Below are 115,343 nucleotides of genomic sequence, written 5' to 3' on the forward strand. Positions count from 1 at the left end.
ATGGAGATAATTTATCACCAAAATAGGCTCCAGATAAAACAGCACCAGCCACGATAGGTAATGGAATTCCCAAACCTTCACCAATCGCAATCATGGCAATACCTGCGGTTCCAACTGTACCCCATGATGTTCCTGTAGCAACAGACATAATGGAACAGATAATCAGTGTAGCTAGTAAGAATATATTAGGATGAATAAATTCCAGTCCATAGTAAATTAACGTTGGTACAACTCCACCAGCAATCCATGTTCCTACAAGTGCACCTACTGCAATTAAAATTAAAACAGCTTCTAAACCATTCGATATCCCTTTTGTAATGGCGTTTTGAAGATCCTTATAAGAATGCCCCAATCGAATACCCAACGCAATAACCATAAACCATGAGATAAACAATGCGAGTTGAATATCTAATTTGAAGTAAAGAGTAAATGATAAAACAATTGCTAAAAACAAGCCAAGTACAGCTACGACTTCTAAAATAGATGGTAGACGTGGTGTTTTCATTGTGTTTCCTCCCTTTGTGCGTGCGTTAAGCGTTTTCAAAATATTGTGAAAAAAGTGTGTCAATTCGAAAGAAAGTGAATTGCCTGTTTTTTCTCTTTTTCACAGGCAATTCCACATATTAATAAAATAAAATTTTTGATAATATTATCGCTCTAGGAGCTCTGCACCCGCAATGCCAGGCTTTGTCATCTCAAATGGATTTAAGATAATATCAAGTTCTTCTTCCGTTAAAACATCGTTCTGCAAGCAAAGATCTCTGATCGATTGACCTGTTAAAATGGCTTCTCTTGCAATTCTAGCAGCTGCTTCATAGCCTAAGTGAGGGTTCACGGCAGTGATTACGCCTGCACTTTTTTCTACATATTCTTTCAAACGTATTTCATTTGCTTCAATGTCCACTAAGCAATGATCTGTGAATGAGCGGAATCCGTTATTCATTATACTAATAGACTGAAGCAAGTTAAAGACCAGAACAGGCTCCATCACATTTAACTCAAGCTGGCCTGCTTCAGAAGCAAGACAGATCGTGTGGTCATTCCCAATGACCTGGAATGCGATTTGGTTAATGAGCTCTGCCATGACTGGATTGACTTTCCCAGGCATAATGGATGATCCAGGCTGACGAGCTGGCAATGCAATTTCAGCAAGACCTGCACGCGGACCAGATGCCATTAAGCGAAGGTCATTGGCAATCTTAGACATGTTCATCATACATACTTTTAAAGCGGCGGATACTTCTGTGTAAGCATCTGTATTTTGCGTTGCATCCACGAGATGCTCTGCCCCTACAAGAGGAAGACCAGAAATATCAGCGAGCTTTTTCACCACGATCTCAATATAACGAGGATCTGCGTTTAAGCCCGTCCCAACAGCTGTCGCACCCATATTGACTTCATATAAATGCTGCTTCGATTGGTTGATCCGCTTAATATCACGGCTCAGCACACGGCTGTAAGCTTCAAACTCCTGTCCCAAACGGATTGGAACAGCATCCTGCAAGTGCGTACGACCCATTTTGATCACATGATCGAATTCTTTTGCTTTCTTTTTGAAGACGTCCTGCATGGCTTGCATCGTTTCAAGCAGAATGTCTAACTGCTTGAGCACAGCAATATGAATCGCCGTTGGGAATGAGTCATTCGTTGATTGCGACATATTCACATGTGTGTTTGGGCTTAAATGGATGTATTCACCCTTTTGATGTCCCATGATTTCTAGCGCTCTGTTTCCAATCACTTCATTGGCATTCATATTCATGGACGTTCCTGCGCCGCCTTGAATTGGATCGACAATAAAGTACTCGTGAAGCTTGCCTTCAATGACTTCGTCAGACGCTTGAACGATGGCATTTCCAATTCCTTCATATAAACGTCCGACTTCCATATTGGCTTGAGCTGCTGCTTTTTTCACGATGGCAAAGGCTCTGATTAGTTCTTCGTGCATTCGATATCCTGTAATCGGGAAATTCTCTTTCGCACGAAGGGTTTGAACCCCATAATACACGTCTGCTGGAATTTCTTTTTCACCAAGAAAATCCTTCTCATAGCGATAAGTTGCTTGAACCATCTCTTATGACCTGCTTTCTATAGAATAGTTAAATCACTAAATCTTCTGCGATTGGCGTTTCCATAATCTTTTTGACTTCTCTTGGATCTGTTGTTTTGCCTAGTGCCCACATCAGTTTCGGCACGATAGCTTCTGTATTCATATTTCTTGAACGTGCCACCAATTCTTGATTGATCTTGCGTCCTACCTCATACACACTCATGTCTTCGCCTTCTTCAAGACACTGAGTGGTGATGACAACAGAAATGCCTTCTTCCAGCAATTCGTTGATCTTTTCTAAAAGGTTTCTTCCTTCGAAAGGAATTCCGCCGCTGCCGTAGCTTTCAATGACAACGCCTTTGTACATGCTTTTGACTGCATCTAAAAACTCAGGCTTCAGGCCTGGGTGCAATTTTAACAGACACACATCTGTGTTCAAGGATGCATCTAATTTAAGCGGTTTCATTGGTGTTCTTTTTACTTTGCTATTGTATTCAATTTGATGGTTTTCAATTGATGCAATATATGGGTAGTTAATGCTTTCAAATGCATCATAGCTTTTCGTTCTTAGTTTGATTGCACGTGTTCCTTGGATGACTCTGCCATCAAACACGACATATACGCCGCCAACACCGTCACATGCAAAACGAATCGCATCTGTGATGTTTTTCTTCGCATCTGTTTTCTTAAAAGTAATCGGAATTTGTGAACCTGTAATCACGATCGGCTTATCAGGATTTTGCAGCATATAAGACAGCGCTGCTGATGTATAGGCCATTGTATCGGTTCCGTGAGTTACAACAAACCCGTCATACTGATCATAATTCTCATAAATGGCTGTTGCGATATCAACCCAGTATTCAGGCTGCATATTTGTACTATCTATACTCATTAGGGACTTTGTGTCCATTGTATATTCTGCATTAATTTCGTTTAAATAGCTCAAAAGATCCTCAGCTTTAACACCTGGAGCTAATCCATTTTCACTCTCTACAGATGCTATCGTCCCACCAGTCGTTAAAAGCAATAATTTCTTCAACAGGTCCACCTCTTTCGTAAAATTACTTCGTTTGTCACACATATTATAAGCTAGCTTGTGCTATTCTATAATATACGCTTTACGCGTACCTTCATTGCCATTATAGTCACATAACGCGAATTAATCAAGAAATTGTTACGCATAACGCGTACATTCTATGCCAAAATATGATATACTGTTGTTGTAAATAAAGGAGCGTTCATGTATGATACTCGATCGTTTAACCACTCTTAGAAAAAAGAAAAAATGGTCTCTCCAGCATACGGCAGATCGCCTAGGTATCGCCAAAAGCACCTATGCCGGTTACGAATCTGGGTACCGACGACCTTCGCTTGAAGCAGTGAAGCTGCTGGCTGATTTGTATGATACGTCCATTGATTTTTTACTTGGTAGAACGGACGAGCCAGAGATACAACGCAAAATCTCTGATATCAAAATTGAACTGACGGAAGCAAAAGAAGGAACCATTCATGTAGACGGCGTTCCCCTAAATGATGAAGAAATCAAACAGCTTGTTGCCTTTATTCGGGCGAAAAACACTCTAAAAGTATAAACACAGAAAAGAGAGGCACCTATCAAACAGGTGCCTCTCTTTCCTTTTCCAATCTCAATATGGAGAAGACAGCTGGCTTAATTCCTCTAGCCGCCGCTTCGCTTCTTCTTTATTAAAAGAACTATAATAGCGATAATTCTCCTCATCTAAGATGCGGTAGTGCTGACTAAGTACATTTTGCTGAAGGCGAAACGTGCCTTTTTTGACAGCCGTCCTCCACCAAACCTTTCCGCCAATCGTACGCTCAACTGATAGATGTAATTCATCATGTGCCACAACTTCCAAAATCTCAAGCGGGTCATCCCCTAGTGTCCCTTTCAGAATGTCACTATCTCTGAATAATGCACATACGGCCGCGGATTGCGTCCAATTGAGACGCAGCCTGTTTTTTTCAACCTGCTGTAAATGCCGTTTCGATAGACCAAGTACCTCTGCCATGCGATCCTGCGTATAATCCTTTTCTTTTCGAATCCGTGCCATTTGTTCTGTGACGAGGTCGATTACCATCTCTTTATCCATATCTCATCACCTCTCCGAGTGTTCAGTCTTTACTGACATCATACACGATTTTTTCGAAAAAGTGGCGCCTCATCCTATACAATTCTGACAAAACAGCTTAGTCGGTCTTCTCTTCTCCCTGGCCATGCTGCTGTCTCCAATTTTCTTGGGCTGCCTGATGTAAATATGGATAGATCTCCTGTTTGACGGTCTGCTCAAATACTTCTTCATCTAAAATGCTGTACGCCGGAATTCTGATCAATTTCCCATCTACTTTCCGAATGAGCACATCCATAAAAAGAAATCCTCTTATACTGTAACGATGCCTGCGCATGTCGATTGATTGAATATCTTGAAAAGGAATTGTTCGCTCCCGATGCAGCACAGCTCCATTCTCTCCGCGCTGAATCCGAAAAATCACATTTCCCCTCTTCGTAAAAGCAGGCAAAATCATCAAAAAGGAGATCCAGCCATAGACAATACCTAATAGTCCGCCTAAAAATAAAAACAATGTATAGTTCGATTCAAATGTAAGAGCTTCTGAAAATAACCAAATACCGATGATACCGAAGCCGCCCGTTGCTAAGAATGCCCATACTCTTAAAAAAGGTCTGCTCCTTACTTCTATTACTTCACTTGGATTCAAGCGTCATTCTCCTTTTCTCCATTAGAATATAGAACGGAACCCGTCTCGATGAGCCGTCTCAATGCGAAATTGATTTTCTTTTACTCCTGATACAAGCCACGATTGGTTCTCACCTGGAATGACAAATATCATCGACTCCACATCAGGCGTATTATTTTTGTCATAGACGACCTTCATGAGGGAATCCATCTTTCCTTTTCTCGTCTGTACATCTGAAACAAATGCCTTCACGAGCTCTTGATTCTCTGCTTGATTCAGAAAGGATGGCCACTCATTTTTTGCTTCGCTTGCTTGCTCTAACAGCATTTCAAATTCGTCCGCCTGGAGGCTGATGACAGGTTCAGGGTGTTCATTCATCTGTAGATTGAAAAAGGCTGTCACTTGCTCTTCTGCCTGCTGATCACCGCTCAGTTTACGAATCTGATGCACTTGTTGATCATAAAGCGTATGATGCGCATATACACCCGCCTGAGTTTTGTGAAAGGAGGTGCTGACTTCTTCATTGAAATCTCCAAATCTAGACGCCTTGACGGTGTAAGAGGCATCATTCATCGCCTGGATGAAATGACGGTATTCCGCTTTATAACGGTATTGTCTGTTTCGAAATTCCAGTACACCTTTTGCGAGCAAAGAACGGCACGCAATTTCAAATAAAAACCCAAGGCGCTCATCCTCAACATCAGGATAATACGCTTCCTTTAAGGACATGCCTTGTTCAAAATAGCCTTCACTGTAAAAACTAAAGATGAGTTCCTCAATACTTATACTTAGCTGATCCAACTTGATCTCTCCTTATCCAAAAGAAAATGCACCCTTAAAGAAATCGCCTGCACCCTTTATGAGCGAATCTGCGGTTTCTTTTGTTTTCTCTATCCCTTTATGTATCACCTGATTTGCCTGATCAATGGTATCATTGACAGCTTTCACACCTTGACCCGCCAGTTCGAATGCTTTTTTCCCTTTATCCACGACCGCATGAATCGGGTCCTTTAATTTCACTGCCATCTGTTCAGCAAAACCGGATGTCAGCTTGGCGACTTTTTCTCCAATAAATCCACCTACTGCTGAACCAATGGCTCCGCCAACAACGGTTCCAATCGGACCTGCAAAGCTTCCTAGAGCGCCGCCGACAACGGCACCTGCGACAGAACCGCCAGCGATAAAGACCGTATTGTTCACTGCATTTCCAACAGCCTTTGCATTTTCACGCTTAAGAACTTCTGGCTGATCACCGAATTCTGCATAGTTCTCGGCAATTTTCAATCCACAGCCCACTGTTTCTGTTGCACCAGTGACAACTGTTGCAATGATGGCATTCCCTTTCGCAAACCTTGCACCATTTTTCAGAACAGACTTGATCGCAGCTGTGTCCTTCCAATTAATACTTCCTTTTGTAAAATCACGGACACTGTTCGTGAACGCAACTGTATCGTCAGGATAAAATTTTGTGAATTTCTTATGGACCAAGTCAGCCATAGGCCAGTTCGATCGTTTTAATAATTCTTTTTTACTCAGCCAAATCCTTGCTAACCGGTCAAATCTCGTTCCTTCTACCCGGCTGGTCAGATCAAGCAGCAGCTTCGAATGCTGCGCTGCATATCGGCCATTTTCTTTAATGAAGGTCGTCATTCCAAGCCCGTAATATTTCGCCTGCATCATCACGATACCTGCTAAGCTCGTGAGTGTACCATATTGATCATAGATGCTGTACAATTTCCGCAATATATCATCTGCTTCGACCATTTTATCTGTTGCATGACGAATGGCAATATCATCGCTGCTCAATTTGCTGATTAACGCTTGTCCTGCTCCCCATGCATCCCCGACACCAGAAAAACAGCTTCTATACCGAGGGTCGCAGCCTAAAATCAGCCCGTCCAGTTCACTATGTAAATCGCGGTGCTTCGTTTCAATGGCTGACAGCTCTCCTACAAAATCATTCGCCAGCCCTGTCAGCTGATCTGGATCAACCACAATGTCACGTGCCATCACATCATCTCCCTTCTCTGTTTCTTTCTCTCCGTTCTTCTCGTCTCTTTCGCTCAAGCTCTTCCATTCTGGCAATTTCAGCTTTACGCTCCTCAATTTTGACCGCTGCATCACGCAGTTCCTGACTTGTTTCAAGCAAATCCTTTTCAAATTGATCATAGCGTGCCGTTGTTTCTTCAAAGCTTTGATCAAATTTATCTCTTGCTTCTCCCTGCCAGCCTGATCCTACTGCCTTCAGCCGATTTTCCAGCAGCTGCTTTGACTGCCGAATCTCATCAGCCGCTTCCTGAAACTTTCGAGCGAGTGCCAGCGTTTGACTAGAATCCAACTTTCGCACCCCTTTCTCCCAATTTAACGTACAAATGGATGATTTTATATGTCCTCATTATAAATAAAAAGACACCCAAAAAAATCACCCTAAAGAACCATTCAGCACATCACCTAATGAAAGTAGGCCTTTTTCCTCTCTAATTGCCAGAGAAAGCCTTTCTTGTTATGAAGCGCATTCAAGACGTGATAAAATGGACGTATTCTACAAAAGGAGTGACGTATAGATGAAAGAGGAAATGATTCAGCGTTTCACAAGTTATGTGAAGGTAGATACGCAGTCAGATGCAGAAAAGGAAAGCTGCCCATCTACTGAAGGACAATTGAATCTGGCGAGACAGCTTGTTGAAGAAATGAAGTCCATTGGGATTCAAGAAGTGACAATGGATGAAAACGGCTATGTCATGGGAACGATCCCATCTAACACAGACAAAGACGTGCCGACCATTGGCTTTTTGGCTCATATCGACACAGCCACTGACTTCACCGGCAAAAATGTAAAACCGCAGCTTCATGAGAACTATCAAGGCGGCGACATTACCTTAAATGAAGATCTACATATCGTTTTATCTCCACAACAGTTTCCAAATTTACAAAAGTACCAAGGACATACGCTGATCACAACAGATGGCACTACCCTGCTTGGTGCAGATAACAAAGCTGGTATCGCTGAAATTATGACAGCTATGCATTACCTAATCGAACACCCAGACATTAAGCATGGAAAAATCCGCGTTGCTTTTACGCCAGATGAAGAGATTGGCAGAGGGCCGCACAAGTTTGATGTTGATGCCTTTGGCGCTTCCTATGCTTACACAATTGACGGCGGACCGCTTGGCGAGCTGCAATATGAAAGCTTCAACGCAGCAGGTGCGAAAGTATCCATTAAAGGAAACAACGTCCACCCAGGAACAGCTAAGGACAAAATGGTCAGCGCTGCGAAAATCGGGATGCTCTTTCACAACAAACTTCCTTCTGACGAATCTCCGGAGTATACAGAAGGCTACGAAGGCTTTTTCCACCTGACGAAATTTGTAGGAGAAGTAGAAGAGGCGGAGCTGCAATATATTATCCGTGATTTTGATAAAGAGAAATTCAACAATCGCAAGGCATTGTTTGAAAAAATAGCAAATGACTTAAAAGCCACTTACGGAGAAAACAGCATCACCCTCAGCATTCAGGATCAATATTATAATATGAGAGAAAAAATTGAGCCGGTGAAACATATTGTGGACATAGCTCATGAAGCCATGGAAAATCGCTCAGTCACACCGGTCATTGAACCAATCCGCGGCGGCACAGATGGCTCCCAGCTTTCATATAAAGGTCTACCAACGCCAAACATCTTTACTGGCGGAGAAAACTTCCACGGTAAATATGAATTTATTTCCGTTGAAAACATGGTGAAAGCAACCGAAGTTATCGTTGAAATTGCCCGTTTATTTGAAGAAAAAGCATAGACATGTTTACAACCGTTCCTGTTCGGGAACGGTTTTTTAATAAAAGTTTACAATTTTCTGAAACTTTTATGACACTTATTCGTACTAATAGAGACAACCCCAGAAAAAATTCTTCTTGACGAGTGAAATAACTGGAAATATAATAGTTAAAAACAACCAGTATTTTAGACCTAAAATAGCAGATCAAATGAACCTTAAGAACTAAACCGATTCTGCTGCTTATTTTCAGTTATAAACATCACTCACCCTGTCTACACTTAAAGAATAGGATGAATTGGAGGAATGTCATATGATGATTTTATTGATTATCGCTTCACTTTGCTGCTACTTACTATTCTCTTTCAAAAAAGATAACCGCACCCAAAAAAGAAAAAGCGCAGAGCTTTCGGAGTTTGAAATCTTTCGTATGCGCCGCCACTACAACGGAAAACGCCGTCACCCACTAAACGAAGCACCTAAACAAGTATAAATCCAAATAAAAGAGCCTCATGAGGGGCTCTTTTTTGTTTGCATAAACAGCAAAAAACGACCAGATTCAGTGGTCGTTTTTCTTTTTATTTATATACCTTCGCAGGAACTTGAATCATAGGAATTCCAACATAATAAGGTGAAATTTCATATGGCTGGAAGACAACAGCAATTCCCTTTTTCGTGAAGTAATACTGTGTGTTGTAGTTGATTTCAATGTCACTTTTTTTCAGGTTCGCATAGAATTTACTTTTATGTTTCTTTGTGTAGTTATAAATATAATCTCTTACTTTCGTACGCTTTTTCTTTGTTTTCACAACGTCAGTCAAGAACAGCTGCTTTGTTTTTTTCTTTGTTAACACATAGTTCATGCTGGAAACCATTGTGTCCCCGTGCATGCTGCCATCATTCATGTAGTCATAGTTTAAGATACTTAGTTTCTTCCCATTGTTAAATTTCGTTTTAAACGATCTCTCGTACGTGATCTTCCCAAAGCCTTCCTTTTTCGCTTCATCCTTTAAGAACAAGTAAGTAGAATAAGAGAAAGCAATATCTTCTTTTAAATCACGATTGATGGTTTTCATATGCGCCTTGCTTAGGTTTTTCACCTGTGCATATTTGAACGTTTTTTTCTTTTTATAATAATGTGTGCTTACTTTTGCTTTTTTTGCTTGTTTGGCATCCGCAGATCCAACTGGCGCAAACAAGGAAACAATCAGTGAGAAAATAAGCAGGCTGATCGTTAGGCCTTTTTTCATTGTCATAGTAAAAACCCCCATTTTTGTCTATTACCAGATGAGTATACCATGACAAAAGAACCAAAAGAAGTATTTTTTCCATATTATTCTTCATTTTTCCACATCTGGTTTGTTTACCGTTTTCATAAGTTCCTGTATGCTTAATGAAGAATGCTAGATGAAGTGTGGTGTTTATCATAGAAGAGAATATTTTTAGTCACATTCGGACGACGTTTCATAGTTTGTCCCCAACCCAGAAAAAGATTGCCAATTACATCTTACAAAACCCTCAGAAAGTTGTGCTTCATTCTATCAGTGCACTCGCTGCTGAATGCAGCACAAGTGAAACGACGATCTTTCGTTTTCTAAGAAAAATTGGCTATGAATCGTATCAAGTGTTTCGTGTCCATGTCGCACAGGATATCGCGACCAATACGCCTCAATCCATATACGGCGAGATCGAGGCATCCGATAGTGTAGCTGACATTAAGCATAAGGTCATAGAGTTAACAACAAACTCTATCCAAGATATGAAACATATTTTAGAGGATCATGCCGTCACACAATTCATTGAACACATGAAACAGGCACATAAAACCGTCTTTTTTGGAGCAGGTGCGTCCAGCTTTATTGCTGGTGATGCTTATCATAAGTTCCTGCAGCTTGGTTTTGAAGTGAGCCTCTGCAGTGATCCGCATATGATGAATATGATTGCAACACACGCCACGGAACACGATTTTATCGTCGCAATCTCCCATTCAGGAGAAAGCAGAGAAATTCTTGACGCCGTACAGTTTGCAAAAGAAAAAGGGGCAAAAATTGCCTCTATTACCAGCTATCCGAAATCCGAGCTCGCAAAGCGATCTGATTTTCATCTGCTTAGCTCTTCCAGAGAGACAACCTATCGATCGGACTCCATGATCTCCCGTATCAACCAGCTTGTGATCATTGATGTACTATACGTCGCCGCTGTTTTAGAGCTAGGATCAAATGCCATTGAAAACGTGAAACGATCTCGATTAGCCGTAGCTAAAAATAAAACATGAACACAAAAGACCGGAGCTGATTCCGGTCTTTTTTTGTGACTTTTTTCATATTTTCCGTTGACACGTTCCTATCACGTCATGTACATTAAATGAACAATAGTTTATTTCCTACTATTAAATTTAAAAGATAGTATATATACTAACAAAAAGAAAAGAAAGCGCTTTTTGTAAGGGTTTTCTATATAGGAGGCGGACAACGTGACAAAGAAGATTGGATTTATTGGACTAGGTATTATGGGAAAACCGATGGCACTCAATCTATTAAAAGCCGGTCATACTTTAACGGTTTTTGACCTAAATGAGGAAGCGATTCGATCGTTACAGAAAGCCGGAGCAAAGGGTGCTGTTTCAGCAGCTGAGGCAGCTTCTGAAAGCGATATCATTATCACGATGCTTCCTAAAGGGGAGCATGTAGAGGCAGTCGTTTCAGGTGATCAAGGCATTTTAACGACAGCCGCACCTGGCACTGTCATCGTAGATATGAGCTCAATTTCTCCTGTAACCTCTAGGGCTTTAGCTGCTCTTGCCAAACAGCATCAGGTGGAATTTATCGATGCACCTGTCAGCGGCGGAGAACCGAAGGCAATAGACGGAACACTTGCCATCATGGCTGGCGGCGAGGAATCCATCTTTGAGCAAGTGAAGGATGTCCTGCTTGCAATGGGCACTGAGGTCGTATTAGTTGGGGCAAATGGCAGCGGCACAACAGCGAAGCTAGCCAATCAAATCATCGTCAATTTAAATATTGCGGCCATGTCCGAGGCGCTCGTTCTAGCCGCTAAATCAGGCATTGCCATTGATAAGATGTATGAAGCCATCCGCGGCGGACTGGCAGGAAGTGCCGTTCTCGATGCAAAAGTTCCTCTCATCTTAGAACGAAATTTTGAACCTGGCGGACGCATCGACATCAACTTGAAGGATTTAACCAATGTCATGGAAACTGCTCATGATATCGGTGTTCCTCTTCCCCTTTCTAGCCAGCTGCTTGAAATCTTCCACGCCCTCAAAGCGGACGGAAAATCTGGGCTTGATCATGGCGGCATCGTTCAATATTACGAAAAAATGGCTCATGTCGAAGTAAAGAAAGGATGAGATGGTCATGAAGCAAAGTACTGACATATTGAATGCCATTCCGAAAGCAGATTCAAAGGCCATTCAATCAGCATACGAACAAGCAATCAGCAGCTTTCAACATAAAGTCATTGTATTAGACGATGATCCAACAGGGATTCAAACCGTACATGGCGTCTCTGTTTTCACCGATTGGTCAGAAGAAAGCATAGAGGCTGGTTTTCTTGAAGAGAGTCGCATGTTCTTTATACTGACCAATTCTCGCAGTATGACAGAGAAAGAAACTGCCGCTGCGCACGAAACCATTGCTGCAACCATTGTAAAGGTGGCTGAACGACTTAATCAGGAATTCATCATTGTCAGCCGAGGAGATTCTACTCTTCGCGGACACTTTCCGCTTGAAACTGAGGTACTCAAAACGACCATTGAACAGCAAAGCTCCCGCCAGTTCGATGGAGAAATCCTTCTTCCTTTTTTCCAAGAAGGCGGACGCTTTACGATCGACAATACTCATTACGTACAGGAAGGACACGAATTAATTCCTGCTGGTGATACAGAATTTGCAAGAGACCGTACATTCGGCTTTCAATCCTCTCATCTAGGAGAATGGATTGAAGAAAAGTCAGAGGGATTGTTCACAAAAGAGAACACAACCTACATTTCGTTAGCTGATCTGCGGGCTTTACGCATCGATCAAATCAAACAACAGATCATGGGTGTGAAGGATTTCAAAAAGGTGGTTGTAAACGCAGTGGACTATGACGATGTCAAAGTCTTTGTCACCGCTCTCATTGAAGCCATTCAAGCAGGACAGCAGCTGATGTTCAGAAGTGCGGCCGCGCTCACAAAAGTACTTGGCGGTATAGGGGATCAGGCCTTATTAACAAGAGGTGACTTGATACAAGAAGAAAGCCCTCATGGTGGTCTCATTATGATCGGTTCTCATGTGAAAAAAACAACAGAACAATTAAAAGCGCTTGAGCAAAATAAAGAGATGGCTTTTATTGAATTTAATACCCACCTCGTGTTAGAGCCTGATGCCTTTCGCAAAGAAATTGACCGTGTCATTCAGCAAACTGAAGCACTGTTGGTAGCAGGTCAATCTGTGGCTGTTTATACAAGAAGAGAACGGCTTGATCTTGGGGATGATCGCCAAGAGGAAGAATTAAAGCTCTCTGTACAGATTAGTGATGCTGTGACAAGTATTGTCCAGCGCCTCACCATTCGTCCTAAGTATCTCATTGCCAAAGGCGGAATTACTTCCAGCGATATTGGGACAAGAGGTCTTAGCGTGAGACGTGCGACCGTGGCAGGTCAAATCAAACCAGGGATCCCTGTTTGGCAAACAGGAGAAGAAAGTAAATTCCCTTTCATGTCTTATGTGATTTTCCCGGGAAATGTTGGGTCAAAGGATACGTTAAAAGAAGCTGTAGACATACTTGAAGGATAAGGCATAGGGGGTGTTTGCGCCCCCTTATGCACCACAAAGGAGGAAAGATCATGTCGTTAGTGTTTATTGGACTTGGCGTTTTGTTATTGCTTTTACTCATGGTTGTCTTTAAGTTAAACGCTTTCATTTCTTTGATTATTGTCTCTTTAATTGTTGCTGTGTTAGAAGGGATGACACCACTAGAAGCGATTGCTTCCGTCGAAAAAGGACTTGGCAGTACGCTCGGACACCTGGCACTCGTTCTCGGTTTTGGAGCGATGCTTGGGAAATTGATGGCTGATTCTGGCGGTGCTCAGCGTATCGCGATGACACTCATTGACCGATTTGGCATCGGAAAAATCCAATGGGCGACGATGCTGACTGGATTTGTGATTGGAATTGCTCTATTTTATGAAACCGGATTCATTATTTTAATTCCATTAGTCTTTACGATCGCTCAGGCTGCAAGACTTCCTGTGCTGTATGTGGGCATGCCGCTTGTCGCTGCTCTCATCACCACACATGGCTTCCTCCCTCCTCACCCAGGGCCGACTGCCATTGCGAATGTCTTTCAAGCAAACATGGGACAAACCTTATTGGTTGGGATTATTTTAGCGATTCCTGCTGTTTTAGTAGGTGGACTTCTGTTTACAAAACTATTTAAAAAAGACCAGTTGCACGCACATATCCCAAAGAACTTATTTAATCCAAAGGAATTCACAGAAGAAGAAATGCCTAGCTTCGGCATTAGCATTTTCACCGCTGTTTTGCCTGTATTGCTTATGACTTTCAGAGCATTTCTAGAAATTTTCTTCCCTTCCTCCCCATTGCTGCCTACCGCTGAGTTTTTAGGCGAACCGGCAATTGCACTATTAATCTCAGTGCTGCTTGCCATCTACACGTTTGGGCTTGGAAGAGGAAAGAGCATGCAGGACGTGATGAAGTCCATCACGGATTCTATCGGCTCCATTGCCATGATTTTATTAATTATTGCGGGCGGAGGCGCCTTTAAACAGGTGCTCATTGATAGCGGCGTCGATCAATATATTGCAGGGATTATGCAAGGAAGCACACTTTCTCCCCTGCTTCTGACTTGGCTCATTGCTGCTGTCCTTCGTGTCTCTTTAGGATCAGCGACTGTCGCCGGTCTCACGGCGGCTGGCATTTCTGCACCACTGATTGGCCTGACGGGTGTCAGCCCTGAATTAATGGTGATCGCAACAGGTGCCGGCAGTATCACGTTCTCTCATGTGAATGATGCGGGTTTCTGGATTTATAAAGAATACTTTAACCTATCAATGGCTCAAACCTTTAAAACGTGGACATTGATGGTCACCGTGCTTTCACTTGTCGGACTTGCTGGTGTTCTTGTTGCTGATTTGTTCATGTAGGAAATTAAATTGTAAAAACCATTGACTTTTCCCTGAAAAGGTTGAATAATTGTGTTTATTAAGAAAATTGAATCAAAAGGTAACCTTATTAAGAGTGGTGGAGGGACTGGCCCTGTGAAACCCGGCAACCGCTGTTCCTAGGAACAGAATGGTGCTAATTCCTTAAGCAAGCAGATGCTTGTTTGAAGATAAGGCAGAGTTCTCACAGTATATGATGCTCTTCCTTATCCAAGGAAGAGCTTTTTTATTTGATTTTTTAACCTGAAGAAAGAAGGGATTCAGCATGACACAAGTACAAACCATTGGAAAGAAAACAACGAAACCGCCATACCGCGCAGATCAAGTAGGAAGCTTACTACGTTCAGAACGCATCAAGGAAGCACGCAAGCTAAAAGCAGACGGTACGCTGACAGCAGAACAACTCCGACAAATTGAAAACGAAGAAATCACACGTATTGTAGAGAAGCAAAAAGAAATTGGGTTAGAGGTTGTCACAGATGGTGAGTTCAGACGTGCATGGTGGCATTTTGACTTTCTGGAAGGACTCGATGGGGTTGAAGGATTTGAAGCAGATCAGGGCATTCAATTCCATAACACGACGACAAAAGCAAGAGGGATCAAGGTAACAGGCAAGATCGATTTTACAGATCATCCAATGTTGGAGGATTATCGTTTCCTTCACAGCATCGCTGGTGATCATACAGCTAAAATGACGATTCCAAGTCCGAATATGCTCTTTTTCCGTGGAAAGCTTGAAGAAGGAGTGTATGACAGCTTAGAGGAATTCCACCATGATGTGGCACAGGCGTATAAGAAAGCCATCCGTGCTTTTTATGATGCAGGCTGCCGCTACTTGCAGCTGGATGATACGGCATGGGCCGTGTTCTTTTCTGAAAAAGGTCACGAACAAATCAAAGCCTTTGGCCGTGAAGAGGATGAACTTCGTGAGTCGTTTGCGAAGACAATCAATGAAGCTGTTGCTGATCGCCCAGAGGATTTGGTGATTACTATGCACATTTGCCGCGGTAACTTTAAATCAACTTGGGCAGCTGAAGGTGGTTACGAAGCAGCGGCAGAAACAATTTTCGCCGGCTTAGATCTTGATGGTCTCTTTTTAGAATTCGACGACGATCGTTCTGGCGGATTTGAGCCTCTTCGATATGTGAAGAACCCAAACCTTCAAATCGTACTAGGCCTTGTCACTTCAAAATACGGTGAGCTTGAGCCAGTTGAACAGATTAAAAAACGCATTGAGGAAGCGGCTCAATATGTGGACATTAACCAAATTTGTTTGAGTCCACAATGCGGTTTCGCCTCAACAGAGGAAGGCAACCTGTTAACAGAAGAACAGCAATGGGAAAAGCTGCGTCATGTGATTGAGATTGCTGATCAAGTGTGGACTTCGTAGTTCCTCAAAGGACAAAAAAGACAAACCGCAGTATGAGCGGTTTGTCTTTTTCTTTTATGCATCCAAATGTTCACCATTCGTCGCAATCACTTGTTTATACCAATCGAAGCTTTTCTTTTTCTTTCTATCTAATGTACCGTTTCCTTCATTATCACGGTCGACATAAATGAAGCCGTATCGTTTTTTCATTTCAGCCGTTGATGCGCTGACTAGGTCAATTGGGCCCCAGCTTGTATAACCGATCAGGTCTACTCCGTCTGCGATGGCTTCTCTCGCCTCTAGCAAATGACTTCTGAGGTAATCAATTCGGTAATCGTCTTGAATTGATCCGTCTTCTTCTACTTGATCGACAGCACCCAATCCATTTTCTACGATAAACAATGGCTTTTGGTAGCGGTCATACAGCTGATTCAGTGTTGTACGAAGTCCTTTCGGATCAATTTGCCAGCCCCAATCACTTGCTTCTAGATAAGGGTTTTTCACACCTTCAAATAGGTTACCACCAGTAACTTGTTCAAGGATCTTTGGATCAGTACTCGTCACAAAACTCATATAATAACTGAAGCCAATATAGTCAACTGTATGGTTTCTTAAAATGTCTTCGTCCCCGTCTTGGAACTCAATGTTGATGTTATTTTCCAGGAAATAACGTTTCATGTAACCTGGGTAATAGCCTCTTGCCTGTACATCTGAGAAGAACAATGTTTTACGGTCTTGCTCAATTGCAGCAAACATATCCTCTGGTCTTGAGCTGTACGGGTATGTGGTCATCGCTGCAATCATACAGCCAATTTTTGCATCTGGAATGATTTCATGTCCTGCTTTAACAGCCAGAGCACTTGCAACAAATTGGTGATGCGCTGCTTGATATTGAATGCTTTTCTCGTCTTCCCCTTCTTCAAATACAAGCCCGCCGCCAGTGAAAGGTGCATGTAACACGACATTGATTTCATTGAAGGTCATCCAATATTTCACTTTATCTTTAAAGCGAGTGAACAATGTTTTAGCGTATGTTTCATAAAGATCCACAAGCTTACGGTTTCTCCATCCACCGTAGTTTTTCACAAGTGCAAGCGGCATTTCATAGTGAGAGATCGTGACAACTGGCTCAATTCCATGCTTATGCAGTTCATCAAATACTTTTTCATAAAAAGCGAGGCCTGCTTCATTCGGTTCCGCATCGTCGCCATTTGGGAAAATACGCGGCCAAGAAATAGATAGTCTGAAGCTCTTGAATCCCATTTCTGCAAAGAGTGCAATATCTTCTTTATAGCGATGGTAGAAATCGATGGCATCATGATATAAGTTTAGGTCTTTCATTGATTCATCGAATGGATGCATAATACCATTTGGCGATACATCAGCTGTCGATAAGCCTTTTCCATCTTTATTATATGCGCCTTCAACTTGGTTGGCTGCAACAGCGCCGCCCCATAAGAAACCTTTAGGAAATGTTTTTTCTAATTTGTTCATGTTGAATGCCCTCCTCTTTTTCTTCTACACTGACTGTAAGCAGTGTCTCTTTCACTGTAATCGCTCCATCTGTTTTCCCATCAACTTGAGCATAATCATTTGTGTTGGTCACAATAACAGGTGTGGTCACATCATAGCCTTCTTGCTGAATACCCTTGATATCAAATTCAACCAGCACATCCCCTGCTTGTACAAGATCACCGGACTGCACATGACTTGTGAAATACTTTCCGTCAAGCTTTACCGTGTCAATCCCGACATGAATAAGAAGTTCTGTGCCTTGGTCGCTCTTCAAGCCAATGGCATGTTTTGTGTGAAAAATGGTTTCAATCTTGCCGTTGAACGGTGCAACAACGCGTCCAACAGTTGGTACAATGGCTGTACCTTTGCCCATGATTTCATTAGAGAATGTTGCATCATTTACTTGATTGAGCGGCTTTAGCTGACCTTCAATCGGGCTTTGTATCAATTCATTTTGAAGCGCTGCTGTGTCTTTTTTTTCTTCTGGTTTGTCTGCTTTTTTATCATCTTTCACTGGTACATCTTTGAATCCTAGAACAAGTGTCATGATCGTTGCTACAACAAATCCGATCACTAAACCGATGATTGAGTAGACAAATGTTGGGCCAATGAATGTTGGGAGACCTGGGAGGCCTGCTGATCCAGATATCACATATGATTTTACTTTAAAGATCGACATAAACACGCCGCCTGCTGCTGCACCAATAAGGGCTGCAAGGAACGGTTTTTTCAATCGCATGTTCACACCATACATAGCAGGTTCAGTAATACCCATTAAAGCTGTAATACTTGTAGACATCGCCAATGATTTGAATGTTTTGTTTTTTGATCTTAAGAAGACACCGAATGCTGCGCCTGCTTGTGCCATGTTCGCTACAAACATCATTGGAAGAATAAAGTCAAAACCGTTTAATGTAATGTTGTTAATCATGATTGGAAGCAGTGCATAGTGCATGCCCGTAATGATCAATGGTGACATGAATCCGCCAATCAAGAGTCCGGCCAGAATACCTGCATGTTTAAACAATAAATCAATTCCACCTGAAAGGCCATTACCGATAATTCCACCAAGTGGTCCAACCGCGATGAGCATAACCGGTACAACGACAAGAAGTGTAACTGTTGGAACAAGGATGATCTTTAATGATTTTGGACTATATTTTTCTGCGAATCTTTCAACATATGAGCCGAGCCAAATGGTAAGAAGAATTGGAATTACCGATGAAGAGTACACAACGGCAACCACTGGCAAGCCGAGAAATTCTGTATTTCCCGCACCCAGTAAAGCGGTTAACTGCGGGTGCAGTGCTGCTGCTGCAATGGCAGCTGCGATATACTGATTTGTACCAATTTTTTTGGCTACGCTTACAGCAAGTAGAATCGGTAAGAAGTAAAAGGCTCCATCTCCGATAGCTGTTAAAATCGCATACGTGCTGCTTTTATCTGATATCCACTGAAATGTGAGCATCAGTGCCAAAATCCCTTTGATCATACCGGCTCCAGCGATGGCCGGGAGAATCGGTGTGAAGACACCAGAGATAAAATCGAAAAGCTTTGATATCACATTTTGTTTTGATGCTTCTTCTGTACCGCTTGATTTTACATCTGTTGATAACCCAGAGTCAGCAATCATCGCTTGATAGACATTTGAGACATCATTGCCGATAATGACATGATATTGACCTCCGCTTTGATTCACGCCCATGACGCCGTCTGTTGATTGCAGCTTTTCTTTATCTGCCTTGCTTTCATCGTATAAGTTGAAGCGAAGTCTTGTCATACAATGTGTGACTTGCTTAACATTTTTTTCACCGCCGACAAGTTCTAGCACTTCTTTTGCTGTTTGTTTGTGGTTCATTGTGTTACCCTCCAATCGTTGATTTCATCTTGATATAGAAAAAACCTAAACATCCATTAATGTCCGAGAAATAGCGATTCAGACATTAATCGATATTTAGGTTTTGCCTGCTTAACCAGTAACAATCCTTCATAGCGATTGATCGTTATTTAATTTTTATAAGTCTTTAGATATAAAAAAACCTAAATCATGCCTTATCAAAGATAGGGACAATGATTTAGGTTTTGCCTGCTTGACCAGTAACAATCCTAAAAGATTGTGGGTTATTTAGTTTATAGTTATAAATTATCATGTTAATTTTGTGATGTCAACGCTTTCTTTTTGAATTTATTTTCTTTTTATTACTCTGTCTATATGCAAAGTTAAATATAGCATTTCATCTTCTATGAGACTTCGGTTGTATTCTTTTTGAACATACTCGTTAATTTTTTCTGCGCATTGAAAAGCTGCAATGTTTTTCTCTTTTACCACTTCATACAGAAACTCATTTTGATTTTCCATTTGTGTTTCGTTAAACAGACGCTGTCCGAAAAACTTCAAATGCGTTACAAATCGGAAATAATTTAATGATTCCTCGTCTAAATCAATTTGAAAGTGATATTTAACGATGTTTAAAATGTCTTGAATGAGTTTGGTGATTTGAATCACGTTTGGCATTTCCTCATTGAGCTCTGCATTGACAATATGCATGGCAATAAAGCCCGCTTCATCCTCAGGAAGATGGATGCTCAGCTTGTCCTCAATGATCCGAATCGCTTCTAAACCACATCTGAACTCATCTTTATACAGCCGTTTGATTTCCCAGAGCAAGGCATTTTTGATGTCCATTCCTTTTTGATGACGTTCAATGGCAAAGGTGATATGATCCGTCAGCGTCACATAGATGCTGTCATTTAGATTTTTGTTAAGCGTTGTTCTCGCATGCTCAATAATCGCCTCACACACTTGCATATACTCGATTGGAATATCATAAAGCAGGGTTTTGAATTTTTCTGATATATCTTTATTTTGAATAGAAAATACCTTCTCGATTCGTTCTTCGTCAATCGGGTCTCCGCTTTTCTTTTGAAACGCGATCCCTCTGCCCATAATGACCAGCTCATGCTGCTCGTCATCATACGCACTGACAACATTATTATTGATTACTTTCGAAATGATCAATTGATACCCCCCAGTACATTCCGCTTTTTCGAGCATTTTATCGTTGAATCATAAGTCATGTTATTATTATTTTCAAAAAAGAGGACTTTAAGATGATTTTACATTTTTTTTTGATCCGGTCAACTAGTAAGAATGACATATTGCCTCTTAGAAATGACGAAATAGGGACAAAAAAGTCTAAAAACATACACAAAAACACTCTATAAAGAGTGTTTAAAGTGTGTTTTTTACAAAATCAGGAGCAGTCCCAATTATAGACAACATTCTCGAAATTTTTTCGTTTGAGGTCTTCTGGTTTGATAAAGAAATTGGCAATACCGCAATCTCCCCACATCAAATCTACTTCGTCATCTGAGTCAATTTGTAATAACAAAACGGTATGTTCTTGATCTACATAGGTACGCGGGTCTTCTTGTGTAAACCCTGGGTACCCGCCCAATTTGTGACCAAAGCCACTCGCTGTTTCATAAAATTCATCCAGCAGGGCATCTGCTTCATCGCCATTAACACCATCTGCATCTTCGAATAGGTCCCAGCTGTTCTTTCCTGTGACTTTTTCAAAGCGGAAATCTCCTACACTGATCGTTTCACTTGCTAATTCACCTGTAATTGCGCCTTCCTTCGTTACAGGAAAATAAAAATCGTCTGGAATTTTCACAAAAGAAAAATCAGTCAATAACTCTTCTTCTGCCAAGAAAGGTTCCTCAATAAATTTAATTCGAAAATCTTTTTGCTCTGTTTTATGGTCAATATTCATTCCATAAAGATCATCATGCACAGAAATAAAGACTTGCAAAATCCCTGTTTCTGGATAATCCTTCAGCTTTGGCAGCTGGCCGAAATTAATTTGCGCCAAAAGTTTCATAGGATGCCCTTCATCATCAACCGGATATTCGTCGTTTTTGGGGAAGTAAGGATCACCAGCTATTTTGCTGTCGTATGGTCCTGTTTTTCCTTGTTTCATCTGCAATTGTATCATTGGTTTTTCCGTTTCATCTAACAACGGACGGTAGGGTGCAAGTATTTCTTGCAGCTTTGCTGATTGTGTCACGATGATCTTCCTCCTTATGAATAGGTCTAATGACAAAACTAGTCTCTCTTTTTCTATCATACAGAAGTGTATCCTGCCTGTCAGCGATAAAACGGTCATAATCCTAACAAGTTTCTCACCTTGAAATGATAAAAAACCTCCAATTCAGCTGGAGGTTTTATCGTTTTTTTATTTCACTTGATAGTTCACTAAGTCGTTTGCTAATGCTTTCATCGTTTCGTTTGTTTCATGAAGGCCTTCAATAATTTTTGTAAAAGTGCCTACAAGTTCTGCCTGATGCTCAGAGGAAGCGACAATTTGCGCAATTTCTTCTTCCATTCCTTTGATTGACCCCTGCACATCTTTTAGGGCTGTTTCAATATCAGTTGTCGCCTGTTTCGCGTGAGTTGACAGCTTTCTCACTTCTGTTGCGACCACTCCAAAGCCTGCTCCTGCTTCTCCCACTCTTGCAGCTTCAATTGATGCGTTAAGTCCAAGTAGGTTCGTTTGATCAGAGATACCTTTAATGAGATTAGATACTTGATTGATTTTAGAGGAATTTTCGACAGTGGTTTTCGTATTTTGAAGAATTTGTTCACTTGTCGCTTGTAGTTCCTCTGAATGTGCGGCAACCTGCTGTACCATTGCGACTAGTTTTTCCGAAGCTTCGTTGCTCTCCGTCATGATGTGATCTAATCGTTGTTGATTGGTTTGGTCATAGGCCACACAGAAGGCAGCAACTACTTGACCTAATTCATCAGTAATTGGAACGGCTACGATATCCATTGGAATCCCGTATACTTCTTTCGGAATTTGGATAAACGATGGTTCTCTCCCATTTTTCAGCATCGCAAAGTTTTGGAATCCAGGATCTACTTTATCACCAGCTTTAAATCCTAAATCAATATTCCCATGTTGCTGATAATAAAGAACCTTCTCTTTCCCTATAACAGAAAAGGTTAGCTGTTCTCTCATAGCAAGTCCAATGATTGGTAAAGCGTCTATAATGTTATCAATTCTCTGTGACATTCGCTTACGTTCATCCTCTCTTTTTCTCAGTACACCTTCTTTATCGGTTCGTTATATGATCTATTACAGCCTGTAATGTGTACTAATATCAATCAAATGACCTAAGATATATAAAAAGCCCACATTCTATCAAGAGAATGTGGGTGTTTTTTAAACAAGGTAAATGCACATGAAGACACTGATACCGATGAGAAAAAGATACATATAGTCAATCCATGAGGTGCTCATGATATGATAATACGTTCGCTCTCTCGTCCCTGTGAAGCCCCTGGCTTCCATTGCAATCGCTAAGCGTTCTGATTTTCGTACGCCCTGCGTAAAAAGAGGTAATGCATAACGCATAAAGGCCTTCCAGCTGTTTTTTTGCTTGTAGCCTCTGATTTTATGTGCAGCTTTCATTTGTTTTAATTCACTTTGAAATAACGGAATAAACCGGAAGCCAGCAAGCATTCCATACGCCCATTTTGGGGACATTCGGCATTGATGAATCAAACTCATCATAAATGCCGTCAAATCTGTGGTGGACGTAAAAAGGAGGCCAAATGTCACAAATCCAAGCATTCTGAAAGCGATGGTGAGCCCATTTCTTAAACTCTCCTCCGTGATATGAAACCACGCCCACTTCCAAACAGTATGATCCCCCTTGCCGAATGCCGCCATCATCCAAAAGACGAGAATAAAAAAGAGCAGATAAGGGACAAGCCTTGTGATGAGATACTTCATATTCCATCCACCTAAAACAAGTCCAATGCCAAGAGCAAACAGCCAGATGATAAAGGTTGTTTTAGGATCAGATATCGCCATGAGGCAGCCCATCGCAAGCAGGTGAGCGAGTAATTTCATGACTGGATTCACAGTAGAAAGAAAGGAATGATTACTTTGCAATCGTCAGCACATCCTTTCTTTCTGCCACATAGCGATAATGTAAAGGAGCTCTCAGCTGATAAGCATCGACAAGTTCCTGATTTGAAAATAAATCATAAGGGGGACCATCATATACATGCTTGCCTTGATGAAAAAGAAGCACTTGATCGGCACATTCATCGACAAGCTCCATATCATGTGTAACCATCACAATGGTCGTGCCTTGGCGCTGCCGTTCTTTTAAACGCCTCATTAATTCCTTCGCCGTTTTTTCATCCTGCCCGAAAGTCGGTTCATCTAACAGCAATACATCTTGATCAAAAAGGAGCATCGTGGCAACACTCAATCTTCTTTTTTGCCCTAAACTTAAGGTGAAGGGATGTGCTTTTGCATGCTTCTCTAAACCGAACTCTTTCAGTAGCTGGGCCGTTTTTTCTTGTACGACTGATTCTGGCCAGTTTCGCTGTCTGCCTCCAAAGGCAATTTCATCGAATACTGTGTCTTGTATAAATTGAAGCTCCGGATTTTGAAACACAAATCCTGCTTTTTCATAGAGTAGTCGGTCAGACCATTTTTTAAGGTTTGTTTCTTTTAAGAAAATATGACCTTTTTTAGCTGGCTCTAAGCGGATCAAATGTTTGAGACACGTACTTTTTCCGCTTCCATTTTCTCCAATAATCGCCACCCATTCTCCTGCTTTGATATCAAGCTGAAGGTTACTCATAATCCTTTTTTTCCCGTAGCTTAATTGAAGATTTTCTGTACGAATCATTGTCTCTCGTTCGATTGACGGCACTTTTTCATGCTTCGCTTTTCTTACTTCATAGGTTTGCATAAAGGTTTGACTCAGTGGATGAAATGGATCTTGAATAATCGTGGACCATTTCTCGGGAAATAATTTTGGCCGCCAAATTCCTGCCTCTTTCATTTCTTCCTCATATGTCACGAGCACATCTTTTGGAGCTCCATCTGCTAAAATGCTGCCTTGATCATCTAATAAAATCACCCGATCCATCCATTCAATGACTCCGTCAAGCACATGCTCTACAAAAATCATGGTTTGCTGCTGATCGGCTGCAAGCTGCTGCAGCAGTTGAAATATGTCCATTCTACCTGCTGGGTCAAGCTGTGCGGTTGGTTCATCAAAGAATAGAACATCCGGCTGTAAAGCTAGTAAACAAGCAAGTGCCAATCGCTGCTTCATGCCGCCAGATAAAGTGTGAATCTCTGAATGCGGATCGACATTCAGTTGGACTTTTTGCATGAGCTGCTGAATGATATCATCCATCTCTTCCCGAGGGACGGAACGGTTCTCTAAGCTAAAGGCAATTTCTTCATTGACGCGGTGCATACAAAACTGAGAGTCTGGATCTTGAAACATGACGCCTGTATGTCTTTGTAACACCACTTCACCCTGCATGTCTGCTTCCACATGCTCTGGAATGATTCCAGCCAGAACCGAAATGAGCGTGGATTTCCCGCTTCCGCTCGGCCCTAAAATAAGCACCTTTTCCCCTTTTTGAATCGTCAGGGAGATTTGATTTAAAACAGGCTTAGGCTGTTCATAAAAACGGACAGTCAGATCATTGCACGCGAGAAATGAATTCATGCTGTTCACCTTTGTTTCGTTTTTCTTTCATAATGGCATATTGATTCAGTACACCTGTTTTGGATAGTGCGTCCACCACCACTTTCGCAAGGCAGCCGCCAAGTATCATTCCACTAATAATTTGAGTCACAAGGGTCATAAGTAAAACTTGAGGCGTGTAATAACCAAAGCCATTTGCCACGAGACTGTACGCCATCGCTCCGATAGCGGCAAAGGCACCAGACAGCATCAGTGTCCACATGCGGTATCGTCTATACCCAAAAAGAGCGAAGGCGATTTCTGCCCCAAGCCCTTGGCATACACCAATCAGCAAAGCTGAAAGTCCGAAGTGGCTGCCTGTCAATAATTCCACAGCCGCGGCAGCTGTTTCCGCAATCAGGGCAGCCCCCGGCTTTTGAATGATATACGCAACGATTGGACTAGCAATGACCCATATTCCAAACATGATATTGCCTCCTGCTGGGCCAACAAGTGCTGTAATCGGTAAGTAAAGTGTGGACCATCCTAAATAGATCACACCGCACGCAACGGATAAAATCACAGCAAGGACGACTTCTTTCATCTTCCATGTCATGATGAATGCACCTCCAGTTGAACTGGCCACTCTTCAACAGTGAAGGCCATTTCCCAAAACTTGTATTCGAGCTGGCAACTTAAGATAAAATGCTGTTTCATTTTTTCCTTTTCCTTCTCACTTGCTGCTTCCGCCAATTGATCGAGCCGCTTGCAAAGCTCACCTGTGACAGAATCGGTTAACCCTCCATAAAACGTGATCCATTCATAAAACGGATGTGACGGGTCTGGCTGCACATCTGTGAGCATTCGTTTCCCTATTTCCCAATATGTCCAAGGACATGGTAGCAGGACAGCGATGATTTCACCAAGCGTACCTTCCTGTGCGACTTGCAGCATGTGATGAATATAGTGATGAGCACTCGGAGCCAAAGAAGCACCTTGGAGCTCATCATATGCTACTCCTGCCACTCGGCAAAGGTTTTGATGAGGGTGCGTTTCACTATCTAGTACAAATGCAATCTGCTGATGAAAAAACGCAATATCCCCTCTGTCTGTACATCTGCTGAGCGCTGCTGCATAAATTTTAATGAATGCTTGTAAGTATTCTGCATCCTGTTTGACATAATGAATGATCTGTTCCTTTTCCAGCTTTCCTGCTGCCAGGCCTCTGACGAACGGATGCTGATAAATGGCTTCAAATAACGGTTCTGTTTCTTTCCTTAATTGCGTAGAAAATGTCATAAAAAAAGCCTCCTCTTCTTCAGTTGAATAAATGAAAAAGCCACCCCAAATGGAGCGGCCTTCTTATCGATTCAATCATGAATAAGACAAGGTCCAGCTCCACTTCCCTCCGCTAGTACGAACTAGATCAGGTTCAAAGGGTCCAAGATTTTCTCTTGTCTCAGTCATACATGACTCCCCTAGTGGACTTTTGTCATTTAATTATCTTTACTCTACACATGTGGCGATTTGATGTCAACCGCCTTTCTTAATTCAACGTTCTGATTGTTGGCAGTTTCTCGATCCCTGCAGCATAGTAGAAATTCAACACACTGAAGAAATCGATCGGCTTTCCTGTTTTTAAATCTACAGCTAAAATATGATCACCGTAATTTGTCATATCATCAATATCTAAGCGTCTTGGTGTCGTCTTCCCGAGTGTATCAACAAAGCTACTATGGTAGTACTGCCCACTAGCAAACGATGATTCATGATACATAAATAAAGTCTCCACATCTAAGTAGACGAGAATGGCCTCTGAGGAACTTGCGTATGGAGCAGAGTACGACACTGGTGCTGAAATACTTTTCACCTTCACACTGTCAACAGAATGAGTTCTCTGTTCATATTTTCCATCATATGAGAAGTAAAATACACGCTCCCATTTATAATCGGCGGTCTTAGATTGTTTGTTATATACTTTTGTACCATTTGCGAAAACATCCCCATTGGCATACGTAGCGACAAAGTATTGCAATGTTGATGACAGGGATTCAGCACCTGTGAAATTTGGTGGGTTTTTGGCATTCACCTGTAATGTATATGAGTCTCCAAAGTCTCCACCGCTGGTAATACCAAACGCATAATCACCCGCTGGTAAATTGCTTAACGCAATCAGACTGCCTGCCGGTTGAATAAGATCCGTTGGGTAGGCTTGTCCTGTTTCATAATCAACAACAAACAATTGAACGAAATAATCAGCGTTTGAAGAGGTAATCCGGCTGATGAGTGCCTGAGGTGAAGATGTGCTTAAAAACCATAAATCAACTGGGTCGTCCTCTGTTAAGACAGCCGATTGATTTATGGCTAGTCCATCAATGGAGCGAACGGCAGACGTGCGCATTTTGCCATCTTTAGCAGCTTTTCGTTTGATACTGATTCCTTTCTTCTTATTCACTTTAAATGATTTTTTCACTTGCTTCTGTTGGATAGCGGTTCCTTCATCCTGCTTCAAAAACGACTCTTGCACTTGCTGAATCGCTTTTTCTGTCAGTGGTGATCGTTTCCCACTTGATTTTGGTGCTTCTTCTGCTTTTAATGCTGGTGAAAACAAACCTGTTGCGACGAGTAAAACAGACAGTAAAGCTGCAGTGATTTTGACATAAAATGCTCTCACAGGAACATCCCCTTTTCCTCATTTGGGTTTTTTACCCTGTGATAATTTTACCATTATTCCAATCATTGTTTTGGTCTTTTTTGGGACATTTTTATAACAAAAAAACCAGCCGCATGAGTAACGGCTGGTTTTTGATCGTTTTATGCAATAGTTTTAACAAACAAACGTGCTGTTTCTGCACTTGATCCGGGGTTTTGTCCAGTAATGATTTGTCCGTCAACGACAGCAAATGGCGCAAAGGCATCTCCTTTTTCAAACGCTGCCCCCTGCTCACGAAGTTTTGTTTCCAATAAAAATGGAACCTTTGATGTCAGCTGCACGGCTTCCTCTTCTTCGTTGGTGAAGCCTGTGATTTTTTTGCCTTCGATAAATGATTTGCCATTTTCGTCCTTCACATCAACGAATGCTGAAACACCATGACAAACGGCTCCGATCGCACCATTTTTATCTGAAACCGCTAAGATCGCATCCGCCACCAATTGATTAGACGCAAAGTCGATCATAGGGCCGTGTCCCCCAGCAAAGAAAATACCGTCATAATCAGCTGGATTCACATCTGTAAGCGCCTTTGTGTCTTGAAGTCGTTCATACACATCTTGATATTGCGCTGGAACACCTTCAGGAATTGAATTTTTGTCAATTGGTACAGTGCCACCTTGAATAGAGACAATTTGTACTTCTAGTTCATTTTCTTTAAAAATATGAAATGGCTCTGCTAACTCTTCTAGCCATAAGCCTGTTGGATGTCCATTCATTTCTGGGCTGCTTGTCGATACTAATAACACTTTCTTACTCATCTTGATCATCCTTTCGATTTATCCTGTGGTTATTTTATATTTTGCACAATTAAATATCAAGCAATATGACTTTGGGTCAGTTCTTTATGTTATACCCGATTTTCTAAAAAATATGGTATGACTCAAAATCTAATCAATATGTCACATTCTATTGGTAGGGAATTTCATGTAAAATTGTCATTGAGTGATATAATATGAGGAAAGATTGACAGATCTCTCGTGTCACATGAGGGGATTTTTAAAGGAGTGGAAAAAGAGATGAAAACCTATTCGATTGTGATGATCATCATCACGCTCTGTATTATATTGGCCGTCTTTTTAATGAACCTAACAGGGGTCATGTACGGAAAAATCATTTTGGCCGTTGCTGTTGCCCTTTGTCTGACATCCATTATTCGTTTGATGGGACTTCGAAAAAGATAAAAGCCGCCCTTTCTAGGGGCGGCTTTATTTTAAGATTAGATCGCCAGCATCAGTGCAATTAATGCAAGAAGCGCTGGTACTCCTTGTTTGATGATAATTGATTTATTGGATGTTACACCGCCAAATACTGCTGCGATGATGACACAAAGAATGAAAAATAGCTGAATCATATATCCAACGGTATTCGATCCAAGAATGAGTCCCCAAATGAGTCCTGCTGCTAAAAACCCGTTATAAAGCCCCTGATTAGCAAACATCACTTTGACATTTGGATCTTTTTGCAAGTGTTCTGGCAGCTTAAAAGATCTCTTCGCCATCTTTGATTCCATAAAAAACATTTCTAATAACATGATGACAATGTGTTCTAATGCGACAATTCCTACTAAAATCATTGCTAAAATATTCAATTTAGTTAATTCCTTTCTGATAGACGGTCACGAATTTCTATTTTATCCGTGTATAAATCAAAGTCTTGTATTAATTCTAGCGCTTCTGTAAAGCGACTTTGTGGAATGTCTTTCATTTTTCTCACGCCGAATTCCTTTTTAATAAAAGCCATGATGGTATTGATATGAAGCTTACCATGACCATCATACTCCAAATGGCTGCAAAAAGTCTGCATCGTCCCTCGAATCACCTTTAATTGCTTGGCAGTGACATAACTCATTGGTAACGCTCATCCTTTCCTTTGTTTTAACAGCTAAAAGAATCATGGTTGAAAGAAAATCTTCCAGGCTCTATTATATAATGGTTTCATTCGGATATCAAAATAAAAAAGAACAGACATTCGATTAAAAACCAAATCGTGTCCTTATAATCCTTTTCTCACATATCAAAAAGCCGAATTCAATAGTAGAATCCGGCTTTCTATTTAGTTACTTTTCGAAATTAACACCTTTCCAACAGAACGATCCTTACTTTGTCCAACGACTTTAAAGGATAATCCATAGTTCGGTACATCGCGTCCTGCATCTGGGTTATTTGGATTCACATAGTTCTTTTTATCACTAAATGTACGAGTCGGGCGAATGTAGCGATCTTGCAAAGTTAAGCCCGTTGTTGCTGTATAATCGATATTCAGCTTCGTACTTGGATTCAAAGAGAATGCTGCATCATGTACTTGGAAGCCTGTGGCGGCAATGGAACCGTCACTCCATTTTAATACTTGCTGATCTGCATCTACTACGCCAAGGAAGCCGTTCCCCGGATGCTTTCCAACCCAGTTATCACTGTACGATTGATCGACTAACCACACGACCAAACCGTTATTATAGCTCATCAGACTTGCACCGCGTTTAATATGCTTTAAGCCTTTATCGACATCAGCATAAGAGCGCCACTCTAGTAAATAGTATTGTGCTGCATATTGTTTTCCATTAGATTTTGAGAATCCATTAAAGGTAAAAGTAGATGTATCCTCGGCATCATCTGACCATACGTTCGTTCCATCTGCTTTGACGTTCAGATCATCTACAAATAAACCTGGAAGTGAATAGCCTGCATCGGTTGTGTAACGGAATTGCAGGTCGATTTTCTTCCCTGCATAAGCAGACAGATCAAAGGATGCATCTACCCAGCCGTCTGATTTTCCATCGATGCCATTGCCTTCGTTTGCACCTGCTTCATTTCGATCATTCGTGATGTTACCCGCGATGGTCTTCCATTGATCAGTCCCTGTTTCACGCACTTCGACATACGCATAATCATAATCTTCTTCAATATCGTACCATGCTTTAAATGTCAGCTCTGCTTTGCTTCCTTTTGACAAATCAATACCTGTTGTCGTCATAGTTGCATTCAAATTGTCACCCGTTCCGCTGAAGTACGAATATTTTCCTTGAGCAGGTGTCGTAACGACAATCTCTTTATCTGGTAAATCGACTCGAACGGCGTCATGGTTCGTTCCTTTTGTTGCTGCTTCATCAATTAAGACGGTTTTGCTTTTCTTTAATGTTTTACCATCGATGGTTTGTCCAGAAAGCCAGTTGCCCCCATGCAGATTTTGAAGCATTTCTTTCGCATATGGGCTAAAGCCTGTTGGTTCCGTACCAGGCACTTTACCTGCCCAGCTTCCGCTTGACATGATCGACCAGTAAGAAACGGGCTCTCCGTTGCCTGTGTACTGTGTATCGTACTCGTCAGGAAGACCAAGATCATGTCCGAATTCATGTGTAAACACACCTGCTGCGCCATCTTCAGGCTCAATGGTGTAATCCAATGCGCCTATTTTCCCGCCTTGTCCGACTTCAGATTCAGTATCCGGAATTTCAAATACATCACCAAGTGACCAGCGGTGTGACCAAATCGCATCAGCGCCAAGTTGTCCGCCGCCTGCTTCTTCACCTACACCGGCATGAACGACCATCAGATGGTCAATGATGCCGTCTGGCTCGTTATAAACACCGTCGCCATCAATATCATAGCGGTCCCATTGATCATACTCGCCGAGATCAACATTTGGATCTTTTGCTGCTGCTTCGAGTGCTTCTTTTACCAATTCGCGCGGTCTGCCGTCACTGCCTGAATCGTCAGGTACGTTCCCGCCGTAATAAGCTGCTTCATGCTTCGCTGTATACCATCCTGCAACTGTTCCACTGACTGTGTAACTGCCGCCGGACTGCTTTTCATAATATTGCTTCATGGATACTTTTCGTTTCCCATCTGGACCGATGTAGCCATTTTTTCCGAAAAGCATATCTTGATAATGCTGTTGATCAAACTTGTCATAATACATATCAGTCTCTTCTTTTTTGATACTATTATGCTTATAATCTTTAAAATCTACTAATAAAACCAATACCTTATCATTGCGGACGTCACCTTTATACTTTTCCTTTTTGACCGGTTTTACTTGATTGCCTTCTTTTCCTTTATGCTTCTTTAACTTTTTCTTTTTGGCAAGTTTGTTATGTACCTCTTGTTTGTATTCTTTGAGGAATTCAGGCTCTTCTGTTAAAGTGCTGGCACTTTGTTTCATTGCCGATTCTTCTTTTTTCTTTAGATAGTTCTTTAATGCTTTTTGGGTTTCTGCCTCATTGGCATTCTTTTTGATCTTTCCTTGTTTTTTCAAGGCTTTGACGAGACGGTCTTCATTTACGACACTTGAGTCAAATGGAATACCTGAATAATGACCGCCATCAGAGGATGTTGATTTTTCTGTGGTGTGGGCAGATAGAGGGGTGCTGAAAGCTGTCAATGTTCCTAAGCTTAGGACAGCGGTTAGTGCAATTTTCGTCCATTTCCCTTGTTTCATTTTGGTTCCTCCCTATTTTGGTAATAAATAATATCTAATTCTAGCATATTCCAATATAGTTAAGTCGAAAAACATTTTATTTTCAGAAATTTTGTGGAAAATGCACAATACGTGAATGAAATAGGTGGAACCATATGTCGAAAATAAAAGAACCCTAGGCGATAACCGCCTAGGGTGTTTGTTGTTTTTCTATGAAAGCTGCTGACCTTGAAAGGCAACCACGTCAAGTGGAGCGGCTAAGAATTCTTTTGCCTTCGCTACGAACGCCTGGAAATGAGCACTTGCATTATGGCTTTGAACCGCAGCGTCATCTTTCCACACTTCTACCATTAAAAAGGTATTTTCCTTATCTGTATCCTTGAACAGCTTGTAGGAAACATTGCCTTCTTCAGCCTGTGAAGCTTTCATTAATTCGTTGATTTCTTCTAAAAATACGTTTTCTTTTTCTGGATGAATGGTCATCCCTGCATGAATAATAATCATTTGATCGTCTCCTTTTGAAAAGATATTATTTCCACTCAGCAATACGATCAACCGGTAAACGGTAAGATGCATAGCCTTCGTCAGCTGCTTTCCCAATTGATAGCAGCATGACTGGTACATAACGTTCTTTATCCCAGCCAAATGTTTCAGCAATGACTTCTTTATCATATCCGCCAATTGGATTTGTATCATAACCGTGTGCACGTGCAGCAAGCATAAGCTGCATAGACACAATCCCACCGTCAATTAAAATTGTTTCGCGGTTCACTTGCTCTGGAAGAACTTCAAAGTGTGCAGTTAATGCAGCAATTTGTCTTTCTTTCACTTCTTGCGGCATGTAGCCATGCTCTACTGCTTTTGAATAAATTTCTTCTAAGTATTCATCGTTTTTCATATCTGCAAAAACTGCAATGACAGCTGCTGATGTTGACACTTGTGTTTGGTTGAATTTTGCAAGTGGTGCAAGCTTTTCTTTTCCTTCTGGGCTGTCAATCACCATGAAGCGCCAAGGCTGTGCATTCACTGATGATGGTGCAGTTGTTGCTTCTTCTAAAATCTCTGTCATTTCTTCTTTGCTGATTTTCACAGATGGATCATAGTTACGAATAGAGCGGCGCCCTTTCATAATTTCCATAAAATCGTTTGTTTTTAATGTTGTAGCCATGTGTAACACTCCTTTAGGTTGTTTGAATCTTTTCGATGTTTTGTTGTATACGGATGAGCACATCAGTGAGAAGCCTTCGTTCTTCTTCACTTACGTTTTCAAGCATTTCTGAGATAAATCGTTCTTTTTCTATTTTAGAAGCTTCGATTCTTGTTCTGCCTTCGTCTGTTAAGCGAACAAGTGTGACTCGATTGTCTTCTGGTTTTCTTCTGCGTGTGACCATTCCTTTTGTTTCTAACTGTTTCAAGTGACGCGTCACAGCTGCACTATCAATATTTACTTTTTTCTGCAAATCTGATTGGCTGATTTCATCGGCTTGGAATAACAGCGATAACAACTCAAGTCTTGATTGGCTGATGCCCGTGCATGCTTCGAACTTCACGCCCATCATACGGTTCACACACTGCAAACGATATAATACCTCTGCCTCTTCAGAGCAAAATGCAGTCAATGCCATCCCCTCTTTTCTATTCAGAAATCAATTACTTGATATATCAATCATTGACTCGTCAATTAATATACACCCATTGTTTGATGATTGCAAGAGGTTTGTTTCATAAAGTGAATTTTTTTATTTCAATAGAAAAAGACGAGCATAAAAAAAGACAAAAGCGACGAATCACTTTTGTCCTTTTTCTTTATTCAGTAATGACCGTGTGGATCAAAGTTGGTGCATCGGCATGATCAGCGATGCGGATGTTGTCATAAATTTTCTCCATGACATTTGCAACATCTTCTCGATTCGCATGCAGAGTCACAAGTGAATCTCCTTTTTCAACACGATCGCCCACTTTTTTGTTCAGCATGATGCCGACAGATAGGTCGATATCATCCTCTTTTGTTGCGCGTCCTGCTCCAAGGATCATCGCTGCAACACCGATTTCATCCGCGACGATTTCAGCTACGACACCTGATTCTTTTGCAGGTACTTCGATTTTGTAAGGTGCTTGCGGCAGTTTTTCAGGCTGATCCACAATGGAGCTGTCTCCACCTTGGTTTTCTAAGAATTCCTTGAATTTCTCAAGTGCTTTGCCGTTTTTCATCACTTCAATCAGCTTTTCTCTTGCTTCATCAAGTGTGTCTGCTTTTTTCGCAAGAACGACCATTTGACTTCCTAATGTGAGCACAAGCTCGTTTAAGTCTTCAGGACCTTCGCCTCGAAGCGTATCAATCGCTTCTTTCACTTCAAGGGAATTTCCAATCGCTAATCCTAGCGGCTGAGACATGTCAGAGATGACCGCCATCGTTTGTCTGCCAACGTTGTTTCCGATGCGCACCATGGCTTTTGCAAGCTTCTCTGAGTCTTCTGGTGTTTTCATGAAAGCACCTGCGCCTGTTTTCACATCGAGTACAATCGCATCTGCACCAGCAGCAATTTTCTTACTCATAATGGAGCTTGCAATAAGCGGAATTGAGTTAACAGTTCCTGTCACATCACGAAGAGCATACAGCTTTTTATCAGCTGGTGTCAGGTTGCCTGATTGACCAATAACCGCTACTTTATGACGGTTCACGAGCTCGATGAATTCGTCTTTTGTAATTTCTACATGGAAGCCTTTGACCGCTTCAAGCTTGTCCACTGTACCGCCTGTATGCCCAAGGCCGCGCCCAGACATTTTCGCAACAGGTACATCTAGTGCCGCAACAAGAGGAGCGAGTACAAGCGTAGTTGTATCACCTACACCACCTGTTGAGTGCTTATCTACTTTAATACCCTCAATGGCAGACAGGTCAATTGTATCTCCTGAGTTCGCCATAGCGAGTGTTAAGTCTGCACGTTCTTGATCTGTCATATCTTGGAAGAAAATTGCCATAGCCAAGGCACTTGCTTGGTAGTCAGGAATTGTTCCGTCCGTATAACCTTTGACAAAGAAAGAAATTTCCTCTGAAGATAATTCTTTTCCGTCACGTTTTTTCGCAATGATATCTACCATTCTCATTGTTTTTCACCATTCCTTTTTTTAAATTAGAAAATTAGAAAATTAAACCGACAACGCCTGCTGTTAAGAAGCTGACAAGAGTTGCACCGAATAACAGCTTTAATCCAAAGCGTGCGACAACGTTCCCTTGCTTTTCGTTTAAGCCTTTGACTGCTCCAGCAATGATACCGATAGAAGAGAAGTTCGCAAATGATACAAGGAATACAGAAATGATCGCTTCTGTACGAGCACTGAATTGGAAAGCATCACCGGATAGAATTTGCATTGCCACAAATTCGTTCGATACCATTTTGGTCGCCATAATGCTTCCTGCTTGTACCGCTTCGCTCCAAGGAACACCAACAATGAACGCAAATGGAGCAAAGACATATCCAAGTACATCTTGGAAAGAAACACCGATGGCAGCTGTAAAGATACCGTTAATCATCGCAATTAATGCAACGAATCCAATCAACATTGCAGCAACAACAATCGCTACTTTGAAACCATCCATAATGTATTCGCCAAGCATTTCGAAGAAGGATTGTCTTTCTTCCTCAACGACTTCAAGCATGTCTTCGTCCTTAGACACTTCATATGGATTGATGATCGATGCGATAATAAATCCACCAAATAGGTTCAGCACAAGTGCTGTAACCACGTACTCTGGTTTAATCATTTGCATGTACGCACCAACAATCGACATCGAAACCGTCGACATTGCAGATGCACATAATGTATAAAGACGCTGCTGTGGTAATAATCCAAGTTGTTTCTTAATAGAAATAAAGACTTCTGATTGACCTAAAATCGCAGACGCTACTGCGTTGTAAGATTCTAGTTTTCCCATACCGTTTACTTTACTAAGCAAATATCCGATTCCACGTACGATAAGCGGAAGAATACGCCAATGCTGCAGGATACCGATTAACGCCGAGATAAAGACGATCGGCAGTAAAACATTGATGAAGAAAGTAGACGCTTTATCATTCATTAACCCGCCAAATACAAAGTTGATTCCTTCGCCGGCATAGCCTAGAAGCATTTGGAATCCTTTTGCAAAGCCTCCGACTAGGAAGTTTCCAACACCTGTATTGAGCAGAATATAACCTAAAATAAATTGCAGTACAATCATGACAATTACTGGACGGAATTTCACTCGTTTTTTCCCATTACTAGCCAGCCATGCAATGGCCAGAATCACTAGCAAACCGATGATACCAATCACGTATTTCATGTTTTTCCTCCTTGAATGAATTCGTTTACATTAATGCGCTTGTATGGAACAAACCCTATTTCGTAAACAAAACGCGGAAGAAATTCCCAGAAGAGAGGTCCTTCCGCATATGACTTTTTCATCATTTATGAGTCATGAATGTTATCCTACCATAGGATCGTATGAATTAATAGTCTTTCGAAGGAGATGATTGATCCCCTTTGATAATGGAAACGCCTGCACTTGCGCCAATACGGGTAGCACCTGCAGCTGTCATTGCCTCAACGTCTTCTTTTGTTCTCACGCCGCCTGATGCTTTCACACCGATGTCAGGTCCTACTGTTTTACGCATTAATGCGATGTCCTCAGCTGTTGCACCGCCTGTACTAAATCCAGTCGATGTTTTCACAAAATCAGCGCCCGCTTTCACTGAAAGCTCACAAGCTTTGACTTTTTCCTCATCAGTAAGTAAACATGTTTCAATGATAACTTTCACTAATGCTTTGCCTTTTGCTGCGTCTACAACTGCACGAATATCTTGTTCAACCACATCATATTCGCCGTCTTTCAATGCGGCAACATTGATGACCATGTCCACTTCTGTTGCACCGTTTTCAATCGCATCCTTTGTTTCGAATGCTTTCACCGCTGTTGTGTTTGCGCCTAACGGGAAACCGATGACTGTACATACATCAACACCTGTTCCTGCTAGTTCTTTCGACGCAAGAGATACCCAAGTTGGGTTCACGCAAACAGATGCAAATTGATGAGTCTTTGCTTCTTCAAGTAACTGCATAATTGCAGCTCTAGATGTATCTGGTTTTAGTGCTGTATGATCAATGAGCTTTGCTATCGTCATGCTTCACACTTCCTTTTAATTATGATACTTTCATCATATATGACGGATGAACAATTGTAAACATGGTTATGAAATTTTGTTCATCTATTTTGTGACATTTAAAAGAGCCCTCGCCGTGTGCTGATCGATGATCAATACATTCGCATATTTCCCTCTTAGTGCACCGTGTATAGAAGCCACCTTTCGATGACCGCCAGCGACAAGGATGGATCGTTCTTTTGTCCTTAGATCATCTAGCTCCACGCCAATTGTGCGATTGTTAATGGCTTCACTGCAAATGCGTCCATCTTGATCATAAAAACGCGAGCAAATGTCTCCGACAGCGGATGCCTTGAGGAGCGCTTTTTCTTCTTCACGGAAATAACCTAGTCTAAACAAAAGTGCCTCATCTCTTACCGTTCCAACAGTAAACACAGCGATATTCGCCTGCTTGCCCATTTCAATAATTCGCTGAATGTGTCTGTCCTGCTCAACCATTTCCTTGACAGCAGCACTATCAAATACAACAGGAAGCGGCAAATAGCGCGGTGCTGTTTGAAAGGCCTCAGCAAACAACTGAATGGTTTCCGCAGAATATGTATTCACATGAGAATGGCTGATTCCGCCCTTGAGCTGGACAACCTCTACACCTTTTACCTGTTTAGGTTGCATCTTTTGTGCAATTTGATACATAGTCGTTCCCCAGCTCACGCCAACGATATCACCGTCTTTCACCGTCTCTTGCAAGTAATCTGCACCAAATCGGCTCAAATAATCGGTGATGGTTGGATAGTCGTCTTTTGGCGAAAACACCACATGAGCTTCGAGCAGGTCATATTTTTCCTTGAGCAATGAAGAAAGCTCGTTTAAATCCTCAAACGGATCCATCACCGTAATCTGGACGTATCCCTTCTCTTTCGCATATTGAAGCAGCCGAGATACAGTCGGTCTCGACAAGTTGAGCTGCTTGGCAATTTCCTGCTGGCTGTAATCAGACAAATAGTAAAGCCTTGCCGCTTCAATACTCAGCTGTTGTTTCTCTCGATCCATTCATACGCCCCCTTTTTCTTCTATCATAACAAATTGTTCACCTCTTCATGCACAAATGTTCATTTGAAGAAAACGGTATAAGCGGCATGAAAGGTCTCATTCTTTTCTAACGTTTGAATGCCAAACTTCTCTTTATACTGCCCATTCGTCCCTTCCATATCGGCAATGCCATACCACGGCTCAATACAAACAAAAGGAGCCATCGTTCCTTTTTCTTGGTCATAAGGCGACCAAATGCCCACGAACGGAAAACCAGTGAGATCGACCTCAACTCCGTGACCTGCCCTAGAAGTCAAAGACACTCGATTGATATGGCTAAAGATCATCGCATCCTGCTGAAAAAGCTCTGGTCGAAGCTGGATCGGCTCAATCTCAATGCCTTTTCCTTTCTCTCTGACAAGTGAATTCCGCAGTTCATATTGCACAGGGAGATGTTCAGTCGAAGGTGTCAATGTGAGTGAATAATCTGCTGCTTGCTCACCTTCAACAAGAGGAACACGAAATGCTGGGTGCCCTCCAATGGAGAAATACATCGTATCATCTCCGTCATGATCAATTTCCCAGGAAATCTTCAGTCCATTTTCTAATAGTTCATAACGAATACGTGCTGTAAATTCATACGGGTATTGCTTCATGTGTCGGCTTCTTGATTCATATTGAAAGGTCACCGTATGCTCCGTTTCTTCATATAAATCAAAATTGACATCACGCAAAAATCCATGCTGCGTGAGCTCGAAGGTTTGATCGTCCATCTTGTATTGATCATTCATTAATCGCCCAACAATTGGAAACAAGATAGGCGACACCCTGCCCCAATAAGCTGGATCACCAGACCACATATAGTGACGCCCGCTTTTCTTGTCAAGCACCTCCCTGACTTCCGCTCCCTTTTCATGAATCTGAACCAATAACTGATCATTTTCGATCGTTCTCATTCAACACATCCCCTTTCCTTCTTCTTTTATTATGACAGGGATTTTGGTTTTGAGTATCAAATTCGACATCTCTTCACCCACCAATTCTTTTTTCGTATGAAAAAATTTTAAAAAAAGACAGAAATTCGCCAACAAAATGTAATGCTGATTCGTCTAATTTTATATAAAATAAAAGAATCGTTGCTCTTTTGAATGAACAACAAAAAGAAGCGTTTGACATTGATGGGGGATTCATTTTCATGAACAGCAAGGAAAATCGTTTTCGTTATATTTTAGGATTAGATGGACTAAGAGCCGTTGCTGTATTGGCAGTCATTGCTTATCACTTACATATCGGACCCGCAAGCGGCGGGTTTCTTGGCGTTGATTTATTTTTTGTCATTTCTGGTTACTTGATTACAACGATCTTGTTACATAAGCAGAATTTAGGCTATCAAGAGCTTTTGCCATTTTGGATGGGACGGATCAGGAGGCTTCTTCCAGCTGCTTACATCATGATCTTTATAACCGTCAGCTGGTGCGCGATTGCTGGTTCAAACGCATTATTGTCCATTCGTGGCGATGCCATATCGTCCTTTTTTTATGTCAGTAACTGGTGGTACATTTTTCACGAGCTTTCATATTTTGATAGCTTCAATGCCCTATCTCCACTGAAAAATTTGTGGTCTTTGGCAATTGAAGAGCAATTTTATATCATTTGGCCGGTCCTGTTGATTGCAGGGCTGAAATGGGTAAAAAACAGGTCTCATCTGCCTATGATCACCTTTGGCCTAGCACTTGTCTCCGCCCTATGGATGGCGATTCTTTATTCACCAGATACCGATCCAAGCAGGGTTTATTATGGAACAGATACTCGTGCATTTGCGCTCCTGATTGGGTGCAGTCTGGCATTTGTGTGGCCTATGCAAAGACTATCCAGCAAGAAATTACTTCCTGTTGGCAGACGTATTTTACATATTGCCGGGTTCGGTTCGTTTGCGATTTTCCTACTTTGTATTTATGCAGTGGACGATTTCGATGCCTTTCTCTATCAGGGCGGCATGCTTTTATTCTGTCTGAATGCGGCCATCTTAATTGCGTGCGTCTGCCACCCTGCAAGTCTTATCGGGAAATGGCTGTCCTTTCAGCCGCTCGTCTGGCTTGGTAAGCGATCTTATGGTATTTATCTGTGGCATTATCCCATTATCGTTCTGACCACACCGGTCATTGAAATTGGACAGCCTTCCATCGCGCGTGTCACATTGCAGCTCATCGCCATTTTACTAGTTGCTGAGGCTTCCTATCGCTTCATCGAACAGCCAATCCGCCAGCATGGCTTCAGACAATATTTTGCCTCTTGGTCTATTTGGAAAAAAGGAATCAAACAATGGTCTACATCTAATAAGGTGTTCCTTGGAATCACTGCAGCTCTTTTGATCTTATTTATCATTGGCATGTCTAACTCGTCCACTTCCTCCCCACATGTGAAGGAAGTGACGCAAATTAAGACAGCACCGAAAAAAACAGCCGAACCTTCGGAATCAAAAGCGAAGAAAAAGAAAGAAAAGCACGAGAAAAAAGCAGCTGATCAAAAACAATTTCACCAAATTCTTGCCATTGGTGATTCCGTCATGTTAGACATTGCGCCGAATCTTGAAAACGCATATAAACAGATCACCATCGATGGGAAGGTTGGAAGACAGATGAACGAAGCCATCAGCATCGCCCCTCAATACAAATCATTTAATCAATCTAATGCCGCTGTTATCATTGAACTTGGCACAAATGGTTATTTTACTGAGGACACGCTGAAAGCATTCATTCAAAACTTTTCAAAGGCACATATTTTCCTAGTGAATACGAGGGTCCCGAGATCATGGGAAAATGATGTGAATGCGGTAATTCAGCGAGTGGCAGATCAAGATCAAAATGTCACCTTGGTTGATTGGCATTCAGCCGCTACTGGACAGCCATCCTATTTCCAGGCCGATGGTGTTCACCTTTCAAAAAAAGGTTCTGACACATTGACACAGCTCATCACAGCGAGCATCAAGAAAAAAGGGGATGTATCGACATCATCATAAAAAGACTAGCATCCAGCTTGTCAATGTGAAGAAATTTGTGCACGTGCTCTACTATGAAGCAAAACATATTTTTATGGAGGATGAAGAAAAGACATGCTCTCCCATTATGGGGGGTCATGTCTTTTTTTGTGATGCAGCACGGAGCTGCATTATGTTTTACTTTTAAAGGACCAAACTATTACAGGTATGAGAAATAAAGATAAAATTCCTCCGCTTAAAGATAATGTAGCATAACTCGTATTCGCAGCTACCATTCCTGAAAGAGCACCGCCAGCAGCACCTGCTAACGCAATAAAAACATCGAGTGTTCCTTGGATTTTGGCCCGGGTTGATGGTTCTGTAGAATCAACTATTTGAGCCGTACCACTAATTAAACCAAAGTTCCATCCCAATCCAAGTAAAGACAGAGCAATGATTAATAGAATCATTGAATCACTTGGTGCGAATGCTGCTATTAAACCAGCAAGTAACAATGTTATGCCCGACGCTATGCTCATAGTTGTTCGTCCTAATTTATCTACAAGTACACCCGTGATAGGTGAAGGAAGATACATTGCACCTATATGAAAACCAATAACAATTCCCACTTCGGCTAATCCATAACCATGATGCTGCATATGTACCGGTGTCATGGTCATGAGTGCGACCATGACAATTTGAGTTAAGATCATAACCGTGGCACCTACTGTAATCCCTTTTTTATCTATTTTTTTATCAACAGCATCTGGTTGATTTCCATGCTCATGTTTTGCTTTGTACGCTGCTATTTTTTGTGCAATAACTAACGGATCAGGACGCAGCAGAATAAAAAGGACAAGACCTGCTACAATAAATGCTGCGGCTGATAAAATAAAGGGACCCGCAAGTGATGGAACACCAATTGATTCGGCGAATTTACCCATCATTTCAACTAAATTCGGACCTGCTACAGCTCCAAATGTCGTCATGACCATTGTCATACTAATGGCCGTTGCACGTTGTTTAGAATTCGCTAAGTCAGTCCCAGCATAACGAGCTTGTAAATTTGTGGATGTTCCCGCACCATAAATGAATAGCGATGCAAATAATAAAATGACACTATTCATCATAGCTGCAATCACAACGCCAATTGCTCCGATCCCTCCAACAACAAAACCTGTCGATAAACCGATGCGTCGTCCATAACGTTGTGAAAGTTTTCCTACAATGAAAGCTGCCCAAGCCGACCCCAAAGTAAATAAAGCCATTGGCACTCCTGCATAGGCTTCCGTTCCAAGCATTTGTTGAGCTAAAAGGGCACCTACCGTAATCCCTGCGGCTAGTCCAGCCCCTCCAAATATTTGCGATAGACTAACAACGAACAATACTCGTTTATATAATTTTTTCAATTTTTGGGGTGAATCTATATAATTCTTAATGATATCTTGTTCTGTATTTAACACTGTAAACACCCACTTGAAATTTATTTGCAAAACGTAACCTTTTTATCATTCCCGTCTACAACCCTCCATTTGAATCATCCTATGTTCGTATTCTTTTATGCGGTTAAAAGGCTGGCTTTCAGCGCTAACACACGCTTTTCCTTCGTTTTTTGATCCACCAACGCAAATTCTCCATTCTCATACGCTAATGAAAATAATTGTTCGATATGAAACACACCTGTCTGAAACCGCCTGCTCAATAAATGTAGTGCTGCAGCAGAGGCGACTTGAGCTGTGGCTTGAGACTCATCATGCCCTTTTATTCCAAGCGCTGCTTGATGAATCTTGTTCCTCTCCATTCCTGTCGCCTCCACTTTCACTGCATATTGATCTGTTCCCATTTGAGCCGATTGAATCATGGAAATGGCTCTTCCCTTGATTTTCGGAACAGTGAGAAGTGACGTCATTCCAAGACTCCTTGTGAAGGCAAATGCCCGCGTTGCCACGCGAGAATCAAAACAAAGCCTTGTCGTCACAGAAGGCACGTTGAGTGTCAAAGGCAATGTCTGCTGATCAGAGAAAGGGAACTGATAGGCTTTCCTCTTTCCAAGTTTCATCCCAAAATCTATACGCTTGCCTCCAGTAAAGCTTTTGACTTTTTTACGTTGATGATGCTCAGTAAGCACATAGTCAGTATGGACATTGTCCAGCGTCCATTCAATGGCGGCTTTTCCATGCTGATCACCCAATCCAAGCATAATCCCTATATCTATTTGATTCACTGATGAGAGCATAGATGATGCTTTCGCAGCTAATAAATTCGTAAGGCCGGGTGCGAGACCTACACTGAGCAAAGCCGTTGCACCGATGTACTGCTGATCCAGCTTTGCCACCTGTTCCATGTAGGCCCCTTTCGCAGAGATATCTATATAATCAATACCTGACCGCAGAACTGTTTCAGCAAATGACGGGTCTTCTTGATCAAGGCACATGATCACCAGCTTTGTTTGATCCATCCAGTCCGAAAATAACGGCTCACTGACATCAAGTTGATAGGGAAGAACCTTCCCTTTTGTCTGACGTGAAAATTTCTCTGCCTTCTCATAGCTTCTGCCTGCTGCAACAATTTGACCGGGATACACTTCACTTAGCTGAAGACATATTTGCTGTCCAACATGTCCATAGCCGCCTATCACCATCACCTGTGTTCTCATTTCTCATCCGCCTCTCTACGATTCCGCTTGCAAACAAGCCCTTTGATCATTCCTGCCTGAAAATAAGGTCTGATGTCTTCAAATCCTGCTTTGATTAATTGCGCTTTTATTTCTTCCTCGGGAACAGGGTGTGTCGTCTGTCCCAGCCTGTTTTTAAAGGACGTAAACACCTCTTTTTCTAGGCCTTGCCGCTGCATGAAAAGAGAGAGCATGTGAAGCTCCTGTTGAAATGCATGAGACTTCATCTCGCCTTGTATAAATGCCAACATAAACGGTGCTTCTGGTTGAAGCCTGCGGGCAACCTCGTTTAAAAAGAGCTGGCGCTTTTCTATAAAATGAATGACAAGCAAGCTCACTGCTGCATCGTAAACAGGTTCAGCTGAAACCTTATCTAATGAGGCCTCATGCCATGTGACACGCGCCTCCATTTCTAGCTGTGCAACTCGTTGTTTCGCCATGTCCAGCATAGAAGGTGACGGATCGACCCCTGTGATGAGCCAGTCTTCTTTTCTTTGTAACATGTTGATGATCTCTTCGCCCCCACCTGCTCCGACAGTTAGAATACGAGAGCCCGCTTTCTTTATTTCAGTTTCTAATACATCTACTGTTAACTCATGCAAAAGGTGATAGCCGGGTACTTTATGTGAAATCGTCGCTGCATATGACTCAGCAACAGGATCGTGCCAATGCTGGTTTTCTTTCATGTCCTTCTCCTCCAGTTCCTTTCCGCTTTCCATCGTTTCCTGTACACTAAAGATATGACATCTTTATTGTAAAAAGAGACAACAGAAAACACGATCCCTAAAAGTGGGGATTTTTGAGGAGGAGATCATGTGACCAATCCAGCCACTCATTTTCAGCAGCTGAGACAACACATTCGGGACGAACTTGCTGCCGTCCTTGATTTTGATGCCGCCTGTATCACGACCATTGATCCAGCCACTCTCCTCTCGACAGGTTCCTTCACAGATGAACCGATTGAAGAAATTCATGACCAGCTGTTTCAAAATGAGTTTTTAAAAAGGGACGTACATCAGCATGAGTTTCTAGCCAAAGGCCCTGTTCATGCTGCGAGCCTAGTCCAAAGCGGAGAATACCTTAGCAGTGAGCGCTATCAAAATATTTTGTTACCTAAAGGATGGTCTGATGAATTGCGGGCAGCTCTTGTGATTCAAGGGGAATGCTGGGGGATTGCCAGCCTCTATCGTCTAAAGGACAAGGAACCTTTTCAAGAAAAAGATATCCAAGCGGTCATCGAACAAACGCCCAGACTCGCAGCCAAGCTAAGAGATGAACTTTTCAAGAAAAGAGATACTGAAGAAGACGCGGCGGCGGAGCAACAAGGCTTCCTTATTCTTTCGCACGATTACAACCTTCTTTATGGAAATGAGACAGGTCTTCATTGGCTTCAGACGTTTCAAGCCTTTGAACAAATCCATGACAGGGCGATCATGCCACGCCCGTTTAGAGCATTAGGGGCAAAACTTTTATACGGCGGTATTGAGCAAACACCGGCAAGCATGACGAGATTGCCTACGGGGTTGTTCCTCTCTCTTCAAGCCTTTCGATTAGCGCAGGCTGACAGGCAGGAGGAGGCTGTCATGATTCACATCAAACGAGCTCAAACAAATGATATCCTTCCTTATGCGGCGAAAACGTACAGACTGACAGAAAGAGAAATGAACGTCCTCGACTGCTTATTAAAGGGCCAGTCGACAAAGGAAATTGCGAGCACGTTATTTATTTCACCCCATACCGTTCATGATCATGTGAAAGCGATGCTGCAAAAGACGAATTTAAGTAGCAGACGTATGCTTGTTTACTTTTTCTCCAATATATAAAAAAGCGGCTACCGCACTGGTAGACCGCTCTCTCTTTTTATTTTCCTAAAACCAGCTCATGCAGCACATGTGCTACTCCGGCTTCATTATTAGATTTTGTTACAACATCTGCTACGGCTTTGACATCATCAATGGCATTTCCCATAGCGACACCGCAGCCTGCAAACTCTACCATTGATATGTCGTTCCCGTTGTCACCAATGGCCATGACTTCTTCACGAGAAATTCCCAGCTCCTTCGCTAGAAGCTTCACAGCATTTCCCTTACTCACATCAGGATGCAGGATTTCAAGGAAGAAATCTGTACTTTTCACCATCATATACTTTTCCTTCACTTCAGACGGGATGGCTTGTATCGTTTTTTCCAACCGTTCTGGCTGATCAATATACATCATTTTCGGAAGTCTCATCGATGAATCTGCCTCTTCAACAGGCATATATTTAAGCGGCAGCTTTGTTAAATAGGCTTCATGCACTGTGTATTCACTAATATCGCGATTCGGTGTGTATAAATTGGCCGAATCGAAATAATGCATCGGTGTATCCAGTTGACGGCTCAATTCATATAAAGAAGTTAAATCATCATAGGATAATGTCAGCTCTGACACCACTTCATTTGTATGGCTGTTTTGAACAAGCGCTCCATTATAGGCGATCACATAATCTCCCTCTTGATCAAGCTGAAGATCAGCTAAATAGCGATTTACCCCGCCAATTGGCCGACCTGTACATAAGACAATTTTAATTCCTTCTGCCTTTGCCTGTTGAATGGCTTCAAACACTTCATCCGGCACCATATGTTGATCATTTAATAACGTACCATCCATATCAATTGCGACTAATTTATACATTCACTGGTCCCCTTTTCTCAGCAAAAACGTGCTGTCACTATTTTGAGCCACCACTCCCATGATGACAGGTTATTTCATTACTATTTACCTATTTTAGCCTATCGTTTTTTCTTCACGCTGTCTACTTGTTCATATCTGTAACAAATATCACATGAGTCTACTCTATTATAACGTATTCTTTTCATCGTGCTGATCCCCCATTTACAACAAGTAAAATAGACCAATTGTTCACCACTATAGAATGTTTTGAAACTAGCAAATCTAATTGTATGATGGATAGCAAAGAAAGGAGGTGCAGGGAATGATTACGTTTACGAGAGGTAAATTGTCAAAGATGTCTGGAGTACATATTGAAACCATTCGTTTTTACGAAAATGAAGGGGTGCTCCCAGAGCCCAAAAGAGCGCATAACGGCTATCGTCTATATGATAAAAAATATGTACTCATGCTATCATTTATCACCGAAGCGAGAAAGCTAGATTTCTCCCTTAAAGAAATTCGTGAAATTATCAAATCACTTTTCGAAAAACAGTCAAAAACAGAAGCTGAACAGCTGCTCGAGCAAAAAGTCGAAGATATTCAACACTCTATTCAAGAGTTAAAAAAAAGGAAGGCAGCTATTCAATTGTTAACAAAGCAAACATTAGCAAACATCAGCTGATTGTAAGGGCTACCAAAGGTGTGCCGGTCTTGGTCACTGGCACACCTTCGCTCAGGTATCTCATTACACGTCCAATGAGAACATCGGTTATACTAGAGACAGCTTAAACGAGTGGAAGGAGTTTTGGAGAATGAACATCGCAACCATTGGATCAGGTATCATTGTGGAAGGCTTCCTGCAAGCCATTGACCAGCTCGAAGGTGCTTCTTGCCACGCTGTCTATTCAAGAAAGGAAGAAACGGCAAGGAAGCTCGCAGACAAATTTGGGGTGCAGACAACTTATACGGATCTTACCGCTATGCTAGAAGATCCTCACGTAGAAGCCGTTTACATCGCATCACCAAATCGTTTACATAGCGAGCATGCAACGGCTGCATTGAAACACGGAAAACATGTGATATGCGAAAAGCCTTTCACCTCAAATGTTAAAGAGCTGGAAGCCTTAATCGCTCTCGCAAAGGAAAAGCAGCTTCTCCTATTTGAAGCCATTACGACCGTTCATATGCCAAACTATCATTTAATCAAAAAGCATCTTCATCAATTAGGTAAAATCAAACTGGTTCAATGCAACTATAGTCAATATTCAAGCAAATATAATCAGCTGCTAGCCGGCGAAACGCCAAATGTCTTTAACCCTGCGTTCTCTGGAGGAGCGCTGATGGATATTAATATCTATAATGTCCATTTCATCATGAACCTATTTGGATCACCAGAGCAGGTCCGATATCAGGCAAACCGCCATCCAAACGGTATTGACACATCTGGTGTTTTGACATTCACTTACAATGATTTTATTGCGACAAGTGTGGGCAGTAAGGATACAAGCAGCATGAACTTTGCATTGATTCAAGGAGAAAAAGGCTTCATTCATGTGAAAAATGGGGCGAATGGGTGCGAGGAAGTGCTGCTGCATGTTGATGATAGGGTCGTCTCACTCAATGCACAAACGAATCCAAACCGTCTGTTTTATGAGGCTGAAGCTTTCCAGCATATCATTGAAACAGAAAATCACGAACAGTGCTATGCATGGCTTGATGAAAGTCTCTCCGTGATGAAAGTCCTTGACGCTGCAAGAAAAGATGCAGGTATTGTTTTCCCAGCAGATCAATTTTAATGAAAAAACCGCCTTCGACGAGAGGGCGGTTTTTGACGATTAAATACTCTTTGAATACGCCACAAGACGCTGAGACATGTGATTCACTTCATCGACTGCAGCGTTCACCTGCTCTGTTAAAGCAGCCTGAGTTTGCGTAAGAGCTGTCATATTCGAGATATTTTCAAGAATTTCATCAATTTGTGTTTTCATATCCGTTAAACTAGATTCGATATTTTCCGTTGCATTGGCACTATGCAGCGCCAGCTTTCGCACTTCATCTGCAACGACAGAGAATCCACGTCCTTGTTCACCAGCTCTAGCTGCTTCAATCGCAGCATTTAGACCAAGCAGGTTCGTTTGGTTCGCCACTTCTTTGATTAAGTCAGAAATATTTTTCGTCTCATCTGCACTATTTTTTGCTAAGTGGGCGGCAGACGTTGACTGCTCTTGAGCAACAGCAAGCTCCTGTGCTTGATTTGTCACAGAGCTAATGCCCGATACCATCTCGCTAATAGAACTTGAAAGCTGTTCTACTTGTGAAGCCATTTCATCCGCTGTTTTCTCTTTGTTTTTTTCTAACGTGATGTCACGAATAGTTCCTGCCACACGAAGAGGAACACCTTTTTCATCACGAATGGTTTCACCACCCGCATGATACCAGCGGTACTCACCATTTTTACTCTGTAATCTGTAATCAATGTCGAATGGTGTGCGGCCTGAGTGGTCATTTAAATGATCTGCAAAAGCTTGGAGAGCCATTTCTTGATCCTCAGGATGCAGACGATCGCTCCAGCTGCTCAGAACATTCGGGAAATCTTTTTCATCCGTAAAGCCAAGAGTTGATCTGAACTGCGGAGACCACCAGAATTCGTTATTTGGATTGACTGGATCGCCGGCCTCTACCACCATGTCCCAAGGAGCTTCGACAAGCGCACGGTTGATTAAGTCATATCTTGTGACAAATGCTTGCAGCTCTTCTTCTTTCAATTTCTGATCATGAATATCAAAAAGTGCTCCCGCCACACGAAGAGGGACACCATTTCGATCACGAACGGTCGTTCCAGTTGCTTTGAACCAGCGATAATCTCCGTTTTTTAACTTTAAGCGATATTCGATATCATACGGCGTACGCCCCGAATGGTCCAATAAATGCGAAGCAAATGCATCTAATGTATATTCTTGTTCATCCGGATGTATTCGAGATGCCCAGCTGTCTAATAGATTTGGAAAATCGTGCTCATTTTGAAAGCCGAGCATTTTGCGGAAATCATCCGTCCATGTGAATTCATTCTTTGGATTAACTGGATCTCCAGCGATAACGACCATATCCCATAAGCCAACTTGAATGGCTTTTGTCACTAAATCCATCCGCATTTGAATATTTTCATTGGCATCCTGCATCTTTTGCAAAGCTTCATTAATTTGCGCTACCGCTTCTATCGTTTGGCTAGAAGAAAATGCAGCAGTATCTAATCTTGCTGAAAGGTCTCCTTTTTCGATTCTTTCTATTAATTGGCTGCTTTCACTCAGAAGGATTCCAGCCGATGAATCATTTGCTTTTCTCTTAAACATCTTTCATAACTCCTTTCAACTCTAACGTTATTGAAATATTTTACAGTTATAAACAATTCTTTATTAGGACTTTAGTAATACAAATGATATATCGACAAAAACTGAAAATTGTTTATGTCAGAATGAAGGCAAATGTTTATTTTTTCATGAGGTTTCATAAGTTGGATTGGGATGAAGGAAGTGTTTTATGGAGATATGTGGGTAAAATGATAGAATCAACCTCTGTTTTTGTCTGAAAAATCTCTTTTTTTATATTGACACTGGCGTCTTGAAAAAAGAAAATGGAACATAAGCATTTTTAAAAAAGGAGAACGTCATGAGCGCGAATCAGGAGCAACAAGAATTAAAAAAGCTTTTATCACCGCGTCACATTCGCATGATTGCGATGGGCGGGGTCATTGGTACAGGAATCTTTAAAGGAAGTGCCGATACAATTGGTTTAGCAGGTCCTGGGGTGATCTTTTCCTATGTATTTGCCGGATTGCTGCTCCTCATTGTGATGGCAGCATTAGCCGAAATGGCCATTGTGTACCCGGGAAATAATCTACGCGACCTTATACAAATTGCGCTTGGTCAACGTTTTTCATTTGTCGTCGGCTGGGTTTACTGTTTTATGTGGCTCACTGTATGTGTCATTGAGATTATTGCAGCTGGCAGTCTGCTTCAATACTGGCTGCCGAACGTACCGCTATGGTCACTATGTTTACTTTGCTCACTCTTAGTCATCGGAATTAACTTAAATAATGTAAAATACTTTGGTGAAATTGAATTTTGGTTCGCTGGAATGAAGATTTTCGTTATTATTGTCTTTATTATTCTCGGTGCAGCATTATTATTTGGGATCATTCCAAACGAACAAAGCACACCAGCGCTTACCAACTATCAAAACTTCGTCCCGAACGGATGGGGTGCGATCTTTGCATCACTTTTAGTGGTTATTTTCTCTTATGGAGGCTCTGAATTGATCGGGCTGACCATTACTGAAACAAAGGATGCGGAGAAGGTCTTGCCTGGAGTAGTCAAAAGTATGATGTGGCGGATTATCTTATTCTACACATTGCCGATTTTGATCATCTGCGGACTCATTCCTTGGAATCAAATTGACCCAAATAACAGTCCTTTTGTCCAAGTCTTCTCTGCTGCTGGTATGCAAGGCGCCTCTCACTTCATTAATTTCGTCTTGATTACAGCCGTTCTATCTGCGGCGAATTCTGGAATTTATGGAACGACGAGAATGATTCATTCTCTTTCTAAATCAGATGGCGGGCCGAAAAAGCTGGCACAGGTCAACAAAAGAGGCGTACCCATTTTGAGTTTATGGGTCACCGTTCTATTTCTTCTCATTGGAACATTCTTTGCTTACTTATATCCGGACCAAATTTTCAGCTATATGCTGGCTATTCCTGGTTTTGCGGTTTCACTCATTTGGATCAGCATTTGTATGGCACATCTAAAGCTGCGTCCAAAATATCCACAGGAGCCGTATTTCAAAGTGTGGCTGTTTCCGTATTTGACTTTATTTGCAGGTCTTGTACTCAGCTTGAGCTTTGTTTTGTTCCTATTCAGACAAGAAAACCTGCCTAGCTCCATTATCAGCATCGGCTTCTTAGTCGCTGCCATCATCGCTTCATTCTTAATGAAAAAGAAAGCTTAAACACCAAAACCCGCCGAAATGGCGGGTTTTTTCATGAGCTTCTATCTTCTGTTACTTCAAAATCAACCGATGCTTTTGGAATGCCGTTGATGATAATCGTTAAAGTATGGATTCCCTCATAATGCTTTCTCGTCGTCATATTTTGAAAGGACTGTGACCTGACGAATTCTCTATGTAACGCTGCACTTGTTTCAAATTCTGTGATTTTAAATACCTTTTGATTGCGGGTACCCCGAGCTTTGACATAGTCTATGGCATACTCTACACGCAACTTTAGTGGCTTAGCAGCTTGAAGAGTAAATTGAAAGGTCATTTTCTCTCCAATACGAATTGGATTTTGCACTACCTTCAAATCCGTTACTTGAACAGATGGATCGTCCCCATAACCAAACAAAGCCATGATATCTGGATCACCTTTTTTTAGTAAGGTACGGGATGCATGTTTGATGATCCAATTCGTATGTTCATTCGTTCCATACCAGCTTTTAGCCGTCTTCTTCATCAGATCAGGCTGAATTGCAGAAATATCATTTAAGTGGTTCGCTACACTTTTTTGCACATACCGCGCTGGGTCCGACTTCAAGTTTTCTAATATAGGGAACGTAACCGAAGGGTCTTTTTTAAGTGCAGGAACAGTTAATCCCCATGGCAAACGTGGTCTGCATCCTTCACTAGCAAGCCGCCGGATATGCTCGTTTTGATTCTGTGACCATACGAGCATTTGCGCCAGCATTTTGTCTTGATCCTGAATTAGAAAAGGCCGAACAGCAAATTCAGAAGTGGAAAAAGGCGTAAAGAATTCGAGCGCCTTGATCGAGATATCCCAATGTGCTAGACCATACGTTTCGACGTAGTCTGGAAATACAAGCGCACTAAGTCCTGAAAAATGCGGGGCTGTCTGACGCAGCACCTCAATTGCCTGCTCATAATCCTTAGGTAGACAGGCATGCATTGATTCAGTGACTCTTCTCATTCTGCCTTTTAACTCCAGCTGCTCCCAATCCTTTTGGAGCACAAGCCGTTGGAATTCTTCAGCATCAAATCCAGTCGACGCTTGTGCAAGTTTCTCGGCTAATTCTGCAATAAATAATTCATGATAAACGTGTTTTAATGGTTCGATCTTGTCCGCCTCCCACATCTCAATATCTTCATTTTACCCCAATCTGAAAAAGGTGGTATGGCTAAAAGCAAAAACAGCCCAATTCCGAAGAATCAGGCTGTTGCGTTTCGCTATATAAACATATTAATGATCATAATAAATGCAATAGCACTAACAGAAATAATTGTCTCCATAGCCGTCCATGTCAAAAACGTTTCTTTAATGGTCATACCAAAATACTCTTTAATCAGCCAAAAACCAGAATCATTGACGTGAGACAAAATCAACGAACCCGCCCCTGTAGCCAACACTAGAAGCTCTCTGCTCACACCCGGCATAGATGCAGCAATCGGTGCGACAATACCAGCTGCGGTCATCATGGAGACCGTAGCTGATCCTGTTGCCACACGAATAACCGCAGCAATCAGCCAGCTAAGCAAAATTGGCGAGATCGGCGAATGTTTGGCTAAATCTGCAATATAATCACCGACACCTGAATCGATGAGCACATTATTGAAAGCCCCGCCTGCTCCAATGACAAGCAGAATGGAAGCGATCGGACCTAAGCACTCATTACTAAAGGAAAGCACCCGGTCACGGCTCATCCCTTGCACAAAGCCAAGACTGAAGAAAGAAGACACCGTTGCAATCAGCAGTGCTGTAATTGGATCTCCAATGTACTTGAATATCTGAAACCATAAACTGTCCTCTGGTAAAATAATATCTGCCAGTGTGGCAAGAAGCATTAGAATCACTGGCACCAAAATCGTAAACATCGTATTTGCAAAACCGGGAAGTTTTCGATCTTCATTGCGTTCAGTAAATTGCTTTCTCAGCAGCTCCGGAACGGGTTTATGAATCCGTTTTCCAATCCACTTTCCATACAGCGGTCCAGCAATAATAGCTGTCGGTAAACCGACAATAATGGAAAAGAAAATGGTTTTCCCCACGTTGGCATGATAGATGCCGACAGCCGCCATGGCAGCTGGATGAGGCGGTACCAGACCATGAACGACAGACAAGCCAGCAATGAGCGAAATCCCAATTGTCACGAGCGAGATGCCCGTTTCAATCGCAATCGTAAACAATAAAGGAATGAGAAGAACGAATCCGACCTGGAAAAAGACAGGTATCCCCACAATAAAGGCAACAAACATCATTGCCCAATGCACATTTTTTGTCCCAAACCGGCCGATTAATGTGTGAGCGATCCGCTCAGCTCCACCCGATTCAGCCATCATTTTCCCAAGCATGGTGCCAAGCGCTAGAACTATGGCCAATAATGATAACGTATTGCCTAACCCCGTTTTAATGGATTGAATGATTTCCTGCAGGTCCATCCCTGTGGCAAAGCCGACTAACATAGAAGTAATAATTAAACTCACAAACGGATTCAACTTAGCAACTGTTATGAGGATGAGTAAAAGGACAATTGCTGCAATCACGATGAATAAAAGCATGCTCTCCCACCTTTTCCCTGATGTTTAATGATTTTGTTTTAATTGCAGCGCACTAATGACATCAAATTCATCCTTCAGTTTGTCATAGAGGCGCTCATATAAGTAAAACAGTTCTATGTATGTTTCATTGTTCTCCATATTTGGTTCATGACGGGCAGAGATTCGAATCCAATCTTGAATCTCTTCTATCTCTTCCATATAACCTAAACTATGAAGTGCGAGGACAGCCGCCCCAAGTGCTGATGCCTCGTAGCTTTCTGGAACAAGTACTTCCCTGCCCATCGTATCCGCTAAAATTTGCCGCCACAGCGGAGATCGCGCAAATCCGCCCGATGCCCTGACATCCTTTGCTGAACCGGTTAAATCCCTTAAGGCAACACCGATTGAGAAAACACTCATAATAACGCCTTCTAACACAGCTCTTATAAAATGCTCCCGCTTATGCTGAAGACCGATCCCAAAGAAAGTACCTCTCGCATTTGGATTCCAATAAGGTGCACGCTCACCCGTTAAAAATGGCAGAAACAGCAGCCCCTCTGAGCCGGCTGGAACTTTTTTCGCAATATCAATCATCAGGTCATAAGGATCCACTCCAAGGCGCTTTGCTACCTCCACCTCCGAGGATCCAAATTCATCCTTCAGCCATCTCAGCATGATTCCGCCATTATTCGTCGGTCCTCCAACCACCCAATGCTTATCAGTCAGCGCATAGCAGAACGTTCTTGATTGTTCATCTGTGATTGGTTTGTCCACGACCGTACGGACTGCACCGCTTGTCCCAATCGTGACAGCCACCTCACCTTTTCCAATTGCCCCCACACCTAAATTCGCGAGAACCCCATCATTCGCACCAACCACAAAGGGTGTATCTTCCGCAATACCCATTCGCAGGGCGATCTCTGGCTGAAGACCTCTCAGCTGATGCGTCGTCGGAACAAGTTCAGACAATTGATTGGCTTTAATTCCAGTAATACGAAGCGCCTCTTCATCCCATTGAAGCGTTTCCAATCGGAACAGCCCTGTTGCTGAAGCAATTGAATAATCGACCACATACTGGCCAAAGAAATGATAAAGAATATATTCTTTGATGGAAATAAATTTCGCTGCCTTTTTAAAGACATCAGGTGCCATTTCCTTGAACCACCTTATTTTTGAAAGCGGTGACATTGGATGGATCGGTGTACCGGTTCTTTTATACACTTGGAAGCCATCCATGTCCGAAATGATTCGCTTCGCTTGTTCTGCACTTCTGTTATCTGCCCAAATGATACTGTTCGTTAACGCCTTGCCATCCTTATCCATCACAATCAAGGAATGCATCGCTGTACTAATTCCGATGCCTATGAGACGTTTTGCATCAAATGCTGCTTTCGTCAACACGCCTCTTACACTTGCAATGACAGCTTCTAGTATATGTTCAGGGTCCTGTTCAACCCATGCTGGTTGGGGCTGAATGAGATCATAAGGAACCGAATGCTTTGCTATCACTTTCCCCTGTGGTCCAAATAGAACCGCCTTTGTACTTGTTGTTCCAATATCCAAACCAATTACCGCCTGGTTTCCCTTCATCTGTATCACGCCCAATCATTGATTTGAAATCATATTTATTGTTTTCATATACCTGTTAAATCCCATTATAGGAATAATTTTTTCGACATTCAACGACTGAAAAGAAAATTTTTTTCACTTAAAAGCTCACAATCGTTACCACAACAGCATTTTTCATTAATAGAAAAATTTATTTTTGAAACCATTACACCCTTTTTTGTGAAATGGTTTCTCTCATTTGTTTTAAATTCGATAAAGTTTCCTGCTGCCTTAAGTGAGCAAGTGCAAAGTATAGTACGTCAATGACAGTGAGCTGAGCAAGTCTTGCAGACATCGCCTCTGTTCGAAAGGCCGTTTCTTGCGTCGATGTATACAACGTGACATCAGCAAGCTGGCTTAATGGGGAGCGCTGATAGCTTGTAATACCGATGGTTTTCGCGCCTTTTTCCTTTGCTGTTTTCATCGCATCGAGTAAATCTTTATTCCGGCCAGAATGAGATATACCGATCACTGTACTGTGCTGGTCGAGAAGACCAGCAGACATCGCTTGAAAATGAGAATCGGTGTGAACAATACAGTTGATGCCTGTCCTCATAAATTTATGAAAAGCGTCCGTTGCAATGAGGCCCGACCCGCCACTCCCATAAAACTCTAAGCGCTTTGCTTCATGAATGATTTGTATGGCTTTTTCTACATCTTCTGGATTCAACAATTGAAAGCTATCCTTTAATGCGGATATATTCGTCTGAAAAACCTTTTGCATAAAAACGGCCGTATCATCATCAAGACTCATTTCTTCGTCTACATAATCAGGCTTTGTTTGATCTATTTCCTGAGCAATTGCAATCTTCAAATCTTGAAAGCCCTCAAATCCAAGCCTTTTACAAAGACGAAAAATCGTTGCCTCTGAGCTCGCTGTCTTTTTGGCAAGCTCGACAATAGATAAATGAATAATGTCGCCAGGTTCACTCGTAATATGTTCTGCTATTCCTTTCAACTTTGGCGGCAATCCTCTGCTTGCTGCTCGTATTTTTTCAATACTACTTAAACTGACAGAAGCCAATTGACTTCACTCCTCCCTTAATCATGTGAGCGCATACATTTCCTCATGTTCCCATCTTATAAAAAAGAAGCCTGTTTGCACAGACTTCTTTTTTATGAATTCATCGTTTTGATCAATAAATCAAAAAAAGCTTCAGCATCTACATCCATACACACTTGGACATTGCGCTCTTTCTCCCATTGGTGCTGAAAATCACAGATCATTTGACCGTCACAAAACTCACTCTTCGTCTCCACTTCTACATGAAAAGCCTGTGTGCTTACAAGCTTCTTGTTAATGGCAAGACTTACAGCAAGCGGATCATGCATGGCACACGCCCACACACCATTACGCTCAAAATAGCGCTGGCGGTAAATGCTTGTACTCTCTCTGATGTAAGCTGCCAACGTTTCATTTTGAATGGCATCGATTCTCTCATCTGTTAACAAGACCTGTCTCGTGACATCCAGTCCTACTTGAGTCAATGAAGGGAACCCAGCCTCCAGCACCAATTTTGCCGCTTCTGGATCTGCATATGTATTAAATTCCGCAACCGGTGTGACATTCCCCTGTCCCTGCACGACTCCCCCCATAAAAATGACCTCTTTCACGTGATGAATCAGCTCAGGGCATTTTTTTACCGCAAGGGCTAAATTCGTTAAGGGCCCTGTCAACACAAGCGTGACCTGCTTCGAATACTGCAGCACTTGTTCAATGATAAAATCAGGCGCAAAACCAGCATCTGCGGTCTTCTTAGGCCGGGCATCCTTTAAAGCGCCGCCAATTCCATCCTCAACGTGTACCCGATGTTCATAATGAGGTGCTCTTAAAAGAGGGGTTGCTGAACCTTTGATGACAGGAATGTTATCTACCTCAACCAGCTCAAGCACTTTACACGTATTCAAAGTAGCGGTATCGACAGACACATTCCCGCACACCGTTGTAATCCCCAACATATCAAACTGCTTACTTTTCACTGCAAGCAAAATCCCAATCGCATCATCGATTCCAGTATCTACATCCAAGATCAATTTCTTTGTATTTACCATGGGTGAAATCTCTCCCTTGTTTGTAAGTGTTGTTAGGTGAATGATAGCATATGCCTGTTTCAACTATTTAGGGAATATTAGCAGGTTGATCTTATTACTCTTTTTCTCCAATGTCTTTGAGATATTGCTCTCGTTCTTTTTCAGAGAGTCGTTTAAGATAGTTTTCCTTTAATTCTGGTTCATCTTTAAATTTATCCCAATCTTTAAAACGATATGACAACTCAGGATCATAACTCATTGAACCTATTTTTTTAGCTCTATATTGTAAAGAAGCTGAAAATCCGTACTTCTCCGGTTTATTATTTATATAGCCATCGATTGTAATGTCCCCCATTGGATTGATGGTCACATCTTTTTCAAACGTTATGGTTTTGATAAAGTTATGAATATCTCTTTTGTGCAAGTGCTCTTCAACCTTAGGTTTCATCTTCTCTGCAAAATCTTCTGCTATTTCTTGATCACTCTTTTCTCTTTCTTCCACGATATTTTTTCCTCCTGCATCGTTAGATTCTTTTTTCTTATCAAGTTGTAGAATAAGTAACATCACCGAGATAAATAGGACGAGAACTAGAACACATATAATTTTAATTGTGTTTTTCATTTATACAATATCCACCTTTTATTGATATAATACTTGCTCTTTTTTGTATAATAAGCCATGTATTTATAATAGATATTTATACCAATCTATAATATAATTAACATAGATAAATATAACAGGAGTGTTATTATTGACCATTAAATCAAATCAATTTAAGCTTACTGACGAAGATTATAAGGAAATATCATCAAAATCTTATGCAATTAAAAATTATAAACACTCTCAAGAGATAGAAATTAGTAATGGTCAAATAATGTATGTTATTGACTATCAAGAAACAAAAAAAGGTCTTAATTCACTAACCCTTGTATCCGAGATTGATTTCGAGCGCTCTGATGGCGGCAAAGACCTCACCAAAATCAAAAACGCCGTCATCGCCTACCGTGGCTCAGAACCGATTGGTGCAGACCAATATAAAGATACCATTAAAAAACATGGAAAAAAAGAGTCAGATGATCTTCTTTCTACCATTTTGACGAAGCTGCCTCCTTTTAGTCGGTCGAAGGGTTCACAGGAAGTGACGACTAAGTTGACAACAGGTACAACCGCCTATACAAATGAAATTGTTCAAGATTGGATGGTTTCGGATACAAAGTATCTGATTAAAAATATCCCATTTGAGCATGGTGCAGAGAATCAAATGGTTCAAGCGGATCGGTATGCGAAAGAAATCCATAAGAAAATGCCGAATGCGAAGATGTATGTCACAGGGCATTCACTCGGCGGGTCAAATGCTTCCTATGTTCTTGTCAAAAATGATTTTATTCAAGGCGGGGTCACCTTTGAGAATCCGAATATTTACCCAAATCTATCGGATGGTCTACAAGCTAAAGCATTAAAAGGCGATTACCGCAGTAGATTAACAGAATATATCAATCTCAATGACGGGCTTTCTCTTTTAAATCGGCATACGACAGAAATCGGTCGAGTGAAAGTGATGTATGATGCCGCTCTCCCTGAAGGCGTCGATTACTCCGAGGACTCCTCAAAAGCCGTCCAATTCATAAAAGACCTCCTCAATCGGGCAATGAGTGTGAATCCTTCACTGGATGCGAATTTATTTCTTGAAGCCCTCGCTGGCAGCCATGGATTAGATCGTTATACCTTTTCGCCAGATGGCTCCGTTCAAACCATTGATGATATGTTGAAAAAAAATCCTTCTCTTACTACGGCCATGTTACAACAGTTGGGTCAATCTAATGTTGATCCGCATAGTGTAGTGGCGATTTTAATTAAGTCCCACGTTCTCATGAACACAGGGCGTAAATTCTCGACATATGCTGATCACCATATGCAGCAAATCATTCGCAAAATTGAGAAACTCGATGACAAAGTAGATCAATCGGTAGAACGAGTTCGTTCGAGATACAAACAAATTGTCGGTTTCGGTTCGTATGATCAGCTGACGGCTTCAGATGTAGATGCCGTGATTCGCCACTTAAAAACAGAAGGTCTTGAAAATGAGTTCTATTCGGTCAAAAAGTATGATACAGCGATAGATAGCGCTATGAATATGAAAAGGTGGATGGACTCAATATCAGATGATATGAGCGATCTTGGAAAACAATACCACAATGCAGATACAGCCCTGGCAAAGAACATGGGTATTTCTTAAGGAGTACGATAAATGGAATTTTCAAAGAAACAACCAACAGATGCAGATCGTTTTTTGCAAAGAATGACAGATACGCATACATCAAGCTCCATCTTCTCAAAAGCAAACTTTGACACGGAAGACATGACACCAGCAGAGCTGGCAGCTTTGAAAGCAAAGATCAAAGAAGAACAGAAAACAGCACTTATCAGAGCCATCCGGCATCAGCTTCAAAATGAGTTTGCAGATGACCGTCAAGAAGCGGAAAAAATTTTAGATCTAATCGATGAACTTCAGATCAAAGTGTATACACATCAAAATCGCATCCAAACACATATGTCAGGTCAAGCCATTGATGCCTTAATAGAAAAAATTGAACAAAGACTCAAGTTCTACGAAATGAAAGAAGATGTTCGTTCCGCCATCAACTCGATTGGCATTTAGATGAACCTTCCATCCGATGAATCTTTTCCCCGCCTCACTCGTATATACTAAAAGAGTGATTGATTTGAAAGGAGATCTGTTTGTGGGATATATTCTGTTATTTTCGGTTGTGATCGGTCTTGTCCTGACCCTTTTGCTCACACCAATTAGGTTGATTATAAGAAAGAAAGGAACAGAACAGCAGGTGCCGTTCATGTGGATTGCTGGCCTTGCTTTACTGTTTATGATCGGTATTTTTGTTTTCTATTACATCACCAATTTAGATCGGAACCCTTCCTCCCTATGGCTGATTGGTCTTGTTGTGACAGCAGCAGGCGCCTTTTTGTCAGTTGGATTGGAGCGTAAAATCAAAGGCGTGCTGTTCCTTATTCTATTACTGCTCGGTGTTTACATGGCGACAGCTTTTCTATTCAATGCGAATGAGAAATTCGATGTCTCCAAAATGGAGCAAAAAGTAGAAATCAAAGCGTTTGAAGAGACAGAAACACCTGCGAGTGTACCGCCTCAATTTGCCCGTAATAAAATGAAGAAATCGTTCGGACAGGTTCCAAATACAAGCTACTATGAGCTTGGCAGCTTGCAAATTCAGAAGGTCAACGGTGAGTATGTTTACATCGCTCCGGTGGAATTCTCGGACTTCTTTAAATGGATTCGTGCAGGCAGCACGCCGGGTTACTTTACATTAAGCGCGACTGACTCATCTGCTAATCCAAAGTTCGTGAAGACGGAGATGGTTTATACGCCTTCCTCCTATTTCAACAAAGAAATTGAGCGGCATATCCGTCTCCAGTACCCAGATTTGATTTTCTACGGCGATACACAGCTGGAAATCAATGATGACGGCAAGCCTTATTACATTCAAACGTATGGCGATTTCATCTCTGCACGAAACGGCTTTAAAGCTTCCGGTGTGGTCGTTGTTGATGCCAAAACGGGTGCCACGAAGAAATATGCTCTAGATCAAGTACCTGCCTTTATCGACGGTGCTGTTTCACCAGAGGCGGTCAGCCTGCAAAACAGCTATTTCGGAAACTATATTCACGGGTTCTGGAACAGTATGTTTGGGAAGTCAGATGTAAAGCTGCCTTCCGATGAAGGAACGGAAGCCAATGTGAGCCCAGTGTTTGATTCAAAAGGAGATATGTATTACTTCACAGATTTCACAAGTCCGAAAGAGGGCGTTGATTCCATGCTCGGATATGCCCTCACAAATGCCCGGACAGGAAAAGCGACTTATTATACCGGAAATCTTGAAGAATCCTATATGGATTCTCAGGGCGCTCTGCAAATTATTGAGAAACGATTCATCGAGAAGAAATGGAAAGGGCGCATGCCGATTCTCTATAATTTCTATGGTGAAGCCAGCTGGCTCACACCGGTTCTCGATTCAAATGGATTCCTGCAAAACTACTTTATCGTTTCTGCAGCCAATCCAGAAATCGCTGCGTACGCTTCTACACCAAACGAAGCACTGAGAGCCTATAAAACAGCTCTGCAAAAAGGCGGCGGTACCGTTAACAGTTCCTCTAAGCAAGAAAAGAAAGAAGCAGCAGGGAAGGTCAAACGAGTCTACAAAGAAAAGACCGGTGATTATACAACCGTCACCTTCCTGCTAGACGATGGAAAAAGCTACACTATGTCATCTGAAAAAGAACCTCTCGTCATCTATTTAAAAGAGGGCGATCAGGTCACCATGAAATATACAGATACAGGTGAAATCTTCCTTCCAGTCGATGAAATTAAAATCAAAGGGTTATAAAAAAAGAAGCTTCTCCTATTGTGGAGAAGCTCCTTTTTTCTCTTTCCTTAACAATTCAACGAGCAATTCCTTATTTTTATTTCCCCCAGTCATCGGTGACTCGACATAGGAGAATTTTCGTTTGAAATCCATGCCTCTCACAGAAATAACAGCCAATTCACCGCCAATGCTGCCTCGCTGGAGGACATATTTAGATAAAACAGAAAGACCCATTCCGTGGATCACAGCTTCTTTAATGGCTTGATTGCTGCTAAAGGTCACAAAGGTTCGTGCTTTCAGTCCATTTGATTTCAGGACATGCTGTAAATATTCTCCTGTCCCTGATCCCTCTTCTCTCGTGATCCATGTTTCGTTTTGTAATTGATCAATGGTGACATCTTTCTTCTTGGCAAAAGGATGATCTAATGGCGCCACAATATACAGCTCGTCCTCTAGAAAAGTTTCTACAGAAAGCTCTTTGTCATTGGTTTGTCCTTCGATCAAACCGATATCGACATGGAATAAACGGACGTGTCCGGCGATCGCCTCTGTATTATCAATGACCACCTCAATATCAACATGCGGATAGAGCTGATGAAACTCCGCCAATATTTGCGGCAGCACATACTCACCAATTGTGAAGCTCGCCCCGATGGTCAGCTTTCCTCTTGCCAAATGATGATGCTCATAAATGTCCTGCTTCGCCTGTTCATAGAGACGAATGATTTGTTTTGATCGATGGTACAGCATATCCCCAGTTGGTGTAACGGTTAATTGCTTTGGCGAACGATTCAGCAGAACGGTCTGGAATTCCTGCTCCAAGTTCTTAATATGAAGACTAACACTCGGCTGAGAAATCCGCAGCTTTTGGGCTGCTTTTGTAAAGTTCTTCTCCTCCACCACTGTTACAAATGTCTTCAGTGCATCGTAATACATCGGTCCCTCTCCTATCAGAAATCTTAATCCAACACCTTACATATATATATCTTACTAATTCCTTTCCAGCACGTAAAGAACCGCCTAAACGAAAACAATTTAATAAAAATATTTACTAATTTTTTTAAAGACTCTATACTAAGAGGAGATATTTTCTATAGGAGGTGCTGATTTGGCAGCTAAAATAAAGGACATTGCAGAAAAAGCAGGTTTATCCATTGCAACGGTATCTCGCGTACTGAACCAAGATCCCAACCTATCTGTCACCGATCAAACACGCGAAAAAGTATATGCCGCCGCAGAAGCTTTGTCCTACCAAAAGAAGACATTCAAACATTCATTAAAAAAAATCGCCTTTCTCTATTGGATGACCGAAAAGGAAGAGCTTGAAGATATTTATTTTAAATCCATTCGACTCGGCATTGAGGAACTCACCAATACTCGGAGCTTAAATGTCACCGCTTACAATCCTTCTGATGGGCTTCATTCCATTGATCCTGCTACAGAAGGGATCATCGCCATCGGCCGATTTAAAACGTCAGAGCTTGACCAATTATATGCGGTCACTCCGCACATTGTCTTTATTGATACGACACCGGATGAAGATCGTTTTGATTCTGTAAAGCCGAACCTGAAACGAATTGTTGAAAAGATCGTCGATTCTTTTATCGAAAAAGAACACTCATCCATTGGATTCATTGGCGGCACAGATCTTGATCTCAATACGAATGTGCACATTCCAGATATTCGTGAAACGACTTTCCGTGAATACATGCTTGCCCGCCATATGCTTGATGAGCGATTGGTCTATATCGGCCACCATTTCTCAGTCGATGAAGGCTATGCGCTCATGATGAAGGCGATTGATGAGCTTGGTGATGATCTGCCCACCGCTTTTTGTGTCGCTAGTGACCCTCTTGCCATTGGCTGCTTACAAGCATTAAATGAGCGCGGATTTTCTCTGCCGAATCGCGTCAGCGTTTTTAGTATCAACGATATTCATGTATCTCAATATGTGTCGCCGCCGCTCACCACGTATCATATCCATACGTCATTACTTTGTGAGACAGCGATCGATTTACTTTTAGAAAGACTTGTGGACGGCAGAACATTGCCTAAAACTGTTCTGATTGCCTCAGAGCCTGTTTTTCGAAAAAGCACCATATAATCAACTGGAAGCCCCTCCTAATATGGAGGGCTTCTTTTCTCTCTATATGAGTAAAAAATTTTACTTAATAAATTTAATAAAATATGTTTACTTTTTTTACTTAAGTTGATATTCTCACATTAAGAAAGCGTTTTCTTATCATCTGTGAAAAAAGAACGAGAGGGGATTACCAATGAAAAAGGGAAAATGGGCGACATTATCAGCAGTCGTTGGTACTGCTGTGCTTCTGCTTTCAGCATGCGGGCCAGGAGATGACAATTCAAGCGGGAGTCAGCCAGCATCTACAGGTACAAAGACCTTGCTAGTATGGGAGGATGTCAAAAAGTCTGATGGGATTCAAGACGCTGTAAAAGAATTCGAAAAACAAAACGATGTGAAAATCAAAGTGGTCGAAAAAGCGTATGCTGACCAAATCGAAGCTCTCCGCCTTGATGGAGCAGCCGGGACAGGCCCAGACGTCATCACAATGCCTCACGATCAAATTGGATCAGCTGTCACTGAGGGGCTGTTACAGGAAATCAAGCCTGATCAAAAAGTAATCGATTCCTTTACAGACGAATCCATTCAATCACAAACGGTAGACGGCAAGCTGTATGGCCTTCCGAAATCCGTTGAAACGACTGTGCTTTTCTATAACAAAGACCTTGTCAAAAAGGCACCAACTACACTTGATGACTGGTATGACCTTTCGAAAAAGCTGACAAAAGACGGGAAATACGGTTTTGTTGCGAAATGGGATGAAATTTACTATGCACAAAGTGTGTTAGGCGGATCAGGGGGCTATATTTTCAAACAGAAAAGCGATGGCTCCTATGATGTGAATGATATTGGCCTGAACAACAATGGCGCCATCGAAGGCGGAAAATACATTCAAAAATTCTTTAGCGAAGGACTTTTCCCGAAAGGTATCATTGGTGAACAAGGAATCAATGTCCTCAACTCCTTATTCACAGAGAAAAAGGCGGCAGCTGTCATTTCTGGTCCATGGTCATTTGGTCCATATAAAGAAGCTGGAATTGACTATGGCGTAACAGAGCTGCCAACACTCCCGAACGGAAAGCATATGAGTTCATTCTTAGGTGTAAAGAGCTACAACGTCTCCTCTTATTCTAAAAATAAAGACCTTGCTGAGAAATTTGTTGAGTTTATCACGAATGAAAAAAATTCGAAGAAGCGATTTGAAGTAACAGAGGAAATTCCACCAGTGAAAAAGCTGATGAAGGATCCAATTATTACTGAAAACGTCAATGCGGATGCTGTTTCAAAACAAACGAAATATGCCACACTGACACCGAATACCCCTGAAATGGCAGAGGTGTGGAAGCCGATTGACAGCGCATTAGGCCTCATTGCAACCGGACGAACAGATGTGAAAAAGGCATTTGATGATGCGGTCAATCAAATCGACTCTCAAATTAAAGCAAATCACTCCAAATAATTATCAAACACGGGTAGCCTTTAAGTCTATCAAGCTGCCCGTATTTGATCTAATTTCATATGAAGTAGGTGTTAGACGTGACGGGTAACCTTGAACTAGACCGCACACACATAGTGGAATCAAAGACACACCGGAGACGGGCGCTAATGTTCTCCCTTATACCCGGGATGGGGCAGATATACAATAAACAGTACGGCAAAGGGGCACTTTTTTTCCTATTCGGCGTCTCTTTTATCATCGTATTTTATGATTTATTTAATATTGGCTTCTGGGGGCTGTTCACACTAGGTACGATGCTGCCTCGTGACAACTCTGTTTTCCTTTTGGCAAAAGGGATTATTGCACTGTTAACAGCTGGTTTTGGTATCGGCTTTTACGTACTCATGATGCGTGACGCTTTTATAAACGGAAAAAAACGTGATCAAGGGGTTCCGCTCCATTCCATTCGAGCTCAATATCATCAGCTTATCGACCAAGGCTTTCCTTACTTAATGAGCACTCCTGCTTTCTTTTTACTTCTATTCTCTGTTGTCTTTCCTATTATGTTCAGCTTTGCGCTGGCTTTTACGAACTACGATCTATACCACTCGCCTCCTGCAAATCTGATTGATTGGGTAGGGATCAAGAACTTTCAAAATATCTTTTCAATTGATATTTGGAGAGACACTTTCATTGATGTACTTGGCTGGACCGTCGTATGGACGTTGGCTGCGTCGACCCTTCAATGTGCCATTGGCATCTTTCTAGCGGTTCTGCTCAACCAGAAGGATTTAAAGGGAAAACGGTTTTTTAGAACGATTTTGATTCTTCCTTGGGCTGTTCCAGGTTTTGTGACCATTTTGGTGTTTGCCGGACTGTTCAACGATACATTTGGAGCCATTAACAACACACTTTTTGCATCGATTGGGATTGATCCAAAACCATGGCTGACAGATCCATTTTGGAGCAAAATCGCCCTCATTGCGATGCAGACTTGGCTTGGATTCCCTTTTGTTTTCATTATGACAACCGGTGTTTTACAGGCGATTCCAGAGGATCTATACGAAGCTGCGACCATTGATGGGGCAAACTTCTTTCAGAAATTCCGGTCCATCACGTTACCGCTTGTCCTTTATTCCATTGCGCCTATATTAATCACGCAATATACGTTTAACTTTAACAACTTTAATATCATCTATTTATTTAATGGCGGAGGACCACCTGTGGCTGGCTCAACTGCCGGGGGAACGGACATCTTGGTTTCTTGGATTTACAAACTCACGATGCAGTCTTCTCAATATGCACTTGCTGCCGCAGTCACGATCTTACTTTCAATCTTTGTCATCGCCATTGCACTCTGGCAGTTTAAGAGAACGAATTCATTCAAAGAGGAGGACATGATGTGATATGGGATCAAAACAAAATAAGCTCATTCGCCTGAGCATCACTTATTTTATCCTTTTCATTGCCTCCATTTGTATTCTATATCCACTGCTTTGGACGATCGGTGCTTCCTTTAATCCTGGGAACAGCCTGATGAGTACCAGTATGTTTCCGAAGGATCCAACGTTCAGCCATTTCACCGAACTGTTCTTCGGTCAGGGGGCACTTTATGCAAAATGGTATTGGAACTCAATGAAGATCAGTATTGCCACTATGGTTTTAACGCTGATTCTTGTTAGTTTTACAGGCTATGCCTTTTCCAGATTCCGCTTCAAAGGACGTAAAAATGGGCTGATGCTCTTTTTGCTGCTGCAAATGATTCCTCAATTTTCAGCGCTGATTGCGATTTTTGTTCTTGCTCAAATGCTTGGACTCATTAATAGCCACCTTGCCCTGATTTTGATTTATGCAGGTGGACAAATTCCGATGAATACGTATTTAATGAAAGGCTATCTTGATGCGATTCCGAAGGATCTCGATGAATCAGCCAGAATGGATGGCGCAGGGCATTTCCGGATTTTCATCCAAATTATTATGCCGCTCGCTAAGCCCATCTTAGCCGTTGTCGCGATCAACTCATTTACAGGTCCACTGGGTGATTTCATCATTTCCAGTGTCATTGTCCGCTCACCCGAAATGTATACGCTCCCAATCGGTCTGTACAATCTTGTGTCAGATAAAATGGGTGCCAGCTACACGACCTTTGCAGCCGGGGCTTTACTCATTGCGATTCCAGTCGCTTTATTGTTCCTTGTTTTACAAAAACAATTTGTGTCCGGCCTCACACAAGGCGGGACAAAAGGATAAGGGGAGATTTGATGAAGAAATGGTTGCTTGTCACTGTTGCCTTTTTCTTTCTGATAGGGTTAGGTGTTTTGCCTGAAGCTAAGGCAGATGCGATTTCTGTTCAGCCGATCAATGGATTGCAAGGTGATTTCATCAAAGGAGCCGATATCTCTATGCTTGCAGAAGTAGAGAAAAGCGGTGGCAGATACTACAACCAGAACGGACAGCAGGTTGATCCGCTCAAGCTATTAAAGGATAAAGGCGTCAACTATGTGCGTATCAGACTGTGGAACCATCCATATGACAATCAAGGCCGTGCTTATAACGGCGGGACAAATGATCTCAATACAGCCATCGCTTTATCGAAACGTGCAAAAGCACAAAATATGAAAGTGCTGCTTGATTTTCACTACAGTGATTTCTGGACGGATCCGGGTAAACAATTCAAACCGAAAGCGTGGGCGTCCCTCTCACAAAGTGATTTAGAAAAAGCAGTCGGCACTTACACAGGCGATGTGCTCAAAGCGATGAGAGCGCAAAATGCCTTGCCGAATATGGTTCAGGTCGGGAATGAGTTGAACTCAGGTATGCTGTGGCCAAACGGAAAAAGCTGGGGTGAAGGCGGTGGTGAATTTGATCGGCTCGCTGCTTTGCTAAAAGCTGGCACAAATGCCGTCCGCTCTGTCGATTCAAACATCAAAATCATGCTTCACCTTGCACATGGCGGAGACAATGGTGCATCCCGCTGGTGGTTTGATGAAATCACAAAACGAGGCGTCTCATTCGATACAATCGGTTTATCTTATTACCCGTATTGGGACGGCGGCTTTAGCGGTCTTACGTCCAATATGAATGATATTAGTGCCCGCTATAACAAAGACGTCATCGTGGTGGAAACTGCTTACGGCTTTACGACAGCAAACGGTGACAACCTAGATAACTCATTTAATCAAGACTCTGTCAACACAGCCGGCTATCCAGCCTCACCTCAAGGCCAGGCATCTTTTATACGAGATCTATCCGAAAAGATTTCAAAAGTAAACAACAACCGCGGAAAAGGATTCTTTTATTGGGAGCCGCTTTGGATTCCAGCGAAAGGTGCTCCGTGGTCTAGTCAATACGGGCTCGCTTATATTCAAACCACCGGTACTGTCGGAAATGCGTGGGAAAATCAAGCGATGTTTGATTTCAACGGAAAAGCACTACCTTCTCTTGATGTATTTAAACAAATGACACCGTAACTAAAAGGATAGGACGTGACAAAATGGGAAAGCGTTACCCACTCGTTCACCCAAATGTGAAAGGCTTTTTGCATGGTGGCGATTACAATCCAGATCAATGGCTCCATATGCCAGAGATCATTGACGAAGATTTTCGATTAATGAAGCTTGCACACTGTCAAACATTCTCCATCAACATATTCGCATGGAGTAAGCTAGAGCCAAAAGAAGGTCAATATGACTTTGCTTGGCTGGATGACATTATGGACCGCTTGGCAGCGCAGGGGGCACACGCCATTCTCGCTACGCCAAGCGGGGCAAGACCTGCTTGGCTGTCGCAAACATATCCAGAAGTATTGCGCGTCGAAGCGAATCGTCAGCGTAACTTACATGGACTGCGCCATAATCATTGCTTCACCTCTCCGGTTTATCGAGAGAAAACGAACACACTCAACCGGCTGCTTGCGGAACGCTACAAGGATCATCCAGCACTGATCATGTGGCACATTTCAAATGAGTACGGCGGCGAGTGTCATTGCGATCTTTGCCAGGAAGCATTTCGAGACTATTTGAAGGACAAATACAATCATGATCTTGAGGCTTTGAATCAAGCATGGTGGACAGGATTTTGGAGCCACACGTATAGTGATTGGTCACAAATCGAGTCTCCCGCACCACACGGGGAGCACATGATTCACGGCATGAACCTGGATTGGAAACGCTTTGTCACAGCGCAAACGATTAATTTTTATCAAAATGAAATTGAACCGCTGCGGGAATTGACGCCTCATATCCCAGTAACCACGAACTTTATGGGTGACTATCCACATATGCGTCCATTCCTTGGGCTGAATTATCATCAATTTGCTAAAGAGGTCGATGTGATCTCATGGGATAGCTATCCTGCTTGGCATAGCGGCAGAGAAACAACTGCCGAATTAGCATCAAACGTCGCCTTTGTACATGATTTGTATCGTTCATTAAAGGACGGACAGCCGTTTCTCGTCATGGAGAGTACGCCGAGCCTTGTGAACTGGCATGAAGTAAACAAGGTCAAACATAAAGGCATGGCACACCTTTCTGCCATGCAGGCCATTGCCCACGGATCAGACTCCGTGCTTTATTTCCAGTGGCGGCAAGGCCGAGGCGCCTCTGAGAAATTCCACGGTGCCGTTGTCGATCATTCTGGTCATGAACATACGCGCGTGTTTCAAGAGGTGGCTGATCTAGGGAAACAACTGGAGCAGCTGCAGCCAATTGCGGGCACATCCGTTCAGCCAGAGGTTGCCATCATTTACGATTGGGAAAACCACTGGGCCATTGATGATGCGCAAGGCTTAAATAATACAAACAAACGATATGTAGAGGCTTGTCAAACTCACTATCGAAGCTTTTGGAAAAAAGGCATCCCTGTTGACATTGTCGGAATGGAAAAGGATTTCTCATCCTATCGTGTGCTCATTGGGCCAATGCTCTACATGATCAAACCAGGCGTTGCAGAAAAAATTGAAGCCTTTGTCAAAGCGGGCGGCATTTTTATTGCGACTTACTGGAGCGGCATGGTCGATGAAAATGATCTCTGTTTCCTCGGAGGTTTCCCTGGTCCTCTCCGTCATGTACTTGGCATTTGGGCAGAGGAAATCAACACTTTGATGCCAGATGAACATGTGTTAATGACGACAGGGAATGGACGCACCTATCATGTCGGACAATATTGCGAATCCATACATCCTGAAACGGCCTCTGTGCTAGGGCATTTTGAGAATGGTTGCTACGAAGGACAGCCAGCCCTGACTGTCCGTTCATTAGAAAAAGGGAAGGCATACTATATGGCCTCAGAAAATGAACAGGCTTTTTATGATGAGTTTTACGAAGACCTTATCGCAGGCATTGGCATACAGCCCGTCCTATCCACTGCAATTCCAGAAGGAGTCAGTGTACAAAAACGAACAGACGGTACGCAGGACTATGTGTTTTTGATGAATTTTTCAGAAGAGCAGCAGAACATGTCACTAGATTCAGAGGCAAGCTATGTGAATATACTGACTGGCCAGCAAGTGCCTGAGCAGCTTCAACTTGATCCTTACGAGTACGTCATCCTGAAAAAATAATTGAAAGAAGCGTCCATTTATTGGGCGCTTTTCGATTTTAATAGACCTATTTACCCGTATTTATCGCTGTGAATTTATTAGTTATTTTTTATCTAAATTTTTTTGCAATATTTGATGCCGCATTACGACTGGTCTCTCCATCATTTTTTACCATTGTATAGGTATGAAAGCGGTTGCTTCATACTCATAAATTTGATAATCTTTTTTTTCAATGCACCTATGGGAGTGCATTGGATGAAAAGAATAGATAAATGTAAACGGTTTATTTGCAGGGGGAGGGGCTTATGTTAACGTTTGTTGGATTGTTGATTATTTTAACGATTGTTGTGCTGCTGATTTGGGGGAAAGCAAGTCCAATTGTCGCCATGGTCATGGTGCCTTTAATAGGGGCACTCATCGCGGGATTTGGGATCAATGACATTCAAACCTTCTTTGAGGAAGGGATTATCAAAGTATTACCGGTGGCGACCATGTTTATCTTCGCCATTTTATTTTTTGGCATTTTGCAAGATACAGGGTTCTTTGAACCTGTAATTAAAGCTTTAATCAAGCTGACAAAAGGAAATGTTGTCACAGTTGCAATGGGAACTGCTTTGATTGGGGTTATCGCACACTTAGACGGAGCAGGGGCTACGACCTTTTTATTAACTGTACCTGCACTGCTTCCGCTTTATAAAAAATTACATATGAGTCCTTATTTACTGCTGTTATTAATCGGGACGAGTGCCGGATTAACCAATATGATTCCATGGGCCGGACCGACTGGACGGGCAGCAAGTGTCCTGAATATGGATCCCTCTGAACTCTGGGTGCCGCTCATTCCAATTCAGCTCATTGGCGTTGTGCTCGTATTAGGGATGGCATTCATTTTAGGAAAAAGGGAAGAAAAACGAATTCGGGTGAAAATTGCTGCAAATGAAATAGCTGCGGTTCAACTAGAAGGCGCAGATTGGGATCGTGCGATTCAGTCTATTAGTGAAACGGGAGACGCCTCTTTAAAGCGTTATCATCTCATTTGGGTCAACCTTATCCTATTTGTATCTGTTGTCGTGCTTCTCGTGTTGAACGTGATTCCTGCTAGTTTTATGTTTATGATTGGCCTGTCACTGGCACTATTGATTAACTTTCCGAATGTGAATCTGCAAATGGAAAGGATTAAGGCACACGCACCTAGTGCGCTGATGATGGCGGCTGTCATTTTCTCCGCAGGGTCATTTTTAGGAATTCTTGAAGGCACGGGGATGCTGAAAGCCATTGCTGTGGACAGTATTCACATTTTACCAGCCTTCTTGCTGCCATTTTTACATATCATTGTTGGGCTGCTTGGGGTGCCTCTGGATATGCTGACAAGTACAGATGCCTATTATTACGCCCTTCTGCCAATTGTTGAATCCATTACATCTGAAGTTGGCGTACCAGGCACTTCTGCGGCATATGCCATGATGATTGGGAACATCATCGGAACCTTTGTCAGCCCGCTTGCTCCCGCTGTTTGGCTCGCTGTAGGTCTTGCAGGGGTTGATATGGGGAAACACATCCGCTACTCTTTCTTTTGGATGTGGGGATTCAGTATTATCCTTCTGTTCGTGGCGATGCTGATTGGCATCATTTAAAAAGAAAGACATGCGCGGATATGCGCATGTCTTTTCTATCATTATGAAGGATATTCACTTGTGTGAATGTCTGTATTCGGCTTTCTAATAAGAGACATTAATCCAATGATAAACAATAGAACCATTGGAACGAATGCAAGGCCAACTGTTCCAATTAAAAGAGTCACAGCAGAAACCAAGAAAAGAATACCTGATAGCACGGCACGACGGTCAGTTTTCAAGAAAATCACACCGACAATCGACAGCACAGCCGCAATTGCGGAAACGACCATGAACTGAGTACCAAATGCATGAACCGAAGCCTGAAGCGTTTCGATCGGCAATGTTTCTCCTTCCTCTTTTAACACTTCATTGATTTCATCATAAAAAGATGGACCTACAGAAAGGATTAATGCCCCAAACCCAACACCAATGGCATTGAGGACAATACTAATAATCCCCATAATTTTTTCACCTTTACGTTTCATCATGTGTAAACCTCCTAAAAAGTTAAATTAACCTGTTTTCACTTCACGCTTTTGGAAGACAATTAAGGCAATGGCTAAGAAAATAGCCCAATAGATGACTAGGACGATTAATGAGAATCCTAGAGACATACCTTCGATAAAAGTAGGTGTGTCCGCGAAATATTGTGCAGGATCGTTGGCAAACAATAAGTATTTCGCCCAATCAAAGAAGAACATCAAAATGCTTGTGATGGATGCTCCAACAATATAAGCTAACACACTAATCGCAATAGAAAGGGCCTCACTTCTAAATACCGTTGAAATGGCAAAAGAAAGTGTTCCTAGTACAACAAACATAGCACAATGTGCCAAATAATATGACACCATATTTGTAAGCTGAGATTGTTCAATGACTTTACCATTTTGATAGGACAAGTACACATAATCATGATTAAGTCCAAAGAAGATCGCACCTAGAATAAATGACAGGATAAATAGGACCGCGATCAGAAATAGAGAGTAAAGTTGAACGGTAAAGTATTTAGATAAAAGAATTTTCATTCTTGATGGTGGACGGATGAGTAATAATTTAATTGTACCATGCTTATATTCAGCCGAGACAATCGTCGCTGCAATGATAATCACAAATACACCGACCAGCTGAAGCAAATCAGCATTGATCTTCACATAAGTCCATGCATTTTTACCGAATTGATCTACAGGAGGTAAATTATGCTTGATTCGATACTCATTGATTGCTATTTCGCTTTCAAGGGATCTCTTATAAAATCCTATATTATCCTCTTTCAATTCTTCCTTGTTTGCTTTATTGATCGCTTGCAGTTCAGTCTTCCAATCACCTGAAGCTTGATCTTTGTCATTTGTTTTCACTGCAAAGATCAGCGTGGCAACCATACCTAATACAAGAAGCCCAACCATAATCCAAGTACCAATACGATAACTGATCTTCATCCACTCGTTTTGAATGAGGCGAATCATACGTCTGCCTCCTTTTTACCTGTTAAGCTTAAGAACTTATCTTCTAAGGTTTGTTTTTCGATTTTAATTTCGTACAAATGAATAGACGCGCTGCTCAAATGACGAATTAATTCTGGCATTTTTTCTTCTAGCATAGAGAAGAATAAGTACTGCTCCTCTTCTCTTACAGTGACGCCTTCCTCAAATGCACCAATAAGCTCCTGTGCTTCTTCAAGCTCCCCGGCTGCTACCTTCATTCGATAATTAACCAAATCATCCTGCTTCGTCTCAGCACGCTGATCCTCAATGGCAACTAGCTTTCCTGTTTGGATAATTGCAAAGCGATCACACATCAATTCCATCTCTGACATGAGGTGACTTGAAACAATAACAGCCAGCCCTTCTTCCTTTGCGAGCCTTCTCAAGTAATCTCGTATCATTCGAATCCCCTCAGGATCAAGTCCATTGGTTGGTTCATCTAAGATTAGCAGTTTCGGTCTATGTATGAGTGCCTGCGCAATGCCCAATCGCTGTTTCATTCCTAATGAAAATGTACTCACACGTTTATGTTTCACATGCTGTAAGCTGACTAGCTCTAACAGCTCATCAATTCGCGCTTCATCCACTTTCCCATTCATTCTGGCAAAGTGAACAAGATTTTGTCTTGCCGTTAAGTGATTATACATTTCTGGGTTTTCAATAATGGCACCGACATCTTGGATGGCATGCTGATAGGAGGTTTGAATACTATGACCATTAATCAGAATGTCACCAGATGTAATGGGAGAAAGACCGACCATCATACGAATGGTTGTTGTTTTCCCTGCACCATTTGGTCCTAAGAAGCCAAAGACTTCGCCCGCTTGGACAGAAAAGCTCAAGTCTTGAACAATCTTTTTCCCGCGAATATGCCTAGATACATTATGCAGTTCTAAAACGTTCGTCACGTTACCTCTCCTTCTTTGTCTAAGTATCATCTATCATTCTATTTCCTGATAAACACCATGATCCGTCAAAAATAGAAATACACTTCCATATGGTACAGCAATGCCCAAAAGTTGTGAAGGGGATTAGCCAAAATTTAGCGAATCATCTGCCTTTTTTAAGGTAGGGTTAAGGTAATGATTTAAAATACTGTTTATAGAATGTGGGATTCAAAATGATGATGCACTTATAGGATCCCCGCTTACTCTCTTAACATAAATATATAATAGAGGCATGCGATAAGATGTAAAGATAAGTCACCCTGCTTTTTTTCAATATTAACTGTTACAGGAGGTATTATTTTATCGTATGTAATTTCAGCTATCGTCTGCTCTGAGTTTTCTAATCTAACACGTTTATTGGAAAAATCTTTCTTTAGATAGTATATAGTTTCATTTATTATTAATTTCATAGTTGGATTTATTTTAATTTTAGTTCTATCTTCTAATAATAACCTTCCTTTATCTTTACATTCTATCACCCAATTTGAACGTAACATTGATTGGAGAGATTTATTTTCAATAGCCTTTACAATCATATTAGAATTCGAATCCATTACTTCAACATTCACATAAAACTCATCAAATATGTGATCAATCAACTTTTCAACTTTGTTTGTATAAAATCTTTTTATAAATCCAATCGTGATTTCTTCTTTATTACTAATTGGTATACATTTGGTCGTTTTTTTGATCACAGGCTTCTTAAAATATCCAAACTCCATTTTTATCTCCCATTTATTTTTAGACTCAATTAATTTATGAAATGATAAGCTTAAATTATTCCAATAATATATACGGATATTCCTTTGAATAGTTCCTCATCATTTTAAAAACTGTATAAAAATATAAAACACCTAATTTATTAAGGGATATGTTTCCTTTAACAATTTAGGTGTTTTTTGTACAACTACAACATTCTTATACTTATTTCTTGCTCAGATTTAGCCTTCATCGGCAAGTTCTAATAGTATAACTTTTTTTGTTTATATCTTCTTCACAAACTCTGATTTTAATTTCATTGCGCCGAAGCTAGGAATTTTACAATCAATGTTATGATCGCCTTCCACTAAACGAATGCCTTTGACCTTCGTTCCTATTTTCAAAACGGATGAAGAACCTTTTACTTTTAGGTCTTTAATAACAGAGACCGTGTCCCCATCACTTAACAGGTTCCCATTCGCATCTTTGACAACAAGCTGTTCCTCTGCCGCTTGCTCTTGTTCAAGTGACCATTCATGCGCACACTCAGGACAAACCAGCAGTCTGCCGTCCTCGTATGTATAAGGTGAGCTGCACGAAGGACAATTCGGTAGATTAGACATTTTTGTTTCCTCCAACTTTCTACATCATTTATATCGATTTTACCACATTTCTCATAGAAGGAATGTGATAGAAAAGGAAACATTTTTCACCTTTTACTTTTTTATTCCAAATTCTAACAAAGCTGCGATATTCCGAGCTGTTCTCTCTACATGAAGATTTGCATCGCGTATCGCCTCAGAAAGAGAGGTAATACCTGGAACAATACTAAAAAGTGCATCAATTCCATGATCATGTACGACTGCACTGTCTTTTGAAAGAGAGCCTGCGATGGCAATCACGGGTAGATTATACTGCTTCGCTGCTTTGGCTACGCCGATTGGCGTTTTTCCATAAATGGTCTGCCGGTCAATTCGGCCTTCTCCCGTAATGACAAGGTCTGCCTCCTTGATGATGTCATCAAAATGAACAGCTTTCAGCACAATATCGATTCCTCTTTGCAAATCGGCTTTTAAAAAGCCTAATAAACTCGCACCAAGTCCCCCTGCAGCTCCTGCCCCTGCTGCATCTTCAAAGGATACATTGAACTGCTTTTCAGCTACTCGTGCAAAATGAGCTAGGTTCTTGTCTAACACTTGAACCATTTCTTCATCTGCTCCCTTTTGAGGGCCGAAAACGGCAGACGCTCCTCTCTCACCTGTTAAAGGATTATTCACATCACAAGCCGCCTCCAGCCGGACGGATTGCAGTCTTGGATCGAGTCCAGATAAATCAATTGAAGCTAATTGATGAAGTGCCCCACCGCCTGACGTCAATGCATGTCCTGTTTTATCAAGGAAAGCTGCACCTAATCCTTGCATCATTCCAACACCGCCATCATTTGTTGCACTTCCGCCAAGCCCAATGATCACATGCTTCGCTCCTTTATCCAGCGCTGCAAGTATTAATTCACCAGTTCCTCTCGATGTCGTCCATAACGGATTACGTTTTTCTCGCGGAACAAGGTGTAATCCAGAGGCTGCAGCCATCTCTATGACAGCAGTCTGACTGTCCCCTAACATGCCAAAAAAAGCATCCACAGGCTCACCAAGCGGGCCCGTGACCACTTGATAAACAATATGCCCGCCCGTCGCATCAACCAACGATTGAACAGTTCCCTCTCCGCCATCTGCCATTGGCAGTTTGATATACTCTGCGAGTGGCAAAATAGAACGAAATCCTCGTTCAATGGCACATGCTGTCTCATAAGCAGACAAACTTTCTTTAAATGAATCTGGTGCGATCACAATTTTCATCCTATCAGCCCCTCATTTCTTATCATGTCCTTTAGCCAAACAGCTGGAAAACGCCAAAAATAATGGTCGATACAACGGTTAACGTCAAACCGATTAACGATTCAAAAGGCATGAGCTTTAAACGCTCTTTAATATCCATTTGAACACTTCCTGCTGTTGCATGGAAAAAGCTCCCGTGCGGCATATGGTCAAGTACTGTTGCGCCAGCATGAATCATGGCTGCCCCTGAAAGAGCAGACACACCAAGCCCAATCAGTGTTCCGCTAAACACACCACTCGCTACCGCCGTGCCAGCTGTTGTCGAAGCAGTAGCGGCTGACATAAATATCCCTGAAGTTGGTGCAAGTAAATATGGAGGTAAACCCGATGCATCAAGTGCCTGAATAAACACATCTTTTAAGGTAGAATTCGATACGATTCCTGCTAACGTACCTGTCCCTAATAACATAATCGCGACACCTGACATTTTATGAAGCCCTGACATCGCATAATCATTGAGAAATTTCCCTTTTTTCATGAAAAGAGCGCCTACAATCCCTCCAATTGGTAAGGCGATCATTGGATCTATATTGATTTGAAAAAGCGGCCTTAAAGCCAACAATAAAATGGTAACGAGCGGACCAGCCAGTGCTTGAAAAAAAGCAGGTATTTGAACTTTACTTTGCCCGGTTTCCTCTTCAAGAACGGGTGTCCCTTTGTTTGCAAGCTTTTTAGCTAATACATATGTAACCGCCAGCCCGAACATAGCTGGAATGACACCCGCAGCCATCATTGAAGTCAGAGGTACACCAAAAGCATCTGAAGCGGCAATGGCATTCGGATTCGGTGACATGATATTTCCTGCCTTCCCGCCTCCAATCATAGCAAGAAGAATTCCCGTTTTTGAGAGCTTTGCGCGTTTGGCAATGGCAAGTGCGATGGGCGCTACCGTAATAACCGCAACATCTACAAAAACGCCCACTGTTGTTAAAATCATCGTTGCAAGTGCGAGTGCTAATAGCGCCCTCGCCTCACCAAGCCTTCTCACAATGGCCTCAGCGATCGATAACGCAGCACCCGACTCAATGAGAACACCAGCCAATACACCTGCCGCCATAATTCTAAGGACAGCTGGAATCATGTCCTTAGCACCTTCCATCATGACGTTGACGGTCTGAACAATATCTACACCGCCAACCAAGCCGCCTATAAATGCACCTGCCAGCATGCCATAAGCAGGTGATACTTTTTTTAGAATGAGAACAATCGCGATCACAAGCGCCGCCAGGGCTCCCAAAGTACTTACCGTTACATCTCCACTCATCCTCAATCCCCCTAAAAATATCTTTCTCCAATTGTAAGCGTTTACCCAAAGGGATTGTGTTGTGAATCTGGATGAACTTTTTTCATCTATCACTCTACTCAATTGTGCATTTGCACAATCAAGATAATTGATTCATTAGCTGCGCCATATAAAGCTCGATTAACTGTTTTACATGACGAGGGTCTTTTCCAGTCAATTCTTGAATTTTGTCTAAACGATAACGCAATGTATTCCGATGAATAAATAAACGATCAACAATGCTCTGCAAATCACCGCCCTCTTCAATGTAAACCCTTAATGTATGGGCGAGCTCTGCTTCTTGTGTCAGCGGCTTGTAAAAGTCAGTCCATCGACTTTTCTTTTCAGCAATTCCCGCAATCATGAATAAGCTTTCCAGCTGATAAGACTCAAAGAAATACATACTTTCTTCCGGATCAAGAGCTTTCCCTAATCTCAGGGCTTCTCTCGCATGCTGAAAAGAAATTGGCAGCTGGCTGATGTCGTCAGCGACAGTCCCTATCCCCACTAGCACTTGGCCTCCTATTGCTCTTTGCATTGTTCTTTGCAGATGACCTGCCATCTGCTTTAATTGATGTTCAGGTATTGAATGACTTAAAAGAATCAATTCATGACAAAAGGTCATACCAAGTAAATCATCCGACTTCTTATCATATTGAATCGCATGCATCAATTTATGAACAGCATCCTCTGAGGATGGAACTGGCTGAAAAACAATAGCCCTTCGGCGCTTGTCTAAATCCATTCCCAGCCAAGCAGCTCGATTTTTCAGCTGATGATCCCCAACATCAGAATATGAAATCAACTGATTGACAATTTCACTTTCTATTCGATGACGCCATTGAACCCGTTCGAGTAGAAAAGATTGCTCTAACACCAGTTCAGCTGCCATCTTCACCAGCTCGGCATGATGCCGAATGTCCTCTGGCTCACCAGTAATCCCAATTACACCAACTACTTGTTCATGAAAGCAAATAGGCAGGTTGATCCCCGGTCTCACTCCTTCTAAGCGCAAGGAGGTCTCATGGTCAATTTCCACACTGTTCCCGCTTGTCAGAACAAGTCGTGCACCATCATGTTTCTGGCCAATCCTGTTTCGTTCACCAGAACCAATAATGACACCATCTGCATTCATTACATTGATGTTTTTATGTAAAATATGCATCGTACGTTCAACCATTTCTTGAGCCAATTCACTGGTTAAAAATTGCATGAGGCATCTCTCCTGAAGGTGTTTTCATTCAATGTATCATAGTGTCTTTGAACAATAAATGCAAAGTGTTTAAAAACCAGCCATTGACAAAGACACCCTAAAAAGTGTTTAATCAAATCAAAGACCGACCGACAGTCTAGTTAAAAGAAAGGATGGCTTTATGAGAACCGTTAAACATCCTGAGGAACGTAAAAATGACATATTAAACGCAGCAGAAGCGCTTTTTTCAACCAAAGGCTATCAGAAAACAACGATTATTGACATATTAAAATCCGTTGGCATTGCAAAAGGCACCTTTTATTACTACTTTGCATCCAAAGAAGAAGTAATGGATGCCATTATTGACAGGATCATCAAAGAAGATATCATCGTGGCAAAGCGTATTGCGGCTGATCCAGACCTTCCAGTCGTTGACAAACTATTTCGTATCATCATGGCGCAATCACCTCAGCAAGGAAGCCATAAACAGGGGATGATCGATCAGTTCCATCAGCCTTCTAATGCAGAAATGCATCAAAAAAGCTTAATTAAAGCCATTAAAGAACTATCACCAGTGTTGGCAGAAGTCATTCAGCAAGGTGTAGAGGAAGGGACATTCAAAACGAAGTATCCGCAAGAGACAGTTGAATTCCTTCTTGCTTCTGCACAGGTCATATTTGATGATGGCCTGTTTCAATGGACAGCCGAAGAAAGTATACAACGCGCTTTAGCTTTTATCGATATACTTGAATCCTCATTGCATGCAGAAAAGGGTAGCTTTTCCTTCTTGCTGAAGCGATTATCTGGTGAGCAGGATGAAAATAATCAGTGATTGGTCACTTCAATACCAATCCTGCATACATTATAGACTGACGGTCGGTCTAAAAGGAGAGTGATATTTATGAATGGATTATTCAAAAGAGATTCATCTCACTTTATCTACCTCGTTCTCGGACAGATTATTTCCGTTTTCGGATCTTCTCTCATTCGATTTGTTCTATCTTTACATGTGCTGGATATGACACAACGAGTTGATTTATTTGCCTTACTTTTCGCTTTATCCAATATCCCGTTCCTTCTCTCCCCATTAGCTGGTGCAATCGCTGACCGGTTTAACAGAAGGAACTTGATGATTTTATTTGACGTCCTCGCCGGCATCATGATTCTTGCTTTTTATTTCTGGTTATTATCTGGAAATGATTCACTCTACATGATAGGAGCTGTCATGATACTTCTTGGTGTGATGAGTACGTTCTATGCACCTACTGTGATGTCCAGCATTCCACAGCTAGTGAAAGAAGATCAATTAGAACAAGCGAACGGCATCGTCAATGGCGTTCAGGCACTTTCAGGTGTTCTCGCACCTGTTATCGGTGGTGTTCTATACGGAATGATTGGAAGTCAATTCATTATAGGTGCCAGTGCCATCGTATTTTTCCTATCTGCGTGCATGCTCTTACGATTAAAAATACCCTTCTCCTCTAGTCCGCTGACAGATTCTATGGGCAAAGTGCTCATAAAAGATATGAAACAAGGATTTTCTTATATCAGCAGCCAGCCGTTTCTAAAAAGAACCATGCTGCTTGCTGCAATGTTAAATTTCATCCTTACACCATTTTTTATCGTAGGTGGCCCAATCATTTTAAGGGTTACAATGAAAACCAGTGACATCATGTATGGAGTAGGAATGGGCTTGATTGAGTTCGCTGTCATCGCAGGTGCTCTGCTAGTTGGACTCGTAGCGAAGCATTGGCGCATTCCTACTTTATATCGCTGGATGCTTGTCATCGCCATCATCCTACTGCCTGTGGCGTTCTCAACATCGACTATGGCTCTACAATTTGGCACTTATCCAGCTTATTTTCTCTTTTTAGCAGGATGTCTTCCAATTGCTATGCTGCTTACAATGATCTCGGTCGTTGTGATATCACATATTCAAAAGAAAACTCCAAATCAGCAATTAGGAAAAGTGATGGCCAATCTAACAATGGTTTCTCAATGTGCAGTTCCGCTTGGTCAAATGATGTATGGGTTCTTGTTTAATACGTTTTCAGCCAACATGTATGTGACTGTGTTAATCGTCAGTGTTTTCATGTTTGCCCTAGCCTACCTAACAAAAAATATGCTTCAACATGAAGGGGAATCAGCCTCATGAGATTCGCCTTTATAAAGAAAGACTTAACCCGCCACCGTCTTATTTCAATTGGTTTAACTATTTGCATCATGATGACTTCATTTCTCGCAGCAAGTGCCGCTCAAATGACAGTACAGCTGAATGGGTCCATTTCTGGCCTGCTCCATTCTGCTAAAGCGCCAGACTTTGTCCAAATGCATGACGGCGACCTAAATGAAAAAGACATTGAAGCATTTTCAAGTAAGCAGTCCATGGTAAAAGCTCATCAAATCGTCCCTATGATACCAATTGAACATGCAAACATCAGGTTCGGACATGAGCCTGCCAAAGCAGGTGTGATGGATCATTTATTTGTGAAGCAAAATCGCAATTTTGATTTTCTTTTAAATCAACAAAACGAGAAGCTCATTGTCAATAAAGGTGAAGTGGCTGTCCCAATTTATTTTCAACAAAAGTATCATCTCAACATAGGTGAAACATTACTGATTGAGAAAGGAGCTAATCAATTCACCTTTCGCATTAAAGCGTTCTTGCGAGATGCACAAATGAACCCCAGTCTAGTCAGTTCAAAAAGATTTCTTCTTCATAACGAGGATTGGGACGCAATAAATCAAGTGTTTCAACAAAAAGAGTACTTAATCGAATTTTTACTGCATGATGCCGCGCAGACAGATGCTTTTCAAGCAATCTATCAATCATCACAGATGCCACAACAAGGCCCAGCTGTCACACTGCCTTTGCTGCGCATGCTGAACGCATTGACAGATGGAATGGTGATTGCCATTCTTTTGCTTGTTTGCCTGCTGCTCATTAGTATAGCCCTTCTCTCACTCCATCTTGCTATGACGGCTTCTATAGAAGAAGATGAACGTGAAATTGGCATACTGAAGGTACTTGGGATTCCTTTAACAAAAATTAAGCAATTATACGTTGGAAAGTATGCCGTGCTTGCTTGTGCAGGATGTATAGCAGGCTATGTGTTAACACTTATATTTGGTGATATGTTTACGGCCAATATTCAGCAATACATGGGGAATCAGCCTTCTTTTGATCATTTGTTAATCCCGCTTTTTGTTTCTATTGTGACAGCAATGATCGTCATCTCTTGCAGCTATGCTGTCCTAAGAAAGTTTGGTCAAATATCAGCTGCTCAAGCCCTTCAAGGTGGTATCCATTCATCGAATCATAAGAAAAAAATACCTATGCACCTCAAGAAAAGCAGGTTCTTACCAATCCATATTTGGCTTGGTTTAAAAGACCTGATATCACGAAAGAAGTTGTACACAACGATTACTTGTATTATTGCACTTTGTACATTTTTAATGCTGATGCCTATTCAGCTATGGCATACCTTACAATCACCGAATTTCATCACCTACCTTGGCTCGGGTAAAAGTGACCTTCGAATTGATATACGCCAAGGAAATCAACTAACGAAAAATACAAACGAAATAGAATCAATGATTCGTGAAGATCGGAGCATTCAAACAGCAGCCATCTATGAGACTGCTTCTCTTCAGGCGAAATCAAAGGAGAATTCATTAGAAACGCTCTATTTAGAAACAGGTGAGCTCTCAGCATTTCCCCTCACCTATTTACAAGGCCGGCAGCCTTTAAAGAATGATGAAATTGCCTTATCCGTGTTAAATGCAGATTCACTTCAGAAAAAGATAGGAGAAAGAATCACTCTCGTAACTAACGGGCATGAAACCCAAAGAACGGTGACAGGTATTTATCAGGACGTCACCAATGGAGGCAAAACAGCAAAAGCAATATCACAGCCATTTCCTCAATCAGCTCTTTGGAAAACCATTCAAATCCAACTAAAACCAGGAGTAAATATTGCAGAGAAAAAGGCGATATTTGAAAAAAAGGTATCTCCTGCAAAAGTGACAGATATGAAAGAATACGTTCATCAAACGATCGGCAGCACAGCAGCTATCGTAAAAGTCGTTGCATTTTTTGCTACATTAGCTGCTTTTGGGACCGCCAGCTTAATGCTGTTCATGTTCTTGCACATGTTAAAAGCTAAAGATTCAAGCCGGAACAACATGTTAAGAACAATTGGGTTTTCTATAACAGATATAACAGCACAATATATAACAAGTTTTATTGTTGTTCTCTCTTTTGGCGCCTTTATTGGAACAATCGCGGTCAATACAATTGGTCCTGCTTTGATGAGTATAGGTGGAGCATCATTAGGGGCGTCGAGCCTCCAGTGGCTGTCATCGCAATGGGTGTCGGTTGTGTATCCACTCATACTATTTATTGTCAATTTAGCTTTGATCGCCTGGTTATTGAAGACGTTTTTTTCTAGCCAAACGACAAGGCATACACTTTAATAAGGAGTTGTTTCACATGGAACACTTGATTGAAACGAAGCGATTGTCATTGCATATCAATTCATTAAAAGGACAGAAACAAACGATTCTTAAGGATATTCATTTATCGATAAAGCGCGGGGAATTCGTGACCATTATGGGACCTTCTGGATGTGGAAAAACATCCTTACTTTATCAGCTTAGCGGCATAGAAACAGCTTCAACAGGAGAGATCAAATATAAAGGCCGAACACTATCAGAAATGACAGAAAAACAGTTAAGTGCTCTGCGCTTAACTGAGATGGGATTTGTCTTTCAGCACAGCCACTTATTAAAAAAACTTAATCTATTTGACAACATCATTGCAGCAGCTTATTTAGCAAAGAAAAAGCCAAGACAAAAAGTGAATGAACGAGCTCAATATTTAATGGAAAAACTTGAAATTGATCATTTGGCAAATAGATATTTGACAGAAGTATCGGGAGGACAGCTTCAAAGAGCCGCTATCTGCCGAGCGCTCATGAATGAACCAGATATACTTTTCGCTGATGAACCTACAGGTGCTCTTAATTCCAGTACAACAAAGGAAGTAATGAATATTTTTTCAAGAATCCACTCTGAAGGAGCAACACTGCTACTTGTTACACATGACCCCAAGGTGGCTCTTCGTTCTGAAAGAATCATGTTTATGAATGACGGAGAAATGGCAGACAGTTTACAATTAGGAAGATATGATCATTCAACTGTCGAGAAACGAGAAATGAGATTAAATCATTGGCTGCAAGATTTAGGTTTTTAATTTGAGTACAAACAGGCAGAAACTGCCTGTTCTACTTTTTCTGGCACTCAAACGAGTAATCCATAGACAAACTATTTGTTTCTAAGATGATTTTGCCGCCAGCTTGTTGACAAGATTCTATCAACAGCTCAATTTCTTTGCTATAAAAGTATCTCTTTGACATATATAGAGTCACTAAAACAAGTAACAGAGTCGTGATAATGACTGTGATTTGTCTGTTTAAGCTTTGAAATCTTTTTTTCATTTCAACATCCTTTCTTAAAGGTCGGAGTTTGTGTTTAATACTTACTTTTGTCGTCATCTATCAGTTTCTTATCTCATGATCTAGCAACATCATACCTGATTTTCTTTCCTAGATCGACCTTCCATTTCCCCTCTTAAATAGCTAAAATTTCTTTATATCAAATATATGAGCGGTATTTTCGTACATTATCTTAAAACCCGTTGTATATAACCCTTTTTTAGATTTCTAAAAAGAGATTTTATTCATTTGTGTTAACAAGCATTCTCCCTTACAATATCGTACATCACATGACCTTAGGTCCTTTTTATTACCCCTTGTCAATCGCCTCACCGAAACGATTATATTTTACCAAAAATTGTGATATCGTTTTTTATGAAACAGGTGAAAGGATCTTAAAGAGGTGAAATTTCCATGGCTATCATTTCTGCTGAACAGGTGGGGAATCGTTTAAATGATTGGAGAATTGCAATTCGCAAGCATGATGTACACAGTGCAAAAGCAATGTATACAGAAGTAAAGGAATTACTTCAAAAAATGGAAGAGAATCAGGAGGTCTTGACCTATTACTCATTGCTAGAAGGCAAGTATAAGCTCATGTTATATGAACGAAGAGGTACGAAACTGAAGGAACAGCTAGAGCCAGATTGCCCCTCTAAAACAAACGACTTAATTGAATACTATTTTTACCTATACAAAGCCCTTTACGCGTCATATAAAAGAGACTATGCATCAGCCATTGGACTGTTTAAAATTGCCGAGAAAAAACTACAACACATTCCTGATGAAATAGAAGTAGCAGAATTCCATACGAAAATTGCCAACTTATATATGCTGCTTCGTCAAAGCCTAATTTCTCTACACTACATTCAGAATGCTATTGATATTTTCAAAAGCCATGAAGGATATGAAAGAAGACTAGCTGCAGCCTTTGTCATCGCCGCTGCTAATTATATGGACATTTGCGACTTTATAAGGGCAGAAAATTACTACAAAAAAGCATTACACATCGCAGACAGTCTAAACGATCATTTTCTAACATCACAGCTTTATCATAATATCAGCATTTTGTATGCCGAAGCTGGCGAATCAAAAAAATGTATCGATGCCCTAGAAAAGGCTCTTAGTGACGAAGACTATTTCTCATCGTGTTACTTCCATCACTCCATGTACATGTTAATGAAGGAGCTACTCTCTATCGATGAAAGGACACAAGCTCTCTATTACTTCGAATTGGTTAACCAAAAACATGAATCAGAGAAATGCCCCATCTATACAGCAAAAATGAATTTGCTTTACCATCTATATTTCACTGAAGATATGGCTCAAAAAGCTCAAGCCTGTTTCGATGAAATCAGCATTCTTAAAAAATTAAAAGATGCTGAAGGAGTCTGTGAATTAAGTGCGTTAGCAGCAAAACACTTTGAAGAGCTGGGAGCAATTCATCAAGCCTATCTCTTTTTAAAGGAAGCTGATCGCATGAAACATCCTATCATTGACTGGGGGAATTCTAATGAAAAAAATGAGTTTATTGATTATCACTTTGACCATCGTTGTTTTAGGACAAACAGGGACTTTCAATTCATTAAATGATGAAAATGGTACAACAGAACGACCTATCGGAACTTAATATAAACATTTGAAATAAAGAACCACTCGCCTCATCAAGGCAAGTGGTTCCACATTTATTTTAGTTGCTGATAAGAAATAAGGCGGTGTATATGTACCGCAAGATAAGTAAGCTCATCATTAGGAATGATGATACTATGCACCTGTTTAATATAATCTTTGATCTTAAAAGCAACATCCATCGCTTGAGGATATAAATGTGCAATTTGTTCAAATAACTCATTTTCCTGATCTGATAATAATTTATCAGCATAAAATCTCTCTACAAAGAATTTCACATGTGTAATGAACCGACTGTAATGAATATTCTCTTGATCCATTTTCATATTCAACGTATAGCGCACAAGATTAACAATACTTCCGATCATCTTGGCGTATTTCATACCATCTTTGGACTCGGACTCTTCACCTAATGCATTAATCAAGTGAAAGGCGATATTGGCAGCTTCTTCTTTTGGTAATTGTATGCCCAATGTGTCATTGACTAACTCAAGTGCGTAGTTCCCTACTTCAAATTCTTCTGTATAGTAATTTTTGATTTCCCAATACACACGATTCGTAATATTAATATTCTTTTTATGACGTTCCACTGCAAAATTCAAATGATCCATTAAGGTAAAATAAACACCTGAATTTAAAGTTGAGTTTAAACGTTTTTCTGCATATTGGACGATTTGCTGAGTTAAATCGATAAACTCCTGAGCCATTGAATCTAACAATTGAAGAAATTCTTTTGCTCTCATGTTATCGACTGACATAAAGACTTGGTCCGCTTTTTTCTCTTCTATCATTTGACCTGGTTTCTGGCCATAGCCAATTCCTCGGCCGAACAAAACCATCTCCTGTTGGTTCTGATCTTCAGCCAGGACCACGCTCGAGTTTAAAACTTTTTTGATTTTAAACATCGTCATCACCTGTTTTCATGATTGTGGTGTTCAATCAAGCGATTCACCATTTGTCTCAATGACTTTTTGGTACCAATAAAATGAGTCTTTTCGAGATCGTTTTAATGTCCCGTTCCCGTCATCATCTTGATCTACGTGAATGAAGCCGTAACGTTTTGACATTTGTGATGTACCTGCACTAATAATATCAATCGAGCCCCAGCTCGTATATCCAAAGAGATCGACGCCTTCTTCAATAGCTTCTCTCATCTGACGGAAATGCTCTTTGAAATAGTTAATACGATAGTCGTCATGGATTGAGCCATCACTTTCAACTACATCCTTTGCACCCATGCCGTTCTCGACAATGATAAGAGGTTTTTGATAGCGATCATACAATTCGATCAAAGAAATTTTCAGACCAACCGGATCAATTTGCCAGCCCCAATCAGTTGAAGGAAGATAAGGGTTTTTGACTCCACGAATGGTATTCCCTTCTGTCTCTTCTAATCCTTCTTGGGCTGATTCCGTTAAAGACATATAGTAGCTAAATGAGATAAAATCTACTGTGTTTTCTTTTAAAATGGTAAGATCATCTGCTTCCATATGAATATGAATATCTTTTCTCTCAAGCATACGCTTGATCAGTGGCGGATACTCGCCAAACACCTGAACATCTGCATAGAAATAGTTTTCTAAGTTTTGTTTCAAAGCTTGTTCTACATCATTCGGGTGGCACGTATGCGGATACGTTGTCAATTTTGTCAGCATACATCCTACCTGACTGCCTGGGATGATACGATGGCAATCTGCTGTTACGAGAGCAGATGCGACAAATTGATGATGAAGTGCTTGGTACACCGTCTCTTCTACTTTTCCTTCTGGGCAGCGATCAGGAATAATTCCCGCTGTAATGAAAGAGTGGCGGTGAATACTATCAATTTCATTAAAGGTAAGCCAATATTTCACATCATCTTTATAACGTTCGAAACAAACATTGGCGAATTTCACAAAGAGGTCAATTACTTTTCTTTCAACCCAGCCGTTATATTTCACACTAAGGGCTAAAGGCATTTCATAATGAGAGAGAGTCACGATCGGTTCTATGTTGTGTTTTTTCATTTCTGCAAATACACGATCGTAAAATTGCAGCCCTTTTTCATTCGGTTCCGCTTCTTCTCCAGTAGGGAAGATACGACTCCATGCAATAGAAATTCGAAGTGTTTGAAATCCCATTTCAGCAAAGAGAGCCAAATCCTCTTTATAGTGATGATAGAAATCGACACCTCTGCGTTTTGGGTATTTTTTATCGTCTGGATCTTTCATCGCACGATCTATATTTTCAGTGGTAACTGCAAGATGGCCTTCATAATCTTCTACACTCAAGTTGGAACGGTACATTGCAATATCTGCAACAGACGGCCCCTTTCCATCTATATTCCAGGCGCCTTCTGCCTGGTTAGCAGCAATGGCGCCGCCCCATAAAAATCCTTTTGGAAAACCTTTGATTTTTGTCATATGATTAGCCTCCTAATTGTGTAACAACCATCAATGTATCTTGACGATTGACCTCTTGTAATGGCTGTACCTTAATATCATATTGATCTGTATTTGTGACTACAGCAAGTGTTACTGGATCATATCCTGCTTCCATGATTTTTTCTAGATCAAATTCAATCAATAAATCACCCGCTTGAACACGATCTCCAGCCTGTACTTTTGGATGGAAATACTGCCCTTCCAACTGAACGGTGTCAATGCCGATGTGGAATAATACTTCAACTCCATGGTCCGTTTTCATACCAAGTGCATGGTTTGTTTCGAACAGCAAGGTTACCTCTCCATCTACAGGTGCATAAAGTGCTCCTTTTGAAGGTACAATGGCAATTCCTTCTCCCATGACCTTTGAAGAGAAAATATCATCTTTCACTTCAGATAGAGAGATCATTTGGCCAATCACAGGGCTCTTGAATGTTTCGCCTGCTCCAATTTTTTCAGCAAACCCAGCTTGGTCCTTTGTCTTTTCTTCTACTGTTCGATCTTTACCTAATACAAAAGCAGCGATAAAGGCGACAATAAACGAAATGACCGCTCCAATGATAGCAAACATCAGATTTCGCGGTAGCTCATCTGATATAAACATCGACATGCTTGCTAAACCAGGGCCAACAAGCACAAAGGCTTGTATACCAACTAATCCAATGAAAATTCCGCCAACAAACGAACCAATCATGACACTTCCTAGAACTCGCTTATTTTGCAGTGTCACACCATACAACGCTGGCTCTGTGATGCCAAAAAAGGCTGATATCCCTGCCGAAATGGCTGTTGATCTAAGTACCTTGTCTTTTGTTCGAAGTGCCACAGCGAAACACGCTCCACTTTCCGCAATATTATGCGCAAGTGATGCCGGCAAATAAAGTGCTTCTTTCCCAAGGGTTCCCATCGTTGTGACTGCATAAGGAACCATTGCTTTATGCATGCCTGATGCCACCATGAATGGGAGGACCGCTGCTAAAATGGCGACAGCTACCCAGCCTACCGTATTAAACATCGAAAGAATAATAGATGAAAAACCTTGCCCCGCTGTAAAACCAATCGGTCCTAACAGAAGTAGCGTAACTGGTACAGTAATGACCAATGACATCATCGGAACGAAGAAAATCCGAATTGGTTTTGGTGAAAACCGTGTAAAGAATTTTTCCATTTGCGCGTAAAGCAATACAGAAAGGATTGCCGGAAACACTTGATACGCATAAGCTATATTTTTCACATCGAATGACAGTAATTGTGCACCTTCTGTAAGCATCGCCGTCATGTTCGGCAGAAGAAGCGCACCGACTGCTGATAGTGCGACCAGTGGGTTTACTTTTAGTTTATTCGCCGTCGTTACAGCAACTAGTAAAGGCAGAAAGTAAAGTGGTGCGTCACCTACCATGTTCAGTATTTGATAGGTTTGTCCCTTTGCATCCATCCAGCCTAATAAAGAGAAAAGGAGAAGAAATGATTTTAAAATTCCTCCGCCTGCGATAGCTGGTACAAGCGGCTGAAAGACACCGACAATGAAATCTAACAGAACTGTGCCTGCTTTTCTTTTTTCTTTTGGCTGATTGGATGGCACGTCTTGGCTTGATGAACTGCTGCCTATTAAATTTGTTACCTTTTGATACACTTCAATGACGTCATTCCCAATGACTACTTGGCATTGTCCTGTCATTCTGACAGCTATGACACCCGGTGTTTTTTCCAGTGCTGGTACATCTGCTTTTTTCTGATCAATGAGTGTGAAGCGAAGTCTTGTTGAACAATGCTCAAGGTGCGCAATGTTTTCTTTGCCACCTACATGCTGTAAAACGTCTTTGGCAACTTGTGTGTAATTCATTTTTTCTCCCCCTTTTCTCATACACGAGACCTATATTTTGGCAACAAAAAAAGGACCTAAAACGACAAATAAAAGAAAAATTCATCGTTTTTAGATCCTGCCTGCATGACCAGTCACATGTCTAATTTATTCATATTGGATTTGTTTTTAGTATATACGCATTATATGAAAGCGTCAACATTTATTTTTCTAAAAATTATTAGGGTCTATATACCTAAAATGCTTTTCTCTATTCACTTATAGGAAACCTTCTACTCTTTTGTTCCTTCTATCATCAATCAACAATATTTTTCTCCACAAAAAACCAGATAAGTTGATTCACTCATCTGGTTTAAATTCATCTATTTTTTCTTTTCTTCTGCCCTCTTTTTAAATGCTTTCGCTTGTTTTTCATACTCCTTTTTCGTGACAGCTTTTAACTCTATTGAATCGCCTGTCATGATATATGGTTTAGGGAGTTTTTTATATTCCTTCCTCGTGAAAGCTTTTAACTCTACTGTACCGTCTGTCTTTTTAATTGGCAGCTTTACTGATTTTGCATCTCGATCAGTCGAACCTATAATGACACCATCTTCAATTATAGGATCATAGCTCATTTCGAAAAATCCTGCCCCATCAGTAAAGCCCCCGACCTCTATTTTCATTTCTTTATAGGGCTTACAACCTTCTTCAGTAACAGTTGTTATTAAAAAGGAGCCGTCCCATCCATTCTCAACATGCATGCTTTCCACTTGTAAAAATAGTTGTTTATCCTCTGCCGTATATAGAAAACCATATACTTTCGCCACTTTATCCCTGAAGTGTCTCATATTTTCATAATATCTAGTTTCTGATGAATCAACTAGATTTTGATGTCGATTTTGAATCTTTTTTTGATACGTTCCTAGCTTTTTTTGATTGATTGCTTTATAAATCGTGCTTTGCTTCTCGCCTTGTTTTTTCACAGAAAGGTTTTTCCCCGAAAAATGAACTTCGTATATGATCGTTTCTTTTCCTTTTTTCATTTGAAATTCATACCCATTTTCTTTTGAATGGCCGGTTATGACATATTGTTTTTTATATAATTGAGGGTCCCACCAAATTTCTTCTATATAGCTTTCATTCAAATGACCTGTTACTTTGCCTTTATTCTCAGATATCTCGAACCAGTTCAGTCTATCCTTAGTTTTATACGCAAATGCATAGGAATGATTCAATGAATTTTTTTGTGCGATTGCTTGATATGCTGTCCAGCCGCCTCCACCCAAGATGAGTACGGCTAGGATAGACACGACCCAGATTTTCAATTTGCTCATACGTACCTCCTCTAATATTTAATTTGAGAAATCAACATCAACAATATTTTACCATATATTCAACTAAATTCTTATTCACTTAAAAATAGATACTAGAAAATTTAGATAAGTATTTTAGTAATTATATCTTACATCTATGCAAATAATATCCTTTTTTTCATGGAGAATTCAGATATGTTATTAACCCTTATTCACCTGGTCCAATACGATCTATTTTTTCTTTTCTTCAGCCTGCTTTTTAAATGCTTCCGTTTGCTCTTGATATTCCTCTTTCGTGACAGCTTTAAATTCTATTGTACCGCCTGCCATTTTAAAGGGAAATCTAATTGATGTTGCGTCTCGGTCAGTTTCCCCTAAAATAAAACCCTTTTCAATTGCAGGATAAGTACTCAAATCAAACATTATCCCATCTGAAACACCCCCGGCTGTATGTTTCGTTTCTTTATAAGGTGCTCCACCATCTCCTGGGACCGTTCTCATCAGAAAAGAACCTGCCCATTCAGACTGCATATACATTCGTTTTACTTTTAGAAATAGCTGGTATGAACCATCCTCCGCCGTATACAGATAACCATAAGCGCCTGTTACTTTCTTAATGAAGTTTCTTACATAATCATGAAATCTATTTTCAGTGTCCTCCATCAGTTCTTCATATAGGTCATGAATGTCCTTTTGAACAGCACGTAGTTTTGTTTGATCAACTGCTTTGTATGTGATGCTTTGTTTTTCACCTTGTTTTCTCACAGAAAGATCTTTTTCAGCAAGGTGAACTTCATATGTGACCGTCTTTTTCCCTTGCTTCACTTGAAATTCGTAACCGTTTTCAATCGTTTTGCCGGTTAATTTATATTTGTTGATAAATAGATTAGGATCAAAATGCCTTTTTGGGTTTTCCTCCAAAATGGTTTCATTCAGATGACCTGTTACTTTCCCTTTTTTCTCCGTTACTTTGAACCAGTTCACATGATTCTTGGTCTTATATGCAAAGGCGTAAGATTGATTCAATACACTCTTTTTTGCATTTGCTTGATATGCTATCCAGCTGACAGCACCCATGATTAGTACCGCTAGAATTGCCACGATCCAGATTTTCGATCTATTCATACATACCTCCACCGACAGAATTTCATTTTTTCTATCAATATATGAGTGAGTCACCTCCTTTATCGAATTTATTTTTCAACAACCCCTTGTATCTGCCACTCCCCATCATATATTATATATCTAAATGATATATCTTTTAGATAGGTGTGCTGATATGAAAAAATACAATGATACGACGTATGCGATTTTAGGTATTTTAACGACAGATTGTAAGTCAGGGTACGAAGTGAAGCAATTAATTGATAGGAGCTTGCATCATTTTTGGAAAATCAGTTATGGACAAATTTATCCAGCTTTAAAGCTAATAGTCGAGGAAGGCCTTGCGGAGGTTTCACCTGCTGCTAGCTCTGGTCGCTCAGACAAGCGGGAATATCATTTGACTGAAAAAGGACTGGACACGTTAAGAGAATGGCTGGCGCAGCCGCTCGATCAGTTACCAACAGAGCGGAATGAGGTGTTATTAAAATTATTCTTCGGTCAATATCTTTCGTTTGAGAAAAAACTAGCGCTTTTACAGGATTATGAGAGGCAGCTCCGTATTCGTTATGAGACATATGTTGCGATTGAACAAAACATTCAAGAGCTGTACCCAGATGAAGCGGATGCGAAGTATTGGCTGTTTACTTTAGATTATGGGAAAAGAGTGGCTCAAGCTGGAATTGATTGGTGCGTGGAGACATTCCATTCGATGAAGAAGGAAGGGTAAATGAATGAAAAAAGACATACGTGCTGGCAGATTTACAACGGACAATTCTGATTCGATTGTGGTGTTCATTATCGGAATGAGGATCAACAAACGCTGGGCCATTCATCAATGGATGCCTGTGTTCATGGCGATGCCTGGCATGATCAAGGAGCTGTATACCCATCAAGAGGAGCTAGGGTTTCTTGGAACAGAGAATTACTTTGGATTACGCACGACAGCGATGATTCAATATTGGAAATCAACAGATGACCTCCTTGCCTATGCCAAGATGGAGAAGCATTTGGCTGCTTGGAAAAGATTTAACCAAATGGCACGAAATAATGATGCGGTCGGCATTTATCATGAAACATATCAAATTCAAGCCGGCTCGTATGAATCCATCTACGTGAACATGCCTTCCTACGGACTGAGCCAAGCGAGAGCGCCTATTCCAATTGATAAAGGAAAACAAACAGCGCAGGAACGGCTGAATACAACAAATTCCTAGAGAGCGATTCTCTAGGAATTTCTTTTTGCAACAGATACAAAATGCTTTAATATGCGGGCTGTTAATCCCCATATGGTGTAGTTTTCGTAATCATAAAACCATTCCTCGATTGAACGGCTCCCCCAGCTGTATTTTTCACCATTCATGATTTTTTCATAAGGGAAGTCCTCTCCTGGTGTTGGCTGAACGGATACATGATGTAGGTACGGCTCATATTGGCTGAGCCATGATAGAGGCACGGTAAAGGTCTCTTCTACTTCTTCTTGATTATAGGAGTGTTTCACTTTTTGCTCATCAATGATACCGACATATGGGTATACGACGAAGGATGGAGAAGCGATATAAGGACTGAGCTGTCCAAGGACATCGACCGATTCTGGCGGAATGCCCAACTCTTCATGTGTTTCTCGCAGTGCAGCCTCCTGTGCTGTTTCGCTGCCGTCGAGCTTGCCCCCAGGAAAGCTAATATCCCCCGGCTGTTTTCTCATGGTCAGCGATCGTACCTCAAATAATATATGCCATTCTCCATTTACTTGTACTAAAGGGATCAGGACTGCTGCTTTGAACGCTGTCTCTTCTCCAATGAACAACGGTTGTGATTGATGTAAGTCATTTTTTAATTGATCAATGAACACGGCCATCACCTGTTTTCTGTTTCTCTTTCCTTTAGCGTATCATGGTTCACCTTTTCAATAAAGATGATCTTTCTGACAATTATTTTTATCAATTTGACAACTTTACTTGTCAAATTGAATATAATGCTTTACAATCAAGGAAAGATTTCAATTAAAACTTGAGGTGACAGAATGAAAAATCGGTTAAAAGAGCTTCGTGCGCGTGATGGTTTAAACCAAACTGAGCTTGCGAAACGTGCAAAGGTCTCTCGTCAAACCATCAGCTTAATGGAACGTGATGAATTAATGCCGTCTCTCTTGCTCGCTGTTAAGCTTTCACGAATTTTTCAGGAACCCATTGAACATATTTTTCTATTCGAGGAGGATGAACTATCATGAAAACTGTATACAAAATGCTCTTAGGTGCTCTCCTTGGCTTTCTCGGTGCTTACTGTCTGCTGGCAGCCGAATTTGAGATGACACTTCTTGATATTGCATTTGAAGCGACTCTTGTTATCAGTGGAGTGACAATTTTATTGATTGTTTATTGTTTTTCAGGGATTTCACGTCTGAAAAAAAGAGTGTCTCTTTCGGTCTCTGGAGATGAGGAAGATGAACTGGAGGCAAAGCAATATCGGACCTTTACTGATTCGACATTAGCCAATACGGTGAGTACGATTTTGTCCATTATTGCCATCGGTATAACCATCGTCACCGAGCAGCCCCTCTGGTTGATTCTGGTCAATGCTGCTTTATTTATCGTCACCATTATCAGTTCTTATGTAGCGATATCCGTTCTTACACTTGTCTATCCTAATCGCCATCTGCCAAATCCGTCCGACAAAGACTATAGTAAAAAGCTGCTCGCCATTTCAGACGAAGGGGAAAAGCATGTCATGCTTGGCGGACTGTTTCACACGTATCAAATGATGAATATCCTCTTGACCGGTGCCATGTTTATTTTGATTGTGTATTCCCTTGGAGCCAATCACTCTCAACTCTTCTCGATCTTGGTCATTGGGGTTGTTTTGATCATTTTGAATGCAAATTATGTGTTGAAGATTAGAAATCGTTAAATGATAAAAAGCACAGCTCTGTCAAAAGGCTGTGCTTTTTCCGTCCGTTACGATGCACGGCGTTTCTTTCGTGCATAAATCAAAAATAAGAAACCAAACCATACCGGTGTCAATAGCAGCGCAGGACGTGTTGCATCTGCGAAGAGCATGATCACGAGAATGGCAGCAAAGAGCGCAAGAACGCAAATATTCACAAAAGGTGTGAACGGTGCTTTAAAGGTAGATGCTGCATGCAGTTCAGGCCGTGTTTTTTTATATTTCAAATGACAAATTAAAATAATACTCCATACCCAAATGAAACAAATGGCACTGATCGTCGTAACAATCCCAAAGGCTTGTTCGGGAATCAGCTTGCTTAAAAGAGCTCCGACCGATACTACAATCGTTGAAACGAATAGCGCATTACTAGGGACAGCGTGCTTGTTCAAACGTCCAAAGGAAGCTGGCCCCTGCTTTTGATGACTGAGATTATACAGAATACGGCTTGTCGAGAACATGCCGCTATTACAAGCTGATGCCGCAGACGTCAACACAACAAAGTTGATAAGGCCCGCTGCTACTGGTATTCCAATGAGCCCAAAGGTTTTCACAAAAGGACTTTCTGATGCACTGAGCTCAGTCCATGGGTTGATACATAGTAAAACAAAGATCGCACCCACATAGAAAAATAGAATTCTTAATGGAATCTTATTAATCGCAGAGGGGATGTTTTTTTGCGGATTGGCAGTTTCTGCTGCGGATACGCCAACCAGTTCAACTCCCACATACGCAAAAATCACCATCTGGAATGACAGCAAGAAGCCTGTGACACCATTCGGGAATAACCCGCCATGAGACCATAAATTCGTTACTGTCACCGGTCCGGCATCGGTTTGAAAACCAATGATTAAAAGAACAATTCCAACACCGATCAGTAATAGAATCGTAATCACTTTAATGAGTGCAAACCAAAATTCCATTTCTCCGAAAAGCTTCACCGTTAATAGATTCAATCCTAGTAAAATCAACAAACAAATGATAGCAGGAATCCATTGCGGGATATCAAACCAATACTGCACATACACTCCGACCGCAATGACATCCGCCATCGCTGTCATAATCCAGCAAAACCAATATGTCCACCCTGTCACAAAAGATGCCCACGGGCCGAGATAGTCCTCTGCAATATCGGTTAATGACTGATAGCCCGCCTTCGATAAAAGCAATTCTCCAAGTGCCCTCATGACAAAAAAGATGGCCATTCCGACAATTAAATAAGCAAAAATGATTGATGGACCTGCCAATTGAATGGCTTTTCCAGAGCCTAAAAACAGCCCTGTTCCAATGGTTCCGCCAATGGCAATCAATTGCACATGACGGTTTGATAAATCTCGTTTTAATTCTTGTTGTGCCAATGCTAACACCCTCCTACGACACGATCTTATACTGAAATAATGAACTCTTTAAAAAGTCCATAAAAAAAGAGATTGGATGCGCTCCAATCTCACGGTCATAAAAGAATAGCAAAATAGAGAAAAGTAATACACGGCATCATCCATGCATCACAAATACAATATTTCGTACTCTTCTGTCCTTTTGCCTGAGATTGTGAACCCTTCGGCGCCGCACATACATGCGGTCTCTCCAGAAGCTGCTCCTGCTATAGTGTGACCCACAGCAATCATAGCCTTCGTTATTTAATTAAAATGTTGCTATTTCTGAATAATTTTATATTTTACGCCTCAATCAGAATGCTGTCAATGGTAATCTTTTATGATTTACAGTGATACCCATATGTCTTCACTTCATCAATCCCCCCTAATTCATGTATAATAAACCAAAAGATGTTCGGCTCGTCTGATGGAGAAATCCCTCTTGATCATGAACAAAGTTAGGCAATCCATTGAAGTTGGTGAAGATAAATGAAAAAAATGAACAAACAGCGTGTCACATTACAGGAAGTCGCCAAGCATGCCGGTGTCTCGACTTCAACGGCATCACTCGTTGTTCGAAACAATCCTAGAATCTCTGAAGCCACTCGAAACAAAGTACTGCAATCCATGGAAGACTTAGGATACGTATATGACCGCGTTGCTGCCAACATGCGGTCAAAAAGCTCAAATATCGTTGGTGTGATTGTCACAGATATTTCTAACACCTTTATTTCGGAATTTTTAATCGGCGTGCAAACCACGCTTGAATCACTAGGCTATACCGTTTTACTTGGTACAACCTTTGACAGTGTCGACAAACAGGAGCGGCTCATTTCCACCATGGTAGAGCACCGAGTGGGCGGAATTATTTTAAACCCAGCTTCGAAAAGCTCTGCTCGAACCGTCAAACAATTAAATCAAATTCGCACCCCAAAAGTACTTGCAAATCGTGAGTTATCAGATGTGCAATGTGATTATGTCGGTGTTGATTATGAACAAGGCACTTGGATGGCCATTCATCATCTTCTTCAGAAGGGGCATCGACGTATCGCCTTCTTAGGCGGCATCAAGACCTCATCGACTTGGATTGAGCGGATGAAAGGTTTCAAAAGAGCTCATGACGATGAAAACCTGACGATTGATGATTCCCTTATTATTGATATCGTACCTACTCGTGAAGGCGGGAAAGAAGCACTCGCTCAAGTGATGGATCAACCCGAGCCTCCTACCGCTATTTTTTGTTTTAGTGACTTAGTTGCATTTGGAGTCATGCAAGCACTGTCAGCACGGGGCATCCAGCCAGGTGAAGATATTGATGTGGTTGGATTCGATAATGTTCCTGAAGCGGAGATGTACCATCCGCCGCTCACCACTGTTTCTTCATTCCCCCGATCCATCGGGGCAAAAGCAGCGAACCTTTTATATCATAAAATGAACGATCAGGATGAAGAGCTGCAGAGATTGATTTTAAAGCCTCAACTTCATATTAGAGAAACCTCTCCATCATGATGAAAAGAGAATTGTGTGCAGCAATTCTCTTTTTTTATTGAACAAGTCAACTATTTCTTTGTTTCATTTTTCTTTTTTTAAATCACAAAGTCATAAACTTGACACATTTAAAATGCAGGAGTATATTTATCTCGTTGCTTCTTTTAGTATATCGTTATACCTATTTAGTCCTATCGTTATTTCTATCAAAAAACAGTTAAAAGTGATTTTTTATGATTCTGATCAAATCATGAAGTTTCACTTCCTAATCAAGGCTGTTATTATTTTTTACATTTTAGTAGAACGATGTACTTTAATTGGAGAACAGATGAATATTCATTATTTTTTCATCAATAAGGGGTGTTGTGATGGGCTTCATATTATTCATTTTGAAGGAAACAATAACAAAGGGTATACAAAGAATTTGACCTTAAAGGGGTTTCAAATATAGGAGTGGGAACATGAAAAATCCTTATATTAAATCGTCACTTGGCATGTATTTAAACTACTTCATGCTTGGCATGATCAATATTATTGTAGCTTCCAACATGGACAGCTTATCTGAGCGCTACCATGTAGATATTCCGAAAATCAGCTTGCTTGTATCGGCGATCGGAATTGGTAAACTCATTGCTCTCTTTTTCTCAGGTCGGTTAGCCGATAGCTGGGGACGTAAGCCTGTCATTATTACAGGAAATTTTCTTTACTTATTATTCTTAATCGGTATTCCAACGACAACGAGTTATACACTGGCATTTATCTTTGCGATTTCAGCAGGTATTGCCAACTCACTGCTTGATTCAGGAACCTACCCTGCTTTGACAGAGTCATTTCCGAAAAAAGCAAGTTCGGCTTCTGTTTTAGTAAAAGCGTCTGTATCCATTGGGGCGACTGTTCTTCCATTTATCTTGGCGTACCTAGTGGCACATGACATCTTCTGGGGCTGGGCGTTCTTTGGACTAGGGCTTCTTTATTTACTTGTAGGAATTTACTTAATCTTTATGCCATTCCCGAACCATAAGCAAGTTTCTTCACAAGACGCTCTTCCAGTACAAGACCAGCTGAAGGAAGAACCAAAAATGCTTGGCGAAGGCTTAGCTGTTGTACTGATGGGATTCACGTCGACTGCATTGTTTGTCGTATGGCAGACATGGCTTCCGCAGCTCGGGTTAAAATTAATCGGACTTGGCACAGGACAAGCCACACAGCTTCTATCTTATTTTAGTATTGGTGCACTCGTATCTGTTCTCTTGCTTTCGATCGTCTTAGATAAATTCATTTCACCGATTATGGTGGCAATCATTTATCCAATTGGGGCGTTCCTTGCAATGCTTTCACTTTTCCAAATCGAAACGTACAGCATTGTCATTGTCAGCACCTTCTTCTTAGGGCTATTTACAGCAGGAATCTTCCAGCTGGCGATGAGTATTATGATGAAATTGTTCCCGACAAACAAAGCAACGGCTTCATCCTACGTTAATATTGCGGCAAGCTCAGCGTTTATTCTCGTGCCGCTCATTACAAGTGGATTGGTCAGCACGTACGATATTAAAATGACGTTATTTTTCGATATGATCATTGCGGTTATTAGCGTATTACTAGCGGTCTTTGTTCTTGGACGCATGAAAAAATTATTTAGATAATTAAAGGAGATGTCAATCATGACAAACATACATGAACGAAATATTGATGGAAAAACAAAATTAGTCGGTCTTCTAGCTACACCAATCGGACACAGCCTTTCACCACGTATGCATAACCTTGGCTATACACTAACAGGTATCAACTATGCTTACCTCGCATTTGAAGTAGGGAATGATGAACTAGAAGCAGCCGTAAACGGTATGAAAGCAATGGGTGCAGCTGGATTTAACGTCTCTATGCCGAACAAAATGAAAGTACTAGATTACTTAGACGAACTAGATGATTCTGCAAGATATACACGTGCAAGTAACACTGTAGTAAACAAAGATGGTAAGCTCATCGGCTACAACACAGATGGTCTTGGATATGTGAGAAACTTGATTGAGCATGGCGTTGAATTAGCCGGCAAAAAAGTCACACTTGTTGGCTCTGGCGGCGCGGCAACTCCGATTGCGATTCAGCTTGCACAGTCCGGTATTCGTGAAATTAGTATTTTTGCTCGTAATGACCAATACTTCGTTCAAGCAGAAGAAAATGTAAATTACATCAACAACGAAATGAAATCTTTCGGTGTCAAAGCAAACATTTTCCCACTTGAAGACAAAGACGCGTTCCGCCGTGAAGTAGCAGAAAGTGCGATCCTGGCAAACGGGACAAGCCTTGGCATGAAACCACTAGATCAGCTCAGCATTATCGATGATACACTTGATGTACTTCGTGAAGATTTGATCGTGACAGATGTCGTATACAACCCGCAAAAAACAAAGCTTCTTGCACAAGCACAGGAAGCTGGCGCCAAAACGATTAACGGTCTTGGAATGATGCTATGGCAAGGTGCACTTGCTTACAAACTATTTACTGGCGAAGATATGCCAGTTGATCAAGTAAAACAAATTCTTTTTGAAAATGACCGTTTCTAAAACAAAAGAAAGACGACTTCCTAAGCGGAGGTCGTCTTTTTTTAATCATGTACCATAACTTGACGGTAGCGATACAGGATATACAGTGCGCCGATAATGGCTGCAACAGCCACCACTGCATCGAACATAAAGATTTGTAAAATGGACGCGTGACTCTGAATTAACCCTGTTACGACCGGGATGACGATAGCCGACACGCCGCCCGCTGTGGAGATAATCCCAGTCATCGTCCCTTTGTTTTTCCAGAAGAATTCAGCCATCACAGTTAACGTCAGCTGAAAAACTCCTGCTGTTGAAAACCCTAATACAAAAGCATTGACGGTTCCTATGACTGGCGATTTCACGACCAAGAGTACACAAATAGAAACAAGTGTAATGATTGGATAAATCAGCAGTACAGTGACCGGACGGACAAAACGGCGCAAAAGAAACGCGAGCAACACAACAGACAGCAGCCCGCCCATGCTATAGTAACTGAGCAGTTTCACAGCACTGCCCGATGCCATCCCCAAGATGGCCTCACCGTACGTAGGAAGCCAAATTTGCGGCAGCGCATACAGCCCATTTGATGTAAAGCTGATTAAAATGAGTGCGATCCCTTCCCTCCAAAATGTAGGCTCTGTCGAGAAGCGCGGAAGTCCATCATGCTCCGTTACCTGGACTTGCTCCACCTTGCGATGATTCGGAAATGGTAAGGTCCACAGCATCAAGACATTTACAAGATAGATCAGAGCAGGAACAAAAAATGAAATTCCATAAAACAAATCATGCTCTGCTAAAAAGAAAATCGCCAGTGGCAAAATGGTTGCCCCAATGGAGATAAAGGCCTTCACCATCACATTCGCAGATCCTGAGTTTTGCGGAAAAGCCTCCATTAACGCAGGATACGTTCCTGCATCCATTGCCGAATTCGCAACCCCTGCCAAAATCGCAAACGCAAACGCGATTTGATAATTCGGAGACAATGGGATTCCGATGAGGAACACCGCCATCAGCACACCAGAAACCAAAATGACCGGCTTTCGCCCAAAACGATCTGACAGTACGCCTGATAAACCATACGTGAGCACCCTGCCAATGCCAAGCGCCGAAATCATATAACTAATTCCCGCACTATTGGTATCTAATTGTTTGATTAAAAATGGCATATTTGAAGCCAAAATAATATTGACCATACCTAATAAAAAGTAATTAATATACAGACTAGAAGCCGTTCTCACATACGGATTCCTCATCCTGACACACCCCTCAACACCATCGCAATGAAGTGACAAATAATGGTTACGCTTACAAGATCTCATATGTGAGGAAGAACAGCTTTGCAGCCTTCACGTTCATACATCTCATCATGTCATGCAGCTCACAGCTTACACGCCCTTCATGTATCAAGCATTTCTTCAATTTTTCACTGCTCTTATTTTATACGAATGAGAAAGGTAAAGATAGTGAATTGCTTAAATTTGAGGGGAATTCATCGATCAAGCGTATGACACCATCGATAGAAAAAAGGAGTGGTTAGCTGCCACTCCTTAACTGATGTCTCATTTCTGTTCATCGTTCATTTTCAACCCATTTTGACGAATGACTTCTTGATACCAGTAAAAGCTTTTTTTAGGTGTTCGATTTAACGTTCCGTTTCCATCGTTATCTTGATCAACATGGATAAACCCATATCGCTTTTCCATTTCAGATGACGAGTAACTAATTAAATCAAGAATTCCCCAGCTGGTGTAACCTATTAATTCGACTCCATCCTCAATGGCTTCCAGCATTTGCTGGAAATGCTGCTCATGATAGCTAATCCGATAATCATCATTTATCTTTCCATCTTCCACCTTGTCGTATGCACCTAATCCATTCTCAACTATAAATAGTGGTAGTTGATAGCGATCGTATAAATCATTTAAAGAGATACGAATTCCAATCGGGTCGATCTGCCAGCCCCATTCACTCACTTCTAAATATGGGTTTTTCACTCCACCTATTGTATTGCCGCTGACAGTTTCCATGCCTTCACTATTTTCAGTAGCAACCAAGGAATTGTAGTAACTGAATGAAATAAAATCAACAGTATGCACCTTTAATAATTCGTCATCTCCCAGCTGTTTCTCAATGTGAATGTTTTTTTCTTTAAACAGTCGATTGATAAAACGCGGATACTCACCACGCACCTGTACATCTGTAAAAAACATATTGAACTGATTGTTCTTTGATGCCTTCAGAACATCCTTTGGATTACAAGAATACGGATACGTTGTTAATTTCGTCAACATACACCCTATTTTTGCCCCTGGGATCATTTCATGACAATATTTAACGGCCAAAGCACTTGCAACAAATTGATGATGCAATGCTTGATAAACTGCCTGTTCTACATTGTCAAAGCGCTCTGAAACGATTCCACCACTTGTAAATGGATGTCGGACAATACTATCAATTTCATTGAAAGTCAGCCAATACTTGACTTTATCTTTATATCGATCAAATACAACTCGACTAAATTTCACAAAGAAATCAACGACAATGCGATGAGACCATCCTCCATATTGATTCACTAAGTATAGCGGCATTTCATAATGAGATAACGTAACGAGTGGTTCAATATCATGCTTTTTCATCTCATCGAATAGGCGGTCGTAAAATAATAATCCCGCTTCATTTGGCTCTTCTTCATCACCGTTTGGAAAAATACGTGTCCATGCAATCGAGACACGTAACGTCTTCAATCCCATTTCTTTGAACAGCGCCATATCTTCAGGATAACGATGATAAAAGTCTACACCTCTTCGTTTCGGATAACCTTCGGCGGTATCTGCACGCATCGCTTGCTGAATTTGTTCTTCATCCACTTTGTTGTGCTTTTTATAATCAGACTTACTGAGACCTTTTTTAAAGATCGCCACATCAGCAGTCGATAGCCCTTTTCCGTCTACATTCCATGCGCCTTCTGCTTGGTTTGCCGCGATGGCGCCTCCCCATAAAAATCCTTCTGGAAATTTCCTGATTTGATTAGACATGTTTCTTCCTCCTCAAGACTATGCGTTATTTCTTTGAACCACTCGATTAACGTGAATAATTAAATACATTTTTTCGTCACTGGATATCGTGTAATCCACATTTGTTTTAATATATTTCTCGATTTTCTCCACACATTTTACTTCTTCAGGATACTTCCTCATGATTTGATCAATTAGATCGTGATCATCTGTTTCAAGCATTTTGTTCTCAAGTAAACGTTGAACAAAGAACTGTAAATGTGTTAAAAACCTGGAGTAATTAATCGTATCTGTCGGAATGTCAATCTTATAATGCATTTTGATAATATTTAAAATGTCTTTGACCATATTGGTCATCATCACGATTTGATTTAAATTATCTTTGGTCTGCTGCGCATTTACTAGATGAAATGCAATATTCGCCGCTTCTTCTTCAGGCAGCTGAATGCCTAACTGTTTTTCAATCAGCTCTAGTGCATGCAGACCAATACTGAATTCTTCGGGGTAAAATTTCTTCACTTCCCACAGCAGGCGATTTTGTATCGTTAAATTTTCCTTAAAGCGCTTCGTAGCCATGAAAAGGTGATCGGTTAAAGAAATATAAAGATGCTCATTTAAGTGTGTAGATAAACGGCGCTTCGCATAGGATATAATCTCATCTGTCATGATTAAAAATTCCTCTGGGGTCTCCCTCATAAGCTCAGCTAAATCATTAGACGTGCTTTGATCTTCTAGCACATAGATCTTTTGAATATCAGACTCTTGAATAAGACTGCCTGGCTTATTTTTAAATCCAATGGCTTTACCCATTACGATGATTTCCTTACCGTCATCTCTTTTAGCGAGAACCACACTGGTATTCAGCACTTTTATAATTTCCATACCATATCACCTTCCTGGATACATTCAAAATCGATTTATAAGACCGTTAAAAGTGGCTGCTGATGACCAGAAACAGGATTCGTTTTTCCCTCTTGGGGTAAAATTTCTAAATAATCAGCTGTATTTGTAATAATGACTGGTGTTGTTGTATCATAGCCAGCCTTTTGTATATTCTGTTGATCAAATTCAATCAGAAGTTGACCTTGTTTCACTGTATCACCTTTTTGAACATGTGAAGTAAAATATTGTCCATTTAAGTTTACAGTATCAATACCAATATGAATCAGAACTTCCACACCAAGGTTGGATTTTAAACCAATGGCATGATTTGTATGGAAAATCATTTCTACTTGTCCATCAAAAGGAGCAAATACTTTCCCTTCACTAGGTTGAATCGCTGCCCCTTTCCCCATCACTTCTTCAGAGAATACTTTATCATTCACTTTTGCTAAAGGAATGATGTCTCCTTTAATTGGTGCATAAATGACTTCACGATTTCTTGTGCTTTCTGATGTGGAAACAGGCTCATTTTTCTTCTCGATGTTTTCAGTTTCTGCATCTTTAAAGCCGATGATGTAAACAGCAATAAACGCAACGACCGCTGAAACGACTGCACCAATAATGGCAAACGTAAAGTTTGAAGTCCCTTTTTCAATGAAAATCGGCATTGTTGCGATACCAGGTGAAACCATGACAAACGCCTTTAGCTTAATCAATCCAACAAAAATACCTGAAACCCCTGCTCCAATCATACATGCGAGTAATGTTTTCTTAAGTTTTAAATGAACGCCGTATAATGCAGGTTCTGTTATACCAAATAAAGCAGAAATTCCTCCGGACATCGCAATTTGTTTTAACTTAGGATCTTTGGTTTTAAATGAAACAGCCAAAGCACCTCCACCTTGCGCAAAGTTCGCTGCTAGCATAGCGACCCCAATGAGAGCATCGTATCCTGGTGAAGCAAGGGACGCGATAACAACTGGATAGAACACCTTCTGCATCCCAAACATGACGATAAAAGGTAAGAAAACGGCTAAAATCGCAACAGCTGCCCATCCCGCAGTTTGCTGGATCCATAAGACCCCTGCGGCTAAGCCTGCACCAAGATACATACCGAGCGGCCCTAAAAACAGTAAACCAATCGGAGCGACAATAATCATCGTAATTAAAGGAACCATAAAGATTTTGACAGGTCCCGGTGATAATTTATCTGCCAGCTTTTCTACATATGACATCAGCCAAACAATGAGTATGATCGGAATAACCGATGCACCATAAGAAACAGCTTTTAGTGGGATGCCCGCAAAGACAACTGGATCACCACTGCTAAACAGGGCTGTTAAGTTCGGATGTAACAAAACCCCAGCCAAAGCCATTGATACCATAGGGTTTGTGCCAAATTTCTGTGAGCTTGTATAGGCTAACAAAATAGGTAAGAAGAAGAACGCTGCATCTGAGATGATTTTCAATACCAAATAGGTTTGGCTGTCTTCTTTCATCAAGTTCAGCATCGGCAATAAAATTAATAGAGCCTTCAACATTCCTGCACCAGCGATCGCAGGGATGATCGGTGCAAAAATGCCAGTGATCAAATTGGCAAAACGATTGAAATATCCTTTCAAGCTATGATCTTTATTCTGTACAATCTGTCCGCTTGCTTCCGGATTTTGATCAATCAGTTTTGCAAACTCTTTATAAACATAACCCACATCATTTCCAATAATAATTTGATACTGACCTGCTGTATCTGCTACTTGAATGACGCCATCAAGACGGCTAATTTCTTCAGAGTTTGCGCGTGAAGAATCTTTTAAAGTCAGCCTTAATCTCGTCATACAGTGGATGGCATTTTGAACATTTTCGCTTCCGCCAATATGTTTTAGAATGTCTTGAGCTAAGTCTTTATGATTCATTAAAGTCACCGCTTTCATTTTTGATTATAGGCGCTCAGGGAACAAAAAAAGACCTGGATTGGGTGGGAATATACAAATACAGATATCCCATCCAATCTAGGTCTTGCCTGCCGAACAGTAACACGCCTTATTGAATGTACGCATTATTCTATTTTTAAATTTTCATCGTTTCGTGAAACCGCTTTTAACATGTTAATATCTTTATAGTAATTAATTATCTTCACAAAAGCAATGTTTTTTTCTCGAAAAACAATAATAAATTGATTAAATATAGATCAAAGAGCACTGTTATATCATCTAATCGTACCTATTGAAAATGAATGGTATTGTCATGCTCTTTCTAATAAAGACCGTCTAAACTTAAAGTCCCCAAGTACTTAACTCATAAAAATATTCCGTCCGTTCAATGCATAATCCAAAATGAAGATCCTCTGTGACTAACATAAAATCTCCATATCCAATTGAAAATTTCGTTTGCTCAAGAAGCTGGTTTAAATGGCTAAACACTTCGTTCACGTTTACTAAAAGAGCTTCAATTTCATGCTCTCGAAAAAACATGATTCTAGCTTCTTTGGGATAACGTTCTGCATTCTTGACCAATTCCTTTAACATTTGTGTAGATTTTTTTATATGTTCTCGATAGTTATCCCCATGTATTTGAATCTTATTTTCTCTTGCATAAAGGAAAGCAAACACCTTCTGACAAAACAATTGATTTTCTTCGATATCTAAAAAAGGGTGTTCTGGAAGTGTCATGTAGCTCAATTCGTTCATTAAGTGCTTTCTTCTGCTTTTTCTTTTTAAGGTTTCGATTTTTGTTTTTCTGTTGTTATTCATAAAAATCAACTTAACAATCCTTGTTTTTTTATACTATCATCACAAGAATTATCTAATAAAACAATCCATTTGTTCAAATTAGGACTTTTTTCTCAAACGGGTACAACCCTTACCACGCTTTCATCGTCACCCTCTTCTTGTCAATTAACCGGAAATCAATCACTTGTAATCTAAACAGTTACAGCATATAATTTCTCTGATTTCTTAATTCACATTAAGAAGAGTTCATAAGAGGGGGCTTTATGATGGAAATTAAGGCGGCTGTCATTGAAAAACAAGGTGAAGATTTTGTATTTGAACAACTAAAGCTAGAAAACCCAAAAAGTAATGAAGTATTAATTAAAGTGGTAGCAACTGGAGTTTGTCATACAGATGCTGTCGCTCGCGATATGGGATTATCACCCTTCCCTGTAGTTTTAGGCCACGAAGGAGCTGGAATTGTAGAAGCTGTCGGAGATAGTGTCAAGTCCGTTAAAGAAGGAGATCATGTTGTCTTATCATTTGCTTCTTGTGGAGAATGTGAAAACTGTTTAGCTGCACATCCTACTAGCTGTATGCGGTTCAATGAACTAAATTTTGATGGCAAGATGGAAGATCATACAAACAGAATACACAAACACAATCATGCAGTTTCTACTTTCTTTGGACAATCTTCATTTGCCACATATGCAGTTGTTAACGAACGAAATGTCGTTCAAGTAGAGAAAGATGTTGATTTGGCTCTTCTTGGACCATTAGGTTGTGGAATCCAAACAGGAAGTGGAACCGTTTTAAATAAATTAAAACCTGAATTTGGTTCGACAATTGCTGTATATGGCTGTGGAGCAGTCGGATTAAGTGCCATTATGGCTGCGAAAATTGCAGGCTGTAAACAAATCATTGCGATAGATGTACATGAAAACCGATTAGCACTTGCCAAGGAACTAGGTGCTACAGATGTCTTTAATGGAGCAAAAGTAGATGCTGTACAAGAAATTAAAAAAATAACAAACGGTGGAACTAATTATGCTGTTGAAACAACGGGTGTACCACCTGTTGTTCGTCAATCATTACATGCTCTAAAGCCGCTAGGTGTGTCCGCAGTTGTTGGAGTCACACCAAAAATGGAGTTTGATGTCCATAACGATATCATGGCTGAAGGTAAGACATTAATGGGTGTGATTGAAGGCGATGCAGTTCCTAAGTTATTCATTCCGAAACTTATTGATTTCTATAAAAAAGGGTTGTTCCCATTTGATAAGCTAGTGAAATTTTATGAATTCGAAGATATCAACCAAGCCTTTGCTGATTCGAAATCTGGTGCCGTTTTAAAACCGATTGTGAAAATTAGCTGAACATGACAATAAAGAACCTTCCACTCTGGAAGGTTCTTTTGTTCATCCTAGCCTATTAAAGTTCAAGGAATAAGATACTTAATAGGTATTTTCTTTATACAAAATAGATATTTCCCCTCTTGATATATCATCATTATAATTAAATAATGGCTGAAATTGATAGACACAAGGGGGAATCATTGTGGATTTATTCGCAAAAAAAATAAATCAATATATTGATGGACAATGGAGAAAAGGTTCATCAAATAAAATTCAGAAAGTTTATAACCCTTATACTTCAGAGGTCATTGCTGAAGTAAATATAGCTTCAGAAGAGGATATTCACGCAGCCTATCAAGCTGCAAAAGAAGCTCAAGAACATTGGGGAAAAGTATCAGCTTCTAAAAAGGTGAGCGTGCTTGAAAAAGCATATCAGTTCTTTGAAAAACATAAAGACGACATAGTAGAAACGCTCTGTAAAGAAGCAGGGAGTTCCTTCGTGAAAGCCAATATTGAACTCGAAGCTACCATGAATGTTTTGAAACAATCAATGGATTATCCACACCAACTAGAAGAGAGATCAGAGCTTCCTGCTTTAATAGAAAACAAAACAAATTATGTCTATCGAGCACCTATAGGGGTAGCTGGTATTATCAGTTCATTTAATTTTCCTCTTCACTTATCTATGCGCTCTATTGCTGTTGCAATTGCTACAGGAAATTCAGTTGTACACAAACCAGACATGCAAACAGCATTATCAGGTGGTGTCGTCATTGCAAAAGCGTTTGAAGACGCTGGTCTGCCAAAAGGGGTTTTCAACTTAATCCTGACCAATACAAAAGAAATTGGAGACTCATTTATCGAACATCCAATTCCAAAAATCATCTCTTTTACAGGTTCAACTGGAGTTGGGCGTCATATTGGTTCAATTGCGGGGAAAAACCTGAAACGAACAGCCTTAGAGCTTGGTGGAAACAATCCGTTTATTGTATTGGAAGACGCAGACATTGACCAAGCGATAAACGCTGCAATTTTCGGTAAATTTTTACACCAAGGGCAAATTTGTATGATTATTAACCGCATTCTCGTTCATCGTAATCTTTATGATACCTTTATTGAAAAGTACACTGAAAGAGCAGCTTCATTAAAATGTGGGAACCCAGTAGACCCTTCTGTAGTGATTGGGCCTCTAATTAATGAGAAACAAGCTGATCATGTCATGTCGATCATTGAAGAAGGAAAAAATGAAGGTGCTAAATTAGTGTTAGAAGGAAAAAGAGAAGGAAATCTGATCACACCGTTTGTATTTGCAGATGTCAATAACGACATGAAGATTGCACGCAGTGAGATATTTGGTCCAGTTGTTTCTATCATTCCTTTTGACAATGAGGAAGAAGCCATCCATTTCGCAAACGACAGTGAATATGGTTTAAGTGCAGGTATCTTTACAGAGAATATTGAAAAAGGGATTACATTAGCAAGACGCATTGAAAGCGGAATGGCTCATGTGAACGATCAAAGCGTAAATGATGATAGCCTGGCGCCATTTGGTGGGGAAAAGGCTTCTGGAATTGGTCGCTTTGGGGGCCAATGGGCTCTAGAAGAATTCACTCGAGTCCAGTGGGTTTCTGTACAAAATCAACCAAGAAAATATCCTTTCTAAGAGAAAAAAGGGATGGGCTTAACTAAGCCATCCCTTTTACTTATTCTTTCATTTCTTTCACTGTTTGTTCCCAGCGTTCAATGACTTCTTTCTCATTAAATAAGTCGATGTTGATGCCGGAGATTATTTGTGCATATTTTGCTACATCTTCCCTCGCTAAAACAACCTGAGCAGAGAATCTTTCTCTTACATAATGGCTGTCAGGCGTCTTATCTAGCCTTTTCAAAGACAGTCTAATATAGTGAACCTTTCCTTGACATACCATTACCAAAGTCGCTTTCTGCGTACGAATGATATTGGATGTAGTCGTTGTATTTGGCCATAAACCGATTCTTAATTCTTGACAGTTTAATGCAACAATTTCCCCCACACTAATCATCGCATTATGTGGCCAGCCATCCTCTCCTACAGTCATTAACATCATCGCTTCATGCTGTTTATCTGAAAGCTGTTTTCCATTCAAGAATTCAAATACCTCAGGAGACAATTCCGTTTTATACATGCTAACACCACCTTACCTTCACCTATTAGACAATGCTGAGCCAAGATTCATTGGACAATCTATCGTTACTTTTTTTACTAAATAAGAAGATCTCTAAGCGGTATATAGAGATCTTCTTATTTTTACATTAATCTATTAACTTTGGGATTGGAGGAATTTGATCTAATTCTTTAAATTTAGTTGAATCCAACTTGAAACGTTTGTCATATTTTTCGGGGTCTGTGATATTAGGACCTTCTGTATTTCTCCAAGATAGGGTACAAGTATCGCAAATATATACTTCCCAAGCATCCTTAACAGGAGATTTTGTTAATAAGCTTACTTTTTCAGATTCACATCTCGGACACTTCATTATTTATTTCCTCCCTTTTTTATTAAATCACGGAGAATGGCAGACCATTCTTCTGCTTTTTCTGGCGTAGCCAAAAGTTCAGTATCTCGGGCAATATCAGGTGCAATCGGAGTTGTCGCATCAATGACTAGCTTTGTGTGCATACCAGCAGGGTCAGAAGATGGATCTAATGGCATTCCAGGCGCATATGGAATTTTGAAAACATCTTTGTCTGGACGTACCCGAGTGGTTAATGCCCACATCACTTGCTCTAAATTAAACGGATCAACGAATTCATCTACGATAATCGCTATTTTCGTATAAGGCATTCCGTGAGGAGTGGATAATAGCCTCATCGCAACCGCCTTACCGTATCCACCTAACCGAGATTTTGTCGATACAATAGTTCCTATACCGTGTGTATACATTGCGTTTACTGCCTCAACTTCTGGGAAGTCACGCTTTAACTGTTTATACAATGGTAAACTTGTATTTAAAGCCATTAAATAATCAATTTCCGTCCATGGCATACCTAAGTATAAGTTTTCAAAAATTGGATTTTGACGGTGAGTGATTTTAGTGATTTTTACAATCGGCTGCAAACGTGCTCCTGAATAACTTCCAGGAAATTCGCCAAATGGGCCTTCTATCTCTCTTTCACGAGGCATAATGTATCCCTCTAGAACAACCTCACTTCTCGCTGGAATATCTAATTGACCATGCTCGCTTTTCGTTAATTCAATTGCTTCTCCTTTTAAAGCTCCGGCAAAATCATATTCGGATTGAGCATATTCTATCGGTGTACTAGCCATAAAGCTCAAGACAGGATCGTTACCTAAGCAAATGGCAATTGGTAAAGGTTCATTTTTTTCTTCTGCATGTTTTAGATGGACCGCTATATCGTGAAATGGAAGTGGCTGAATTCCTACTTTATCTTTACCCTTTACTTGAATACGGTAAGTTCCGGCATTTTGTTCCTCATAGCTTTCAGGCTTATTTGGATCCTTACTAACCACAAGAGCTTTAGAAAGATAAAAGCCCGCATCGAATTCATTAATACGAAACAGTGGCAGTACATCAAATAAATTGATATCTTCCTCAATTACAACTTCTTTCACTGGTGCATCTTTTTTATCTACCCAAACAGGTTTAATCGGATATCTATCCCAAATTCTTTCTAATTCGAAAAACTGTTCTTTAACTGGTGTGTTCTTGTCCATGTTAAGCATCAAGGCATGGTTTTGCCATGAACCGTGTACATTTAGGACAACAGGTGTTTTATATCCTTTCACTTTTTCTACAAGAACAGCTGGTGCATTCTCCATATCCGGGGCAGAACGGCCAATCGCGCTTAAATCTGGTTCAGGCATGACTTCATCCTTAATACGAACTAGTTGATTTTCTGATTCTAGTAAATCTAGAAACTCTCTTAAATCTCTATAGGACATGGGAAATCCTCCTATTCAGCAATTTTTATGTGATGTGTTTTCCCTTACATCACCATTGTACGCCCCATCATATGATATTAAAAATATCTATTAAATATTTAAAATATACCTTAAAGGTATGCTTTTTAACTAAAATGAAGTTCAACATGAAAATCAAATACAAAAGGTTCGTCCTAAAAGGACGAACCAGATTGAAAAAGCCTCTCAAATCATCTTTTGATCAGCTTACTTCGCTTTTTGTATACCTTCCCATCTCTTAGCTTCTGATAATTGAATACCAAACTGATCTAAGGCTCTGTAAACAATGTGGTTAACAATATCATCAATCTGTTGAGGATGATTATAAAAAGCAGGCATTGGAGGAAAAATGATAGATCCCATTCTTGATAATGTCAACATATTTTCAAGATGAATATCATTAAGAGGTGTTTCACGGGTCATCAATAACAATTTTTTTCTCTCTTTTAAAATGACATCAGCAGCTCGCGTAACAAGATTGTCTGCCAGCCCCATTCGAATTGATGCAAGAGTTTTCATACTACAAGGTGCCACAATCATTCCATCTACTCTAAAAGATCCGCTTGAAATTTTCGCACCTAAATCCTTATATGAATATGTGAAATCAGCTAATTCTTCAACATCCTTTACAGTGTAAGATGTCTCAACATTTATGGTTGCGGCTGCCCATGAAGACATGACCAAATGAGTTTCAATATCTGTGTGTTTGAGAATTTCTAGAAGACGAATACCAAAAATGGCTCCTGTAGCACCAGACATTCCAACAATAATCTTCATATACGCTTCACCTTCTTTAATATTAATGATTCATATCTCTAAATAAAGTATACTCTCCAGTT

General features: G+C 41.0%; 104 protein-coding genes, 1 pseudogene and 3 riboswitches (1 of these 108 running past the window's edge). Of the genes and pseudogenes, 38 read left to right on the plus strand and 67 right to left on the minus strand.

All coding sequences use genetic code 11. The features are described 5' to 3' along the window. From nhaC to NST59_RS18135, 3 genes are all read right to left on the minus strand, one after another. Positions 1 to 505, minus strand: the start of a protein-coding gene (gene nhaC / locus NST59_RS18125; protein WP_058838438.1) for a Na+/H+ antiporter NhaC. The gene continues 902 nt to the left of window position 1, outside the view; only the first 505 of its 1,407 coding nucleotides appear in the window; it begins with the start codon at positions 503 to 505; its stop codon lies beyond the left edge, outside the window. A gap of 144 nt (positions 506 to 649) precedes the next feature. Next, positions 650 to 2,071 (minus strand): aspartate ammonia-lyase, encoded by a 1,422-nt coding sequence (gene aspA, locus NST59_RS18130; RefSeq protein WP_039182553.1) that lies wholly within the window; start codon positions 2,069 to 2,071, stop codon positions 650 to 652. Positions 2,072 to 2,099: 28 nt separating this feature from the next. Continuing rightward, positions 2,100 to 3,089: an asparaginase gene (locus NST59_RS18135; RefSeq protein ID WP_024427527.1), complete on the minus strand. Its 990-nt coding sequence runs from the start codon at positions 3,087 to 3,089 to the stop codon at positions 2,100 to 2,102. A gap of 205 nt (positions 3,090 to 3,294) precedes the next feature. Here NST59_RS18135 and NST59_RS18140 point away from each other — a divergent pair, with 205 nt between their 5' ends. Continuing rightward, positions 3,295 to 3,642, plus strand: a complete 348-nt coding sequence (locus NST59_RS18140; protein WP_039182556.1) for a helix-turn-helix domain-containing protein — start codon at positions 3,295 to 3,297, stop codon at positions 3,640 to 3,642. Positions 3,643 to 3,696: 54 nt separating this feature from the next. Here the strand turns inward: NST59_RS18140 and NST59_RS18145 are convergent, their stop codons facing one another. From NST59_RS18145 to NST59_RS18165, 5 genes are all read right to left on the minus strand, one after another. Then, a complete protein-coding gene (locus NST59_RS18145; protein WP_039182560.1) occupies positions 3,697 to 4,161 on the minus strand; it encodes a helix-turn-helix domain-containing protein in 465 nt (154 codons plus the stop codon). Between the two features lie 97 nt (positions 4,162 to 4,258). After that, positions 4,259 to 4,786, minus strand: coding sequence for a YfjD family protein (locus NST59_RS18150; RefSeq protein ID WP_058838437.1), 528 nt, complete (start codon positions 4,784 to 4,786; stop codon positions 4,259 to 4,261). Between the two features lie 21 nt (positions 4,787 to 4,807). After that, the gene (locus NST59_RS18155) at positions 4,808 to 5,566 is read right to left on the minus strand and encodes a hypothetical protein (protein ID WP_144489811.1); all 759 of its coding nucleotides are present in this window, start codon (positions 5,564 to 5,566) and stop codon (positions 4,808 to 4,810) included. Between the two features lie 12 nt (positions 5,567 to 5,578). Further along, positions 5,579 to 6,775, minus strand: a complete 1,197-nt coding sequence (locus NST59_RS18160; RefSeq protein WP_024427531.1) for a DUF6861 domain-containing protein — start codon at positions 6,773 to 6,775, stop codon at positions 5,579 to 5,581. A 4-nt stretch (positions 6,776 to 6,779) separates the two neighbouring features. Then, positions 6,780 to 7,103, minus strand: coding sequence for a WXG100 family type VII secretion target (locus NST59_RS18165; protein ID WP_144489810.1), 324 nt, complete (start codon positions 7,101 to 7,103; stop codon positions 6,780 to 6,782). A 226-nt stretch (positions 7,104 to 7,329) separates the two neighbouring features. On the opposite strand from NST59_RS18165, the gene pepT reads away from it, so the two are divergent. Next, on the plus strand, positions 7,330 to 8,562 hold the full coding sequence (gene pepT / locus NST59_RS18170; RefSeq protein ID WP_047202931.1) for a peptidase T: 1,233 nt from the start codon (positions 7,330 to 7,332) through the stop codon (positions 8,560 to 8,562). A 289-nt stretch (positions 8,563 to 8,851) separates the two neighbouring features. Then, positions 8,852 to 9,031, plus strand: coding sequence for a hypothetical protein (locus NST59_RS18175; protein WP_039182574.1), 180 nt, complete (start codon positions 8,852 to 8,854; stop codon positions 9,029 to 9,031). Between the two features lie 85 nt (positions 9,032 to 9,116). Here NST59_RS18175 and NST59_RS18180 read toward each other — a convergent pair whose 3' ends face one another. Next, entirely contained in the window at positions 9,117 to 9,794 is a 678-nt protein-coding gene (locus NST59_RS18180) for a DUF3298 and DUF4163 domain-containing protein (protein ID WP_039182576.1), read from the minus strand. Positions 9,795 to 9,955: 161 nt separating this feature from the next. Between NST59_RS18180 and NST59_RS18185 the strand changes: the two genes are divergently transcribed. From NST59_RS18185 to NST59_RS18205, 5 genes are all read left to right on the plus strand, one after another. Further along, a complete protein-coding gene (locus NST59_RS18185; RefSeq protein ID WP_181286087.1) occupies positions 9,956 to 10,813 on the plus strand; it encodes a MurR/RpiR family transcriptional regulator in 858 nt (285 codons plus the stop codon). A 198-nt stretch (positions 10,814 to 11,011) separates the two neighbouring features. After that, positions 11,012 to 11,905, plus strand: a complete 894-nt coding sequence (gene garR, locus NST59_RS18190; RefSeq protein WP_044334415.1) for a 2-hydroxy-3-oxopropionate reductase — start codon at positions 11,012 to 11,014, stop codon at positions 11,903 to 11,905. A gap of 7 nt (positions 11,906 to 11,912) precedes the next feature. Then, positions 11,913 to 13,334: a four-carbon acid sugar kinase family protein gene (locus NST59_RS18195; protein ID WP_144489808.1), complete on the plus strand. Its 1,422-nt coding sequence runs from the start codon at positions 11,913 to 11,915 to the stop codon at positions 13,332 to 13,334. A gap of 50 nt (positions 13,335 to 13,384) precedes the next feature. Further along, complete coding sequence (locus NST59_RS18200; protein WP_024423918.1) at positions 13,385 to 14,704, plus strand: gluconate:H+ symporter; 1,320 nt, start codon at positions 13,385 to 13,387, stop codon at positions 14,702 to 14,704. Between the two features lie 82 nt (positions 14,705 to 14,786). Then, a riboswitch (SAM riboswitch) is annotated at positions 14,787 to 14,899 on the plus strand. 88 nt (positions 14,900 to 14,987) lie between these two features. Then, positions 14,988 to 16,112, plus strand: coding sequence for a 5-methyltetrahydropteroyltriglutamate--homocysteine S-methyltransferase (locus NST59_RS18205; protein ID WP_106025437.1), 1,125 nt, complete (start codon positions 14,988 to 14,990; stop codon positions 16,110 to 16,112). 54 nt (positions 16,113 to 16,166) lie between these two features. Here NST59_RS18205 and NST59_RS18210 read toward each other — a convergent pair whose 3' ends face one another. The 11 genes from NST59_RS18210 to NST59_RS18260 all read right to left on the minus strand — a co-directional run bounded on the left by NST59_RS18210 (position 16,167) and on the right by NST59_RS18260 (position 28,586). After that, positions 16,167 to 17,585, minus strand: a complete 1,419-nt coding sequence (locus tag NST59_RS18210) for a glycoside hydrolase family 1 protein (RefSeq protein WP_144489806.1) — start codon at positions 17,583 to 17,585, stop codon at positions 16,167 to 16,169. After that, positions 17,557 to 19,464: a beta-glucoside-specific PTS transporter subunit IIABC gene (locus tag NST59_RS18215; RefSeq protein ID WP_341040882.1), complete on the minus strand. Its 1,908-nt coding sequence runs from the start codon at positions 19,462 to 19,464 to the stop codon at positions 17,557 to 17,559. The genes NST59_RS18210 and NST59_RS18215 overlap by 29 nt, the downstream gene beginning before the upstream one ends. 327 nt (positions 19,465 to 19,791) lie before the next feature. Beyond that, the gene (gene licT / locus NST59_RS18220) at positions 19,792 to 20,625 is read right to left on the minus strand and encodes a BglG family transcription antiterminator LicT (protein ID WP_106025435.1); all 834 of its coding nucleotides are present in this window, start codon (positions 20,623 to 20,625) and stop codon (positions 19,792 to 19,794) included. Positions 20,626 to 20,860: 235 nt separating this feature from the next. Next, entirely contained in the window at positions 20,861 to 21,676 is an 816-nt protein-coding gene (locus tag NST59_RS18225; protein WP_144489804.1) for a YwqG family protein, read from the minus strand. 168 nt (positions 21,677 to 21,844) lie between these two features. Then, positions 21,845 to 22,684 (minus strand): methyl-accepting chemotaxis protein, encoded by an 840-nt coding sequence (locus NST59_RS18230; protein ID WP_144489802.1) that lies wholly within the window; start codon positions 22,682 to 22,684, stop codon positions 21,845 to 21,847. A 150-nt stretch (positions 22,685 to 22,834) separates the two neighbouring features. Beyond that, entirely contained in the window at positions 22,835 to 23,569 is a 735-nt protein-coding gene (locus NST59_RS18235; RefSeq protein ID WP_144489800.1) for an energy-coupling factor transporter transmembrane component T family protein, read from the minus strand. Further along, positions 23,559 to 25,157 carry an ABC transporter ATP-binding protein gene (locus NST59_RS18240; protein WP_144489798.1) on the minus strand — a complete coding sequence of 533 codons (1,599 nt, stop codon included), beginning with the start codon at positions 25,155 to 25,157 and terminating at the stop codon, positions 23,559 to 23,561. Before NST59_RS18240 ends, NST59_RS18235 begins: the two co-directional genes overlap by 11 nt. Then, positions 25,132 to 25,731: an ECF transporter S component gene (locus NST59_RS18245; protein ID WP_064498214.1), complete on the minus strand. Its 600-nt coding sequence runs from the start codon at positions 25,729 to 25,731 to the stop codon at positions 25,132 to 25,134. Before NST59_RS18245 ends, NST59_RS18240 begins: the two co-directional genes overlap by 26 nt. After that, entirely contained in the window at positions 25,728 to 26,414 is a 687-nt protein-coding gene (gene tenA / locus NST59_RS18250) for a thiaminase II (RefSeq protein WP_064498215.1), read from the minus strand. The genes NST59_RS18245 and tenA overlap by 4 nt, the downstream gene beginning before the upstream one ends. Before the next feature lie 87 nt (positions 26,415 to 26,501). After that, positions 26,502 to 26,605: riboswitch (TPP riboswitch) on the minus strand. Positions 26,606 to 26,661: 56 nt separating this feature from the next. Next, positions 26,662 to 27,789, minus strand: a complete 1,128-nt coding sequence (locus tag NST59_RS18255; RefSeq protein WP_144489795.1) for a hypothetical protein — start codon at positions 27,787 to 27,789, stop codon at positions 26,662 to 26,664. A gap of 140 nt (positions 27,790 to 27,929) precedes the next feature. Then, positions 27,930 to 28,586, minus strand: coding sequence for a type 1 glutamine amidotransferase domain-containing protein (locus tag NST59_RS18260; protein ID WP_144489793.1), 657 nt, complete (start codon positions 28,584 to 28,586; stop codon positions 27,930 to 27,932). Positions 28,587 to 28,844: 258 nt separating this feature from the next. On the opposite strand from NST59_RS18260, the gene NST59_RS18265 reads away from it, so the two are divergent. Beyond that, the gene (locus tag NST59_RS18265) at positions 28,845 to 29,009 is read left to right on the plus strand and encodes a hypothetical protein (RefSeq protein WP_003214630.1); all 165 of its coding nucleotides are present in this window, start codon (positions 28,845 to 28,847) and stop codon (positions 29,007 to 29,009) included. A gap of 35 nt (positions 29,010 to 29,044) precedes the next feature. Here the strand turns inward: NST59_RS18265 and NST59_RS18270 are convergent, their stop codons facing one another. The 11 genes and pseudogenes from NST59_RS18270 to NST59_RS18320 all read right to left on the minus strand — a co-directional run bounded on the left by NST59_RS18270 (position 29,045) and on the right by NST59_RS18320 (position 39,367). After that, entirely contained in the window at positions 29,045 to 29,416 is a 372-nt protein-coding gene (locus NST59_RS18270) for a DUF1304 domain-containing protein (RefSeq protein WP_034281380.1), read from the minus strand. Positions 29,417 to 29,421: 5 nt separating this feature from the next. Beyond that, positions 29,422 to 29,676 carry an ORF6C domain-containing protein gene (locus tag NST59_RS18275; protein ID WP_039182618.1) on the minus strand — a complete coding sequence of 85 codons (255 nt, stop codon included), beginning with the start codon at positions 29,674 to 29,676 and terminating at the stop codon, positions 29,422 to 29,424. 204 nt (positions 29,677 to 29,880) lie between these two features. After that, complete coding sequence (locus NST59_RS18280; protein WP_058838424.1) at positions 29,881 to 32,262, minus strand: immune inhibitor A domain-containing protein; 2,382 nt, start codon at positions 32,260 to 32,262, stop codon at positions 29,881 to 29,883. A 189-nt stretch (positions 32,263 to 32,451) separates the two neighbouring features. After that, a complete protein-coding gene (locus NST59_RS18285; RefSeq protein ID WP_039182626.1) occupies positions 32,452 to 32,745 on the minus strand; it encodes a putative quinol monooxygenase in 294 nt (97 codons plus the stop codon). A gap of 25 nt (positions 32,746 to 32,770) precedes the next feature. Further along, complete coding sequence (locus tag NST59_RS18290) at positions 32,771 to 33,409, minus strand: nitroreductase family protein (protein ID WP_126682515.1); 639 nt, start codon at positions 33,407 to 33,409, stop codon at positions 32,771 to 32,773. Positions 33,410 to 33,422: 13 nt separating this feature from the next. Beyond that, positions 33,423 to 33,907 (minus strand): annotated as a pseudogene (locus NST59_RS18295) (MarR family winged helix-turn-helix transcriptional regulator). A gap of 140 nt (positions 33,908 to 34,047) precedes the next feature. Further along, positions 34,048 to 35,349, minus strand: coding sequence for a pyrimidine-nucleoside phosphorylase (locus NST59_RS18300; RefSeq protein ID WP_039182634.1), 1,302 nt, complete (start codon positions 35,347 to 35,349; stop codon positions 34,048 to 34,050). Positions 35,350 to 35,383: 34 nt separating this feature from the next. Next, positions 35,384 to 36,565, minus strand: coding sequence for a NupC/NupG family nucleoside CNT transporter (locus NST59_RS18305; protein WP_039182637.1), 1,182 nt, complete (start codon positions 36,563 to 36,565; stop codon positions 35,384 to 35,386). Between the two features lie 166 nt (positions 36,566 to 36,731). Then, entirely contained in the window at positions 36,732 to 37,403 is a 672-nt protein-coding gene (deoC, locus tag NST59_RS18310; protein ID WP_039182640.1) for a deoxyribose-phosphate aldolase, read from the minus strand. 84 nt (positions 37,404 to 37,487) lie between these two features. Further along, positions 37,488 to 38,432 (minus strand): sugar-binding transcriptional regulator, encoded by a 945-nt coding sequence (locus tag NST59_RS18315; RefSeq protein WP_144489789.1) that lies wholly within the window; start codon positions 38,430 to 38,432, stop codon positions 37,488 to 37,490. Positions 38,433 to 38,491: 59 nt separating this feature from the next. Then, entirely contained in the window at positions 38,492 to 39,367 is an 876-nt protein-coding gene (locus NST59_RS18320; protein ID WP_251180911.1) for an aldose 1-epimerase family protein, read from the minus strand. A 239-nt stretch (positions 39,368 to 39,606) separates the two neighbouring features. Between NST59_RS18320 and NST59_RS18325 the strand changes: the two genes are divergently transcribed. Then, positions 39,607 to 41,430, plus strand: coding sequence for an acyltransferase family protein (locus NST59_RS18325; protein ID WP_341040883.1), 1,824 nt, complete (start codon positions 39,607 to 39,609; stop codon positions 41,428 to 41,430). A 149-nt stretch (positions 41,431 to 41,579) separates the two neighbouring features. On the opposite strand, the gene NST59_RS18330 is transcribed toward NST59_RS18325, so the two are convergent. The 3 genes from NST59_RS18330 to NST59_RS18340 all read right to left on the minus strand — a co-directional run bounded on the left by NST59_RS18330 (position 41,580) and on the right by NST59_RS18340 (position 44,748). Continuing rightward, the gene (locus NST59_RS18330; RefSeq protein WP_144489785.1) at positions 41,580 to 42,851 is read right to left on the minus strand and encodes an MFS transporter; all 1,272 of its coding nucleotides are present in this window, start codon (positions 42,849 to 42,851) and stop codon (positions 41,580 to 41,582) included. Between the two features lie 95 nt (positions 42,852 to 42,946). Next, positions 42,947 to 44,044 (minus strand): saccharopine dehydrogenase family protein, encoded by a 1,098-nt coding sequence (locus NST59_RS18335; protein ID WP_144489783.1) that lies wholly within the window; start codon positions 44,042 to 44,044, stop codon positions 42,947 to 42,949. Beyond that, positions 44,041 to 44,748, minus strand: a complete 708-nt coding sequence (locus NST59_RS18340; protein ID WP_260775031.1) for a class I SAM-dependent methyltransferase — start codon at positions 44,746 to 44,748, stop codon at positions 44,041 to 44,043. The genes NST59_RS18335 and NST59_RS18340 overlap by 4 nt, the downstream gene beginning before the upstream one ends. A 129-nt stretch (positions 44,749 to 44,877) precedes the next feature. On the opposite strand from NST59_RS18340, the gene NST59_RS18345 reads away from it, so the two are divergent. After that, on the plus strand, positions 44,878 to 45,885 hold the full coding sequence (locus NST59_RS18345) for a helix-turn-helix transcriptional regulator (protein WP_144493846.1): 1,008 nt from the start codon (positions 44,878 to 44,880) through the stop codon (positions 45,883 to 45,885). A gap of 37 nt (positions 45,886 to 45,922) precedes the next feature. Here NST59_RS18345 and yidA read toward each other — a convergent pair whose 3' ends face one another. Next, on the minus strand, positions 45,923 to 46,735 hold the full coding sequence (gene yidA, locus NST59_RS18350) for a sugar-phosphatase (protein ID WP_059377472.1): 813 nt from the start codon (positions 46,733 to 46,735) through the stop codon (positions 45,923 to 45,925). A gap of 301 nt (positions 46,736 to 47,036) precedes the next feature. Here yidA and NST59_RS18355 point away from each other — a divergent pair, with 301 nt between their 5' ends. Beyond that, positions 47,037 to 47,396, plus strand: coding sequence for a MerR family transcriptional regulator (locus tag NST59_RS18355; protein WP_039182663.1), 360 nt, complete (start codon positions 47,037 to 47,039; stop codon positions 47,394 to 47,396). Positions 47,397 to 47,526: 130 nt separating this feature from the next. After that, complete coding sequence (locus NST59_RS18360; protein WP_251180906.1) at positions 47,527 to 48,510, plus strand: Gfo/Idh/MocA family protein; 984 nt, start codon at positions 47,527 to 47,529, stop codon at positions 48,508 to 48,510. Positions 48,511 to 48,549: 39 nt separating this feature from the next. On the opposite strand, the gene NST59_RS18365 is transcribed toward NST59_RS18360, so the two are convergent. Further along, on the minus strand, positions 48,550 to 50,064 hold the full coding sequence (locus NST59_RS18365) for a methyl-accepting chemotaxis protein (protein ID WP_126682522.1): 1,515 nt from the start codon (positions 50,062 to 50,064) through the stop codon (positions 48,550 to 48,552). Between the two features lie 316 nt (positions 50,065 to 50,380). Here NST59_RS18365 and NST59_RS18370 point away from each other — a divergent pair, with 316 nt between their 5' ends. Further along, complete coding sequence (locus tag NST59_RS18370) at positions 50,381 to 51,718, plus strand: amino acid permease (protein WP_024423951.1); 1,338 nt, start codon at positions 50,381 to 50,383, stop codon at positions 51,716 to 51,718. A gap of 31 nt (positions 51,719 to 51,749) precedes the next feature. Here the strand turns inward: NST59_RS18370 and NST59_RS18375 are convergent, their stop codons facing one another. The 6 genes from NST59_RS18375 to NST59_RS18400 all read right to left on the minus strand — a co-directional run bounded on the left by NST59_RS18375 (position 51,750) and on the right by NST59_RS18400 (position 58,517). After that, positions 51,750 to 52,838: a DNA alkylation repair protein gene (locus tag NST59_RS18375; protein ID WP_186315104.1), complete on the minus strand. Its 1,089-nt coding sequence runs from the start codon at positions 52,836 to 52,838 to the stop codon at positions 51,750 to 51,752. Positions 52,839 to 52,948: 110 nt separating this feature from the next. Beyond that, on the minus strand, positions 52,949 to 54,277 hold the full coding sequence (locus tag NST59_RS18380) for a GntP family permease (protein ID WP_341040885.1): 1,329 nt from the start codon (positions 54,275 to 54,277) through the stop codon (positions 52,949 to 52,951). Between the two features lie 24 nt (positions 54,278 to 54,301). Then, entirely contained in the window at positions 54,302 to 55,846 is a 1,545-nt protein-coding gene (gene gntK, locus NST59_RS18385; RefSeq protein ID WP_341040886.1) for a gluconokinase, read from the minus strand. A gap of 184 nt (positions 55,847 to 56,030) precedes the next feature. Beyond that, on the minus strand, positions 56,031 to 56,888 hold the full coding sequence (locus NST59_RS18390) for a MurR/RpiR family transcriptional regulator (RefSeq protein ID WP_341040887.1): 858 nt from the start codon (positions 56,886 to 56,888) through the stop codon (positions 56,031 to 56,033). A 92-nt stretch (positions 56,889 to 56,980) separates the two neighbouring features. Further along, on the minus strand, positions 56,981 to 57,916 hold the full coding sequence (locus NST59_RS18395; RefSeq protein WP_341040888.1) for a nucleoside hydrolase: 936 nt from the start codon (positions 57,914 to 57,916) through the stop codon (positions 56,981 to 56,983). Positions 57,917 to 58,010: 94 nt separating this feature from the next. Continuing rightward, positions 58,011 to 58,517 carry a DUF1433 domain-containing protein gene (locus NST59_RS18400; RefSeq protein WP_126682526.1) on the minus strand — a complete coding sequence of 169 codons (507 nt, stop codon included), beginning with the start codon at positions 58,515 to 58,517 and terminating at the stop codon, positions 58,011 to 58,013. A 130-nt stretch (positions 58,518 to 58,647) separates the two neighbouring features. On the opposite strand from NST59_RS18400, the gene NST59_RS18405 reads away from it, so the two are divergent. From NST59_RS18405 to NST59_RS18415, 3 genes are all read left to right on the plus strand, one after another. Beyond that, positions 58,648 to 60,132 (plus strand): lipase family protein, encoded by a 1,485-nt coding sequence (locus NST59_RS18405; protein WP_144491647.1) that lies wholly within the window; start codon positions 58,648 to 58,650, stop codon positions 60,130 to 60,132. Positions 60,133 to 60,144: 12 nt separating this feature from the next. After that, a complete protein-coding gene (locus tag NST59_RS18410; protein WP_047203721.1) occupies positions 60,145 to 60,555 on the plus strand; it encodes a hypothetical protein in 411 nt (136 codons plus the stop codon). An 82-nt stretch (positions 60,556 to 60,637) separates the two neighbouring features. After that, entirely contained in the window at positions 60,638 to 62,314 is a 1,677-nt protein-coding gene (locus tag NST59_RS18415) for a hypothetical protein (RefSeq protein WP_039182688.1), read from the plus strand. A 15-nt stretch (positions 62,315 to 62,329) separates the two neighbouring features. On the opposite strand, the gene NST59_RS18420 is transcribed toward NST59_RS18415, so the two are convergent. Beyond that, positions 62,330 to 63,229, minus strand: a complete 900-nt coding sequence (locus tag NST59_RS18420; protein WP_041087486.1) for a LysR family transcriptional regulator — start codon at positions 63,227 to 63,229, stop codon at positions 62,330 to 62,332. A gap of 172 nt (positions 63,230 to 63,401) precedes the next feature. Here NST59_RS18420 and NST59_RS18425 point away from each other — a divergent pair, with 172 nt between their 5' ends. The 7 genes from NST59_RS18425 to NST59_RS18455 all read left to right on the plus strand — a co-directional run bounded on the left by NST59_RS18425 (position 63,402) and on the right by NST59_RS18455 (position 72,987). Continuing rightward, entirely contained in the window at positions 63,402 to 64,397 is a 996-nt protein-coding gene (locus NST59_RS18425) for a LacI family DNA-binding transcriptional regulator (protein ID WP_039182692.1), read from the plus strand. Between the two features lie 172 nt (positions 64,398 to 64,569). Then, positions 64,570 to 65,835 carry an extracellular solute-binding protein gene (locus NST59_RS18430; RefSeq protein WP_039182694.1) on the plus strand — a complete coding sequence of 422 codons (1,266 nt, stop codon included), beginning with the start codon at positions 64,570 to 64,572 and terminating at the stop codon, positions 65,833 to 65,835. A 146-nt stretch (positions 65,836 to 65,981) separates the two neighbouring features. Beyond that, positions 65,982 to 67,220: a carbohydrate ABC transporter permease gene (locus NST59_RS18435; RefSeq protein ID WP_047203725.1), complete on the plus strand. Its 1,239-nt coding sequence runs from the start codon at positions 65,982 to 65,984 to the stop codon at positions 67,218 to 67,220. Between the two features lies 1 nt (position 67,221). Then, a complete protein-coding gene (locus NST59_RS18440) occupies positions 67,222 to 68,064 on the plus strand; it encodes a sugar ABC transporter permease (RefSeq protein WP_039182698.1) in 843 nt (280 codons plus the stop codon). 11 nt (positions 68,065 to 68,075) lie between these two features. Beyond that, entirely contained in the window at positions 68,076 to 69,284 is a 1,209-nt protein-coding gene (locus NST59_RS18445; RefSeq protein WP_039182699.1) for a glycoside hydrolase family 53 protein, read from the plus strand. A 23-nt stretch (positions 69,285 to 69,307) separates the two neighbouring features. Then, the gene (locus NST59_RS18450; RefSeq protein WP_341040889.1) at positions 69,308 to 71,374 is read left to right on the plus strand and encodes a beta-galactosidase; all 2,067 of its coding nucleotides are present in this window, start codon (positions 69,308 to 69,310) and stop codon (positions 71,372 to 71,374) included. A gap of 284 nt (positions 71,375 to 71,658) precedes the next feature. After that, complete coding sequence (locus tag NST59_RS18455) at positions 71,659 to 72,987, plus strand: CitMHS family transporter (RefSeq protein ID WP_058838401.1); 1,329 nt, start codon at positions 71,659 to 71,661, stop codon at positions 72,985 to 72,987. Between the two features lie 41 nt (positions 72,988 to 73,028). Here the strand turns inward: NST59_RS18455 and NST59_RS18460 are convergent, their stop codons facing one another. The 8 genes from NST59_RS18460 to NST59_RS18495 all read right to left on the minus strand — a co-directional run bounded on the left by NST59_RS18460 (position 73,029) and on the right by NST59_RS18495 (position 80,486). Beyond that, positions 73,029 to 73,457 carry a DUF4064 domain-containing protein gene (locus tag NST59_RS18460; RefSeq protein WP_039182706.1) on the minus strand — a complete coding sequence of 143 codons (429 nt, stop codon included), beginning with the start codon at positions 73,455 to 73,457 and terminating at the stop codon, positions 73,029 to 73,031. A gap of 24 nt (positions 73,458 to 73,481) precedes the next feature. Continuing rightward, positions 73,482 to 74,432 carry an ABC transporter permease subunit gene (locus NST59_RS18465; RefSeq protein ID WP_058838400.1) on the minus strand — a complete coding sequence of 317 codons (951 nt, stop codon included), beginning with the start codon at positions 74,430 to 74,432 and terminating at the stop codon, positions 73,482 to 73,484. Beyond that, the gene (locus NST59_RS18470) at positions 74,429 to 75,358 is read right to left on the minus strand and encodes an ABC transporter ATP-binding protein (RefSeq protein ID WP_082672235.1); all 930 of its coding nucleotides are present in this window, start codon (positions 75,356 to 75,358) and stop codon (positions 74,429 to 74,431) included. The genes NST59_RS18465 and NST59_RS18470 overlap by 4 nt, the downstream gene beginning before the upstream one ends. Positions 75,359 to 75,597: 239 nt before the next feature. Continuing rightward, positions 75,598 to 76,119: a tubby C-terminal domain-like protein gene (locus tag NST59_RS18475; protein WP_144489759.1), complete on the minus strand. Its 522-nt coding sequence runs from the start codon at positions 76,117 to 76,119 to the stop codon at positions 75,598 to 75,600. A gap of 261 nt (positions 76,120 to 76,380) precedes the next feature. After that, on the minus strand, positions 76,381 to 76,719 hold the full coding sequence (locus tag NST59_RS18480) for a zinc ribbon domain-containing protein YjdM (RefSeq protein WP_144516185.1): 339 nt from the start codon (positions 76,717 to 76,719) through the stop codon (positions 76,381 to 76,383). A 93-nt stretch (positions 76,720 to 76,812) separates the two neighbouring features. Next, positions 76,813 to 77,952: a glycerate kinase gene (locus NST59_RS18485; protein ID WP_341040890.1), complete on the minus strand. Its 1,140-nt coding sequence runs from the start codon at positions 77,950 to 77,952 to the stop codon at positions 76,813 to 76,815. Positions 77,953 to 77,983: 31 nt separating this feature from the next. Further along, a complete protein-coding gene (locus NST59_RS18490; protein WP_144489755.1) occupies positions 77,984 to 79,255 on the minus strand; it encodes a GntP family permease in 1,272 nt (423 codons plus the stop codon). Positions 79,256 to 79,373: 118 nt separating this feature from the next. Then, on the minus strand, positions 79,374 to 80,486 hold the full coding sequence (locus NST59_RS18495; RefSeq protein ID WP_039182716.1) for a CdaR family transcriptional regulator: 1,113 nt from the start codon (positions 80,484 to 80,486) through the stop codon (positions 79,374 to 79,376). A 160-nt stretch (positions 80,487 to 80,646) separates the two neighbouring features. On the opposite strand from NST59_RS18495, the gene NST59_RS18500 reads away from it, so the two are divergent. The 5 genes from NST59_RS18500 to NST59_RS18520 all read left to right on the plus strand — a co-directional run bounded on the left by NST59_RS18500 (position 80,647) and on the right by NST59_RS18520 (position 87,553). Continuing rightward, the gene (locus NST59_RS18500; protein ID WP_126682538.1) at positions 80,647 to 81,297 is read left to right on the plus strand and encodes a TetR/AcrR family transcriptional regulator; all 651 of its coding nucleotides are present in this window, start codon (positions 80,647 to 80,649) and stop codon (positions 81,295 to 81,297) included. Between the two features lie 69 nt (positions 81,298 to 81,366). Further along, positions 81,367 to 82,620: an MFS transporter gene (locus NST59_RS18505; protein WP_144489753.1), complete on the plus strand. Its 1,254-nt coding sequence runs from the start codon at positions 81,367 to 81,369 to the stop codon at positions 82,618 to 82,620. Beyond that, positions 82,617 to 84,941, plus strand: a complete 2,325-nt coding sequence (locus NST59_RS18510; protein ID WP_144489751.1) for an FtsX-like permease family protein — start codon at positions 82,617 to 82,619, stop codon at positions 84,939 to 84,941. Before NST59_RS18505 ends, NST59_RS18510 begins: the two co-directional genes overlap by 4 nt. A gap of 16 nt (positions 84,942 to 84,957) precedes the next feature. Next, positions 84,958 to 85,719, plus strand: a complete 762-nt coding sequence (locus tag NST59_RS18515) for an ABC transporter ATP-binding protein (protein WP_039182724.1) — start codon at positions 84,958 to 84,960, stop codon at positions 85,717 to 85,719. A gap of 655 nt (positions 85,720 to 86,374) precedes the next feature. Beyond that, positions 86,375 to 87,553 (plus strand): response regulator aspartate phosphatase, encoded by a 1,179-nt coding sequence (locus NST59_RS18520; protein WP_039182727.1) that lies wholly within the window; start codon positions 86,375 to 86,377, stop codon positions 87,551 to 87,553. A gap of 92 nt (positions 87,554 to 87,645) precedes the next feature. Here the strand turns inward: NST59_RS18520 and NST59_RS18525 are convergent, their stop codons facing one another. The 5 genes from NST59_RS18525 to NST59_RS18545 form a co-directional block, all read right to left on the minus strand. Then, a complete protein-coding gene (locus NST59_RS18525; protein ID WP_039182729.1) occupies positions 87,646 to 88,494 on the minus strand; it encodes a PRD domain-containing protein in 849 nt (282 codons plus the stop codon). A gap of 30 nt (positions 88,495 to 88,524) precedes the next feature. Next, positions 88,525 to 89,991, minus strand: a complete 1,467-nt coding sequence (locus NST59_RS18530; RefSeq protein ID WP_059377333.1) for a glycoside hydrolase family 1 protein — start codon at positions 89,989 to 89,991, stop codon at positions 88,525 to 88,527. 4 nt (positions 89,992 to 89,995) lie between these two features. Further along, the gene (locus NST59_RS18535; RefSeq protein ID WP_039182734.1) at positions 89,996 to 91,855 is read right to left on the minus strand and encodes a beta-glucoside-specific PTS transporter subunit IIABC; all 1,860 of its coding nucleotides are present in this window, start codon (positions 91,853 to 91,855) and stop codon (positions 89,996 to 89,998) included. A gap of 341 nt (positions 91,856 to 92,196) precedes the next feature. Further along, the gene (locus tag NST59_RS18540) at positions 92,197 to 93,150 is read right to left on the minus strand and encodes a hypothetical protein (protein ID WP_039182737.1); all 954 of its coding nucleotides are present in this window, start codon (positions 93,148 to 93,150) and stop codon (positions 92,197 to 92,199) included. Between the two features lie 210 nt (positions 93,151 to 93,360). Then, a complete protein-coding gene (locus NST59_RS18545; protein ID WP_059377339.1) occupies positions 93,361 to 94,254 on the minus strand; it encodes a hypothetical protein in 894 nt (297 codons plus the stop codon). A 154-nt stretch (positions 94,255 to 94,408) separates the two neighbouring features. On the opposite strand from NST59_RS18545, the gene NST59_RS18550 reads away from it, so the two are divergent. Both NST59_RS18550 and NST59_RS18555 read left to right on the plus strand, forming a co-directional pair. Continuing rightward, a complete protein-coding gene (locus NST59_RS18550; RefSeq protein ID WP_047203745.1) occupies positions 94,409 to 94,960 on the plus strand; it encodes a PadR family transcriptional regulator in 552 nt (183 codons plus the stop codon). 4 nt (positions 94,961 to 94,964) lie between these two features. Then, positions 94,965 to 95,447, plus strand: a complete 483-nt coding sequence (locus tag NST59_RS18555) for a DUF4188 domain-containing protein (protein ID WP_151284957.1) — start codon at positions 94,965 to 94,967, stop codon at positions 95,445 to 95,447. Between the two features lie 11 nt (positions 95,448 to 95,458). Here the strand turns inward: NST59_RS18555 and NST59_RS18560 are convergent, their stop codons facing one another. Beyond that, positions 95,459 to 96,082, minus strand: coding sequence for an NUDIX hydrolase (locus tag NST59_RS18560; RefSeq protein WP_059377409.1), 624 nt, complete (start codon positions 96,080 to 96,082; stop codon positions 95,459 to 95,461). A 171-nt stretch (positions 96,083 to 96,253) separates the two neighbouring features. Here NST59_RS18560 and NST59_RS18565 point away from each other — a divergent pair, with 171 nt between their 5' ends. Then, a complete protein-coding gene (locus NST59_RS18565) occupies positions 96,254 to 96,460 on the plus strand; it encodes a helix-turn-helix transcriptional regulator (protein WP_075621412.1) in 207 nt (68 codons plus the stop codon). Further along, on the plus strand, positions 96,457 to 97,137 hold the full coding sequence (locus NST59_RS18570) for a DUF3169 family protein (protein ID WP_341040902.1): 681 nt from the start codon (positions 96,457 to 96,459) through the stop codon (positions 97,135 to 97,137). The genes NST59_RS18565 and NST59_RS18570 overlap by 4 nt, the downstream gene beginning before the upstream one ends. A gap of 47 nt (positions 97,138 to 97,184) precedes the next feature. Here the strand turns inward: NST59_RS18570 and NST59_RS18575 are convergent, their stop codons facing one another. Beyond that, on the minus strand, positions 97,185 to 98,531 hold the full coding sequence (locus NST59_RS18575) for an amino acid permease (RefSeq protein ID WP_047203748.1): 1,347 nt from the start codon (positions 98,529 to 98,531) through the stop codon (positions 97,185 to 97,187). A gap of 163 nt (positions 98,532 to 98,694) precedes the next feature. Further along, a riboswitch (glycine riboswitch) is annotated at positions 98,695 to 98,774 on the minus strand. Between the two features lie 264 nt (positions 98,775 to 99,038). Here NST59_RS18575 and NST59_RS18580 point away from each other — a divergent pair. The 3 genes from NST59_RS18580 to NST59_RS18590 all read left to right on the plus strand — a co-directional run bounded on the left by NST59_RS18580 (position 99,039) and on the right by NST59_RS18590 (position 102,601). After that, positions 99,039 to 100,058: a LacI family DNA-binding transcriptional regulator gene (locus NST59_RS18580; RefSeq protein WP_039182756.1), complete on the plus strand. Its 1,020-nt coding sequence runs from the start codon at positions 99,039 to 99,041 to the stop codon at positions 100,056 to 100,058. A 440-nt stretch (positions 100,059 to 100,498) separates the two neighbouring features. Continuing rightward, positions 100,499 to 101,680: an MFS transporter gene (locus tag NST59_RS18585; protein WP_039182759.1), complete on the plus strand. Its 1,182-nt coding sequence runs from the start codon at positions 100,499 to 100,501 to the stop codon at positions 101,678 to 101,680. Between the two features lie 18 nt (positions 101,681 to 101,698). Then, entirely contained in the window at positions 101,699 to 102,601 is a 903-nt protein-coding gene (locus tag NST59_RS18590) for a shikimate dehydrogenase (RefSeq protein ID WP_024423990.1), read from the plus strand. Positions 102,602 to 102,642: 41 nt separating this feature from the next. On the opposite strand, the gene NST59_RS18595 is transcribed toward NST59_RS18590, so the two are convergent. The 5 genes from NST59_RS18595 to NST59_RS18615 form a co-directional block, all read right to left on the minus strand. Then, on the minus strand, positions 102,643 to 103,836 hold the full coding sequence (locus NST59_RS18595) for an MFS transporter (RefSeq protein WP_144489747.1): 1,194 nt from the start codon (positions 103,834 to 103,836) through the stop codon (positions 102,643 to 102,645). Positions 103,837 to 104,142: 306 nt separating this feature from the next. Then, entirely contained in the window at positions 104,143 to 105,618 is a 1,476-nt protein-coding gene (locus tag NST59_RS18600; protein WP_058838379.1) for a glycoside hydrolase family 1 protein, read from the minus strand. 18 nt (positions 105,619 to 105,636) lie between these two features. Further along, entirely contained in the window at positions 105,637 to 106,479 is an 843-nt protein-coding gene (gene licT, locus NST59_RS18605) for a BglG family transcription antiterminator LicT (RefSeq protein ID WP_048237973.1), read from the minus strand. Positions 106,480 to 106,514: 35 nt separating this feature from the next. Beyond that, positions 106,515 to 108,392 carry a beta-glucoside-specific PTS transporter subunit IIABC gene (locus NST59_RS18610; RefSeq protein WP_126682547.1) on the minus strand — a complete coding sequence of 626 codons (1,878 nt, stop codon included), beginning with the start codon at positions 108,390 to 108,392 and terminating at the stop codon, positions 106,515 to 106,517. 360 nt (positions 108,393 to 108,752) lie between these two features. Beyond that, positions 108,753 to 109,229 (minus strand): YxiF family protein, encoded by a 477-nt coding sequence (locus tag NST59_RS18615; RefSeq protein ID WP_099663862.1) that lies wholly within the window; start codon positions 109,227 to 109,229, stop codon positions 108,753 to 108,755. Positions 109,230 to 109,474: 245 nt separating this feature from the next. On the opposite strand from NST59_RS18615, the gene NST59_RS18620 reads away from it, so the two are divergent. Continuing rightward, positions 109,475 to 110,563: an NAD(P)-dependent alcohol dehydrogenase gene (locus tag NST59_RS18620; RefSeq protein ID WP_224931089.1), complete on the plus strand. Its 1,089-nt coding sequence runs from the start codon at positions 109,475 to 109,477 to the stop codon at positions 110,561 to 110,563. Positions 110,564 to 110,744: 181 nt separating this feature from the next. Continuing rightward, complete coding sequence (locus tag NST59_RS18625) at positions 110,745 to 112,205, plus strand: aldehyde dehydrogenase family protein (protein ID WP_341040912.1); 1,461 nt, start codon at positions 110,745 to 110,747, stop codon at positions 112,203 to 112,205. A 40-nt stretch (positions 112,206 to 112,245) separates the two neighbouring features. Here NST59_RS18625 and NST59_RS18630 read toward each other — a convergent pair whose 3' ends face one another. From NST59_RS18630 to NST59_RS18645, 4 genes are all read right to left on the minus strand, one after another. Further along, on the minus strand, positions 112,246 to 112,707 hold the full coding sequence (locus NST59_RS18630) for a pyridoxamine 5'-phosphate oxidase family protein (RefSeq protein WP_126682549.1): 462 nt from the start codon (positions 112,705 to 112,707) through the stop codon (positions 112,246 to 112,248). 127 nt (positions 112,708 to 112,834) lie between these two features. Further along, positions 112,835 to 113,059 (minus strand): non-oxidative hydroxyarylic acid decarboxylases subunit D, encoded by a 225-nt coding sequence (locus NST59_RS18635; RefSeq protein WP_151284963.1) that lies wholly within the window; start codon positions 113,057 to 113,059, stop codon positions 112,835 to 112,837. Beyond that, a complete protein-coding gene (locus NST59_RS18640) occupies positions 113,059 to 114,486 on the minus strand; it encodes a non-oxidative hydroxyarylic acid decarboxylases subunit C (protein ID WP_126682550.1) in 1,428 nt (475 codons plus the stop codon). The genes NST59_RS18635 and NST59_RS18640 overlap by 1 nt, the downstream gene beginning before the upstream one ends. Positions 114,487 to 114,711: 225 nt before the next feature. Then, on the minus strand, positions 114,712 to 115,281 hold the full coding sequence (locus NST59_RS18645; RefSeq protein WP_126682551.1) for a non-oxidative hydroxyarylic acid decarboxylases subunit B: 570 nt from the start codon (positions 115,279 to 115,281) through the stop codon (positions 114,712 to 114,714). Between the last annotated feature and the right edge of the window lie 62 nt (positions 115,282 to 115,343).

The sequence above is a fragment of the Bacillus sp. FSL R5-0439 genome, from assembly GCF_038008805.1.
Classification (GTDB): Bacteria; Bacillota; Bacilli; order Bacillales; family Bacillaceae; genus Bacillus; species Bacillus safensis.

What these genes read in the sequence shown, in the direction of transcription:
- NST59_RS18475 (WP_144489759.1), bottom strand. Translation starts at nt 76,119, where the DNA reads ATGGAGTTTGGATATTTTAAGAAGCCTGTGATCAAAAAAACGACCAAA.
- NST59_RS18440 (WP_039182698.1), top strand. Translation starts at nt 67,222, where the DNA reads ATGGGATCAAAACAAAATAAGCTCATTCGCCTGAGCATCACTTATTTT.
- gntK (WP_341040886.1), bottom strand. Translation starts at nt 55,846, where the DNA reads ATGAAGGGAAACCAGGCGGTAATTGGTTTGGATATTGGAACAACAAGT.
- NST59_RS18300 (WP_039182634.1), bottom strand. Translation starts at nt 35,349, where the DNA reads ATGAGAATGGTAGATATCATTGCGAAAAAACGTGACGGAAAAGAATTA.
- licT (WP_048237973.1), bottom strand. Translation starts at nt 106,479, where the DNA reads ATGGAAATTATAAAAGTGCTGAATACCAGTGTGGTTCTCGCTAAAAGA.
- NST59_RS18140 (WP_039182556.1), top strand. Translation starts at nt 3,295, where the DNA reads ATGATACTCGATCGTTTAACCACTCTTAGAAAAAAGAAAAAATGGTCT.
- NST59_RS18205 (WP_106025437.1), top strand. Translation starts at nt 14,988, where the DNA reads ATGACACAAGTACAAACCATTGGAAAGAAAACAACGAAACCGCCATAC.
- NST59_RS18540 (WP_039182737.1), bottom strand. Translation starts at nt 93,150, where the DNA reads ATGAGCAAATTGAAAATCTGGGTCGTGTCTATCCTAGCCGTACTCATC.
- NST59_RS18145 (WP_039182560.1), bottom strand. Translation starts at nt 4,161, where the DNA reads ATGGATAAAGAGATGGTAATCGACCTCGTCACAGAACAAATGGCACGG.
- NST59_RS18240 (WP_144489798.1), bottom strand. Translation starts at nt 25,157, where the DNA reads ATGAATTCATTTCTCGCGTGCAATGATCTGACTGTCCGTTTTTATGAA.
- NST59_RS18580 (WP_039182756.1), top strand. Translation starts at nt 99,039, where the DNA reads ATGAAAAAAATGAACAAACAGCGTGTCACATTACAGGAAGTCGCCAAG.
- NST59_RS18545 (WP_059377339.1), bottom strand. Translation starts at nt 94,254, where the DNA reads ATGAATAGATCGAAAATCTGGATCGTGGCAATTCTAGCGGTACTAATC.
- NST59_RS18210 (WP_144489806.1), bottom strand. Translation starts at nt 17,585, where the DNA reads ATGAACAAATTAGAAAAAACATTTCCTAAAGGTTTCTTATGGGGCGGC.
- NST59_RS18640 (WP_126682550.1), bottom strand. Translation starts at nt 114,486, where the DNA reads ATGTCCTATAGAGATTTAAGAGAGTTTCTAGATTTACTAGAATCAGAA.
- NST59_RS18175 (WP_039182574.1), top strand. Translation starts at nt 8,852, where the DNA reads ATGATGATTTTATTGATTATCGCTTCACTTTGCTGCTACTTACTATTC.
- NST59_RS18360 (WP_251180906.1), top strand. Translation starts at nt 47,527, where the DNA reads ATGAACATCGCAACCATTGGATCAGGTATCATTGTGGAAGGCTTCCTG.
- NST59_RS18500 (WP_126682538.1), top strand. Translation starts at nt 80,647, where the DNA reads ATGAGAACCGTTAAACATCCTGAGGAACGTAAAAATGACATATTAAAC.
- pepT (WP_047202931.1), top strand. Translation starts at nt 7,330, where the DNA reads ATGAAAGAGGAAATGATTCAGCGTTTCACAAGTTATGTGAAGGTAGAT.
- NST59_RS18370 (WP_024423951.1), top strand. Translation starts at nt 50,381, where the DNA reads ATGAGCGCGAATCAGGAGCAACAAGAATTAAAAAAGCTTTTATCACCG.
- NST59_RS18450 (WP_341040889.1), top strand. Translation starts at nt 69,308, where the DNA reads ATGGGAAAGCGTTACCCACTCGTTCACCCAAATGTGAAAGGCTTTTTG.
- NST59_RS18200 (WP_024423918.1), top strand. Translation starts at nt 13,385, where the DNA reads ATGTCGTTAGTGTTTATTGGACTTGGCGTTTTGTTATTGCTTTTACTC.
- NST59_RS18265 (WP_003214630.1), top strand. Translation starts at nt 28,845, where the DNA reads ATGAAAACCTATTCGATTGTGATGATCATCATCACGCTCTGTATTATA.
- NST59_RS18585 (WP_039182759.1), top strand. Translation starts at nt 100,499, where the DNA reads ATGAAAAATCCTTATATTAAATCGTCACTTGGCATGTATTTAAACTAC.
- NST59_RS18505 (WP_144489753.1), top strand. Translation starts at nt 81,367, where the DNA reads ATGAATGGATTATTCAAAAGAGATTCATCTCACTTTATCTACCTCGTT.
- NST59_RS18555 (WP_151284957.1), top strand. Translation starts at nt 94,965, where the DNA reads ATGAAAAAAGACATACGTGCTGGCAGATTTACAACGGACAATTCTGAT.
- NST59_RS18460 (WP_039182706.1), bottom strand. Translation starts at nt 73,457, where the DNA reads ATGATGAAACGTAAAGGTGAAAAAATTATGGGGATTATTAGTATTGTC.
- NST59_RS18160 (WP_024427531.1), bottom strand. Translation starts at nt 6,775, where the DNA reads ATGGCACGTGACATTGTGGTTGATCCAGATCAGCTGACAGGGCTGGCG.
- NST59_RS18530 (WP_059377333.1), bottom strand. Translation starts at nt 89,991, where the DNA reads ATGACAAAAATCAAAGGTTTTCCAAAAGGATTTTTATGGGGCGGCGCC.
- NST59_RS18400 (WP_126682526.1), bottom strand. Translation starts at nt 58,517, where the DNA reads ATGAAAAACACAATTAAAATTATATGTGTTCTAGTTCTCGTCCTATTT.
- NST59_RS18480 (WP_144516185.1), bottom strand. Translation starts at nt 76,719, where the DNA reads ATGTCTAATCTACCGAATTGTCCTTCGTGCAGCTCACCTTATACATAC.
- NST59_RS18565 (WP_075621412.1), top strand. Translation starts at nt 96,254, where the DNA reads ATGAAAAATCGGTTAAAAGAGCTTCGTGCGCGTGATGGTTTAAACCAA.
- NST59_RS18620 (WP_224931089.1), top strand. Translation starts at nt 109,475, where the DNA reads ATGGAAATTAAGGCGGCTGTCATTGAAAAACAAGGTGAAGATTTTGTA.
- NST59_RS18280 (WP_058838424.1), bottom strand. Translation starts at nt 32,262, where the DNA reads ATGAAACAAGGGAAATGGACGAAAATTGCACTAACCGCTGTCCTAAGC.
- NST59_RS18195 (WP_144489808.1), top strand. Translation starts at nt 11,913, where the DNA reads ATGAAGCAAAGTACTGACATATTGAATGCCATTCCGAAAGCAGATTCA.
- NST59_RS18515 (WP_039182724.1), top strand. Translation starts at nt 84,958, where the DNA reads ATGGAACACTTGATTGAAACGAAGCGATTGTCATTGCATATCAATTCA.
- yidA (WP_059377472.1), bottom strand. Translation starts at nt 46,735, where the DNA reads ATGTATAAATTAGTCGCAATTGATATGGATGGTACGTTATTAAATGAT.
- NST59_RS18525 (WP_039182729.1), bottom strand. Translation starts at nt 88,494, where the DNA reads ATGTTTAAAATCAAAAAAGTTTTAAACTCGAGCGTGGTCCTGGCTGAA.
- aspA (WP_039182553.1), bottom strand. Translation starts at nt 2,071, where the DNA reads ATGGTTCAAGCAACTTATCGCTATGAGAAGGATTTTCTTGGTGAAAAA.
- NST59_RS18630 (WP_126682549.1), bottom strand. Translation starts at nt 112,707, where the DNA reads ATGTATAAAACGGAATTGTCTCCTGAGGTATTTGAATTCTTGAATGGA.
- NST59_RS18180 (WP_039182576.1), bottom strand. Translation starts at nt 9,794, where the DNA reads ATGACAATGAAAAAAGGCCTAACGATCAGCCTGCTTATTTTCTCACTG.
- tenA (WP_064498215.1), bottom strand. Translation starts at nt 26,414, where the DNA reads ATGACATTTTCTACGCAATTAAGGAAAGAAACAGAACCGTTATTTGAA.
- NST59_RS18435 (WP_047203725.1), top strand. Translation starts at nt 65,982, where the DNA reads ATGTTCTCCCTTATACCCGGGATGGGGCAGATATACAATAAACAGTAC.
- NST59_RS18410 (WP_047203721.1), top strand. Translation starts at nt 60,145, where the DNA reads ATGGAATTTTCAAAGAAACAACCAACAGATGCAGATCGTTTTTTGCAA.
- NST59_RS18305 (WP_039182637.1), bottom strand. Translation starts at nt 36,565, where the DNA reads ATGAAATACGTGATTGGTATCATCGGTTTGCTAGTGATTCTGGCCATT.
- NST59_RS18645 (WP_126682551.1), bottom strand. Translation starts at nt 115,281, where the DNA reads ATGAAGATTATTGTTGGAATGTCTGGTGCTACAGGAGCCATTTTTGGT.
- NST59_RS18395 (WP_341040888.1), bottom strand. Translation starts at nt 57,916, where the DNA reads ATGGTAAATACAAAGAAATTGATCTTGGATGTAGATACTGGAATCGAT.
- NST59_RS18245 (WP_064498214.1), bottom strand. Translation starts at nt 25,731, where the DNA reads ATGACATGGAAGATGAAAGAAGTCGTCCTTGCTGTGATTTTATCCGTT.
- NST59_RS18485 (WP_341040890.1), bottom strand. Translation starts at nt 77,952, where the DNA reads ATGAAAATTGTGATCGCACCAGATTCATTTAAAGAAAGTTTGTCTGCT.
- NST59_RS18260 (WP_144489793.1), bottom strand. Translation starts at nt 28,586, where the DNA reads ATGAGTAAGAAAGTGTTATTAGTATCGACAAGCAGCCCAGAAATGAAT.
- NST59_RS18490 (WP_144489755.1), bottom strand. Translation starts at nt 79,255, where the DNA reads ATGAGTGGAGATGTAACGGTAAGTACTTTGGGAGCCCTGGCGGCGCTT.
- NST59_RS18455 (WP_058838401.1), top strand. Translation starts at nt 71,659, where the DNA reads ATGTTAACGTTTGTTGGATTGTTGATTATTTTAACGATTGTTGTGCTG.
- NST59_RS18315 (WP_144489789.1), bottom strand. Translation starts at nt 38,432, where the DNA reads ATGGATCGAGAGAAACAACAGCTGAGTATTGAAGCGGCAAGGCTTTAC.
- NST59_RS18290 (WP_126682515.1), bottom strand. Translation starts at nt 33,409, where the DNA reads ATGGCTACAACATTAAAAACAAACGATTTTATGGAAATTATGAAAGGG.
- NST59_RS18595 (WP_144489747.1), bottom strand. Translation starts at nt 103,836, where the DNA reads ATGAGGAATCCGTATGTGAGAACGGCTTCTAGTCTGTATATTAATTAC.
- NST59_RS18465 (WP_058838400.1), bottom strand. Translation starts at nt 74,432, where the DNA reads ATGATTCGCCTCATTCAAAACGAGTGGATGAAGATCAGTTATCGTATT.
- NST59_RS18590 (WP_024423990.1), top strand. Translation starts at nt 101,699, where the DNA reads ATGACAAACATACATGAACGAAATATTGATGGAAAAACAAAATTAGTC.
- NST59_RS18230 (WP_144489802.1), bottom strand. Translation starts at nt 22,684, where the DNA reads ATGTCACAGAGAATTGATAACATTATAGACGCTTTACCAATCATTGGA.
- NST59_RS18495 (WP_039182716.1), bottom strand. Translation starts at nt 80,486, where the DNA reads ATGCAATTTTTAACCAGTGAATTGGCTCAAGAAATGGTTGAACGTACG.
- NST59_RS18355 (WP_039182663.1), top strand. Translation starts at nt 47,037, where the DNA reads ATGATTACGTTTACGAGAGGTAAATTGTCAAAGATGTCTGGAGTACAT.
- NST59_RS18430 (WP_039182694.1), top strand. Translation starts at nt 64,570, where the DNA reads ATGAAAAAGGGAAAATGGGCGACATTATCAGCAGTCGTTGGTACTGCT.
- NST59_RS18445 (WP_039182699.1), top strand. Translation starts at nt 68,076, where the DNA reads ATGAAGAAATGGTTGCTTGTCACTGTTGCCTTTTTCTTTCTGATAGGG.
- NST59_RS18615 (WP_099663862.1), bottom strand. Translation starts at nt 109,229, where the DNA reads ATGAATAACAACAGAAAAACAAAAATCGAAACCTTAAAAAGAAAAAGC.
- NST59_RS18420 (WP_041087486.1), bottom strand. Translation starts at nt 63,229, where the DNA reads ATGTATTACGATGCACTGAAGACATTTGTAACAGTGGTGGAGGAGAAG.
- NST59_RS18610 (WP_126682547.1), bottom strand. Translation starts at nt 108,392, where the DNA reads ATGAATCATAAAGACTTAGCTCAAGACATTCTAAAACATATTGGCGGA.
- NST59_RS18535 (WP_039182734.1), bottom strand. Translation starts at nt 91,855, where the DNA reads ATGAATTACACACAAGTTGCCAAAGACGTTTTACAGCATGTAGGTGGC.
- NST59_RS18335 (WP_144489783.1), bottom strand. Translation starts at nt 44,044, where the DNA reads ATGAGAACACAGGTGATGGTGATAGGCGGCTATGGACATGTTGGACAG.
- NST59_RS18275 (WP_039182618.1), bottom strand. Translation starts at nt 29,676, where the DNA reads ATGAGTTATGTCACTGCCAAGCAATTAAAGGTGATTCGAGGGACGATG.
- NST59_RS18510 (WP_144489751.1), top strand. Translation starts at nt 82,617, where the DNA reads ATGAGATTCGCCTTTATAAAGAAAGACTTAACCCGCCACCGTCTTATT.
- NST59_RS18215 (WP_341040882.1), bottom strand. Translation starts at nt 19,464, where the DNA reads ATGAACCACAAACAAACAGCAAAAGAAGTGCTAGAACTTGTCGGCGGT.
- NST59_RS18325 (WP_341040883.1), top strand. Translation starts at nt 39,607, where the DNA reads ATGAACAGCAAGGAAAATCGTTTTCGTTATATTTTAGGATTAGATGGA.
- NST59_RS18365 (WP_126682522.1), bottom strand. Translation starts at nt 50,064, where the DNA reads ATGTTTAAGAGAAAAGCAAATGATTCATCGGCTGGAATCCTTCTGAGT.
- NST59_RS18340 (WP_260775031.1), bottom strand. Translation starts at nt 44,748, where the DNA reads ATGAAAGAAAACCAGCATTGGCACGATCCTGTTGCTGAGTCATATGCA.
- NST59_RS18320 (WP_251180911.1), bottom strand. Translation starts at nt 39,367, where the DNA reads ATGAGAACGATCGAAAATGATCAGTTATTGGTTCAGATTCATGAAAAG.
- NST59_RS18570 (WP_341040902.1), top strand. Translation starts at nt 96,457, where the DNA reads ATGAAAACTGTATACAAAATGCTCTTAGGTGCTCTCCTTGGCTTTCTC.
- NST59_RS18635 (WP_151284963.1), bottom strand. Translation starts at nt 113,059, where the DNA reads ATGAAGTGTCCGAGATGTGAATCTGAAAAAGTAAGCTTATTAACAAAA.
- deoC (WP_039182640.1), bottom strand. Translation starts at nt 37,403, where the DNA reads ATGACGATAGCAAAGCTCATTGATCATACAGCACTAAAACCAGATACA.
- NST59_RS18550 (WP_047203745.1), top strand. Translation starts at nt 94,409, where the DNA reads ATGAAAAAATACAATGATACGACGTATGCGATTTTAGGTATTTTAACG.
- NST59_RS18600 (WP_058838379.1), bottom strand. Translation starts at nt 105,618, where the DNA reads ATGTCTAATCAAATCAGGAAATTTCCAGAAGGATTTTTATGGGGAGGC.
- NST59_RS18285 (WP_039182626.1), bottom strand. Translation starts at nt 32,745, where the DNA reads ATGATTATTATTCATGCAGGGATGACCATTCATCCAGAAAAAGAAAAC.
- NST59_RS18380 (WP_341040885.1), bottom strand. Translation starts at nt 54,277, where the DNA reads ATGCTTTTATTCATCGTGATTGCAGCAATTGTCCTTTTACTCATCCTC.
- NST59_RS18520 (WP_039182727.1), top strand. Translation starts at nt 86,375, where the DNA reads ATGGCTATCATTTCTGCTGAACAGGTGGGGAATCGTTTAAATGATTGG.